Raw genomic sequence first — 115,343 nt, forward strand, 5'->3', positions numbered from 1 at the left:
ATCGAAAAAATGGACGATGCCGATAAGAAATTGGAAAACGGCCTTGAATCGATTTATGATTGAATTCGAAGACCGTTTGAAAGATGTTATTTAAACTTGGCAGTTACACAAAATGTGTTACAGGGTCTTAACAAGTGATTAACTAGATGATTAAATCGTGACAGCCTAAATTAATACCTAAAAAAGACATATTTCTTAATATGTCTTTTTTTTGTCTTCTAATTAGCGACTTTTAGTTCGGCTTATTTTTCTTTAAGTAAAGTTCCATTTTCGGTTTGTTGCTCAACATAATTTAGTGCTGCTAATAAAGCTTGTTCTCTTGAAACATAGTTATTATCGGTGGCAATTAAATCTAACACGTTGAACTTTTCTAATTGTTTATGGGTTTGTTGATTTGGGCACAATAAAAATACTTCACACTGGGCATCAAGCGCATCTTTTACGGCATTTTCTAAAGCAAGACCAACAGTCACATCGATCATAGGCACATCACTTAGATCTAATATCATCACTTGATAATCAGAAATACTGGCGTGTTGGCGAGAAATAGCTTTTGAAACACTAAAGATCATTGGTCCAGATAAGTAAAAAAACAGCACCTTGCCATTGGTTTGCTCCAAAATACTGCGTTCATTGATGGTCAGAGGTACTGAATTTTCGTCTCCGTCACTGATCGCTTTAACTTTGCGGGCTTGTTCACGGCTGAGTTTTTCAATGATAATGATATTTGAGATAAAAACACCTAAGCCAACAGCAGCAATTAAATCAACAAATACTGTGAGTAACATCACACCATACATAACCGCCATACCTTGTAAGCTGACCTTATGTGCGCGTTGAATAAAACTCCAATCTAAAATATTAATACCAACATATACGGCAATACCTGCTAACACGGCCATTGGAATTGGCTCGGTTAACCCACCAGCAACTAACACCACAAGCGCAAGTACCAAAGCGCGTACCATGCCTGAAATGGGCGAGCGAGCACCTACTTGAATATTGGTCACTGTTCCCATTGTTGCACCGGCACCAGGTAAAGCGCCGAATAAACCTGAAATCATATTGGCTAAACCTTGACCACGTAATTCTTTATCTGAGTCATGTTCTTTACGGGTTAATGAATCACCGATGACCGCAGTTAATAACGTATCAATACAGCCTAATGTGCCTAAAACTAAAGCATCAATCACCATGGTTGTAAACATATCCGCATTAAAGTAAGGAAACACTAACGAGGGTAATCCTGCTGGAATTTCACCTATTCTGCGGATACTTTCGCTGTCAAAAAATATCACTGATAATAAGGTCACGGCAACTAAAGCCACGAGTTGAGCGGGCACATATTTACGGTATTGTTTCGGAAAATAAAATAACACCGCAAGTGTTAACAAGCCGAGCAGTAGTTCACTAAAGTTAATATTTGATAATGTTTCAGGTAATGCGGAAAGTGTCCCAATTACACCACCTGCAGGTGCGGAATGACCTAATAGCGGTGATAACTGTAAGATGATCAAGATAACCCCAATGCCAGACATAAAGCCTGAAATAACGCTATAAGGCATTAAAGTGACATATTTACCGAGTTTAAGAGTACCGAGAAGAATTTGAAAAGCACCCGCCATCATTACTACGGTAAATGACATTGCCAGGCCTGTTTCTGGATATTTTGCCATCATGCTGGTGAGTACGGCTGTCATTATTACCGTCATTGGGCCTGTTGGCTCTGAAATTAACGTGGTTGAACCGCCAAAAAGTGCAGCAAAAAAACCAACCATAATCGCACCCCAAAGGCCGGCTTCTGCGCCAGCACCGGAGGCAACACCAAAAGCAAGCGCTAAGGGTAAAGAGATGATAGCCGTGGTGACACCACCAAAAATATCACCTTTTAAATCTATATTTTCAAAACGATTTTTTAACACTACGAAACCTCTTAAACCTAGACTTAAAGCAGACAGACAAACGGCGCGATTCTAACAAAACTTTTATCAAATGAGTATAGGTGTTATAGCCTGACTAATTCTTATTACGTAAATGATTGTAAAAAATTGATTGCAAGTTAGGCACTATGCCACTTTCAATATCAATGCTTGTCGAATGCTGATAGTTTGAGAAAGGGAAGGCATTTTGGGTGAGGGAGTGTTGTTCCATAAATTGTTTAAGCTGACCATTGTTAGCGATTTTTTTTAAGCCTAAATGAATTTGCTCGGCTAATGCTTGATTATTTTTATTGAGATAAAAGTTCATTTCTAGGTAATAGCTCAGTAATACTTCAGTGCTAAAGGTTAAGTTAGGGAATGAGGCTTGAACGGCATTTAGCTCTGACTGTCCCTCAAAAATACTTAACGGCAATAAATCACAGCGCTTTAATGAGACCATTTCCAACATCGCATCAAAGTGACCTACTTCAACAACATTAAGTTTAGCGCGCTGTAATATTTTAGCATCGGGCCAATTTAGTCCTTGGCAAATAATTTTTTCGCGTAATTCTTCTAAGGTATTCAAGCGGGCAAAGCTGGTATCAGTTTTTCTAATGATCGCCCCTCGAATGCCTAAACCACCTAAAAAAAGTGGAAAGGGTACACGGATCAGGTTTTTAGAGCGCTCAGCAGAGTAGCCTGACCAAATAACATCATAATATAAACCTTGTTCAATCAATTTCACCGCACGTGCTTGTCCTGCATGGGGTAATGTTTTGATTTGATAGCTTTTATTATCATCATTTGCATTTAAAGCAAGCGATAACAAAGAGACAAAATAATCATGGCTAGCATCATTTTGTTTTTGTGGGCCAGTCGTGGTGATGGTGATTAGTTCTTCATTGCTTGCTCGAATAACAAAAGAAGAAAAAATAACAATGATAGCGAGAAAAAATGGCATTTTTAGCCGTGGTTTGTAAGCGTTAAGTTATTTTAATCTATGCTAATATCAATTTCATTAATATCTTCACAGTTATTTTTGCTTGCTTAAAAAGTTCCCCACCAGATAACATATGTGAAATTTCATCTATGTTTACTGCAATGCTATTTACAGCGTGATTTTTTAAAGTTTTAGCAGATGAAAAAAGGTTGTTGTTGAAGTTATCTGTTAACTGAAATTATCCCAGCGAACGGCCATCAAGGGAGCCGGTTATGCTTATTCTGGGTAACTTTAAAATATACCCTCTCGCTTAGCTCAATTAACGCTTGGAGCAGAACGAAAATAATGTTGTTAATAGGATGAGTGGGTTTAGTGATCATCGTGTTAAGTAAAATAATTTATTAATTTTTGGAAATGTTATGACAATTAAAGTAGGTATCAACGGCTTTGGCCGTATGGGACGTTTGGTTTTTCGTGCCGCTTGGCAGTGGCCTGAGATTGAATTTGTGCAAATAAACGACCCTGCTGGCAATGCTGCCACATTAGCGCATTTAGTTAATTTTGATTCAGTACATGGGAAATGGCATAGCGAAGCCAGTGCTGATGATCATAATATTTATCTTGATGGTAAAACCATTACCGTGACAGCTAATTCAACTATCGCAGAAACGGATTGGTCGGGCTGCGATATTGTGGTTGAGGCGTCAGGTAAAATGAATAAAAAAGCCTTAATTGAACAGTACTTACAGCAAGGCGTGAAAAAAGTTGTAGTGTCAGCCCCAGTAAAAGAAGACGGTGTCTTAAATATTGTCATGGGGGTTAATGATCATTTATATCAAGCAGCCGAGCATGATTTAGTTACTGCTGCTTCTTGTACTACTAACTGTTTAGCACCTGTGGTTAAAGTTTTACAAGAAAAAATCGGCATTAAACATGGCTCAATGACCACCATTCATGACATCACCAATACTCAAACTATTATTGATGCACCCCATAAAGATTTACGCCGCGCACGCGCTTGTGGTTTAAGTTTAATTCCAACAACAACCGGCTCAGCTACCGCCATTACGCATATTTTCCCCGAATTAAAAGGAAAGCTTAATGGTCATGCGGTACGAGTGCCATTAACCAATGGCTCGTTAACTGATTGTGTTTTTGAGTTTGAACGAGCGATCACGGCGCAAGAAATTAATCAGTATATGAAAGACGCGTCTGAACATGAATTAAAAGGCATTTTAGGTTATGAAGAAAGACCGTTAGTGTCGGTTGATTACCGCACAGATCCTCGTTCATGTACAGTTGATGCCTTATCGACTATGGTGGTGAATGATACTCAGCTTAAAATGTATCTTTGGTATGATAATGAGTGGGGATATGCCAATCGTTGTGCCGAGTTAGTTCGTATGGTGGCGACAAAAATGTAACTTCTTAGCATGGATCGTAAACTAACAAAGAGAGTTTACGATCCATTTTCAGAGAGTTTTTTTACTCAACAGAAAGAGATAATGATGATCGAAGAACGTAATTTACGCAGTATTTGCCATGCTTCAGTTGGTACAAATCAATTAAGAGAAGCGAAAGTTTTTTATCAAAAGTTATTAGCAACTTTAGACATTGTGCAAGTATGTGATTATGAGCATGCCGCAGCTTTTGGTAAAGGCGGTTATCCTGAATTTTGGGTACAAATTCCGTTTGATGGCCAAGCAATGTCGGTAGGTAATGGTACACATTTTGGCTTTGTTGCGACCAGTAAACGACAAGTGGATGATTTTTATCAAATGGCGATAAGCCAAGGTGCAAAGTGTAATGGCAAGCCAGGGCCTCGGCCAGAATATGGTGAACCTTATTATGGCTGTTTTGTACTCGATCTTGATGGTAATCGCATTGAAGCGAGTTACTGGCACCAAGATTAAACCACTTTTGTACCGAAAAGCGAATCAAAAGGCCAATGTTCTCAACTTTTTACAGCTTAACTATTTTTTCCAAAGCCAGAATCAGCTAAGCTAGGAGACAGTTAAACGATCCATTGATCAAAGATTAAACTTTAATCAAAAGGTTCTCGATAATAACAATAATTTACTCTGTTTTGCCCATTAGGAAATTCACCACATGTCTGATGCAGTCGACTTTAGTCTCGAAGGTATAGAACAAGTTCCATTAAGACGTTTTACCGAAGACGCTTACCTTAATTATTCAATGTACGTGATCATGGATCGCGCTTTACCGCATATTGGCGATGGTTTAAAACCAGTGCAACGTCGTATTGTTTATGCGATGTCAGAACTCGGTTTATCCGCAACGGCAAAATATAAAAAATCAGCCAGAACCGTTGGTGATGTTTTAGGTAAGTTTCATCCTCATGGCGACTCTGCTTGCTATGAAGCTATGGTGTTAATGGCACAGCCATTTTCTTATCGTTATCCGTTAGTTGATGGCCAAGGAAACTGGGGTGCTCCTGATGATCCTAAATCGTTTGCGGCAATGCGTTATACCGAGTCAAGATTATCGCGCTTTAGTGAATTATTATTATCTGAGCTTGGTCAAGGTACAGTTGAATGGACACCAAACTTTGATGGCACCATGGAAGAGCCAAAAACTTTACCGGCTCGTTTACCACATATTTTATTAAATGGTATTACTGGTATTGCCGTGGGGATGGCAACCGATATTCCTCCACATAACGTGCGTGAAATTGCCAATGCTTGTGTGCATTTAATTGAAAACCCGAAAGCTGAATTAGCTGAGGTCATGGAACATGTGCAAGGCCCTGATTACCCAACAGATGCCGAAATAATTACCCCGAAAGCGGAAATTGAAAAACTATACCAAACTGGCCGCGGTAGTATAAAAATGCGCGCGGTTTATGACGTTGAACACGGTGAAATAGTGATCACAGCGTTACCGCATCAAGCATCAGGCGGTAAAATTTTAGAACAAATTGCGGCCCAGATGCAGGCGAAAAAACTGCCAATGGTTGTTGATTTACGTGATGAGTCTGATCACGAAAATCCTATCCGTATTGTGGTTGTGCCACGTTCAAATCGTATTGATATTGAACAATTAATGCAGCATTTATTTGCCACAACCGATTTAGAGAAAAACTATCGTGTGAACTTAAACATGATAGGTTTGGATAATCGTCCGGCGGTTAAAAACCTGAAAGAAATTCTAGCTGAATGGCTAGAGTATCGCCGTGAAACGGTGCGTCGTCGTTTACAATACCGTTTAGATAAAATTCTTGCTCGCTTACATATTTTAGATGGTTTATTGGTTGCTTATTTAAATATTGATGAAGTGATCGAGATCATCCGTGGTTACGATGATCCTAAAGCTGAGTTAATGACACGCTTTAATTTATCGAAAATTCAAGCGGAAGCTATCCTTGAAATCAAGTTACGTCAGTTAGCCAAACTGGAAGAAATTAAGATCCGTGGTGAGCAAGAAGAGCTTAATAAAGAGCGTGATACCTTAGAAAAAATTCTTGGCTCAAAAGCTCGGATGAGCACTTTACTTAAAAAAGAGATCATTGAAGCGGCTGAAAAATACGGTGATGATCGCCGTTCACAATTAGTGGTTCGAGGCGAAGCAAAAGCACTATCCGAAAAAGATTTAGTACCAAGTGAGCCAGTTACTGTGGTTGTTTCTGATAAAGGCTGGGCACGTTGCGCGAAAGGACATGATATTGACGCTGAGGCATTAAGTTATAAGTCAGGTGATAAATATTTATGCTCAGCGAAAGGACGCAGTAATCGTCCTGCCGTGTTTATTGATTCCTCAGGTCGAGCTTTTGCCACCGACGCACATGGCTTGCCAACGGCAAGAAGCCAAGGTGAACCATTAACTGGCCGCTTTAATTTAGCTTCAGGGCAAACCTTTGAAAAAGTGGTGATGGCGGATGACGATGCGAAATATCTATTAAGCTCTGATGCCGGTTATGGTTTTGTTGGTAAGTTTGAAGATATGGTGAGCCGTAATAAAAACGGTAAGGCGTTATTAAGTTTACCGGCCAATGCCAAAGTTATGACACCGTTATTTATTAAAGATTATCAGCAAGCGTTAATTTTAGCCGTGACTTCTGAAGGGCGAATGTTAGTTTTCCCTGTTAAAGACTTACCAGTATTAAGCAAAGGTAAAGGTAATAAAATAATTAATATTTCCGCCGCTAGAGCAAAAGCGCGTGAAGAATACGTTACTTTATTACAAATTATTATGCCGGACGATGCGGTAACATTGCATGCCGGTAAACGTAAGCTGACCTTAAAATCGAGCGATGTTGAACATTATCGAGGAGAGCGTGGCCGCCGAGGTAATAAGTTGCCACGTGGCTTACAACGAGTGGACCGTGTTGAGGTTAGCGCGGCAGAGCCAGTAGAGCCTGACGCACCTAGCGAAGCAAGTACTGGAGAGCCTGAAAACAGTTAGTTATTTGAATACGTATGCAAGCCATTGTTTAACTTTAGGTGTTTAGCCTATGATAAACAGGTATCAACAAATGACTTGCTTGTTGTATATATCATGTAAAGCTTTAAGCACATTGGCATTGGTCGATGTGCTTTTTTTTTAGCTGACATGGCATATGCTTAAAGCGACGTTATAACCATTAAAAGAATATAAATCTGAAGGCTAGTTATAAAATTAGCAGGATTGATGATTTGGGGATAAGTATGAAAAATAAACCGCAACTAAGTTTTTGGCAGATTTGGAATGTTAGCTTTGGCTTTTTAGGGGTGCAAATAGGTTTTGCATTACAAAATGGTAACGTCAGCCGGATTTTGTCGGATTTAGGCGCTGATCTTTCTTCATTATCGCTTTTTTGGTTAGCGGCACCGATCATGGGCTTATTGGTACAACCTATCGTTGGCGCTTTATCTGATCGCACATGGAACCGAATGGGGCGTCGTTTACCCTTTATTTTTGGTGGCGCTTTAGTGGCGGCAACGGCGATGATCTTGCTACCTAATGCGTCAATGGTGGTGGCTTTTATCCCGCCGATAATTTTTGGCTTATTAATCTTTGCCATTAAAGATGCCGCATTTAACGTGACCTTTCAACCGTTCCGTTCCCTTGTTTCAGATATGGTACCCGCTGAGCAGCGTAATTTAGGCTATTCGGTACAAACCTTATTAATTAATATTGGCGCAGTAGTTGGTTCAATTCTTCCTTTTGTATTAACCAATGTGATTGGTTTAGATAATGTTTCTGTACAAGGGGAAGTCGCGCCGTCAGTGATTTGGGCCTTTTATATTGGCGCTACTGTGTTATTAGGCTCTGTCTTATGGACGGTATTTCGAACCAAAGAATATAAGCCGGAAGATTATTATGCCTATCAAAACTTAGACGCTGAACAAATTCAAAAAGAGCAAGCGGTTAAAAAAACGCTTAATGAACGCCTAGCTGGTTTTTGGGTATTGTTTAAAGATATGCCGGTGATCATGAAACAATTGGCTGTAGTGCAATTTTTCTCATGGTTTGCGTTATTTATTATGTGGACATACACTCCGGCCGCTATCACCCAACATGCCTGGGGAGTGGCGGTTGATTGGTTTGATCCTGATTATATTACTGCAATGGGTGGTTTACCTGAAGCGGTTGCGGCCGCGAAAGGTGCAGCCGGTGATTGGGTGGGAATTTTATATGCAGCCCAAGCGTTATTTGCGGTATTTTTTGCCATGTTATTAACCAAGCTAGCTAATACGTTTGGCCGTAAAACCATTTATGCCTTATCGTTAGTGGCCGGTGGTCTTGGTTATTTGAGTTTTGTTTTATTTCAAGATCCAACCATAACTCAGGTAAATTTATTAATTACTGAAGTTGCAGTACCTGAAGGGGCACTAGGGTTAGTTTGGTCTATGTTAGGAATTGGTATGGCATGGGCAGCTATTTTAGCTATGCCTTATGCGATACTTGCGGGTGCGTTACCTGCAGATAAAACTGGTGTTTATATGGGGATTTTCAACTTTACTATTGCCGCACCACAAATTATTTCTGGTTTAGTTACCGGCTGGATTTTAAATCATATTTTCGATAATAATGCGGTTTATATTATTATGCTGGCAGGAGCTTCGATGATTTTAGGGGCATTGTCAGTATATTTTGTTAATGACACTGAAGAGCTAGAAGCGGTAAGCGATAAGCGATAAGTTAGAAGCTACAAGTGAAAAGTTAGAAGCGAAAAACTAGAAGTAAGCAATTGCGTGTTTTACTTCTAGCTTATTGCTGATATCGTTGGCGCTTAACTACAACAACAACAACTAACTACCACAACTTTTTCGAACAACCAAACTGGTTGGCATGGAAATCGTTTTTGCTTCTTCACCGTTAATCAGTTTCACTAAACTATCAACTAATAATTCACCGGCAAGAATTGTATTTTGTTTTGCTGTCGTCATCGGCGGGGAAGTAAATGATGCCATTGGTATATCATCAAAACCAACCACGGCAACATCTTCTGGTACTTTGAGGTTATGCTCTAATAACGCTTTTAAGGCACCTACGGCAATAAGATCACTGGCACCAAAAATGGCATCGAATGGTTCACCTGAATTAATTAATTGGCAAGCAGCTTGATAGCCGGAATCTTCAGTACTAATAGCAGAAAATTGACGTTTTGAGTTCACACTTAATTGGTGATCTTTTAGCGCTTTACAGTGGCCATGATAGCGCTCTAAAAACTCAGGTGAATGCGAGGAAGCATCGCCTAAAAAAGCAAAGTTTTTACGGCCGTTTTGAATAACATGCTCGGTTACTTGATAGCCGCCATGAAAACTATTACAGCCAACAGAAATGATTTTTTCATCATTGACATCCGCGCCCCAACGGACAAAATGAGTTTCCTGTTCAATTAAATGTGCGAGTTTTTCTTTATAATTTTCAAAATCGCCATAACCCAATAAAATAATACCATCGGCTTTATTTGAGTCTTCAAAATCGGCATGCCAGTCATTATCCATTTGTTGAAATGAAACGAGCAGATCATAACCTTTGTTTGAACAAGCGCGAGTAATACTACCTAGCATAGATAAGAAAAACGGATTGATCATTGAATCATCACTAGTTGGATCTTCAAATAAGAGCAGGGCGATGGTAGCACTTTGCTGAGTTCTTAAATTACTGGCATTTTTATCTACTTTGTAATTAAGTTCTTTGGCAATTTTTTGTACTTTTAGCCGTGTTTCTTCATTAACTAATGGGCTATTTCTTAATGCTCTAGAAACGGTCGATTGTGATACACCCGCTAAATAAGCTATATCGAATGAAGTTGCTTTAGATTTCACGTTAACTTTCCATTAACTCATTATTATTATTAATTTATATGATAGTAACTTACCGATTAATTTAAGTATATAAATTGGCTTTTTTAAAGTGAAAATAAAAAAGCCGCTTGTTAAAAGCGGCTTAAATCATAAAGAGAGCATTGTTTTTATTGTGCTATTTCAGCGTTGTGATAAACGTTTTGAACATCATCACAATCTTCTAACATGGCCATGAATTTTTCAAAGTTGGCAATGTCTTCTTCGTCAGTAATTTCAGTATACGTTTGTGGTACAAAGGTAATTTCTTCCACTTCTAAGTCGAACTCAGGCATGGTATCAGCGAAGGCATTTTTAATTTTAAAAAACTCAGTATGTGGTGCGAATACGGTGATGATATCATCTTCTTTTTCAACATCAGTAATGTCGCAATCGGCCATCATTAAGTTTTCAAAAACGGTTTCTTCATCGTCACCTTTAAATGCAAATATTGCTTGGTGATCAAACATATGAGAAACCGTGCCAGAAGAGCCGATTTTTGAGTTGGTTTTAGTGAAACATAATCGAACATCTTTGATAGTACGGTTGTTGTTGTCTGTTAAACAATCAATGATCACCATGCAATTACCTGGACCAAAACCTTCATAACGGGCTGCTGCATAATCTTCCCCACCCGTGCCTTTTGCTTTTTCAATTGCTTTTTCAATTACGTGAGTAGGTACTTGGTCTTTTTTCGCTTTTTCAATTAAACGACGAAGTGATAAGTTGCTGTCTGGGTCGGTACTACCATTTTTGGCACAAACGTAAATTTCTTTACCGTATTTAGAATACACTTTTGTTTTTTGGCCTGCAGTTTTAGCCATTGATAATTTTCGGTTTTGGTAAGCTCTGCCCATTGGTAAATCTCTTCTCGGTATTAAAAATAAATTATCATAAATTCTAACGCTTTGAGAGGAATTTGACTAGGTTTGAATTGAATTTATGCGGTTATCACAAGGCAATTAGCCGGTTTTTTGATGATATAAACGATTTAAAATAAAGCAGAGCTAACCGTAAGTTAACCCACGGTTTGCTCTGCTGATTTATTTATACTTCACAAAAGCTGGCTTTGACCCAGTCAGCAAAAGTTTGCAGTTCTTTTGAATTTTCAATATTTTCATGTTGGATCAAATAATAGCGATCATTGGTGATTAATTCATGATCAAATAATTTAACCAATAACTGTTCGCTAAACCAAGCTTTACTAATAGGCAGTGGCACTAGCGCAATGCCCATGCCTTGTTGAGCGGCGCGGGCAACGCTAAACATACTATCAAGTTGAATAATCTGTTTTGGGTCAAAATCCGGGACATCGGTTTGATCGGCCCACTTATGCCATGACCAAGGTCTTGATTGGTGTAATATCAAGGGCACGGATTTTAAGGCATCAAAACCATGTGCGGCCCATTTTTTATAAATTTTCTTATTACACGCGGCAACATAACGAATCGGAAACAGCTCATGGACTATGCTGCCATTAGGTTTGCCATTTACTAACACTATTGATAAATCTGACGCTTTTAATTGTTGATTAGAAGATTTCACCGTTTCTAGCTGTAAATTAATATCAGGATTTGATTCTGCCCATTCGCTTAGCTTAGGAACAAACATTTCACTGGCAAAAAATTCCGGCAAACTCACGGTAATGGTACGGTTTTGCTGAGTATTGGTAAAGTCAGCTATGGTTGACTCGAGTTCAGTAATTAATGGATAAACACTTTGATAAAATTGTTTACCGGCACTGGTTAGCTCAATTGCGCGAGTATTGCGTTTAAACAATGAGGTGCCGAGTTGCTCTTCTAACTGCTTTATTTGATGACTTACAGCTGAAGGCGTTAAAAATAATTGGCTAGCCGCATGTTTAAAGCTTAAACATTTAGCTGCAATGCAAAAAGAACGTAAACCTCGTATTGGTGTTTGTATCGCCATAATCGTACTTCGTTAATGAGTTACTTAACTTAAAAAAGCAAATAATAGACCATAGTGGAAATTTTTTTAATTAATTGATTTTAAAAGTTAAATAATTTTAGATTGGTAGCCTGTTGTGACATTCTTATGCAGTTGGCATTAAATTGGTGCATTTGAAAAAACAAAAAAATGGCACCAAAATGGTGCCGATAAACCAAAGAGTTGAACTGTTTTGAAATCGGGGGAATTTCGAAAACAAAGTTAGCATACTTGGTGAATGAACTTGAGACAAACGAGAAAAATTAATCTGCTAAGTAAATTAAATTCAGTTGTGGTGCAGGTGATTTAGTTAATAAAAAAGCTAAAGAGAAATTATTGTTTGATGTTGTAAATAAGTGAATTAATAGAAAATAAATTAGTTTACAGCCACAAAGTTTTAAATTTTGCCTATACTCAAACAAAAGCTGACTACTAATTTGAATGTATGTTAAGCATATATAACAACGTCACTCTTACGAGCCTTTTATTAGGTGATTAAAGAAAGAGTTAGTACTCCTGAAACAAAGGAAGTTAACGATCTGTTTTGTTATATAAATTCTAGGTCGTGGGGATAGCTATGAATATATTATTAGTTGATGATGATGAAGTAGATAGAGCACATATTAAAAGGGCGTTAAATAAAAGTAATTTACCTGTCGCTATTACCGAAGCTGTTACTGTAGATCAAGCCATACAATTATATAAAAGCGCTGACTTTGACATTGTATTATTAGATTATCGGATGCCAAAACGTGATGGCATTGAAATGGTTATTGAAATTAGGAATGAGCCGAAGAATTCAAGTACCGCCATTGTCATGATGAGTATGTCGGAAGATGAAAACATTGCTATTAATTGTATTAAGGCCGGTGCGCAAGACTTTTTGATAAAAACCGAGATTACTGAAAATAAATTAAGACGAGCATTAGTGCAAGCAACCACTCGTCACGAATTAGAATGCAAGCTTTATAATACCTATCAGAAAGTTAAATCATTATCAGAAACAGACCCTCTAACGGGGCTGCCTAATCGTTATTTTTTTGAAACATCCTTAAAGCTTGCAATTACTAACAATTGTCGAAGTCAGTTTAAATTAGCTTTATTGTTGATTGATCTTGATAACTTTAAATTAATTAATGATAACTTTGGTCATGATACCGGCGACTTATTTCTTCAACAAACGGTAACTCGTATTAAAAAGTGTTTACGTGGCAATGAAGTTTTTGCCCGTATCGGTGGTGACGAGTTTGTGATTATTTTGAATAATATTGAAAATAATACCCAAGCTTCGTTGGTGGCTAATCGAATTATTAAGGTGCTGCAAGAAGTACAGGAAATAGCTTCAACAGTGATAAGTGCTACCGCCAGTATTGGCATTTCTTTGCATCCAGATAATGGTAATACTAGTGCTGAATTATTTAAGTATGCCGATATTGCGATGTATCGCGCTAAAAAGAAAGGTCGTAATCAAGTCTGTTTTTTTGAACATGAAATGCAGCAAATATTTCATCATCGGTTAAAGATAGAAACCGAGCTAAAAACGGCAATACAGAAAAAACAATTTGAATTGTATTATCAGCCTGTGATTAATCCAAGCAATGAGACTATTCAAGGATTTGAAGCCTTGATACGTTGGAATGTTGATGGCGTTGTTCGTATGCCGGATCAATTTATTGAAATAGCAGAAGAAACCCAACAAATTCTTAACATTGGCTTATGGGTTATTGAAGAGGCTATTTCTACGTTAGCACAATGGCATAAATTAACGTCTAAGCCTTATGTTATGGCGATAAACCTATCAGCGATACAACTTGGTGATATCACCTTAGTTAAATATTTAAGCGCGTGTTTATTAAAATATAATGTGCCAGCAAAATTAGTGGAAATTGAAATTACAGAAACGGCACTATTTAAAGATACCCCTATATCGCATCAAATTATTAATGATTTAAATGACCTTGGCTGCCGTTTATCACTAGATGATTTTGGTACTGGCTATTCTTCAATTGCACATCTGCAAAATTACCCTATCTCAGTGGTAAAAATTGATAAAAGTTTAATGCCAACCGATGAATTAAGATCGAAAAACATGACCTTAGTTGAAGGCTTAGTAGCTATGGCTACTATTTTAGGTTTAGATGTTGTGGCAGAAGGCATTGAAACACAAAAGCATGTTGATATGTGCAAAAGGCTGAATATTCAACGCTCACAAGGCTACTTTTATTCTCGGCCACAATCAAGAAAAAGTATTGAACAGATGTTTTATGAAAAACACTTAATGCTTACCAATCAATGAGTTTCTGTAAAGGTGTTTACCCATGCAGATAAAACTAACAAATACAGGGTTATACATTTATTGGTTAATTGTTGTGGCTTCCATAGTATCAACGATTGTCGCTTGGCAGGTGTCAAATAAACAAGTTCAGCAAAAAAACAGTCAAAAATTTGAATATCAAACGGAGCATTTATTAGCTTTAATTACTGAGCGAATGTTACGTTATGAAGTTGCGCTCAAAACGGGGGTGGCAGCAAACCAGTCAATACAGCGAACCATTAATGCCGATGAATGGGAGTTGTTTGCCAGTACACTCAACATAGAAAATATGTACCCAGGGATTAATGGTATTGGCGTTATTTATTATGTTGCTCCTGACAATGTTTTGACTTTTATTGAACAGCAACGCTTAAACAGGCCTGAGTTTATTATTCATCCTCAGCATGATAAGGCAGAGTACTGGCCAATAACTTATGTGGAGCCGGTCAGTAGTAATGCCAAAGCGGTTGGTTTAGATATGGCATTTGAGCATAAACGTTTAACTGCAGCCAAAAAATCAAGAGATACAGGCACTACACAAATTACCGCGCCAATAGTTTTGGTACAAGATGACCAAAAAACCCCTGGATTTTTGCAATTTGTTCCCTTTTATAAAAAGCAAAACCTTCAAACAATGGCAGAGCGACAGCAGCACTTTGTTGGTCATGTTTATGCGCCTTTTATTATGTCAAAATTAATGAGTGGTACTTTAAGTCAGCGTGATCGACAAGTTGTTTTTAGTGTTTTTGATGGTGATGAAAATCTTTATAATGAACTCGTACCTGATAATGTAAATTATGAGGTTGAGCCACTCTTCAAAAAAACGGTGACTGTTGATATCTATGGTCGAGCGTGGCGTTTTAACATTCAAACATCAAAAGCATTTAGAGAAAATAGTGACTTACAACAACCATTGATTATCTTAGTGTGTGGTATTGTTATTACGGGATTATTATTTTTCTTGTGGGTTACCTTATCCCGTCAAAGAAAAGCGGTGTTGTTAGCGGTTGATATCAGCGAAAAACTGTCAAATAAAGAAGAGTACTATCGTCATATTATTGAAGCGGCGCCTTGTAGCATTATTATTATTAACGAACAGGGCGTTATTGAAAAAGTTAATCTGCAAACAGAGCTGCTCTTTGGTTATGCGAATAATGAATTGTTGGGTCAATCGATTGATCTATTAGTGCCAGAGCGCTTTCGTACTCAACATCCTAAACATCGTCAACATTTTAGTGAGAATCCCTCGCAACGAAAAATGGGACAAGGGCGCGCTATTTTTGGTTTGACAAAAGAGGGTAGAGAATTTCCTGCTGAAATTGGGTTAGCTCGATTTTCTGGTGAAGGCGGTTTTAAAACCTTGGCAACGGTCATGAATATGACTGAATATATGAAAATTACCCAAGAGCTTAAACGCAGTAATAATGAGCTTAATGAGTTTGCTTATATTGCATCGCATGATTTAAAAGCGCCGTTAAGGGGGATTATTCAGATTTCTAGCTGGATTGAAGAAGATATTACTGAGCATGCCCAAGAAGAAACAATCAATTATTTAAAGTTGCTTAAAAAAAGAACCTTCCGTTTAGAACAAATATTAGATGATTTATTAGCTTATTCTCGTATAGGGAGCCAAAGCGAAGAAAAGCAAATGGTTAATACCAAGTTATTATTTGAGAGCACCTTTGAGCTGCTCGACCCTCCGGCAGGTTTAAGGTTGATTATTCAAGAATGTATGCCAATGATTGAAACTTTTGCAACACCACTTGAAACCATTGTTAGAAATTTATTGGCTAATGCTATAAAACATCATGATAAAGTTGACGGTATCATCAGTATTACCGTGAAAGAAATGCCGGTGTATTATGAGTTTTCTGTGATTGATGATGGCCCAGGTATTGAACCCGAATATCACCAACAAATATTTGATTTATTTAAAACCTTAAATCCTCGTGATCAAATTGAAGGTAGTGGGATGGGACTCTCAATTATCAAAAAAATACTTGATGTGCAAGGCGGTTCGATAACGATAATGTCAGATGGCAAAAGTGGTACCTGCTTTACTTTTCTTTGGCCTAAATAATAAGAACTTGGCGAAATTGAATTGTTATTTAATCAAGCTATGGCGCGTTATTATATTTTGATGGGAGACAAATTTTAGCTAAAAAAAAGGCATCCATTGGATGCCTGACAAAAATATGAGTCTGTAAAAGAAATTAAGAAATCGGGGGGATTTCGAAAACAAGGTTAGAATACTTTTTATCGCGGTTAACAACAAACGATAAAAAATCATCTTAAGCATTAGATTTTCTAATGTAACTTTTTTGTCGTGTAGAGATTGTTCGTATTAAGGAAAAGGGAATGATAATACCACTCTGTATAAAGAAGTGCTTACTTAGAACGATATGGGCGACATTAGAACAAACAAAATTTGTGAAGATATAGTCATTCTACATCCAATAAATTTTGTGCAGTTATCATGGTGCCCATACGTTCCCAAAGGGCGACGTACCTTTAATAAAAAGTAAAGGCTTATATGCAGCGCTATTGATTTTGACAAGGTTCCCACATGGATGTGGGACATTAGGGTAACGCAGGAGCAGTTACCGAGAATAACCATTCTCGGCTTTGTCTCCTGAGTCGCTCTACCTCTACCATCCATGGTTTCGTCTTCAATCAATGCCTTGCCTCTAAACCTTTAAATTCTCGCTAAGCGAGCACTTTCTTATATGGATTGGTATTACTCAAGCGCAGATCAAAGCATGGTGGTTCTATTACGACCACGTGCTTTTGACTGATACAAGGCGTTATCTGCCCGCTTTAAAAGTTCAGCAATATCTTCACGTGGTTTATATTCTGTTACACCAATGCTACAAGTAACTTTTGTGCCAGTAGGCCATGTTTGCTCCATAATTAGCATTCGCAGTTTTTCAGCTAATAAATGTGCTTGTAAACAATCTAAATCAGGGCAAATTAAAAGAAATTCTTCTCCGCCCCAACGAGCAAAAATATCATTAGAACGAATGTTTTCTGAAATTAACTGACTAAAGATAACTAATACTTTATCTCCGACGTCATGGCCATAGGTGTCATTAATTACTTTAAATTTGTCTAAATCAAGATACATTGCACTTAATTTAAAACTGTTATCCTCTGTTTTTAATACAAGTTCTAATAATAAATCTCGAATACCATGCCGGTTACGAATTCCCGTTAAATGGTCTCGTGTAACTAAGCCTTGCAGCTCTTTTGTTTCAATAGCCAGTGCCGTATTCATTTTTTCCAATTCTTGCTGTTTTTTTATCAATCGTTGGGCTTTGACTCTGCTGCTGTTAATAATAAAAAATACATGTCCTATGATCGCTAGCAACCAGGTAATGGTAAGTAATTTTAACAATGAAGCTTGGCTGATCAGTTTTCCTTCTAAGGTGATATATTCTATAAAAATAGTGTGCTCTCCTGAAACTACGTTTTCAGGTGTCATTATTTTGATAAAAACAGCTCGTTCAAAATTAGTTTGTGCATTGCCATGCTCTAAAATCATCATAGATGACCACCACTCTGGAATATAAAAGTCATCGAATGTGATGGTATATTCTTCAACGTGATTGAGAGTTTTTATATTGAGTTTAGCTTCATTAAGTCTAAAGGTGTTTAGGTCATCACTATTTGAAATGTTGGGTTCGTAGTTTCTTATTTGAAAACGCAGATTGAAACTTTTTTGTGCTTTTGGCGGTATATAAGCAAGTTTTACCTTTATTTTTGTATAGTTGCTTAAATCTAGTGGTATTTCAAATGGATTGACCAAGTTAAAACTGAGCTCACAAAAAGGGTAATCGATGAAAAATTTTATTTGGCAGGTGAGTTTTTTAGCTTGCTGCTCAATTGAGACATCGGCTTGGGAAGCTAATGGCGAGTCATTTGCTACATTACGGTCGCTGATAGCTTGAGCATTACTGTTGTGATCTAAACGTAAATAGCTGTCCATACCTAAATGTTGCCAAGTAAGTAATGCAATAGAAAAAAGAAATAATGTAATGTATAGCCTAATTAACATATTAACGACACTAATTGTAATTTAGCTTGAATGCAAATTTTTTATATTATCAACGCTAAAGTTATCCATAAGATGATATTGATAATAAAGTATAAATATAGCTTAGGCCGCTTTTATTTATTTCGCTAAAAATATATTTTAATGAGGTAATAATTCAGGTAGAAGCAGGTAGAAGATAGTAATTTTCTTTCGAATAGTTGTTTTTATGGTGATAGGTGACGCTAAATTTTGATTGTCATAGACTTGCTACAACAATCAAATTTTACTTGCGCTAAGACTGAATAATTATTTTCACTAAATTTTGGTGATTTATACGGAGTGATATTAGTAGCGAACCACCAAATCATTAATTTGTATATTGCCTAATTGCTCATCATTGCTTGATATTAAGGTGGCATTATCGCGATTGCTATTAATGACTTTAACTTTGTATGGGCTGACATTAAAACCGCTGTATACAGTGCCATTAGCTAAAGTAAAATGAGTGTTCGCTAATAGAGAAAACTCATCTCCTACGCTCACGCCATGGCGTTTCCCTAAATTGATATAAAGTTTGTTACCTTCTATAGCAACTATTTTTCCTTGAGTAGGCTGACACATTAATGTTTCGTCAATATCTAAACTAATGTCTTTTAATAGTTGGCTTATTTTTATGCCGTATTTACTTTGCCAAAAAGTTTGATTATCTGGTGATACTATTTTTCTATCATCAAACGGCCAGGTTGTGGTGGATGAATAACCTTTCTCGAATACACGTTCGCCATTCATACCATCGTAAATATAAATATTTAAATTAAAGTGTCTATTTTTTCGTTTTTCTCGCCAAAACTGCCAGTTTTTTTCGTGTGTGTTTTCGAATGAAACATCGGTAATTTCTGAATATAAAATAAACTGGCTATCGGATTTTCTTGCTAACGACATAGATAATTGTTTGATTTTATCTTCATCAAAGCTTTGATGTAATCGGGTAAATTCAGTGCTGTTTTTAATATTAATTTTAGGCGTTAAATAGCGGCTGTCAGTTTTTAATTGTGCTGCTAAGTGAGAAGTTAATTGGCGATCAATTGGATAGATTTGACCAATATTCGCTTGCTCTCGATGTAATAAATGACTACGGGTTAATAAGAGTGATTTACGGTAATCTGCGGCATAACACTGTTTCTCTTGCGGGAAAATATCGGCACGAATAGTTACTTCAACTATATCATCGGTATAATTTTCGCTGACGATCTCAAAAGAATTTACAATGCCGGTTGCACGAATATTTAACTCGTCTTTGGTAAGTAAACCATTAACAACTTGCTGAACACTTGAAACTGAAGCACCGGCAATAAGTAAGGTTTTTTTCAATGCATTTTCAATGGCTTTATTTCTTGCCGCTTTATTATCGTTATTATTGATATATGCTTGACCCTGGGTTTCAAACCACTGAGCATAAGCGGTATTACTTAGGAATAAGATAAATAAATAAATCAGCAAAAAACGCATAATAATATCCAAAAATAGATTGGTTTACTTTGTGCATCAAAGTAAGCAGGTTTTACGCCATAATTGATTTTACTTTTTAAAGTATGAGCTTTGGCGCGAAAAATGCTAGTGATTGTTATCAGTGTTATTTATCGAGGAAGGGTCAATGAAAAAGTGGCTTTTAATAGCTGTAATACCGGCATTAGTATCGTGTAGCAGTATTTTTAGTAATGATGAAGCGGACAATTTTTACCGGATTGCTCATCAAGAAAAAGGCGAAATAGACAGCTTTGCATTACCTCGTCATGCGATTAATGATGTTGTAAAAGGTCTTGCATTTCAAATGCTTGAGTCTAGTAGTTTTGTCAATCCGAAAACTCCTATTGCAGTAGCTTCGTTTGTGGATTTAAAAGATCTTGAATCAACCAATTGGTTAGGTAATCAAATAGCGGAAAATTTTGTCCATGAATTACAGCGTCATGGCATGATTGTGGTGGATTTTAAAACAACAGGTCACATTCGGGTAACCAAAGAGGGTGACTATGCCTTTAGTCGTGATTGGAAAGAATTACCTGAACGACAAATTATTGACTATGTTGTCTCGGGTACCATGATGGAACAAGAAGGTGGTATTTTAGTAAATGCCCGTATGATCGGTATGCAATCACGTGTTGTTGTCGCGACAGCACAATCTTTTATTCCTAAATGGGTATTAGGTGAGGTGGTTATGCGAACTGAGCAAGAGAATGTGAGCAAAAATATAAAAATGAAAGATGGTATGTTGATCCGTGACAGTGAAATGTTAGCAAGCGATGAACGTGCAATTGAGATCCATAATTAATGGTGACGTTATGAAAAAATATTCAACTATTTATGCTTGTACCGCGTTATTTTTGATGTTCTTCTTAAGTAGCTGTTCGACGGTTTATGATAAACAAGTACAGTGGCAGCGAGTAAAGCCGGATGCATTTCCTGTTTTACATGCGATAGGTCATGCGCCGATCAGTTTACAAAACTCAGACAATGAGACACAAAAAATGTTGATGGCGATCACGGCATCTAAAATGGCGGCTTACGCTGAGCTGGCTGAACAAGTTCATGGTCAACAAATAACACATGATTTATCTATGGCGGACTTGTTAATTAATAACCAAGCGATGAATGTTAAAGTACAAGGTATTATTCGTGGAGCTCGAGTTGTTAAAAGCTATCCTACCGGTGATACATACACTACTGAGCTGAGCTTAGATTTTAAAGATGTATATGATATTTATGCGGTGATGAATATTGAAAAAGAAATTAAAGAAGTGAATTATTATTAACTTAACCTAAACTCGGATTCAGAATTTAGCTATTACAGAATATTAAGCGCCTATCAATCGATAGGCTTTTTTATCACTAATCATTAATGGTTAATAAGGATTCTTTATACAAATAACCTCATAAATGAGGTGAAATAAGTTGGTTTTGGTATAAAGCTAGTAATGAAGGCAATAAGCTAAATATTGCGTTGTATTAATTAAGCCTTAATGCCTTTTCCCATCAAGCCAGCATTCTTTTTACCCTTATTGTCATAAGTCATTGAAGATCGGCTACGGTTTTCTAATAACTCATTTTGTAACCTTTCTATCGCTAACGATGACTGTTGGATGATCATTCCATTTACACTGTTGAGTTCTTTACAATGAGCCAGACAGTTTTCGATATTGGCAAAGGTTTCTGCAAACCCAGGATCTGCTAATAACGCTTGATAATTAGGGCTTTCTTTTGAGGAAGCATCAGTTGCATTAATAACCGTTAATAAGTCGGTTTTTTTATTGGATATAGCAACTAAGGCGTCTGGATCTTGCTGTTGTAAAATTTCTTTTTCTTGTAACAAAATTTGCTCTAATTGCTGAACTTGCAATAACTGTTTATTGATTATGGCTTCAAAAGCGACTCGTTCAGATTCCGGCACTGCAGACATAAATGCTTAACTCGTGTTTTGTTAATAAAATTAAATAAGATCAAATTCAAACTTAGCAATACTCGCTGCTAGTTTTTCTGGGTTTACTTTATATTCGCCGTTGCTAATTGCTTTTTTTAATTGCTCAACTTTTTTTTCATTAACGGCTTGGCCATTCCCTGCTTTTTTTTGTAATTCTGCCATTTGTTTTGCTTGTGGCGTAATTGAAACAGAGTCTTGATTCACTTTCGCTTGAGACGAAGGAGCACTTTGTTGAGCATTGTTCTGCTTAACTTGATTTTGATTTACTTTGCTATTAACAGCTGAACTGTTATTCAAGTTATTGATATTTATAGCCATTATTTATTCCTAACTGCAATCTAGATATACCTGCTAACTTTATATCGGCAGCACAGATATATACTTTAAAATAATTATAAATTAATAACTACTTTATTTATGGCTTTTACCCGTGCAGAGATAACTTTGCCTGAGCGATTGTTTTTAATACGAACTTGTTCGCCTACTGTACCATTAGAGAGGGCTGTGCCGTTTGTTTTTATTTGAAAAGAAGATGAATTTGCTAAAATAGTAACCATTTCACCTTTACAGACAATACAAACATTATTGCTATAAATTGCACTATCTTTTTGTAAATTACGTTTAACTTTGGCTCCTAGTACTTCTTCAATACTATTTAAAGTTGCTCCACGGATCTTATAATCCTCAATAAAAGTAATTTTAGTATTATCGTTATCTAAGATTGAGCCTTTATCAATATTACTGGCCGCGACTAATACAGGTTGTAATTTTGTTACTTTGACAGCTAAGTAGATATGCCAGTTAGTGGGGTCGTCACAACTTAATTTGACATTTATGTTTCTACTATTTTGATTTTCCAGTATATTTACTTTCAGATCCGAGTTACATTCGTTGATATGAATTCTAGGGTCGAGTTCAGGGTTTGAAATAGATATTTTTTGCTCTTTATTATTTTGCGACAGGTATTGTGCTTCCACGCTTGTTTTTGCTAACTTTTCTATTTCTTCGTGGCTGAATGTTTTGCAATAAACCTGTCCACTGAGTAGACAAAAAAGAGTCAACGTTGATAAAAGTGAAAGAAAAGTGATTTTTTTCATAAAATTTTGCTTCTATTTCTAGGGTAATAAGAATACTCGACTATGATTATTAAATAGGTCGAGAAAAGAAAACGTCAAAATTTTAGACATTTAATTTATGATGTAACACTTACAATCAAGAAACGTGCCTGATTTAATTCAGTTTCGTAGAGTATGGAGTTTATATGGCGGGTATTTTAGATTCAGTTAACCAACGGACACAGTTGGTCGGACAGAATAGATTAGAACTTTTATTATTTAAGCTTGTTGGGCCTCAACGTTTTGGCATAAATGTGTTTAAGGTACGTGAAGTTTTACAGTGCCCTCCGTTAACAAAAATGCCGCATCAAGACTCCTATATTAAAGGTGTTGCTCATATTCGAGGGCAAACCATTTCGGTGATCGATTTAAGTAAAGCCACCGGCGGTTATGAAATAACGGAAACAGAAAATAATTTTATTATTATTGCTGAATACAATCGTAGTGTTCAGGGTTTTTTAGTTGCAGGCGTTGAGCGTATAACAACATTAAGCTGGGCTGACATTATGCCGCCGCCGGAAGGGGCAGGGAAATCTAATTATTTAACAGCTGTCACTGAAATTGACGGTGAAATGGTGTCAATTCTTGATGTTGAAAAAATATTAAATGAAATTAGTCCCGTTTCTACAGAATTAAGCGATGACGTTGCTGATATTTCTGTAGGGCAAGACGTTGGTGATCGTGTTGTGATGATTGCTGATGATTCAACAGTTGCTCGTAACCAAGTAAAAAGGGCGCTAGAGCCGCTTGGTATTAATATGGTGTTAGCTAAAAATGGTCAAGATGCCTTAGATCAACTGCGAGCGATTAGTGCAGAGTGTGAACATAACATAAGTGAAAAGGTCGCTTTATTAATTTCTGATATTGAAATGCCAGAAATGGACGGTTACACCTTAACCGCTGAAGTAAAAAATGATGAACGCATGCGGACAATGCCTGTGATTTTGCACACCTCATTAAGTGGTGTATTTAACAATGCCATGGTTGAAAAAGTAGGTGCTGAAGATTTTATTCCTAAGTTCCACCCTGATGAATTAGCAACTGCTGTTAAAAAATGGCTACGTATGGATGATCAAGCTTGATATGTTTATTATTGAATATGTAGTTGAGGATTTATAGTGTCGACGAATCAGCTTGATGATCAAAGTTACTCTCAATTTAGAACATTTTTGGAACAACAATGCGGTATTGTATTGGGAGAGAACAAACAATACCTAGTAAAAAGCAGATTAGCGCCATTAATGACTAATTTTAAGGTTGAAACCTTAAGTGAATTAGTTACTCGTACGTTAAGCCCAACTGAGCGTCAACTAAGAGCCGCTGTTATTGATGCTATGACGACGAATGAAACGTTATGGTTTCGTGATGATTATCCTTTTAAATTATTACAAAGCCAAATATTGCCAGAACTCGCCAAAAAAAACACCCCGATAAAAATTTGGTCTGCTGCTAGTTCCTCTGGTCAAGAGCCTTATTCTATTGCTATGTCTGTTTTGGAATATCAGCAAAAAAATCCAGGAGCCTTGAGTCGTGGTGTGCAAATAATTGGTACTGATATTTCTACAACCATGTTAGAACATTGTAAATATGGGCAATACGATAGTTTGGCATTATCGCGAGGTTTATCTGCTGAGCGTAAGCGTCAGTTTTTTGAACCGGGTGAAAACGGTATGTCAAAAGTGAAAGATAATGTTAAAAAATTGGTCAGTTTTCGGCATTTAAATTTATTAAATAGTTATAGCTTAATGGGGCGATTTGATGTTGTTTTTTGCCGTAATGTTTTAATTTATTTTGCACCTGAAATTAAAGCCAAAATTATCTCACAATTCCACGGTGTGCTTAACGATCAAGGCTATTTGTTTTTAGGCGCATCAGAGTCTCTTTCTGGTCTTAGTCAAAAATATAAAATGCTCAGATGTAACCCCGGTATTATTTACCAAAAAGATTAATTCCTTTCTCTAAAATATTTCTTTGGCATAGTCCTTGTATGTGTCCTTCATATATTGTGGAGGTACACATCATGGCAATAAGTTTCGATAAAGTTTTTGGTTTGCATGAACAAGGTGTTTTGCTACGCGCAAAACGCGCGGAAGTTATTGCAAGTAATATTGCGAATGCAGACACCCCTGGCTACAAAGCTAAAGGTATGGATTTTCAAAAGGCCATGCAGCAAGCGGCAAAGATGCAACAAACAGGCATCGTTCGTACTCATGAAAAACATTTAAGTACCTCAACATCTTTAACCTCGGAAGTGAAATTTCGTACGCCAGATCAACCAGATACGGGTGATGGTAATACGGTTGATGTACAAGTGGAACGAAACTTGTATCTACAAAACTCGTTAGAGTATCAAGCAGGCATTCAATTCTTAAATGGAAAAATTAAAGGATTGAAAAAAGCGATAACAGGAGCGCAGTCATAATGAGTCTTTTTAACGTATTCGACATATCTGGCCAAGGTATGAGCGCACAATCTGTCCGCTTAAATACAACAGCCAGTAACATTGCTAATGCTGATAGTGTTAGCAGTAGCATTAATGAAACCTATCGTGCGCGCCATCCTGTTTTTGCCGCAGAGATGCAAAAAGCTGCCGCCGGTCAAGAAGGTAGTGTTGGTGTCAAAGTATTAGGGATTGTAGAAAGCGACAAACCTTTAAATATTGAGTATTCACCAAACCACCCAATGGCTGATCAAGACGGTTATATTTATAAACCTAATGTTAATGTTATTGAAGAGATGACGAATATGATTTCAGCTTCTCGTTCATATCAAACCAATGTGCAATTAGCGGAATCAGCTAAAAACATGGTGAATAAAACGTTAACTTTAGGTCAACGCTAATAAGGGCATAAATTATGGAATCAGTTAGCGGTAATAAGCCTCTCGAAGGCATGTATTGGCAAAAAGACCAAGTTAAAACGGCAGAAGAAGATAATGGCATGCTCACGCAAGAAGACTTTTTTGCGTTGTTAACGAAAGAGCTGGCTTATCAAGATCCGACCAAACCGGTTGAGAATAATGAAATGATTTCTCAAATGACGGCATTTTCTACTACTGATGGTGTCGCGCAATTAAATGAGCAATTCACCAGTTTTGCCAGTTCAATGTCGTCAAGCCAAGCATTACAAGCTTCTTCATTAGTGGGGCAAAGTGTTTTAGTGGATGAAAATACTTTTGGTATGGCGGAAGGCGAAGGAGCAAAAGGTAAATTGATAACGGATTTACCAGCCAGCAATGTAGTTATTTATGTTGAAGATTCGAAGGGGGCACTCATTCAAACAGTCCCTGTTGGTAATATTCAAGAAGGTGAGTTTACCTTTTCATGGGATGGCAATAAAAGTGATGGTGAAGCAGCCCCAGAAGGTGCATACCGTTATCGCATCGCCGGTTTAGTTGATGGGCAAGCGTCAGAATTACAAGCGATGACTTATCGTAAAGTGGATAGTGTGACTTTAGCGGGGGCTAATGGCATTGTCTTGAATTTAAACGGTGGCAGTTCAATGTCGTTAGCAGACGTTGTTGAAGTTTCCGAAGGTTAATAACGAACAGTTTAAAGAGGTGAAATTATGTCATTTAATATAGCACTGAGTGGCTTGAATGCCGCACAAAAAGACTTAGATGTTACATCGAACAATATCGCTAACGTCAATACCACGGGCTTTAAAGAATCAAGAACCGAATTTGTGGATGTTTATGCTGCATCGTTATTATCTTCGGGTAAAACCAAGGTCGGAGACGGTGTTTTAACTGCAGATGTGGCTCAGCAATTTTCTCAAGGCAGTATTCAGTTTACAAATAATGCCTTAGATTTAGCGATCACAGGTAATGGTTTTTACAGTACCGTACCAAGTATTGATAGCTTAGAACGTACTTATACTCGCTCTGGCCAATTTAAATTGAATAGTGAAAACTTTGTTGTTAACTCTCAAGGGGGACATTTATTAGGCTTTCCAGTTAACTCAGATGGTTCATCAGCATCGGTTAGTTTAAGTACGGCTGAACCAATTAGAATTCCAACAGCGTCAGGTGCACCACAAGCAACGGGAGAGGTTGATCTTCGTATGAATTTACCTGCCGGTGATGTTGCACCAGCTAATGCTCCGGGTAATTTTGATCCTGAAGATCCATCAACTTATAACCACTCTACTTCGGTAACTATTTTTGATTCGCTGGGGGACAGTCATATAATGACCTATTATTTTATCAAAGACCCAGTACAAGCGAATGAATGGACAATGTTTACGGCTGTTGATGGTACGCCAGTTGATATTCCTGATCCTGGCGGGCAATTTGAACCTGACGGTGTAACCCCAGCAACAAGTCCTGTTGCTGGTAATGTTTCGGGCAATTTAGCACCGACAGGTGTAGTGGGGGCACGATTATATTTTGATAGCTCAGGTGATTTTATTGGTCAAAATCCAGATCCGGCTTTAGGTGGTATAAGAACAGAGGCATTACAAGCCGGAATATTAACTAATGGTGCCGATCCGTTACAAACGGTATTAGTTAATTTTAATTTTGATCCATTAGGGCCTAATGCGAATGAACCAACACAATTTGCGTCTAACTTTGAGGTAACAGCATTAGACCAAGATGGCTTAGCGGTTGGTCGATTAACCGGTATTGATATTGGTGCTGATGGTTTGGTACGTGCGACATACAGTAATGGTACTTCAGAACCTCTAGCTCGTATTGCGTTGGTAAATTTTGCTAATGAGCAAGGTTTAACACAAATTGGTGGCACTTCTTGGAAAGAAAGTATTAGTTCGGGTAGCCCACTTGCAGGTGAAGCGACAACAGGGACTTTTGGTACCATTAACTCATCGGCGTTAGAGCAATCTAATGTAAATTTAACGTCAGAGCTAATCGACTTGATTTCAGCGCAACGTAATTTCCAAGCCAACTCAAGAGCCTTGGAAGTGGATAATCAATTAAACCAAACGATTTTACAAATTCGATAGTTAATTTTGCTTTTATCTTATCAACCCTAGCCAAAGTGCTAGGGTTTTTTATTTCTCCTTTACTTCAATATTTACACCTTCTTTCCTTGGCATCTTAATTGCATTTACTAATGTATTAGTCATTAATCGAGAACTGTTATGGATAAAATGCTTTACATTGCAATGAGCGGAGCTAAACAAAATATGCTCGCTTTATCTATAAATGCCAATAACTTAGCTAATGCTAAAACCACTGGTTTTAAAGCTGATTTAGCCAACGCCAGAGCAATGCAGGCATTTGGTGAAGGTTTGCCAACGCGGGTTTTTTCGATGACAGAACGTGCTAGCCAAAACTTTGACAGTGGCTCGCAATTAACAACAGGTAAGCCATTAGATGTCGCGATTGATGGTGATGGCTGGTTTGCTGTTCAGTCAGCCGATGGTTCTGAAGCTTATACACGTAATGGCCAGTTTAAGATTACTGAAGATGGTGCTTTGCAAACCAATGAAGGTGAATTAGTCATTGGTGAAGGTGGCCCGATATTTATTCCATTGCCGGTTAAAAATATTTCCATCGGCCGCAGCGGAACCATTATGGTTCAACCAGAAGGCGCACCAGCGCTGGTTCAAGAAGAAATCGGCCGTATTAAGATGGTTCGACCCGACGTAAATTCGTTAACAAAAGGCAGTGATGGTTTGTTTCGTTCTCGTGATGGGTTACCAGTAGCAGCAGACATTACAGTACAAGTTAATAGTGGTGTATTAGAGGGGAGTAATGTTAACCCCATTAATGAAATGACAGCAATGATTTCTTTGCAACGGCAGTTTGAAATGCAGTTGAAGTTAATGAAAACCGCAGAAGAAATAGACGCTAGTTCTGCGTCTTTATTACGGGCTTTCTAATGATTAACTATTTGGCTCACGGTACAAGTTTAATAAGAGGTGATTTATGAATCCTGCATTATGGATCAGTAAAACAGGCTTAGATGCACAAACGAAAGATATCGCAGTTATTTCTAATAACTTAGCGAATGCCAGTACGATTGGTTTTAAAAAAAGTCGTGCTGTATTTGAAGATCTGCTGTATCAAACGATTAATCAACCTGGTGGCAGAAGCGCGCAAGATACTGAAATGCCTTCGGGCTTAATGTTAGGTGCGGGTGCCAAAGTGGTATCAACGCAAAAAATTCATAGCCAAGGTGACATGATAACTACCGATAATTCCTTAGATTTAATGATCCAAGGTGAAGGTTTTTTTGAAATACAATTACCAGACGGAACCTCATCGTATAGCCGTAATGGCCAATTCACTATGGATGAAGAAGGTAATATGGTAACACCAGGGGCAGGTTATTTACTGCAGCCACAAATTACCATCCCACCAGATGCATTATCAATAACCATTTCGCAAGATGGCGAAGTCTCGGTGACTTTACAAGGGCAACCTGAGCCGGCTGTTGTGGGACAAATTAATACCGTCAATTTTGTTAACCCTACAGGTTTAGAGCCTATTGGTCAGAATTTATATGTGGAAACTGCCGTTAGTGGTGCGCCGCAAGAAGGTGTTCCTGGTTTAGAAGGTTTTGGCATGTTAGTACAAGGTGCTTTAGAAACTTCGAATGTTAATACCACAGAAGAATTAGTGAATTTGATAGAAAGTCAGCGAGTATATGAAATGAACTCAAAAGTTATTTCTGCTGTAGATCAAATGTTGAGTTATATCAATCAACAGTTATAGGGTTTATTAGGGGGATACAATGAAAAAGTCATTGCTAAGTATTTTAGGTATTTTTATGTTGGCAAGTTGTGCTACAACCAGCGAACATACTGAAATTTTACCCAACGATCCCGATTTTGCGCCAATTATGCCTGAACCGGAGGAGGAGTCTTTAGTACCTTCGGGTTCATTATTTAAACCTAATTACGTTAATAATATTTATTCTGACTCAAAAGCCCATCGAGTTGGCGATATTATTTCGGTGATTTTAAGTGAAAATACCCAAGCACAAAAAAATGCTAAAACTGAATTAAAAAAAGAAAACAGTAGTGCACTTTCACCGATCACGGGCCTAGGTGGCAATCCACTAACTTTTAAAGGCGATTCAATACAATTTGGTTACGATCAAGATAGTGACTTTAAAGGTGATTCTAAGTCGAATCAAAGTAACAGCTTAAACGGTAATATTTCAGTGCACGTATTACGTGTTTTACCTAACGGCAATTTGATGATCCGTGGTGAAAAGTGGTTAACATTAAATAATGGCGACGAATATATTCGTTTAACTGGCGTTATTCGTTCAAAAGATATCAGTTCAAACAATACCGTTGTTTCGAGCAAAGTGGCAAATGCTCGCATTCAATACTCTGGTACTGGCACTTTTGCTGATGTGCAAGAGCAAGGCTGGTTATCTAAATTCTTCAGTAGTTCTTGGTGGCCGATTTAATCGGTAAGGCAATAAGATGAACAATATTACTTACAACACAGGTATCTGTATAAGCCATTTCAACGGGTTATTGAAACTAAAACAGTTATTGCTTAAAGCAACGCTATTGATCGCATTATGTTTGTCTTTTCAATCGTCAGCTCAGCGCATTAAAGACTTAGTTGATGTTGCCGGTGTTCGTTCAAATCAAATTATTGGTTATGGCTTAGTTGTTGGTTTACCGGGTACCGGTGAGCAAAGTCCTTTTACAGAACAAAGTTTTAAAACTATGTTAAGCAATTTTGGCATCACTATGCCGGCTAATTTGAAACCTAAAATTAAAAATGTTGCCGCTGTCGCTGTTCATGCTGAATTACCACCATTTATTAAACCGGGTCAATCAATTGATGTGACCGTTTCATCGATGGGGAGTGCACAAAGCTTACGTGGCGGTACTTTATTACAAACCATTTTAATGGGCATTGACGGTAATGCTTATGCCATTGCGCAAGGCAGCTTAGTGGTGAGTGGTTTAGGCGCGGAAGGTTTAGATGGTTCAAAAGTATTGATGAATACACCAACGGTTGGCCGTATCGCTAATGGCGCGATGGTTGAAAGGGAAGTTATTTCTCCGTTTTCACAAGGTGATCATATTACCTTTAATTTGAGACGTTCTGATTTTACTACCGCTAAACTATTAGCTGAAACCATTAATGATTTTATTGCAGATTCTGCTAAAGCGATCGATGCTACCTCTGTACAGGTAACGGCACCAAGAGATGTAAATGATCGGGTCAGTTTTTTATCGGTTTTAGAAAATTTAGAATTTGAACCCGGCCGACCTGCGGCAAAAATTATTGTTAACTCTCGTACGGGCACCATAGTGATAGGTTCTGATGTGAGATTATTACCAGCGGCAATTACGCATGGCGGTATTACTGTTACTATTAATGAAACGCTTAATGTATCGCAACCAAATGCTTTTTCTGAAGGGGAAACGGCTACGACAACCCAATCAATTATTGATACCAAAGCTGATGATTCACGGATGTTTGTTTTTGATCCAGGTGTCACCCTAGACACACTTGTACGAGCAATCAATCAAGTAGGTGCTGCTCCGGGGGATGTCATGGCTATTTTAGAAGCCTTAGATCAAGCTGGCGCGTTGCGCGGCGAGTTGATTGTTATTTAGTGACAAGTAGGTAAATCTGATGTCTTCTCCAATTGATCAAGCACAAAACTTTTTTGATTTAAACGGGTTAAATAATATTACCTTGCAATCAAAGTCGACCGATCAGGCGTCAAAAGATGAAGCATTAACCGCAGCGGCAAAACAGTTTGAAGCGATTTTTATGCAAATGCTATTAAAAAGCATGCGCAGCGCTCAAGATGTACTTGAATCAGATAGCCCATTTAATTCTCAAACTACCAAGTTCTATCGTGACATGCATGATCAACAGTTGGCTGTTGAACTGTCAAGTAACGGTAGTTTAGGCTTGTCTGAGTTAATTGTTCGTCAGCTTGGTGGACATAATGAAAACTTTACCCCACATAGTGTGTTGCGAGCAGATGGTGAATTAACCTCTCGCACCATAGAAAGTAGCAATAAATTTGCTAATGATAATCGTCGGTTAGATAATGAAACGATGTCTTTAGAGACGTCAAAAAATCGACAAATAAAAACACCATTTCAAGATCTGATCAATTTAGCTAAAAAAGATCAGCGTTTTGAGCAACCTCAAGATTTTGTTTCAGCTTTGATAGAACCTGCCAAACAAGCCGAAAAAAGCTTAGGAGTACCTTATCAAGTTGTAATAGCACAAGCAGCATTAGAAACCGGTTGGGGCAAAAAAATTATCGTTGATAAAAATGGTGAAAGTTCGAATAACCTCTTTAATATCAAAGCTGATAAACGCTGGCAAGGCGATCATGTTACGAAAGATACCTTAGAGTTTGAACAAGGCACTATGGTAAAAAAATCAGCGCCATTTCGTGTTTATTCTTCAGTGTCAGAAAGTGTGAATGATTACATTAAGTTCCTGTCAAATAATCCTAGATATGAAGCCGCATTAGAGAAAGCTAACGATGTGGAACATTTCCTGCAAGGTATACAAAAAGCTGGCTATGCGACTGATCCTCAGTACGCAGAAAAAATACTCGGTACATTAAAACGAGTTGGCAGTTTATTAAACCGATAATCTTTTGATTACCTTGATGTGTTCTGTGATAGTTGGAGTTTTTTATGTCTATTAATTTATACCAAACTGGCGTTAGTGGTTTATTAGCCGCACAACAACAGTTGGCGACGACAGGACATAACATAGCCAATGTAAATACCGAAGGTTACAACCGCCAACGTGCTGAACAGAATGCATCTCCAGGTTTATTTAATGGTGGAAATTTTATTGGTTCGGGGACTTTTATTAATGATGTGGTTCGTATTTACGACCAGTTTTCTTATAAAGAACAATTACATAATACCAGTAAATTAGGCCAAGCGAATGCTAGTAACAGCAGCTTAGATCAACTTAATAATATTATGAGTTTTTCTGGCCAAGCCTTGTCAAATTCGATTGAACAATTTTATCAAACGGTTAATGGTATGGTGGATAATCCGAGTGATTTAGGCCTACGATCAATTACATTAAACCAAGCGAGTATATTAAGTGCTGATTTTCAAGCACTTAATAATAATTTTGGCCAATTAGAAAAAGCAGTAAATGGTGAAATTAGCCAGATTGCTGGACGAATTACCGACATTTCACAGCAATTAGCGACGATAAATTCACAAATTTTAACGAATAATGATCAAAGCGTGAAAGGTCAGCCAAATGATTTGTTAGATAAACGTGATCAATTAATTACCCAGCTTTCAGAATATACGAATGTAAATACCGTGACTGATCAAAATGGTGTTATGACGGTGATGATAGGTAATGGTTCAACCCTGGTAGCTGGGACAACCGCACTATCTGTCGGTGTAACTTCTGGCGATCCTGATCCTTTAGCAACCAAAATCAGTTTATATGGGCCAAGCAGTACGGCACAACTTAAACCTGAATCTTTGGGGGGAGCATTAGCTGGCAAGTTTGAATTTAGAGATGAGCATTTAAAGCAAGCTAGAAATGAGATAAACCGTTTAGCTATGGCTATTTCGGAAAAGCTGAACAGTATTCAAGCACAAGGTTTAGACTTAAATCAACAGCAAGGACAAGACCTTTTTACTGATATTAATAGTAATTTATTACAATCATCACGCGTGTTAACACCAAGCAGTAATGCGGGCACCTTAACAGCACAAGTGGAAATTGTTGATATTTCACTTATTTCGACTGATGAATACGAAATAACATATGACGGTAGTGACTATGTGATGACTAACCTCAATAACGGTGCCACGGAAACGCTAACGTTAACAGCAGCTAATACGTATAGTTCTAGCCAAGGATTTAATTTTGTTACTACTGGCGGGGCTGTTGCCACTGATGATTCTTTTATTATTCGCCCAGCAGAAAATAGTGCAGCTTTAATGGAGATGGTATTAACTGACGGTAAAGGATTAGCAGCAAGTTCAGCGGTACAAATTACGCCATCAGCGAATAATGTAAGTGCCGGTACTATGGCAATATCACAAGTATATGATCCAGTAAATGCCCGTGCTGATATGGACATGAGCATTGAAATACTAGAAAGTCCGCCGGGCACATTTACCTATACAGTTACTGATAATACAGGTACCACGTCAGCCCCACAGCCTTATACTCCGCCATCTCAATTGATTGATTTACCATTAACTGGGACAGCTACGTTTCAAGTGGAGTTAAAAGGCATGCCGTCAGGCTTAGCGCCTAATGCACCTGAAGTTTTTAGTTTTAATGATGGTTTTGGTGTTGGTAATGGAACTAACGCGTTAGCTTTAGCTGCCAGCCAAGAAGACGGGATTTTGAATGGGAACTCTGAAAGTTTTACTCAAAGTTTGAGTAAAACCACTAGTATTGTTGGCTCTAAAGCAAGTAGCGCGGAATTAGTCGCAAATACTGCTGAAGCATTACATACCCAAGCATTTAATCGAAACCAATCAACATCGGGTGTGAATTTGGATGAAGAGGCGGCAAATCTAATTAAATTTCAACAGGCTTATCAAGCGTCGTCACAAATTATTTCAATAGCTAATACCATTTTTGACACCTTGCTCGCAGCAGCTAGGTAGGGAGTTATTATGCGCGTTTCAACATCTCAGTTTTATCATCAAAACAGTTTGCAATTAACTAACAAGCAATCTGATGTTAATGAACAGGTAGAATACTTAACTAATGGTAAGCGCATTTTAACGGCTAAAGATGATGCGGTTAATTACAGCACATTAATAGGGTACAAAGATGAATTAAGAGGTATTGATAAATATAAACGTAATATTACCCAAGCGGAAAATCGTAATAGTTTACAAGATGTTGTTATTTCAAATGCTGAAGGGTTTATGAACCAACTAAAGCAATATTTAATTCAAGCCAATAACGGCACTTTATCAGTTACAGATCGTCAATCATTGGCGGATCTTGCTGAAGACAGTATTGCTCAATTATTAGATATCGCTAATACACAAGATGAAACTGGCAGTTATATATTTGCCGGTTTTCAAGTAGATAAGAAACCTTTTGAATTGCAGCCTGATAATAGTGTGTTATATAAAGGCGACAATGGTGTTAGAGAAATTCAAATAGCCAAAAATATCAATGTGGATTTGAACCAGACTGGTGATGATGTTTTTCAAAAAGTAGCCAATCACCAAGGAGACTTTAGCGCTAACTATATGACTAATACCTCTGGTATTTCTTTAGATAAAGCTTTGATTACTGATCGTGGAGCCTACAATTCGGTTGGTTCTCCGCCTGATTATACGTTTAGTTTTTCCTCTGCTACCGATTTAACGGTGACTGATAGTAACAATGTTACTGTTTTTACTACATCTTCTTATGTACCTGGGCAAACTATCGCCTTTAACGGAATTGAAGTTCAAGTGAGTGGCAACCCATTGCCGGGGGATGAATTTGAGTTAACACCAGAGGAAGAAATCAGTATTTTTGATACGTTAAAGGCAGCGCTTAGTTGGATGAATTCGCCTACTATTGATGGTGTTCAACATGCTGTTGATTATAAAGAAATTTTGTCACAGTTAGATAGCTCAATGAATCATTTAACGTCCCGAAGAGCAGACGCAGGTGTTAGATTGCAACTTATTGAGAGCCAAGACAATAGTCATGCCGATAGAGAAATTAGTATGGCAAAAGCACAATCTAATCTCGAAGACTTAGATATGGCAAAGGCAATATCAAATTTTGAACAGTCAAAAGTGGCGTTGCAAGCAGCACAACAATCATTTATTCAAATTAAAAATTTGTCTTTATTTAATTACCTTTAACATTTTGGCACATTTAATGCTTTCATTATGGCGTAGTGTCAAAAAATATTTATATGTGGTTCCGAATGAATGTTGTTATCGGCAATTGAACCACTACCTAAAACTAGGAGATGATAGCAATGGCTTTAGTAGTTAATAGTAATATAGCGTCGTTAAATTCACAGCGTCAGCTACAAAATTCAACTAATCAACTGTCAACAAACTTTGAGCGTTTATCTTCAGGTAAACGTGTAAATAGCGCCAAAGATGATGCAGCGGGATTACAAATATCTAACCGTTTAACAGCACAAATTAATGGTTTGAACCAAGCAACACGAAATGCCAATGATGGTGTATCTTTAGCACAAACAGCTGAAGGGGCGTTAGATGAGTATACCAATGCATTACAGCGTATGCGTACACTTTCAATTCAATCAGCGAATGGTTCAAATAGTGATGCAGATAGAACCGCGCTAGATGCTGAGTTTCAAGAATTACTTTCTGAATTAACACGTATTTCGGATCAATCGAGTTTTGCTGGTGAAACCTTACTTGATGGAACATATACGGGAAAAGATTTTCAAATTGGTGCTGATGGCGGACAAACTATCAGGCTTTCAATACCGATTGATTTTAATGCTACATCGATGTTATCAGCGGCAACTGTGGGTATTTCGAGTATTGTCAGAGCTACATCTGCGGTTGGTTTAATTGATGGTGCGTTAACGAAAGTTAACTCGACTCGTGCTGATTTAGGTGCTAAACAAAACCGCTTTAGCTCTATTATTCGAAGTAATGATAACACCGCGCAAAACTTGTCAGCTTCACGTTCTCGTATTCTTGACACCGATTATGCGGCAGAAAGTGCTTCATTAGCTCGAAGCTCGGTATTACAGCAAGCGGCTAGTTCGATGTTAGCGCAAGCTAATCAGCAGCCACAAATAGCATTATCATTATTACAGTAATAATCGTTACCAGTTATAATCTAATTAATTTTAAAGCCCTCATTCGAGGGCTTTTTTGTCTCTATAGCCAAGTAATTCAGCCTCTGTATATAAATTTAAATTATTTAATAAAAAATATTAAAGTTATTTTTACTTCTTCCGATAAAGGTTTTAAGAGGCATAAATTTTAATATATTAAGTCGTATATTAAAGCCTCATCAAATTAATATTATTAGGTGTAATACCTGGAGGTTCTCATGGCTTTAGTAGTAAACAGTAATATTCAATCATTGAATTCACAGCGTCAGCTACAAAATTCAACGAATTCATTGGCAACAAATTTTGAACGTTTATCTTCAGGTAAACGTATTAATAGCGCTAAAGATGACGCCGCCGGTTTACAAATTTCTAATCGTTTAACCGCGCAAATTAATGGTTTAAATCAAGCTTCACGTAATGCCAATGATGGTGTTTCGTTATCACAAACCGCTGAAGGTGCGTTAGACGAGTATACTAATACACTTCAACGTATGCGTACTTTAGCAGTACAATCGGCTAATGGTTCAAATAGTCAAGCAGATAGAACAGCTTTGAATGCAGAGTTCACTGAATTAGAAACCGAATTAACACGTATCTCTGATCAAACCTCATTTGCTGGAGAAAATTTATTGAATGGTACATATACCGGTAAAGATTTTCAAATTGGTGCTGACGGCGGGCAAAAAATAACAATTTCTATTACTCAAGATTTTGATGCTATTTCTATTTTGACAACAAGTACTGATATTTCTTCGGCAACAGCAGCTTCTACAGCGATAGGGTTAATTGATGATGCGTTAGTATCGGTAAATACCGTACGTGCTGATTTAGGTGCGAAACAAAACCGTTTTGCTTCTATTATTCGTAGTAATGATAATACTGCGCAAAACTTGTCTGCATCACGTTCACGTATTGAAGATACTGATTATGCTTCAGAAAGTGCTGCTTTAGCTAAAAGTTCAGTATTACAGCAGGCGGCAAGTTCAATGCTAGCGCAAGCTAATCAGCAGCCGCAAATAGCATTATCTCTTTTATAAAAAATTAAAGTTTTTATAAATAGATCCGATACAAGATTAAAGAGGCTCTTTTAGGGGGCCAATCTTAACAAGATTAGGGTATCTTCCCAGAGGAAAACATCATGGCTTTAGTAGTAAATAGTAATATTCAATCATTGAACTCACAGCGTCAGCTACAAAATTCAACTAATTCATTAGCAACTAATTTTGAGCGTTTATCATCAGGTAAACGCATTAATAGTGCTAAAGATGATGCGGCTGGTTTGCAAATTTCAAATCGTTTAACAGCGCAAATTAATGGTTTAAATCAAGCATCGCGTAACGCAAATGATGGTGTTTCTTTGGCGCAAACAGCTGAAGGGGCATTAGATGAATATACCAACACATTACAACGGATGCGTACATTAGCTGTGCAATCGGCGAATGGCTCAAACAGTCAAGCAGATAGAACGGCTTTGAATGCTGAGTTTTCTGAATTAGAATTAGAATTAACGCGTATTTCTGAACAAACATCATTTGCTGGTGAAAATTTATTGGATGGTTCATATACCGGTAAAGCTTTTCAAATTGGTGCTGATGGCGGGCAAGCAATTAGTATCAACATTACGCAAGATTTTGATGCCGCTCAGATCTTATCTACGGCCACAGTACATGTTTCATCAGCAGTAGCCGCAACCTCGGCAATTAGTTTGATTGATAATGGCTTAGTGAAAGTTAATACGGTACGAGCTGATTTAGGTGCCAAGCAAAACCGTTTTTCTTCAATTATTCGTAGTAATGATAATACCGCACAAAACTTATCAGCATCACGTTCACGTATCGAAGATACTGACTATGCATCTGAAAGTGCAGCATTAGCGAAAAGCTCAGTGTTACAACAAGCGGCGAGCTCAATGTTAGCTCAGGCTAACCAACAGCCGCAAATAGCATTATCTTTGTTATAAAAAACTATTTTAAAGCGGTTATAAATACCGCTTTAAAAATTTATTAAAGTTTTTAAGTAAAGTGTCGATAAATATTTAAGTAAGTTTTTGCAGTAGATAACTGCATAGATAGGGAAAAATCCCAGAGGCGAACATCATGGCTTTAGTCGTAAATAGTAATATTCAATCCTTGAATTCTCAACGTCAGCTGCAAAATTCAACTAATTCTTTGGCAAGCAATTTTGAACGTTTGTCGTCTGGTAAACGCATAAATAGTGCAAAGGACGATGCCGCAGGATTACAAATATCAAATCGTTTAACAGCGCAAATCAATGGCTTGAATCAAGCGTCACGTAATGCCAATGATGGTGTATCTTTGGCTCAGACGGCTGAAGGTGCGTTAGATGAGTATACTAATACGCTTCAGCGTATGCGTACTTTAGCGGTGCAATCTGCAAATGGTTCAAATAGTCAGGCAGATAGAACGGCTTTGAATGCTGAATTTACGGAATTAGAAACAGAATTGACACGTATTTCTACGCAAACCTCTTTCGCTGGCGAAAACTTATTAGACGGTAGCTATATCGATAAAGACTTCCAAATTGGTGCTGATGGCGGTCAAGTTATTACGATTTCTGTGGGGACAAACTTTGCGTCATATAGTGTATTAACTACTTCAACAATTAATGTATCTTCAGCAACAGCGGCTTCTACAGCTATTGGTTTAATTGATGACGGCTTAGTTACTGTGAATACGGTTCGTGCTGATTTAGGTGCGAAGCAAAACCGTTTTGCTTCAATTATTCGAAGTAATGATAATACAGCACAAAACTTATCAGCGTCACGTTCACGTATTGAAGACACTGATTATGCAGCAGAAAGTGCGGCATTAGCAAAAAGCTCAGTATTACAACAAGCGGCAAGTTCAATGTTAGCGCAGGCTAATCAGCAACCGCAGATAGCATTGTCATTATTGTAAGGTTAAGCGAATAATCGACAAAATAATGACACTCAAGGCTTGAGTGTCATTTTCGTTTAAAATATTTACTGATTGGAGGTATCACATGACAGTTAAGATTATTAAAGATAATCCAATACAGTTGGTTGACGATTTTCCCCAGCGTAATCAAAATCATCCTATTGAAAGTGAAAAACTGAAATCGGTTGATAAGTTGGCGAATGATGCTGTTGAACAAGGTACTTTAGCTGTTGATGTTAATAAAAAAGCAGAAATAGCATTTGGTCATGTTCTGCAAAATGATAAAACAAAAGAAAATAAATCAGATGCTGAGTTACAGGCTGAGTCAGAACTAATTTCTGATGCGATGAAAACCATTTCTGAATTTATTAGTATGCCGGTTCGAACGGTAAACTTTACCCAAGATGATGGTTCTGAAAAAACGGTGATCAAAATTTACGATTCAGCGAGTAACGAATTAATAAAACAATTTCCATCAGAAGAAATTTTGCTAATAGCTCAGCGCATTGTTGAACTACAGCAAGATATTAGTCAAAAAACTGGTATACTTCTTGATGAAAGTATTTAAATTATTAGAATAGATACAGTCATTAACTTATACTAAGCTGTATTATGAGGTGACAGGTTATGAATATTACGCAAGCGGGTATTGGTTCAGGTTTAGATTTAGAATCTATTATCGAAGCTTTTATTACAGCGGAATCTGTGCCTACTGAAATACGCCTCCAAGAAAAAGAAGAACGAACACGTACTGAGCTTTCAGGCTTAGGAAGTTTTAAATCAGCCTTATCTCAATTCCAATCTGTTTTAAAAAAACTGGATACAATTGACGAGTTTAACCAACAAACTGTCACGACCAGCGATGAAAATATCTCAGTAACAACTAACGGTTATGCTACAGACGGTAGCTTTGATGTTGAAGTGTTACAACTTGCTGCGGCCACCAAAATACAAACTACCAATTTTGCAGGTGGCTCAACGTCAACCGTTGGTGCGGGTACCTTAACGTTTGCTTCCGCTAACGGTGATACGTTTGATGTTACTATCGATGCGGCTGATGACTTATCTGCCATTCGAGATAAAATTAATTCTGCCGGTGATAATTTTGGTGTGCAAGTTACGTTGGTTAACCAAGATAGCGGTACTTATTTAAGTTATAGCTCGTCTGAAACTGGTACTGATAATGAGTTATCTGTTACTACCTCTGATGTAGCTTTAGATGATCTTGCGACAAATGCTAGTGTTACGGGGGCGATTGATGCAAAAATTCGTATCAATGGACCGGACCCTGACGGTTTAGATCCTGATTATAACGTTATTACTAGTTCAACCAATGAATTCAAAAATACTATTGAAGATGTCACCATTGTTGCTAAAAAAGTTTCTGCAACAGATGAAAGTACATCATTAACAATTTCACAGGACACGTCAGTAGCCTCTGAAATCATTAATGAATTTGTTAATGGTTACAACGCTTTAACTGAATCAATGATAGGCTTAGGTGCACCTATTCAAGGACGCTTAGCTTTTGACTCTGATTTACGTTCAATGAGAGGACAATTAAATAATATTATTACTAGCACTGTCAGTAGCGCAACAGGTGATATAAATGCATTAAGTAGTATCGGTATTTTAATTTCAAGAGATGGCAAATTAGAAATATCTGCTACAGGTATTGGTACAATGGACTCAGGCGCAAAACAATTAAGTGATGCAATTGCTAATAACTTAGACCAAGTTGGTTCGCTTTTTGCTGATGATGGAGGGATAGTCAGTCAATTGACAGAATTGATTGATACATACACAGATTCTGATGGTTCATTGTCGACAAGAGAAAAGACACTAAATGAAAATTTAGATGATATCGCTGATCAATGGGATGCCCACGAGACATTTTTAAGAAGCTATGAAGAAACCTTACGCAAACGGTTTTCTTTTTTAGATTCAACTGTTGCAGCTTATGATGCTACGAGCAGTTGGTTAACTAGTGCCTTAAAAGTGCCAACAAAATCAGAATAAATTTTAGAGTAGTAAATTACACGTTTACTAGGTTAAAGCCGGAGTATTGTGATGAGACAAAATTTAAAAGCATATAAAAAAGTCAATATTGACAGTGGTATATTAGAGTCTAATCCACATCAAATTATTGTTATGATGTTTGATGGCGCATTACAAAGCCTTTCAATCTCTAAAGGGGCGATTGAGCGCAAGGATTTTGAATTAAAATCACAATCGGTAACAAAATTTGTCAATATTCTCTCCGCATTACGTGCGGCATTAGACTTTGATGTGGAGCCTGAAATTTCGCAACGCTTTGACGATTTATATGCTTATTGCATTGATCGTGTGTTAGAAGCAAGCCTAGCCTTAGATATTGAGATGGTCACTGAAGTTAATGGTTTATTAAAACCTTTACGTGACGCTTGGGCTGAGATGCCAGAAGAAAGTAAAAAAGAAGGTTTAACCTTATTAAATGAAAAGAATAAAATGGCAGAAGGCGCATAGATGTGTGCTTTGACTCACTTTGTCATCAAATAATCACATTAACAGATAAAGTAGAATCTTTACTTGTTGCTGAGGATGAAGCTGAGTGTGCTAATTTACTTTTGCAACGGCAAAAACTGCTAGAGCAGTTGAAAGAACATGTTGATGCTACTCAAGATGTTAAAACGTTAAATATTCAGCAAACCAAGTTACGTGATTTTTTACTGCTCATTCAACAAAGAGATAACACCTCTATATCAGTGGTTAAAGCAAAAGCAAAAGAGTTGTTAGGTCAAGGTTCTCAGCAAGCCAAAGGTAATAAAGCAATAAAAGCATATAGATCTGCATTTTGATAAGTTATCATTAATGTAATTCATTGATCTTTTGGAGTTTGTTAACTTATGGGCAATACAAGGGTACTGGTTACTGGTGCCGATGGCTTTATCGGTTCTCATTTAGTTGAATTGCTAGTTGCATCAGGTTATCAAGTTAAGGCATTAGCACAATATAACTCTTTTAATCATTGGGGCTGGCTTGAAGATGTTAATTGTAAAGATAAAATTGAGATAATTTGTGGCGATATTCGAGACCCGCATTTTTGCCGACAGATAACGCAAGGTATTGATATTGTTTTTCATCTTGCTGCACTCATTGCAATTCCCTATTCCTATGTTGCCCCACAAAGTTATGTTGAAACCAACATTACTGGCACTTTAAATATTTGTCAGGCCAGCTTAGATAATCAGGTTAAACGGGTAATTCATACTTCTACCAGTGAGGTTTATGGTAGTGCACAATATGTTCCGATAGACGAAAAACATCCATTACAACCTCAATCACCTTACAGTGCTTCAAAAATTTCTGCTGATGCCATGGCGATGAGCTTTTTTAATGCTTTTGATTTGCCATTAACCATAGTTCGTCCTTTTAATACTTATGGCCCACGCCAGTCGGCACGTGCTGTTATTCCGACCATTATTTCGCAAATTGCTAATGGTCAAAAAGAAATTAAACTAGGGGATGTTTCACCAACTCGTGATTTTAATTTTGTGCTTGATACTTGCCGAGGCTTTTTAGCGTTAGCGAATTGTTCAGAAGCGATTGGCGAAACGGTGAATATCGGTTCGAATTTTGAAATTAGTGTCGGTGATACGCTTGAGTTAATTAAAAAGTTAATGCAAAGTGATGTTAATTTTATTGTTGACGAGCAACGATTACGTCCAGGTAAGTCGGAAGTGCAACGACTGTGGTGTGATAATAGTAAAATTCAGCAGTTAACCAGTTTTATGCCAAGTGTTACTATTGCTGATGGTTTACAGCAAACCATTGATTGGTTTATTCAACCAGAAAACTTAGCTAAATATAAACATGATATTTATAACGTGTAAAACATAGGCTTGTTATGAATAAAATTGTTGTTTTCACCGGTACCCGTGCAGAATATGGCTTATTATATTTTTTATTAAAAGAGTTAGCGTTTGCAGAAAAGTCGGGCGATATCATTTTGCAATTATGGGCTGGCGGTAGTCATTTATCTCAGCAATATGGCTATACCATTGAGCATATTTTAGCGGATGGTTTTAACGTTACTGAGCAACTCGACTTTTTACAAACAAGCCATTCAGCTACAGGCACGGCAAAATCATTAGCAAAAGCGACTGAACTAGCCGCTATTGCCTTTGAAAAACAACAGCCTGATTTATTAGTCTTGCTAGGGGATCGTTACGAAGCTTTGGCGCTGGCACAAACCGCCATGTTATTCCAAGTACCCATCGCTCATATCCATGGTGGTGAAATTACCACGGGTGCGGTTGATGATGTTATTCGTCATGCAATTAGTAAAATGTCACATATTCACTTTGTCGCGGCTGAGCCTTATCGTCAACGGCTTATCCAAATGGGGGAACAGCCTAGCCAAGTATTTAATGTTGGCGCGCCAGGTCTTGACTATTTACATGAAACCACTTTTTTAACAAGGGCAGAATTATCAAGTTTTTTTGGCTTTGATTTTACCAAGCCTTATTTTCTTATCACTTATCATCCGGAAACCTTAGACAAGCAAGATCCCGTTGAGCAGCTAACAGCTTTATTATTAGCATTGGCATACTTTCCGCAACATCAGCTCGTCATCACTTATCCAAATTCAGATACCTTTAGTGAAGCACTTATCCAGTGTTTAAAGGAGTTTCAAACGCAACATTCTCGCGTATTATTGTTAACCTCAATGGGGCAAGTTCGTTATTTATCAGCGATGAAAAATGCAGATTTAGTGATAGGTAATTCCTCAAGCGGTATTATTGAAGCGCCTTCGTTTAACGTTCCGACAATCAATATTGGAGATCGTCAAAAAGGGCGATTAGCTAGTGAATCGGTTTTGCATTGTTCTGGTAATACAGAAGAAATTATTGATACCATCAAACAAGGTTTATTGATTAAAAAAACGGCTGAGCCTAGCTTTTACCGCAACCCTTATGGTCAAGGGCAAGCGTCTAAACAAATTGCTAAACATTTACTGAGCTACACAGTTCCAGCTAAACTTCATAAAACATTTTTTGATATGGATGTGCAGTGATGACAACTTTGATCATTGCGGAAGCAGGGGTTAATCATAATGGCTCTGTTGAGATGGCATTTAAACTGGTTGATGCCGCAGTAAAATCGGGAGTTGATATTGTTAAATTTCAAACGTTTAAGTCTGATTTGTTAGCGAGTGAAGATGCCGAGCAAGCGCAATACCAAGTGACCAATAGTGGCAAAAAAGAAAGTCAGCAAGCCATGTTAAAAAAACTTGAGCTAAGTTTTGACCAACATTTAGCGGTGAAAACGTACTGTCAACAGCAGGGTATTGAGTACTTATCAACCGCTTTTGATTTTGACAGTTTAGACTTTTTAGTGAAGGTGATGAAGTTAACTAAACTGAAAATACCTTCAGGGGAAATCACCAATGCCCCGTTTATTTTAGCGCATGCATTAACAGGAACAGAGTTGATTGTTTCAACGGGCATGGCTGATTTAAGCGAAATTGAGTTTGCACTTTCGGTGATTGCTTTTGGCTTAATAGAACAGCTAAAACAAAATGAAAACAAACAATACACACCATTAAAACCATGCGCTGAAAGATTTAAACAAGCATTGACTAGCCAGCTTGGACAACAATTATTGGCCGAAAAAGTCTCTTTGTTACATTGTACAACAGAGTATCCTGCTCCTTTAGCAGAGGTAAATCTAAATGCGATGGACTTAATGGCGACAACTTTTTCATTACCTGTTGGTTATTCTGATCATACCGAAGGTTTGCTTGTCTCGATTGCCGCTGTTGCTAAAGGCGCCCATATTATTGAAAAGCACTTTACCCTTGATCGCTCTTTACCTGGTCCTGATCATCAAGCATCGATAGAACCTGATGAATTAACTGAGCTTGTTAAAAACATTCGAGCCATTGATTTAGCTTTGGGTGAAAAAATAAAAATGGCTTCCCCATCAGAGAAAAAAAATATCGCCGTTGCTAGGAAAAGTATTTTTGCAGCTAGAACAATCAAACAAGGTGAGGTGATCACGGCAGATGATATCGTGGTGATGAGACCAGGTGATGGTTTATCGGCGGCACATTATTATGATGTTATTGGCAATCGCGCTATTCGTGACTTTTCTATCGGTGAATCACTCGCAATTGATTGACCATTGGTGTAATTATTGCTTTATTTAATGAAGACCTGTTAACGCACAAGGCTAATAATGACAGTTGAAGATTGGCAAAAAATATTAATTTCCCCACAAACAACAATGGCTGACACAATTGTTGTGATTGATAAAGCGGCGATGCAGCTAGCTTTGGTTGTGGATGAAAACCGAAACTTATTAGGGGTTGTTACCGACGGTGATATTCGCCGAGCTTTAATTCGTCATATTCCGATGGAAAGTCCAATAGAGCAGGTAATGCATAAAACGCCTTCGGTGGCGAAACGCGGCACGTCAAAAAGCCAGCTCTTAAACTTAATGAACCGCAAAGGTTTATTAGCTATTCCAATTGTTGAAAATAATGTTGTTGTTGGTTTAGAAACCTTAAAAAAGATCGTTGAACGTAGCCACTATGACAATCCGGTATTTTTAATGGCTGGTGGCTTTGGCACTCGCTTAAAGCCATTAACAGATAATTGTCCTAAACCGTTATTAAAATTAGGCGGTAAACCAATATTAGAAACCATTTTAGAAAACTTTATTGCAGCAGGGTTTCATCGTTTTTATATTTCTACCCACTATATGCCAGATATGATCGAAGACTACTTTGGTAATGGCGATAACTGGGGCGTAAGTATTGAATATGTTTACGAGGATACGCCTTTAGGAACCGGTGGCGCGCTTGGTTTATTACCGAAAAATTTACCTGAATTGCCTCTTATTATGATGAATGGTGATTTATTAACTAAGGTTGATTTTGCGCATTTATTGGAATATCACTTACAACAAAGTTCCATTGCCACTATGTGTGTTACTGAATATGAATATCAAGTGCCTTATGGGGTTGTCGAGTCAAAGGGCAATAAAATTTTAAGTATGGTTGAAAAGCCGATGCAACGACACTTTGTTAATGCTGGTATTTATGTCGTTAATCCAGAGTTAGTTAATAAAGTTGAAAAGAATCAAGTGATTGACATGCCAACGTTAATTGAACAACAAATAGCTAATGATGAAGATGTGACTATTTTTCCTATTCATGAATATTGGTTAGATATTGGTAAAAGACCTGATTTTGAACAAGCTCAAATTGATGTTAAAACTCAATTTTGATCTAATGAGGTTGCTGTCTTTATGTTAGGAAATCAAAAAGTCCTCGCATTTATTGGTGCGCGTTCAGGCTCTAAAGGTTTAATTGATAAAAATATTAAATCTTTCCATGGTAAGCCTTTAATGGCATGGACAATTCTTGCAGCACTTGGCGCTAAATATATTGATCAGGTTGTTGTTTCTACCGATTCTACAGAGTATGCAACTATTGCTAAACAGTTTGGTGCGCAAGTGGTTATCAGGCCAAAAGCGTTGGCAAGTGATAAGGCCTCATTAATGGATGGGCTTAAACACACAGTTTCAGCATTAAAAGATGATAATCAATGTTTTGAACTAGTAGTAAACTTACAGCCAACTTCACCTTTACGAACAGCAAAACATATTGACGAAGCCTTAGCTTTATATCGTGAACATGAAGATAAATCACCGAATTTACGGGTTTTTTCATGTTATCAAGTGTTGCAAAAGTTTGCTTGGATCATGCGAAATAATGACCAAGGGTTTGCACAGTTTATCGATCAAGCTGAACAATCTAAAAATGCTCATGCTAGGCAAAGCAACCCTGAAATCATCTTGCCTAATGGCGCTATTTTTATTCTCCCAACACATGACTTAACGCAATTTTATAACGGCAATACTTTGCCGTATGTGATGTCAGAGCAGGAGTCTATCGATATAGATAGCCAAGCTGATTTTGACTTGGCTGAACGGCTATTTTCATAATCCTGCGTATTAAGCGATATTTATGTTAGCTGCTGTAAACAGCTTCTCGCTTCAATATGACTTGGGTCTTTTTCTAAAATCACACTAAATGCCATTTTAGCTGATTCATTCGCTTGTAACTCTAGATAAAGTTTAGCGAGCGCCAACCAAGTTTTAATATCATCAGTATTATTTTCTAAATAACGGGTATATTCATCAATAGATTCTTGATATTTACCAAGTAATTTCAATATTTTTGCATAATTGGGTTGATAGATATCGGCGATTTTCGCTAACATTTCCAACATAACTTCCGCTTTTTCTGTTTGTTGCGTTTTTATGGCTAATGTTGCCATTAATTGTAATTCATCTTCTTGGATCTGTTCTTTATCTAAAGATTCAAAATATTGTAATGATTGTTCATGTTTATTATCAGCAGCATATAAATAAGCTAATGCTAATAAATATAATTGGCGTGCTTGTTGATCTTTTTTATCGTATAAATCAAGCCGAGTCGCCATCGAGGTCAGGGCATCAATGTTACGTTGATAGTATAAAATGATTATTTTTCTTCTGACACCATCTAAAGACGCTTCTTTTTTTGTTCGTGATAAATGTGCTGTATCTTCACAGTTAATGATGTCATCAAAGGCTTTTAAGTGCGCAAGATATTGCTTGTGTTGAGATGAAGTTAGTTGATTTAAATCATAGTTGGCGAACCAGTTTTTAGTGCGACCAAATTGCTTATCTTGTTGCCATTGTTGCAATAAGGTATCAATATTTGGGGTTGGTTTATGCTCTTCAATACGTGTTTTAATGCGATTGCAACAGGCTTGTAAATGTTCAGTCAATGACACACAAGAATCAATATACGCTTGATAATATAATCGGCCTGTTTCTTCTACTTTATCATCCGACCAATCATGTTGGGTTTGTGTTGATTTAATAAATTTATCAAGACCAAAGTTTTTAATAAATTTCGCTGATTTTTTATATTTACTATCAATTTTCTTTTCTATTTTATCCATGCGCAATTTATGTTTAAAGTTTTCAGTTTCTTTACCTTTTTCTTTAAACAACTGTTGATTGCATTCAAGGGCTTCTTCGGCAAGAATTTTAATCGCTTGAATATCTTTTAATCTTTTTTCAAATTTCCTTAGGAGCATATTATTATCTTGTCGAATGCGCTCTGCAGGCCATGTTGGAATAGCTTGGTTTAATACATCTAAGGTGGTATTTTCTTCATTTTCAAACGATAAAGCGTTACTTGGAATATGATCAATATCACTGACTTTTGCTGCATTCTCTGAAAGGTTATATATGTTAATACCTAATTCTTTTGCTTCTTTAGCTTGTGCTGCTAAAGCGGCAACCGCATTATCAAAGGCTATTTGAGTTTCCGCTTTGTTACCAGCATAGGTTTCAACCCAAACACCTTGCTGACCAAGGGCTGGGCCAACTTTTGCCTCATTACTGCCGGAAGCGTGACTGATACCGTTTCGGGCATAACATAAATCAACACCACTTAATAAAATATTTGAAAAGCCCATGGTTATTGCTTCTTTCAGCGCAGTATTGGTGACTGTTGGCCCTCCCATTAAATTACAACCTTTATCGTCATCGTCTTGCCAAGGAAAACGGGCGCCTATATAGGCACTTTTTCCATGCCATTGAGACGCTAACGATGGTGTCACACAGTTAGCGTGTAAAAATAAAACATCTTCCGGTAAAGTCAGTAGCTCTTTACTGACGTCAAAACTGACGTCGTAGGGATCAACAGAAACAATAATATGTGGAATTAAATCATGTGCTATTAATGATTTAGCGATACGTGAAACGGCAATGATCACTAAATTATTTTTGTTTGCTTTTATCCAAGGAATATCCTCATCTAACGATGGTCCTCCGCCTAAAATAATACAGGTTTTATCTTTAAAAATATTATTCAACAAAGCTGAAGGGTGTTTGTTTTCAGAAACATTCATGATTTGTTTTGTCATGAAAGGAGAAACGCCGACTAAGGCCCTAGTAAAAAACACTTGAACTTCAAGTTCTTTAACTATTTTTGCATTATAGATATGATATTCAGGTGTGAATGAATCTATTGCCGCAATTGACTTAAGGTAATTCACTTTGTTTTTATAAATAAAAATATTTATTTCAAAATTTTCAGCGGCTTCTTGCCATTTTTCGGGCGGGGTTAAAATAATCGATTTATTATTGTCAAGTTCTGTGAATTGAGTGGATATTTTAGAAATAATCTCAGGTAACTCTATAAAAATATAACGGCTATTTTCCGGTAAGTTTTGCTTTAATAAATGTTGAATTAATAAACCACTATCGGTACCTAAAATGAGATACAGCGTTTCTTCATTGGTTAACGTTTCTTGATAATGACGTTGATAAACTTTACTAGAGCTTTCTGTTTCAAAAGTATGGCGATTTACTGAATATAAATACTTTTCTTGGTATGAATTAGTTTTAAATCGTTCAGTCAGAATTTGTTCAGTCATTATTGAATATCACCTTTTTTGAATGTGAAATATAACTATTTCCTTCATTGTCAGAAACTTGACGTTATATCACTACTATATAGTCTTGATTGTTTAGTTAAAAGCAATATTAATGCCTAATAATCATTTGTTCTATTAGCTATTTAGCCATTTTATTTGTATTTTCTTCGTTTATTGGCATAGTATTCGCTTTCCTAAAGGTAATATTATAGTTTAATGTAGATTTTCATTGAACAGGCTTATTTTCTAAGGATGAGCTGTATCTTAAATAATCAAAAGAGAGTAGGTGGATTAAATGGAACTAAATAAGCTAGGAATCAGTGAATTACAGGAACAGCTTGTTATCAGTGAAACCGAAAAACGTTATGCTGATCTACTTGTTTTTGTAAATATTTTATTATTAAAAGATCCTAATAATAGCGACTTACTTTTATATAAATTAAAAGCGCATGAAGGTTTAGGTACCTTAAATGACCATCTCAGTACCATTCAAAAGTACATTAATGTTAAAAGCACTGATGCCACAGGTTTTTTATTGTTACATCAAGTATATCTAGCACAAAATTATTTGGCAGGTGCTATTATTGCCTTACTTTATGCATTGAGCATTGAACCAGATAATGATGAGTGTTTACAGGTTTTAATTAATCTAATTCAGCAGGTTGATCCCAACTATACACAAGTAAAAATTAATATCATGACAACTGATCGTGTTGGACATTTAGCTTGTGAAGTTGAACCTTTACTACGTAAAACACAAGATGAAAAACATTGTTTATATTTGTTTTTAAGTGCTAAACATAATGTTGCAAATCAATATTTGTATAGCTTAATTAAATCGCATAGCCATGTTATTGAAGATTCATTCTTATATAATCTGTATGTATCACGACCAACGCTGTTAGATGATTATTTTTTTGCTGAATACCCTTATGATGTTAACAGTACTAAGCGTGGTATTCCTGCGGTTGAAATGAGCACTAAAGGCTACCCTAATTTAGTTAATATTTATCATAACTTTCCACCGGTTTTTAAAATACCTAAGGCTGATGGCGCCTTAGCTTGGCAACTTTTATCCATACATGGTATTACTCCTGATGATAAGATTGTTTGTTTGCATGTTCGTGATAGTCACTATTTAGCGCAGAAGTTTCCAAACAATGATTTTACCTATCATGATTATCGAGATGCCGATATTAATACTTATCAAGCGGCAGTTGAGCATTTAACAGAACAAGGTTACAAAGTGATCCGAATTGGTTCTAATACCAATCAGGTTTTAGCTCAAGCGCCAGAAAATTATTTTGATTTTTGTGTTGATCGAGATATAAAACATGGAGATTTTCTTGAGGTTTTTTTATTAAGTGTTTGTGATTTTTTTATAGGGACTTCATCTGGTCCTCATAGTATTGCTTCTATTTTTAATAAACCTATTTTATCTGTTAATGTTGCTCCTATTCACCCTGTATATAGTCGTTATGGTAGGTTTTTACCTAAACAATTATTGTGTAATGGAAAAAAAGTGAACCTGCTAGATGTTTGTAATGGTAAAACATTGTCATCAGAGAATGAAAAGCAATTATTATTCTCTATGTCAGGCGCAGAATTAGTGAAATATGGGTATGAGTATGTTTCTAATAGCCAAGAAGATATTTTAGGTGCAGTTAAAGAATTTTGTTCGCAAATGGAAGAAAAAATATTTAATGCAAAAATATCTCAAGCACAAATAGAATATTTAGAAAACCTTTCCGATAATTTTGCTTATAAAAAATCAGATTGTTTTGTTGTCGACAGTTTTTTGAAAAATTATCCTGATTTATTTTAATTAAGACTTATTATATGAACATAAAAAAAATTCTCGTAACAGGGGCTACAGGCTATAAAGGTAGCGTGTTAGTACCAAAATTATTAGCCCAAGGTTACCATGTTATCGCTTTTGATATGCAGTGGTTTGGGGTGTTTTTACCACAACATGAAAATTTAACTGTTGTTAAAGGTGATGTGATTGATACCAAATTAATACCGCTTGATGGTGTTGATGCCATTATTCATTTAGCGTCAATTGCTAATGATCCTTGTGGCGACTTAGATCCTAAATTGACTTGGGAAACTAGTGCTTTAGCGACAATGCAATTAGCAGATAGAGCTAAAAGAGAAGGAATTAAACACTTTATCTATGCCTCTTCAGGTAGTGTTTATGGGGTTAAAGAAGAAGAAAATGTCACAGAAGAATTATCATTAGAGCCAATTTCAGAATATAACAAAACTAAAATGGTGTCTGAGCGTGTCTTGATGAGTTACGCCGAAGATATGATTGTACAAATTGTTCGACCTGCAACTGTTTGTGGTTTATCGCCCCGACAACGATTAGATGTCGCAGTAAACATGTTAACTATGCAAGCACTTAAAAACGGTAAAATAACTGTTTTTGGTGGCGATCAAGCCCGTCCTAATATTCATATTGATGATATTACCGATTTGTATTTATTTTTATTAGAAAACCCACAAGTTACGGGGATCTACAATGCTGGGTTTGAAAATATTACCGTAGGTGAAATTGCTGAAATTATTAAAGAAAAAATTGCCGCTGAGGTGGTTACTACACCATCAAATGATCCACGCTCTTATCGAGTTAACTCTGACAAATTACTGGCAACAGGTTTTAAACCGAAAAAGAGTGTACGCATAGCGATTGAAGAAATGATTGTCGCTTATAATAATGGAACACTAACTGATAGTGATCAGTGGTATAACTTAAAGTGGATGCAACAAAACGTTTTATGAGCGATTTTACCTGTAATGAATATGCGGCTAACTTAGGCCAAATTTTAGTGAAAACTGACTGGCAACCGGTGGAATGTTTAGCACAAAAACTCGCTGAACTTATGGTAAATGGTAAATCCCTTTACATATGTGGTAATGGTGGCAGTGCTGGTAATGCCCAACATTTAGCAAATGACTTTTTATATGGTGTTAGTCCAATTGAAAAAAAAGCATTACGGGTTGAAGCCTTATCAGCCAATGCTTCGGTGATCACTTGTTTAGGTAATGATGTTGGTTATGAAAATATCTTTTCACACCAGTTAGCTGTAAAAGGCAATGCCGGTGATATGTTAATGGTATTAACCGGTAGTGGTAATTCAGCCAATATTATTAGCGCCATAGAAGCTGCTAAAGCGAAAGGTATGTATACTACTGGGGTTCTAGGGTATAGCGGTGGCCAAGCAAAACTGCTTTTAGATCACCCCATTCATTTTGATATTAATGACATGCAAATATCAGAAGATCTCCAATTAATTGTTGGTCATATGCTAATGCGCCTACTCTGTCATGACGCCAAGTAACTAAGTTGTAGCTGAAGATGACTTCAAATAAAAAACTGTTAATTTTAGGAGCAAATTCGTTTGCTGGTGGCTGCTTAGTTAAACAGGCTCTTCTAGCCGGTTATTCTGTTATTGGTGTCAATCGCTCAGCTGAAAAAATGGCAACGATGGTACCTTATCATCTAGCTAATTTGCATGAAAATTATCATTTTCATCAACTAGATATTAATAAGGACTTTGCTACGCTTTGCCAGTTAATTGAAAATAACAAACCGGAATATATTGTTGATTTAGCCGGTCAGGGCATGGTAGCTGAAAGTTGGCAATACCCAGAACAATGGTACCAAACAAATGTTTTAACCAAGGTTAAGTTAATTTCTTTTTTAGCAAAACAAACCTATTTAGCTCGTTATGTGCGAGTTTCAACGCCAGAGGTTTATGGCAGTACCGAACAATTAATTACTGAAAACAATCATTATTGTCCGAGTACACCTTACGCGGTAAGCCATGCAGCTATTGATATGCATATAATGGCTTACGCCCAACAGTATGATTTTCCTGCTATTTTAACGCGTTTTTCTAATTTTTATGGCCCCACGCAACAGTTGTATCGAATTATCCCGCGCACCATTATTTACGCAAAATTAGCTAAAAAGCTAGCTTTACATGGTGGTGGTCTGGCGACTAGGGCATTTATTTATGGTGATGATGCAGCCGCGGGTATTATTGCTGCTATGGAGCGAGGCAGAGTTGGTGAAACCTATCACTTTTCAACTTCAGAGTTTATTACCATTCGGCAATTAGTAGAAAAAATTTACCAGAAAATGTCGATTAACTTTGATGATATGGTCGAAATTACCGATGATCGACCAGGTAAAGATCTTAAGTATTTAATGAATGACGATAAAGCGCATAAAGATCTGGCTTGGGCACCTCAAGTGAGCCTTGAACAAGGCATCATTAATACAATTCAGTGGGTTGAACAATATTGGTCTGATATCCAGCAGCAACCTTTTAATTATATTCACAAAGTGTGATTTTTCATGACAACTAATTTTTATCCAGAACAATATCAAAAGACCGGTCAATACCCGATAAATCATAATTATTTAGCTGAACAGTTTTCTGATTATCCGGTAATTTTAGAGAAAGTCGCTCAGGTTGTTTTAAAGGGCGATTTTACCTTAGGTGAAGCGGTAAATAAGTTTGAAAGTGACTTTGCTAAGCTAAATCACGGTAAGTTTGGTATTGGTGTTGGTAGCGGCACCGATGCGTTATTTTTATCTTTAAAAGCCTTAGGTATTGGTGAAGGCGATGAAGTTATTACTACACCTTTTACTTTTTTTGCCACCATTGGAGCTATTGTTACGGCAGGAGCAACCCCCATTTTTGTTGATGCAGCCGTTGATCATAATATCGATGTTACGCTAATTGAACAGGCGATCACGGATAAAACCAAGGCAATTATGCCAGTGCATTGGGCAGGTGTTCCATGTGATATGGATAAGATTAATCAGTTAGCGGTTCAGTATAATCTAAAGGTGATTGCTGATGCTTGCCACGGGATCTTAAGCCAGTATAAAAACCAAGGTATTGCCGCCGTTTCTGATGTTTCCTGCTTTAGTATGCACCCGTTAAAAAATTTAAATGTTTGGGGGGATGGTGGTGTTATTGTCACAAATGATGAAGCGTTAGCTAAGCAACTTTATCTTATTAGAAATCATGGTTTATCTGATCGCGATCATTGCCAACAGTGGTCATATAATTCGCGTTTAGACACAGTACAAGCGGTGATTGCACAACATTTATTAGATCATAATATTCAAAATATTACGGATAAGCGTATTGCCAATGCCAATTATTTAGACGAAAAGTTGTCACTTATATCGCAAGTTGAGTTGCCTCCTCGAGAGCCAAACAACGTAGCTGTTTTTCATTTATATATGGGATTATTTGAACGTAGAGATGAATTACAACAATATTTGAATAAGCAAGGTATAGACGCCAAAGTACACTACCCCATTCCTATGCACCTGCAACCAGCGGCGAAAAATATGGGATATAAAAAAGGTGATTTTCCTGTTGCAGAAAATATTGCAAGTAATTGTTTATCTTTGCCTGTGCATGAGTTTATTAGCCAGCAAGAGTTAGACTATATGATTTCAACCATTCAACAATTTTATAGCGAGTAAGTTAATGACTTCGTTAATTGTTCCTTTTGTTAATGTTGCTGCGCAATTTAATGCGATGGAGTCAGATCTGGTCGAGATTTTTAAGCGCGTTGGGCAATCAGGTATGTATGTGATGGGGCAAGAAGTTACTGACTTTGACAAAGCCTTAGCTCAATACTGTGAAAGTGAATATGCTTTTAGTGTTGGCAATGGCACAGATGCGTTAATTTTAGCATTAAAAGCCTTAGATATTGGTGTTGGTGATGAAGTGATCACGGCGCCAAATTCATTTATCGCATCTGCTGGTGCTATTGCAGCGGTAGGCGCAAAGATAAAGTTTGCTGATGTTGGCGATGATTTTAATTTAGACGTTAATGCGGTCAAGTCAGCAATCACGGACAAAACTAAAGCGATAATTGCAGTGCATTTAACAGGGAACCCAGCAGATATTGATGGTTTAAAACAGGCAACTCAAGGGCATAATATTAAAATTATTGAAGATGCTGCTCAAGCAATTGGTGCAAAATATAAAAACAGAGCTGTAGGTAGCTTAGGCGATATAGCCTGTTTTAGTTTACATCCGTTAAAAAATTTTCATTTATTGGGCGATGCCGGTTTTATTACAACGAATGATGTGGCGATTGCCAAAAACATTCAGTTGTTACGTAATCATGGTTTGATTAACCGCGATGAATCAGCCCAATGGGGGTTAAATAGTCGCTGTGATACATTACAAGCCGCGATTGGTTTATATAAATTACCCAAATTAGCACAATGGACAAAACGCTTTCAGCAAATAGCTAAACGTTATACCGAGTTACTTTCGGGGCATGTGATTTGTCCTTCTATTGCGGCTAATAACCAAGCTGTTTTTCATAATTATGTTATTCAGGTTGAAGACCGTGACCATTTAATGAGCGCACTGCAAGCGCGTGGTGTTGCAACAAAAATACATTACCCAATTCCTTTGCATTTAATGAAAGCCAGCTATGAACTGGGTTATCAGCAAGGGGATTTTCCAAAAACAGAAAAACAAGCCAAACATATTTTAAGCTTACCTATTTATCCGGAACTAACGGATGAACAGGTAGATTATGTGGCTGCAAGTGTTATTGCTTGTTTACATAGCTAGAGAGAAATCCAGTGGGAAAAGAAATAGATTTAATGGTGAATTATCCAAAAAGTAAACGTGATGTGAATGCACGAGGTATGGAAAAAACACCGGAAGATAGAGCAATTGCTAGAGAGTTTGGTCAAGCATTTTTTGATGGTAGCCGAGATACCGGCTATGGTGGTTTTAGCTATAACCCGCGTTTTTGGCAGCCAGTTATTCCTACTTTTGCCCAACACTTTTCGCTTAATCATCAAAGTAAGATTTTAGATGTGGGTTGTGCGAAAGGTTTTATGTTGTATGATTTTACTCAGCTAATACCTGGAATTGAAGTGCAAGGTATTGATATTTCACAGTATGCGATTGATAACGCTATTGAAGAAGTCAAACCCTTTTTACAAGTTGGTAATGCGGTTTCTCTACCTTATGACGACAATAGTTTTGATGCGGCTTTTTCGATTACAACCTTACATAATCTAGAAATAGATGAACTTGCTATTGCTTTACAAGAGTTAGAACGAGTATCAAAAGGTAAAAGCTTTATCACCAATGATGCTTATCGAGATGCCGTAGAAAAAGAGCGGATGGAAGCATGGAATTTAACCGCGAAAACCATGATGCATGTAGATGAATGGCAAGCCTTCTTTAAAAAAGTTGGGTACACCGGTGACTTTTATTGGTTTATTCCTTAGGACTTGATATGCAGCAATTAATTGATAACCCGGTTCATCAAGAAAAAATACTAACGACCTTGTACTTAATTCGCCTGCTAGAAGAAAAAATTGCTGAAAAATATAGCGAAGGAAAAATGCGTTGTCCAACTCATTTATCTATAGGTCAAGAAGGTGTACCTTCAGCGTTATCACCTTTATTAAGTCATGCTGATTATGCCGTTTCTACTCATCGATCGCATGCTCATTATTTAGCAAAAGGTGGCTGCCCAAACGCCATGATCGCTGAAATTTATGGTAAAGCCACAGGTTGTAGTGGAGGCCGTGGTGGCTCAATGCATTTAATTGACGAACGTGTTGGCTTTAAAGGTTCAACCGCTATTGTTGGTAATACAATTCCTATTGGTGTGGGTTTAGCATTAAGCCAAAAATTGCGAAAAGAGTCGAATATTTCGGTTGTATTTGTTGGCGATGGAGCCATTGAAGAAGGTGTTTTTTATGAAGCGGCTAACTTTGCTGCGGTACAAAAATTACCTGTGCTATTTGTTTGTGAAAATAATTTATATTCGGTGTATAGCGATTTAACTAAACGACAACCGCAAGGTCGTCAAATAAATCAAATGGTTAAAGGGTTAGGTCTAACAGCTTATAGCGGTGATGGTAATGATACTGTGGCAAGTTACGCTTTATTTGAAAAAGTCATCAAAGATATTAAACAAGGGCAAGGGCCTGTTTTTGTGGAATTATCTACTTATCGCTGGCGTGAACATTGTGGTCCTAATTATGACAACCAACTAGGTTATCGCTCAGAAGAAGAGTTTTTAGCTTGGCAACAATTAGAGCCAATAGCGCGCTTTGAACACTGGCTATTAAACAATCAATTAATGAGCCAAGAAACGCTAAAAATACATCGTCAAAAAGCTGAACTAAAAGTAGAGCAAGCTTTTAATTTTGCTGAAAGATCAGCTTTTCCTGAGATAAACAAAATGGCGGAACATGTTTATGCAGGAGGAATCGTCCATGCCTAAACATGAGTGCACATTTACTGAAGCTATCAACCAAGCAATGATGATTGCCATGACAACAGACGACGATGTTTTTTGTTACGGTTTAGGGGTTGATGATCCTTTACGTATTTTTCAAACGACTAAAGGCTTAGTGGAAAAGTTTCCTGAGCGTGTTTTTGATATGCCAACGGCAGAAAACGGCATGACGGGGATTGGTATTGGTGCCGCTATTGCAGGCATGAGACCGGTGATGGTTCACCAACGATTAGATTTTTTTCTGCTAGCTTTTGATCAACTTATTAACAGTGCGGCTAAATGGCATTATATGTTTAATGGTCAGCGCAGCGTGCCTATCACCATACGTTTAATTATCGGGCGTGGTTGGGGACAAGGCCCTACTCATGCGCAAAATTTACATGCATTATTTGCTCATATTCCTGGGCTTAAAGTAGTCATGCCTACAACACCACAAGATGCAAAACAAATGTTACTTGAGAGTATCTTTGATAATAATCCAGTCGTATTTTTAGAACACCGTTGGTTACATAATCAAACGGGTTTAGTTGATGATAATGAACAGCTTAATGGGCTTGATTATATACCTATGCAGCAGGCGCGAATTATCGAAACCGGTACTGATGTGACGATAATTTCAATGTCTTATTTAACTGTTGAAGCGATAAAAGCGGTAGCGGCTTTAAAGCAAGAAGGTCTATCAGCAGAATTGATTGACCTTCGTTCAATCAAACCGATAGATTGGCCGACACTTGAAAAATCAGTTTTAAAAACCGGTCGTTTGTTGGTGCTCGATTCAGGGGCAACAACAGGTTCAGTGGCGGGTGAAATAATCGCGCACCTTAGTGAGCAACATTTCGAAAAACTTAAAGCAGCTCCGAAACGTTTGGCAATGCCAGATATTCCTGAGCCAACCAGTTATGGTTTAACAAAAGATTATTATTTTGGCGCGAAAGAAATTGCCGAACATGCCCACTTAATTGTAACTAACCATGATGCTGGCGATATTTATTATGATCTAATAAATAAGGGGCATCATGATGTTCCTGGCGATTATTTTAAGGGGCCTTTTTAATGACATTTGACTTTAAACGATTCCAAGATGAGGGATATTTTATTCATGAGTTTAAACAGTTAAGCGCTTTAGACGAAATACAAAAATTATGTACAAGTTTGTGCCGAGAGACTTTTAAAACTGAGTTTACGGAATTGGCTAAGTATCATGAATTAGTTATCTCAGCTGAGCAACATGACAAGTTTCAATTTTTGGTGTACCAAAAAATTAATGAATTAAAACTTCATCAACAATTTGTTAGTGATAATATCGATTTTTTTATCTCTATAATTGGCCCTGATATTGATTTACAGACCAATACTTATTTACGTATTTCTCGCCCAGGTCAAGAGCTTGATAATATTGGTATGCATCGAGATACTGATTATGGAAATTCTGCTTTTGAAATTTCTATTTCTTTACCTTTGATTACACAAACACAAGGCTGTGGTTTAAATATAGTACCAAAAAGTCACCTTCTTACCGAGCATATAGTGGAACAGGTAAATAGAGAAGATGTTGAAAAAGGCACTAATAAAAATGAAATGGGTTTTTTATATGCCCCGAAACATTTAAAAAACTTACAAGATGAACAATTAAAAAATATTTCTTTGCCGTTTGGTAGTGGTTTAGGTTTTTCACTAGGTCTAATTCATGGACAAAAAGTAAATACAAGTAATATGACGCGCTGGAGTATTGATTTTAGGTTTAAAAATAGTTTTCATCCGATGACTAAAAATTTAAAGAAAGGTTATTACACTAACTTTAATAGAGGTTCAGTAACAGCTTTAGCTGAAGTGTATTATAAAAATAATGAATCTGAGGAAACTTTATTAATTAAACCATGCAACAGTGTGAATAATGATTAAAGTTGGAATTATAGGCCTAGGTTTAGCCGCTACTCATTTTCATATTCCTTTATTGAAAATGGTTGACCCTTTTTTAATAACTTCTGTGTTGAGTAGCAAAACATCCAAAGAAATTGAATCATTGGTTGGTCATGTTAATGTATTTACCTCGTTAACAGATTTTTGCACAAGTCATGATTTTGAACTGGCAATAGTGCTTACTCCAAATTTTTTACATTTTGATCAATGTAAAAAATTATTAATGGCTGGTAAAAACGTGATAGTTGATAAGCCATTTACCGTAACTTTAGCAGAAGCTATTGAGCTAAAGGAACTCGCATCATCACTTGGGCTCTTGTTAACGGTGTTTCATAATCGTCGTTGGGATAGCGATTTTTTAACAATAAAAAAATTGTATGAAGCTAATGCTTTTGGAAGAATTTGCTATTTTGAATCAAGGTTCGATAAATACAGACCTAACATTGCTAAAAAATGGAAAGATCAAAATATATCTGGTTCGGGAATTCTTTATGATTTATTACCACATATAGCAGATCAAACTTTTCAATTATTTGGTTGTCCCCAATATATTTCTGCCACATTAAAATCGCAACGAGAAACCAATTCAGTTTGTGACTATTTTAATGTCAAACTTATTTATTGTGACTTCGATGTGGTTTTAAGAGCGAGCTCTTTTGCCGCTCACACTCCTTTTCGATTTTATATAGAAGGTAACAAAGGCACATTTATTAAAAGTGGTATGGATGTCCAGGAGTCAAATTTGCATCTTGATAACTTTAATAAAAAGGATTGGGTTTCCGAAGATATTAAAAATTCAGGTGTTTTTTATCAAAACGGCTCTGCACAAACGATCACTTCTGTTCAAGGCGATTATCGTTGTTTTTATAACAATATTGCTAATGCACTTTGCGCAAATGGAAGTTTACTGGTCACCGTTGATGATGCGATAGCTGTAATGAAACTCATCGAATTAGCTACTCTCAGTAGCCAAAGTAATCAAGTTATTGCTTGGTCAACTTAACGGAGAAGAATATGGATAATTTTATCTCATTTTATAATGAACAGGGCGTAGTACCAGTAAGACAAAAAATAGATAACGACGACCGAATAAAACACTTTAATCGTAGAATTAATTTATACCGTCAATTGGGTCTTGCACCAGCATTAATTGAAGGTAAAAGTATTTTAGAGTTTGGTCCAGGTTCTGGTGATAATGCTTTATTGACCAGTTTTTTAAAACCTAAATATTATAAGTTAGTTGAAGGATCTCAATCTGGTTTTGATTACATTAGTGAAAGAATGGCCAAAGGCGAATTTCATCCATCTACTATTATTGAAATTGAACATGTGTTAATTCAGGAATATCAAGACGATCGTAGATATGATGTTGTACTGTGTGAAGGTTTACTGCCTGGTCAGGATGAGCCGCAAAAGCTACTTGCTAAGGTAGCCCAATTTGTTAAACCAGGTGGTGTTTTAGTCATAACAACAGCAACTTACGTTTCTTTATTGGCTGAAATTATGCGTAGAATGTTGTTGCCATTTTTTACGGCTGATAATGAAGCTGAAAAGCTAAAAAAGTTGTGTTTATTTTTTGAACGACACCTTGCTCATTTACAGTATGTTAGTCGTCATACCGAAGATTGGGTTTTGGATAGTATTATTCATCCTTGGGGAAAAAATTATCAATTCTCTATAGCTGATGCCGCCAATGAACTTAAGGATAACTTTGAAATTATGGGAAGTAGTCCTAATTTTTATCAAGATTGGCGCTGGTACAAAGAATTAATTAGCAACAACAACCAAACCTTAACTCTTATGCAGCAACAATATCGAGCTGTTGAACTTTCTTTTCTTAATAATAATGAATTCAATCATCAAGAAGAGATCACAATTCAAACCAAAGTGATAGCCTTAATTACGAATATTTATGATCAACACCATGATTTTTGTTTAGGCAATAATCGCGAACAGTGGTCTGTTTTGGCAGGTAACTTGCTTGAGCTAAAAGATATCTTTGAACAATGTAACTTACAAACAGCCGGGGCAATAACAGATTATTTAAAGGGTATAGAGCAAGTATTATCAGGTCAAAAAATTGAACAGGTTGATTTTGCTAGTTTTGAGTCTTTTTGGGGACGTGGTCAACAGTATATGAGTGTCGTTAAAACAATAAAATTCTAAGTAGGTTAGCATGCACAAATGTGGATTATGTAAAAAAACATCATTAATAAATGTTATTGATTTAGGTGAAACGCCGATTGCTCATGAATTTTCAACAACTAAAGAACAAGCATTAGCACGACAAAAACACCCTATGTCACTTTTAGTTTGTGATGCTTGTGGGATGGGGCAATTAGCAGAAGTTATTGATCCTAAGATACTTTATTCAGAATATAATTTTTGTTTTAGCTCTTGGAAAAAACAGCCTCATATAGAAGATGAATGCCATAAGTTAACACGCTATTTATCATCGGGAACTATTGTTGAAGTTGGTTGTAATGATGGTTTGTTTTTATCAAAAATTGCCCAATATGGTGATTTTAAATGCATAGGTATTGAGCCTAATAAAGTTACGTCAGCGCTTGCTCGAGATAAAGGCTTTGAGGTTATCAATAAATTTTTTGATCAAGCGATTGTTAATGAATTATCTGGGCGAAAAGTTGATGTTTTGTTTGCACGTCAAGTAATGGAGCATATTCCCAATGTGGAAAGTTTTTTAGTTTCGGTTAATCAGTTGCTTGATATCGGCGGATATATTGGCATTGAAGTACCCAATACTGAAATTGCTTTAAAAACTGGCGATGTTAGTTGTTTGTGGGAAGAGCACGTTAACTATTTTACGCCAAGTAGTCTAAAAGTAGCATTACAAGGGACGGGTTTTAAAGTTGTTGAGCAAGCTACTTATCAATTTAGTGGTGAAGCTGTTTTTATGTTGGCGGTAAAAGAGAGTCATACTAAAAGTTTTAGTATTAACTCATCAGAAGATATTAGTTTATACCTTGGTTATGAGTCACTCGTTAATGAATATAAAACATTATTAAAAGCTAAAATATTACATTATAAAAAACAGGGTTATGAAATAGCACTTTATGGTTCAGGTTGTCGTTCATCGATGATTTATCATGGCTTGTCACTTTCGGGGGAGATTGATTTAATTATTGATGATCAAAAAGAAAAACAAGGCTTGTTTATGTCGGCAAGTGAGCTTGCAATTCAAAGTTTAGCGTCATTGCCGCAAGATAAAAAATATCTGTTTATTTTGTCGGTTAATCATGAAAATGACGCGATTGTGAGCCAACATATTTTAGCGAGATGTTTTAATGAGGTTAAAATTGTTTCAGCGCATTCACCTGTCAATATTATCAATGAAATTAAGTGCTTAACCTAATGAAAGAATTGACAAAAGAGTTAGTTAAAATTAATGATGAAGTTTTTTATTTATCTGATGAGGCTGCTAGTATTACCGATAAGCATTTTTTATTTTTAAGTAAACAAGCCGCTAACAATAACCGCAAGAGGTGCCGAATTTGTACGCATCAATCAGCAGGTGCTGTATTGCATGAAATGTTCATTATGCATAGTAAAGGTAATTATGTTCCACCCCATGCTCACTCTAATAGCGATGAATCGTTAACTTTAATAAAAGGTGAAGGAGCTATGTTTTTTTATGATGAGGGTGGTAATGTTACACGCGTTATTTATTTAAATGTTGATGAAAATGAAGGAGCCTCTTATGTTAGAACGCCAAAAGGAGTTTTTCATTCATTATATATTTTAAGTGATGAGTTTCTATTTAAGGAAGCTGTCTTAGGTCCTTTCGAACGAAGTAATATGGTTGAAAGCACCTTTGCACCCAAGGAAGGTGATGTGGAAAATGTGAAAGCATTTTTATTAAACTGCCAAGAAGAATTACAACGAGTATTAAAATATGACCGTTAATTTAAAAAAATTAGAATCTTGTCGAGCTTGTCATAGTCAGCATTTGAATAAAGTTATTGATTTTAATCACACGGGCATTGCTGATGATTATTTTAAAGAGCAGGATAATGAAGGAGTATATCCTTTAGCTTGTCTTCTTTGTCACGAATGCGGGCTATTACAACTTGAATATGTGGTTGATGCATCGGCCATTTATGATAATTATATTTATGTTTCAACTTCCTCACCTGGTTTAGATTCCCACTTTAAACAGTATGCCGAATCAAGCGCACAATATTTGTCATTAACATCACAAAGTAAAGTGTTAGACATTGGCTGTAATGATGGCATGTTACTTAAACATTTTGAGGCTTTGAATTGCCAAGTTTTTGGTATTGAACCTTCTGTTCAAATAGCACATTCCCTTAATGAGTATGGTATTCAAACTTATAATAGTTACTTAAATTCAGATATTGTAGAGCAGATCAATGGCGAAGTTGGTAAGTTTAATCTTGTAACTTCAAATAATGTTTTTGCTAATGTAGATGATATTTTAAGCTTTGCTAATAATGTTGTTTCATTGCTAGAAGAAGATGGTGTTTGGATAGTAGAGACAGGCTATCACTATAGCCTGATAGAAAATTTTGTTTTTGATAATATTTATCATGAACATCTATCATACTTTTCGGTAACGACTTTTCAACATTTTTTTGACTCGATTGGTTTGGCGTTATTTCATGTTGAAAAAATAGCGAGTAAAGGTGGTTCAATTAGAGTTTATGCGGGCTTTAAAAATCACGTTCGACACATTAATCATTCAGTAAATACTTTTATCGAAAAAGAGAAAGCATTCGGACTGTTTCGGTTAGAAACCTATCACGAGTACATGCAACGTATTCACTCCTTAAAAAAGGATGTTCAGCAAGAACTAAAACAATTAGTTGCAGAAGGTAAAAAAGTGGTTGGCTTTGGAGCATCGGCAACGGTAACAACTGTTATTTCGGTATTAGGCATTGCTGAATACCTAACCTACTTAGTCGATGATAACCCTATAAAACATAATACATTTAGTCCCGAATATAGAATTCCAGTTTATTCATCAAACAAACTAAATAATGATTCTCAAGCATGTATTGTTATTTTACCTTGGCGATTTGCGGATATGTTTATTAATAAAAATAAACGACACCTGCTTAGTGGTGGTAGTTTTGTAAAAATTATTCCTAATGTAGAAGTTGTTCAAAAATAAAATTAAATATTATTAAAAAGAGAGAACTATGGAACCAAGATTTCATTCAACAGTATCTGGTGGATTAACTTCTAGAGTTAGTTTGTTGCAGTTCATTCGAGCTTTTATGTATTCATCTAATATCCCTGATGGCTATATTATGGAATTTGGTGTTTTAAATGGAGGCTCATTAATTGAGACATATAATATTTTACGTGGGCGTTTAACTCATATGTATGGTTTTGATTCTTTTGAAGGCTTACCTGAGCTATCAGAACAAGATCAATTGTCTTTAGATTTAATGCCAATCTTTCATCAAGGTAATTTTAAGTCAGGATCGGTTGATTTTGTTGAGAAAAATATTTTAGCAAGCACAGGGGGATTAACGTCAGAATCTTTATCCTTAGTAGAAGGTTTTTATAATAAAACACTACCCGTATTTGACAAGACTCAACTTAACGATAAAGGGCCATGCTTATTGGCGCATGTGGATTGTGACCTTTATTCATCATCATGTGATGTTTTTCAATTTTTAGATAGTATTGTTGAAACAGGAACTTGGTTATTACTTGATGATTACTGGTGTTATAAAGGATCCCCTAAACATGGCCAACGTAAAGCTTTTGATGAATGGATAGCCGATTCCTCAAGGGTTGGAGCCACGGAATATTGCTCTTATAACGGCTTTAGTAAAGCATATTTATTACATCTGAAATAGAGGTTTGAGTTGAATGCAGTTAACTGAAAAGCAATTTGAATTTTTTCAAGCCCATGGCTATTTAGTACTTAAAAATGTTTTAAATGATGATTTGTTATATCAAGTAGATGAAATTGTTGATACTTGGGTTAGTGAAATGTTGTTAGACTGGCAGAAAAACGGTTTTTATATTGATGAAATGTTATTAAAGCTAGGAGCTAAAAAAAACTTTTTAGAATTATGGAAAAAAGCTGGTTTTGTTAACTTTCGACGCAGACCTAATAAATATTTAATTAATGATGCTATGTTTGAATTAATGAATAATGAGGTCTTTGTTCAACTTGCTCAAAAATTACTCTCGCAAAAAAAACTGTCAATGCATGGCATATTTAACGCTAGATGCCAATTACCTAATGATAAAAGAACTGAAACACCAATTCATCAAGATTCACAGTATTGGTTACTCGATTATGGTGAGGGAGATCAGTCTGAAATGATCCCAAACCATAAGTTAGTGACATTTTGGTTTCCACTTCATGATGTTAATGAAAATAATGGTGCTATGCAGGTAATTTCACGAACAGAGTTTGGTAATAAATTATTTGATGCTTTTGATTATGATTATAAAAATACCGGGTATTTTGGCTTATCGCCGGATGACTTATCCCATCATAATTTACAACCCATCCCTTTAAATAGAGGAGATTTGTTAGTTTTTGATCACTTAGTTCCTCATGGTGCTTGTCAAAATATATCTGATGATGTGAGGTGGTCGCTTGATTTCCGTTATGAATTAGCCGAAAGCAGACCGAATATAGGCGAAAAGTTTGGTTTTAACGTTGTTGATAGTGCACTAAAATCACAAGAAAAAGCTAAGTGGTTAGCTAAAGCTTTAAAGTAGTTTATTCTTATTATTTGAGTTTAAGATATGCAAGTTGATATAAAATTGAATAATCATTTAATGGAATTTTTAAATGGAAAGCAGGGATATTTTGTTTCGGGAATGTCTAGCGAAGAATTGAATACCATTAAAAGCTTAATTGAAAAGCAATATAGCGCTAGAATATTAAATGAATATAAAAAACATTCATTTGAACTCGATATTTTACCTATGAATAGATATCACTTGATAAGCGAATCAATCGAACATAAGAAATTATGGCCTAAATCAGCACGCATTTTAGGGCCTAACGCCTTTGAAACAGTCACTCAACTTCCTTTTTTTCAAGCGCTTAAGCAGCAATTAAATATTAAAGCTGTAGCTACCGAAGAAGGTTGCGGCTGGCAAGAAATGTATTGGCGAATAGTTCGCCCAGGGGGAAGTGATATTGGTGATTTTCATGCTGATCGCTGGTTTTGGGATTTAGGTCATGGCGAAATGCCCGAAGGCATGCGACGCTTAAAAATATGGTTGGCTATTGATGTGGTTAAAGGTAAAAGTGGTTTGTGTGTTATTCCTGGGTCGCATTTAAAACATGACTGGCAATATCATGGTGAAGTGGATCACACCGGTATTGCAAAACCAAAGTTTGATGAAGATATTTCTCAGTTAGATATCCTAAATGTACCAATGCAGTCAGGAGATTTTATTGTTTTTCATGATGATTTAATTCACCGTGGTATGGTTAATCATTCTGATCAAACTCGCGTGAGTTTAGAAGCTACGTTATTAATTCCTGAGACTTAACTATGAAAATTTCTGCCGCTATTTTAGAACAAATTAATCAACCGTTAGCTATTTACCATGATATTGAAACTCCTCAACTAAAAGCAGGGCAAGTATTGGTTAAAATACATTATGCCGGTCTTTGTCATAGTCAATTAATGGAATCACGAGGTGGTCGTGGTGAAGATAAGTATTTACCGCACATGCTAGGCCATGAAGGGGTTGGTGAAGTTGTTGAACTTGGCGCTGCGGTTAATAAAGTAGCGGTGGGGGAGCAGGTTGTTTTAGGTTGGATTAAAGGTGAAGGCCTTGATGCCGGTGGCAGCGTTTATCAGCAAGGTCAACGTTCAATAAATGCTGGTGCAGTCACGACTTTTTCAAACTATGCCGTTGTCTCCGAAAACCGTTTAGTGACCTTACCTAACAATTTTAATCAAAAAACAGCGGTGTTATTGGGCTGCGCCTTGCCCACGGGAGCAGGTATTGTGTTAAATCAATTACAACCAGAGGCTGGAAGCTCGGTGGTTGTTTTTGGTTTAGGTGGTATAGGTTTAAGTGCTTTATTGGCGTTAAATCACTTTTCGCCCAAGCAAGTGATTGCGTTTGATGTGGAAGAAAATAAATTAGCCCTAGCCAAAGAATTAGGGGCAACCCATACTTACTTAGCTAATGGTGCGGGTATTGCCCAGTTTTTTGCTGAGTTTCCCAATGGGGTTGATTATGCCGTTGAAGCCGCGGGTCAAGTAGACACCATTGAAACGGCTTTTTCGCTTATTAAACGCGGTGGCGGCCAATGTATTTTTGCTTCTCATCCAAAAAGTGGCGAAAAAATCGCATTAGATCCTTTTGAGCTCATTTGCGGTAAACATATTCAAGGGAGTTGGGGCGGCGCTTCAAAACCTGATCAAGATATCCCCATTCTTGTTGATATTATTAATAAATATCAATTACCAGTAGAAAAACTGTTATCAAATGAATATAGTTTAGAGCAAATAAATATCGCCTTAGATGATTTAGCCGAGCGAAAAATCATTCGAGCATTAATTAAACTTAGTTAATTGGGTAAATAGCCCAAGAGAAGATACGCCATGCTAATTTCATTGGAAGAATTAACACAAACCCGAGCTAAACTGGGTAAGTTAGTGCTAGTAACTGGCGACTTTAATATTCTCCATCCAGGCCATATTCGACTGTTACGTTTTGCCAAAGAATGTGGCGATACCCTGATTGTTGGTGTTAATGCTGACGCGTTATTAGCACAAACAAATTATAACGACGAAGTGCATCGCTCCGATATTGTCGCTTCGCTAGAATTTGTTGATCATTGTTTTTTAAATAGCTTATCTGCCATGGAGCTTATTCAGCAGTTGAAACCTAATATGGTTGTGAAAGGCAAGGAATATGAAGATAAGGTTAACCCAGAAAAGTCCACCATTGAGCAATGCGGTGGTAAGCTTATTTTTAGTTCTGGTTACACCCATCAAAGCTCAGCTTCAGTTTTTCATCAACGTCAACATCAATTGGTGTTAAATACCGAAATTTTAGCGGATTACATGAAGCGCCATGATATCACTCGAGCCCATATTGATAGTTTAATTGATAATTTTTCAGCATTACGAGTCTTGGTGATAGGCGATACCATTGTTGATGAATATATGCAGTGTAATGCAGTTGGTATGTCGCAAGAAGACCCAACCATTGTTGTAACGCCAGATGAAAAAAAATTATTTTTAGGTGGCGCAGGTATTACTTCAGCCCATGCAAAAGCGCTTGGTGCGAAGAGCGTTTCGTTTTATACCGTGTTAGGTGACGATGACGCAGCCATCTATAGTTATGACAAAATGCGTGAATATCAACTTGATGCGCGCACTTTTGTTGATGATACTAGGCCAACTACACAAAAACGTCGTTATCGTGTGGGTAATAAAACTTTATTACGCGTAAATGATTTTCGTGAACATGATATTGGTACTGATATTCAAGAAGCTATCATGTGCAAGTTAGCAAGCGAGATAGATCATATTGATCTGGTAATATTTTCAGACTTTAACTACGGCGTATTACCCCAGCCGTTAGTTGATGCTGTTGTTGAGCTCTGTAATGAAAAGAAAGTGATGATTGCAGCTGATAGTCAAACATCATCACAGGTGGGGGATATTTCACGTTTTAAACATGTTGATCTGATCACGCCAACCGAGCGTGAAGTGAGAGTTGCTTTAAATAACCCGCGTGATGGTTTGGTGATATTAGCAGATAAACTTCATCAAAAAATGAAATGCCCCAATATTATTGTCACCTTGGCTGATGAAGGGGCATTATTACACATGGTTGATAGTGGAAAAATTCATCATTGGCAAAATGATAAAATCCCTGCGCTTGCAATGAATGCCGTGGATCCGGCTGGCGCTGGTGATTGTATGTTAGCGGCCACTGCGATGTCGTTAGTCAGTGGTGGAAATTTGTGGCTTTCTTCATTAATAGGCTCTGTTGCAGCAGCATGTCAGGTGTCAAAAGTGGGTAATCAACCACTGAGTCATCAAGAATTAAAAGCTGCCTTGCGATTATTATCTTAAAAAGTTAATGAGTAAAACAATGCACTCAACAGTCAAAAACTCGGTAAATAAGCCAGCCAACATTACTACCGCATTACTTTTATCTGCGGGTTTTGGTACCCGCTTACGACCGATAACCGACACCATCCCTAAGTGTTTAGTACCAATTAACGGCAAACCGTTATTACAGATTTGGTTGGAGCAATTAACCCATATAGGTATTACCAAGTTTATTATTAATAGTCACTATTTAGCCGAAAAAGTCGCTGAATTTATTGAAAACTCAGCATTTCGAGAGCAAGTGACCATTTTTCATGAGCCGGAACTGTTAGGCACTTTAGGTACCCTAAAAGCGACGAAGTCTTATTGGCAAGATGAAAATTTGTTAATTGCTCATGCTGATAACTTATGTTTTGCGAGTTGGCCTACGTTTTTTGAACGTTTTCATCAGCGCCCTAAAAATTGTTTAGGTACCATGATGTTGTTTGAGTCAGATAACCCTAAAAGTTGTGGTGTCGTCACGTTAGACGAGCAGCAACGCTTGCTCGAGTTTTTTGAAAAAATAGAAAAGCCACCAACAAACTTAGCGAATGCCGCTATTTATTTGTTCGATAAAACACTGGCAACCTTTATAGAGCAATTATCTCTCCAAGGTACGGATATTAGTTATGACCTAATGCCAAAGCTATTAGGTAAAATGAATACTTGGTTAAATGATGGCTATTTACGTGATATCGGTAATCCCGAAAGTTTGGCAATTGCTGAACAGTATGTGGCTTCGCTTAATCGCAAAAGTGATTAAATAAGGCTTACTATGACACAAGCATTACAGGCCGATTTTTTAATTATTGGCGCGGGTATTATTGGGTTAACTATTGCGCGCGAGCTGAAACAACAAAAGCCCAAGGCGACTATGTTAATTATCGATAAAGAGCCTTCCAGTGTGGAGCATGGTAGTGGTCGTAATAGCGGTGTTATTCATGCGGGTTTTTATTATCCGGCCGATTCATTAAAAGCAAAACTCACCTGCCAAGGTAATCGCGAATTAACCAAGTATTGCCTTGATAATGGTATCAAGGTTAATCAATGTGGCAAGTTGGTGGTGGCGCAAAGTGAAGCGGATATCGCCGGTATTTATGAGCTTGAAAAACGAGCGCTTGCCAATGGTGTTGAGGTCAATGTGGTTGATGAACAGCAAGCCTCAGCGATAGAGCCAAATGCAAAAACTAGCCAAGTCGCGTTATATTCACCGAATACTGCCAGTGCAAACCCTAGTGATGTAACTAATCATATTGCTAATGAATTAGTTAATTTAGGCGTGAAAATTCAATATCATTGTGGTTTTCAACGTTGCTTAGCTAATAATCGAATATTGACGACTGATCAGCAAATAATTGAAGCTAATACTATTATTAATTGTGCTGGCCTGTATGCCGATAAAATTGCCAAACAGTTTGGTTTTTCTGAGCATAACGTTATTATTCCGTTTAAAGGTATTTACCTTAAATATCAAGGACAAGATAAACCGATCAGCACCAATATTTATCCGGTACCTAATTTAAATAACCCTTTTTTAGGTGTTCATTATACGGTTACTGTTGATCAGCAAATAAAAATCGGACCAACGGCCATTCCGGCATTGTGGCGAGAAAACTACCAAGGCTTAGCCAACTTTCAATGGCAAGAAATGGTGGAAATTTTAAGTTATGAAATGCGTTTGTTTTTTGGCGACCATTTTAATTTTCGCACGTTAGCTTTTGAAGAGCTGAAAAAATATAACCGTGAACACTTTACTAAGCTTGCGGGAAATATGCTGCATAATATTGATACAACCAAATTTACTCAGTGGACAAAACCAGGGATCAGAGCCCAATTACTCAACACTAAAACCATGACACTAGAGCAAGACTTTATTATTGAAAGTGATGAGCACAGCATTCATATTTTAAATGCGGTATCGCCGGCATGGACCAGTAGTTTTCCTTTTGCTAAACATGTAGTAAATAATTACCTCACATAAAAAGGGGCTAATAAAGCCCCCTTGGTGTTTTAATGTTAGCTATTGATAATGTAATAACTAAAAACTAAAAACGGAAAACTAAAAACGGAAAACGGCACTAACAGTAGTTAAATTATCACCATCACCATTCACATAAGATAAATCGACTCCTACTTGATTATTAAAAAAGTGACCGGCAGACACTTCAAAGTCTGTATGGCTACCGTTTTCATCATAGTCGTTATAAGCAACACCTAAACCCAGATAGGTTTTAGGAGAGAAATAATAATCAGCGTTGGCGCTATAACTGTTAAACTCACCATCATCATCGCTTATTTCAGCATTAAAGCTGATAAAATTATTATTGCTTAAATTAGCGATTAACTTATAACCTAATGTTAGGTTGTAAGTTGAGTCGCCATCATCAATATCATTATTTTGATAATTTAAATAGATGGCACTGTTAGGTGTTAAATAAGCACCACCACCAATGCCAAACACGTTAACGTTGTCAGTTGTGGTATACAGGCCATTAAGGTAGTAAGTCTCATTAAGCATACCTTGACCAAATACTGAATAAGCAGTGTCGCTGTCATTCGCATCTAAGTAGGTGAGGGCACCACCAATAAAAGATGACTTATTTAGAAAGGCTGCTTCAGCCCAAGGACCTTTATTCACCGATTGTTGCTCGAAGTGATGAGTAAAGCCCGCCATTAAGATATCAATATTGTCGGTGTGCATATAACCGAGCTCAGCTTCTTGCTGAAAGGTATTCGCTTGTGCCAAGGTGCTAATACTTAAACTTGTTAGGCTTAGTAAAATAGAAGAGGAGATAAGAGTCAGTTTTTTCATTTTAAATATTCCATTGTTTATTAAATGTTCCATGACATGTTTTGTAACAAAAAATTCATTAATTAATATTAATAATCAATTGCTTACAGAGTTCGTATTGTAAAATAATTTGCCCTGCTGAGATAGTGTTTTTTACAAGGTCATTTTTATGACGCCTAGTGTCAATTTATTGTTGATTATTTTGGGTGGCTAGCTAAGATGTAGTTATTATTAGAATAAATTAGAAATATGCGATGCAAGGTCATAAGAATATACTGGTTGTTGATAACGATCCCCTCAGACGTCAGCAATTAGAAACGGTACTTTCTTTTGTTGGCGAACATTATATTGCCTGCACCGAAGAACAGCTTAATGAGTTTTACGCCGAGGCTGCGCCAATATTAACCGTCATCATTACCGGCGATATCGGCGAAGAAGTCAGAGGTTTTATTAAACAGCAACCGCAAACGCCATTTATTACTCACGATTGTTTAGATCATAGTCAGTTTGCTGAAACCATTAATGTTATTGGTAATTTATCGGTGCCGTTAAATTACGCCAAACTGACCGAGTTAATTCACCATTGCCACCAATATCATAATAAATTGCCATTAAAGTCAGGTCGTGGCCCAGGTCATAATCCATTATTTCGTTCTTTAGTTGGTATTAGTGAACCTATGCAACAGGTGCGCTTTTTAATTGAGCAAGTTGCCTCAACCGCAGCCAATGTTTTAATTTTAGGTGAGTCGGGTACAGGTAAAGAAGTCGTGGCGCGTAATATTCATAATTTATCGGAGCGGGCTAAAGCGCCGTTTGTACCAGTTAACTGTGGTGCTATTCCGGGAGAATTATTAGAAAGTGAATTATTCGGCCATGAAAAGGGCGCTTTTACTGGCGCTATTTCTACCCGTAAAGGTCGTTTTGAATTAGCCGAAGGTGGTACCCTGTTTCTTGATGAAATTGGTGATATGCCCCAACCAATGCAAGTAAAATTATTACGAGTATTACAAGAGCGCACGTTTGAACGTGTAGGTGGTGCTAAAAGCATTAAAGCGAATGTGCGAATTGTAGCAGCGACACATCAGCATCTTGAAGAAATGATAAAAAATAATGATTTTCGTGAAGATCTTTATTATCGCTTGAATGTTTTTCCTATTGAAACGCCAGCGCTACGTGAACGCAAAGAAGATATCCCCTTATTGATCAAAGAACTGATGACGCGCTTTGAGCATGAGCAAAGTAAATCTGTTCGTTTTACCGATCGCGCAATCGCTTCTTTAATGGAGCATCCATGGTCTGGTAATGTGCGAGAACTATCAAATTTAATTGAGCGGATGATTATTATGTATGGTGAGCAAGTCGTTGATGTTAGCGAATTGCCAGCGAAATATCGCCATATTGATATTGAAGAATACCAGCCGGAATATCCTGAAGAATTACAAGAAAGGGAAGCGATTAACGAGCTATTTGCCGGTTTTGATTATGATGACTACGATGAAAGTGATAGTGACTATGGTAATGACGGCGCTACTGTAGCGCATGATAGCTTGCCAGATGAAGGCATTAATTTAAAAGAATACCTTGCCGATTTAGAAGTGTCGCTGATCAATCAAGCATTAAGTAAAAGTGATGGCGTTGTTGCCCGCTCAGCTGAGTTATTAGGCATGAGAAGAACAACCTTAGTTGAAAAAATGAAAAAGTACGATCTGCAAAAATAACGCTTAATTAACCGCTTACATGTGATAAATAGGCATTAAAAACGTAAATATTTTGTCTAACCTTTGAAATAATTTACGTTTTTAATGAAAGCGGCATAAACATGAACGTTTAAGCAGCAATCGGATTTTTATTAACCACACCCGATATACCTTCTGTTATCGCTAATTGATAAGCGTCTAACAATACCTCATGATTAATATCAGAAACATCTTCGAGCAACTCTTGTTGGTTAATAACAATATTATCCCAGCCTTTGTTGTTCATATATTCTTCAATAGATGTTAATTGTTCGTCTAAATTTTCATTTTGACAAAATAGATTAAATTCATATTTATTACCTTTAACAATGTCGTTTTGATCACGCATTGACTCTGCAAAACCACTTAGTACTAACATAGTGATAACTCCTCTTTAATATTTTCAGCATGTTGTTACAGTACTAGCTACAGCACATCTTACGCCAAAATTATTAACTGTATGATAAGTAACATTTTATTTTGTTGTTTGTCGATAATGTTTGCCTAAGTATTACCCTAAGTTTAGTTATTCTAGATTAAAGAGCCAAACTATTGACATTCATTATATTTATCCTCTAATTAACTGAAAAATATAAATAAAAGTTGTATGGCATACAAAATGCTTTATTCAGGAAAAATGTTTTTGAGTAAAAATTATGACATTCGCTTTTAACGCCACAGCAGAAGAACATCAACAGCAAGACTTTTGGTCAAGTCAGCAAGATAAGTTATCGTTTGAAACTTATCCTGGTGAATTAGCTGAACTACGCCAGCAATGTTATCAACAAAAACAAGTAATTGAAGCTATGCCCACGGGGTTAGTTATTCTCGATGGCAACGGTATTGTTGTTAAGGTGAATAAAGTGGCACGTAGTTTTTTAGACGAGCCTATCATGGGGCAAGCTTGGTTTGACGTTATTAAACGTTCATTCAAACCTCGTGCCGATGATTGGCATGAAGTGTCATTAAAAGATGGTAGACGTGTAAAACTTGAAATATCGCCACTTGATAATCAACCGGGCCAATTGATTGTTATCACCGATTTAACCGAAACCCGTTTGTTACAAGATAAAATAAGCCAGATGCAGCGGTTATCATCGCTTGGTCGTATGGTTTCATCTTTAGCACATCAAATTAGAACACCTTTATCTGCCGCTATGTTATATGGTGCCAATTTAGCGACTCCTAATTTAAGCATTGAATCAAAAAGAAATTTTCAAAGTAAATTAATGTCTCGCTTACAAGATCTTGAAAGCCAAGTTAATGACATGCTGTTGTTTGCTAAAAGTGGTAAAGACCAATTAGTTGAGCCAATGAGCATAAATGCTTTAATTCAAGAAGTTAGCCAAGGTATGGACGGTTTAATAAAAAAAGCGAATGCCGAGCTGATTGTTAAACCTTGTCAGCATGACTGTCAAATTATTGGAAATAAAAGCGCTTTATCGGGTGCGATACAAAATTTAGTACAAAATTCGTTACAAGCTACGCCAACGCAAGCAGTAATTACCATTGAAACGGCTTGTTACGATGAGCATGTTTTTATCAATATTAAAGATAATGGCAAAGGCATTGATAGTGAACTGGCGGATAAAATTTTTGAACCCTTTTATACCTCAAAAATTAACGGCACAGGATTAGGCTTAGCGGTTGTTAAATCTGTGGTGAAATCACATCAGGGTGAAATTCGTTTATTAGCCACTCCTGATCGAGGTGACGAAAATAGCGGCGCAGAATTTTCAATTCGTTTGCCTTTAACAACAGCCAAGCTAAAGGCTACTGAGTTAAACAGCAATACAGAAAAGGTTAATTCATCAAGTACTTTGGAGGATCAACATGAGTAACAGTAAAATATTAGTTGTTGAAGACGACGCAGGTTTACGTGAAGCACTGGTTGATACTTTGTTATTGGCCGGTTTTCAGTGTGTAGAAGCTGACTCTGGCGAATCAGCTTTGTTATTGCTAAAACATACGACGGTTGATTTAGTTGTCTCTGATGTACAAATGCCAGGCATGAGTGGTTTAGCGTTATTAAAAAGTATTAAAAGTACTTTACCTAATTTGCCAATTTTAATGATGACAGCTTACGGTACCATTAATGATGCCGTACAAGCGATCAAAGATGGCGCGTGTAATTATATGGCGAAGCCGTTTGCGCCAGAAGTATTGTTAAACATGGTCAATCAATATGTGCCTTTGCAGTCAAGTTCAACAACAGACCCTATTGTTGCTGATCCTGCCAGTAAAGAATTATTAAAGCTTGCAAAAAAAGTAGCAACAACAGATGCCTCAGTGATGGTCTTAGGACCAAGCGGTTCAGGTAAAGAGGTCTTAGCGCAATACATTCATGCCAATTCACCACGGGCAGAGCAAGCCTTTGTAGCGATAAACTGTGCCGCTATCCCTGAAAATATGCTCGAAGCAACCTTGTTTGGTTATGAAAAAGGTGCTTTTACTGGAGCCATTCAATCATGCCCAGGTAAGTTTGAACAAGCGCATGGTGGTACTATTTTATTAGATGAAATCACCGAAATGGATTTAGGTTTACAAGCGAAAATATTGCGTGTGTTACAAGAGCGAGAAGTAGAGCGCTTAGGTGGACGTAAAACGATTAGCTTAGATGTTCGGGTGATCGCCACCAGTAATCGTAATTTAAAAGAAGCGGTACAAGATGGGATTTTTCGTGAAGATTTATACTATCGCTTAAATGTTTTTCCATTAACCTGGTTGCCCTTAGCTGAGCGTCGTGCTGATATTTTACCGTTAACTAAACATTTAATTGAACGTTATTGTCAAAAATCAGGCGAACAAATTCCTGAGTTGAGTGTTAACGCTCGCAATAAATTAACCGCATATAACTGGCCGGGTAATGTCCGAGAATTAGATAATGTGGTACAGCGTGCAATGATCTTACACAGTGAACACTGTATTACTTCTGGTGATATCTTAATTGAACAGTTTGATAGCGCGATTATTGGCGATGATAAACGAGAGCACGAAAGCATAGCTCCAGAAACCAACGATTTGTTAGGCAATGAATTAAAACAACAAGAGCATCAAATTATTTTAGAAACGTTATTGTCTTGTCGTGGTAGTCGTAAAGATGTTGCTGATAAATTAGGGATCAGCCCAAGAACATTGCGTTATAAAATTGCCAAAATGCGTGAGTCAGGTATTGAAATACCGGCTTAAAAGCCAGAAGCAATAAGCCAGAAGCTGCAAGCCAGAAGCCAGAAGCCACAAGCCAAAAGTCAGAGGCTGCAAGCGACAAGTTATTAGTTATGAGGTTGAAAGCCTGAAGCCATAAGCTAGAAGCGGGAAAGCTAAAAGTTAAAGGCGGGTATAAATGTTTAAACTAGCAGTAAAATCTATAACAGCAAGTGGGTATTATTATCTGCTTGCTGTTTATTAATAATACACTGTCAAAAATATCGCTTTAATATCTACATCATTATTCCTCTGTATATCTATAAAAATCCCTTTTGAAACAAACTGTTAAAATACTTAATTCGTTTGGCATTAAGCTTGCTTTATCATAGTTAATTAATGAATTACAAGAAATTGACACAAGCGAGTTCATCATGGATATCAAAGGCAATTCTTTATACGCACAAATGCAATCAATGGCATTGCAAGCAACACAATCACAACAAATTGCGCCGTTAAATCATGACGTTTCAGGTATACAACCAGTCAATAAGTCAGGCAGTAACTTCGGCCAGTTATTACAAGATGCGGTTGGCAAAGTAAATGAATTACAAATGGATACGGGTGCTAAGCGTAAAGCGTTTGAATTAGGTGATGACAGTGTAACACTCGCCGATACCATGATTGCTTCGTCTAAATCAGGTATCGCTTTTGACGCTACCGTGCAAGTGCGTAATAAATTTGTTGAAGCATATAAAGAAATCATGAGTATGCCTGTTTAGGCTAGCGGAGAAAGATAGTGGCTGATAATACAACAGGCATGGTGGCAAGCGACAATAACGACCTTGTTGCCTCAGATTCGAATGACTCCGTAGAAGAGCGTAAATCAGGTTTTTCTTCTTTTATGGGTAATGTTGATGTGTTACGTCAAGTGACCTTGATCATGGCGTTAGCTATTTGTTTAGCCATTGCTGTCTTTGTTATTATGTGGGCTAATCAACCGGATTATCGCTTTTTAACTAAGTTGCCGACTGAACAATTAATCAAGACCATGGATTTTCTTGACGCCAATAATGTTGATTATCTTCAAGAAAATAACACGATTTCAGTACAGGTTGATCATTACTCTGAAGTTAAGCTATTAATGGCCAGAGAAGGTTTAACCAACGAACCAACCGCCGGCTCAGACATCTTAATGCAAGATATGGGCTTTGGTGTTAGTCAGCGCTTAGAAGGTGAGCGATTAAAACATGGCCGAGAGCAACAACTCGCTCGTACCATTGAAGATTTACAATCAGTGTCAAAAGCGCGTGTATTATTAGCTATACCCCGCGATAATGTGTTTGCTCGTAAGGCAAAAAGTCCTTCAGCTACCATAGTGTTAACCTTACAACGTAATCGATTATTATCAGAAGAAGAAGTTGACTCTGTTGTTGATATTGTCGCTTCTGCGGTACAAGGCTTAACCCCTAATCGTGTCACTGTTACCGATCAAAATGGTCGCTTATTGAATTCTGGCTCACAAAATTCCGTGTCATCACGTTCACGTAAAGAATTAGAAATAGAGCAAAAACGCGAAAAACAATACATGGACAAAATTGATACTATTTTGATCCCTGTGGTTGGTTTAGGTAATTATACTGCGCAAGTTGATGTTAGTATGGATTTTACCAATACCGAAGAAACTCAGCGCCGTTATAACCCTGATCTTCCTGCCTTACGTAGTGAAATGAAAGTGGAAGACAGCTCTATTGGTGGTGGTTTAGGTGGTATTCCTGGAGCCTTAACTAATCAACCGCCATTAGAATCAGATATTCCTGAAAATGCGACAGGTGGCGATCAGCAACGTGCTATGCCGTCACGCAAACACAGTGAAACAACACGTAATTACGAATTAGATGAAGCCATCAGCTATACTAAACAACAAACTGGCGTTATTAGACGGATCAGTGTTTCTGTGGCGTTAGATTATATCGAGCAAACCAATGCAGAAGGTAAAGCTGAAGCAACACCACGTTCAGTGCAAGAGCTGGCGAATATTCGTCGTTTATTACAAGGCAGTATTGGCTTTGACTTACAACGTGGTGACAGTTTAGAAGTGGTGACTTTACCTTTTTCTAAATCAGAGTTTGATACGGTTGAAGAATTACCTATCTATGAAAAGCCTTGGTTCTTAAAAACCGTTAAATTAGTGATGGGTGGTTTGATCATTATCGTTTTGATCTTTGCTGTGGTTCGTCCAATGTTGAAACGCTTATTACATCCAGAGCAAACACCATCAGATTATGGTGAAAAATCGCTGGATTCACATGTTGACCTTGGTGACGAAACCATGGACATGTTAAGAACAGAATTTGATGAAGCAGCTGTTGGTTTTGCACCAGATGGTAGCCTACAATTACCAGACTTACATCGCGATGAAGATGTATTAAAAGCCGTTCGGGCATTAGTTGCTAATGAACCTGAATTATCCTCTCAAGTAGTAAAAAGTTGGTTGACAGAAGATGAGTGATGAAAGCCAAGAGCTAGCCCCAGTTCAGTCAGGGTTTGATGTTGAAAAACTTGACGGTGTAGAAAAAGCGGCAATTTTATTATTAAGTTTGTCGGAAGAAGACGCTGCGCAAATTCTTAAACACTTAGAGCCTAAACAGGTTCAACAAGTGGGTATTGTCATGGCTGGCATGGAAGATTTTACCCAACAAAAAATTACCGCGGTTCATAAATTATTTATTAATGAAATCCAAAACTTCTCAACTATCGGTTTCCAAAGTGAAGAGTTTGTTCGTAAAGCATTAACGGCGGCACTTGGTGAAGATAAAGCCGGTAATTTGATCGACCAAATTGTTATGGGTAGTGGTGCTAAAGGTTTGGACTCATTAAAATGGATGGACTCAAAACAAGTTGCCAACATCATCCGCAACGAGCATCCTCAAATTCAAACCATTGTACTTTCGTATTTAGATCCAGAGCAATCAGCTGAAATTTTAGGTCAGTTCGCAGACAAAGTACGTCTTGATTTAATGATGCGTATTGCCAACTTAGAAGAAGTACAACCGGCAGCATTACAAGAATTGAATGAAATCATGGAGAAACAGTTTGCTGGTCAAGCTGGTGCTCAAGCTGCGAAAATGGGTGGCTTAAAAGCCGCTGCCGATATTATGAACTATTTAGATACCAATGTTGAAGGTATGTTAATGGATTCTATTCGTGAGCACGATGAAGAAATGAGTCAACAAATTCAAGACTTGATGTTTGTCTTTGAAAACTTAGCGGAAGTTGATGATCGTGGTATTCAGGCAATCTTACGTGAAGTACAACAAGATGCACTAATGAAAGCGATCAAAGGTGCTGACGATGCATTGAAAGACAAAATTCTTAGTAATATGTCAAAACGTGCTGCTGAAATGCTGGCAGATGATCTTGAAGCTATGGGGCCGGTACGTATTAGTGAAGTTGAAGCGGCACAAAAAGAAATTCTTTCTGTGGCACGCCGATTGTCTGATGCCGGTGAAATTATGCTTGGTGGCGCAGGCGGTGGTGAAGAGTTCTTATAACTACAATTAGCTAGAAGCTAGAAGCGGTAAACCTGAAGCCTGAAGCATACCGCAGCCCTAAAAGAATTTAACGAGTAGTGACATGAGTAATAATAAACCAACAGCAGAAGACGAGTTAGACCTTTGGCATATTCCTGATGTCCAAGAAGAAGAGGTTGATGACGGCAGTACCAATGCATTTGGTTTAAAAAATAACTGGCGCTTTGAACCGCCTGAACAGGAAGAAGAAGAGCCAGCGCCATTAACCGCGCAAGACATTGACAATATTCGTCAAGCAGCATTTGACGAAGGCTTTAGTGAAGGCAAAGAAGAAGGTTTTGCCAAAGGTTATGAAGAAGGCAAAAGCCAAGGCCATGAACAAGGGGTTACTGACGGTAAAGCTGAAGGACTTACTCAAGGCTTAGAGCAGGGCGAAAAGCAAATTGAAGAATTAAGTACGCATTGGCAAAGTTTAGTGGATGATTTACATAAGCCTATCGAAAAAGTTCAAGGCAATGTAGAGCAACAATTGTTAACTCTGTTAGTACAGTTGGTGGAAGCGGTGACTTTACAAGAAGCGAAAGCCAATCCGGATATTCTCTTAGCTGCCATCAGTGAAGGTATCAAAGCATTGCCTTTACAAGAGTCGAAAACCCAAATTTATTTAAATCCAATCGATATCAAAATGGTTGAAGCTCAGTTTGGTCAAAGCCATATTCAAGAACATGGCTGGCGTTTATTACCAGCGCCGCATGTTGATATGGGCAGTTGCCAGATTGAAAACAGCACTTCAAATATTGATCTGACCATAAAGTCACGATTAAAAGAAGTGTTGGACTCCTTTTTGCAAGATTCATTACACCAAGAATAACGCCAAAAAACGCTATGTTTGATACTGAACGTTTACAAGCTCGTTTATTAAATTGCCAGCAATTTATCCATCCGCACCAAGTTTCTGTTGCTGGCCGGTTAGTGCGTGTGGTGGGTTTAACCCTTGAGGCTGTTGGTGTTAAAGCCCATATTGGCAGCCAATGTTTAGTGGAAACTAGCAAAGGTGACTTGATCGCTGAAGTAATTGGTTTCTCACAAGATCGTACTTTTTTAATGCCAGAAGAAAGCTTACAAGGGGTTTCACCTGGTGCCCGTGTTTTACCGTTATCACAAAAAGTCAAATTACCGTTATCAATGGCATTATTAGGCCGTGTCATTAATGGTACGGGTAAACCCTTAGATGGCTTAGGTCCAATAAAATCTGATGATGTTCCTTTTGAGCCAAAACCATTAAATCCGCTAGCGCGAAGAGCTATTACCGAGCCGCTAGATGTTGGGGTGCGCTCAATAAATAGCTTTATTACTGTCGGTCAAGGGCAGCGCATGGGCTTATTTGCCGGCTCTGGGGTTGGTAAAAGTGTGCTGATGGGCATGATGACGCGAGGAACAAATGCTGATGTGATTGTTGTTGGCTTAGTTGGTGAGCGTGGCCGAGAAGTTAAAGAATTTATTGAAGAAATTCTAGGAGAAGAAGGACGAAAGCGTTCAGTGGTTGTAGCAGCACCTGCGGATAATTCTCCTTTGATGCGTCTTAAAGGTTGTGAAACTGCCGTAACCATCAGTGAATATTTTCGTGATCAAGGTTTGAATGTATTATTACTGCTCGACTCTATTACCCGTTATGCGCAAGCACAGCGTGAAATCGCTTTAGCTGTGGGCGAACCACCAGCAACAAAAGGCTATCCACCTTCGGTATTTTCGAAATTGCCTCAACTCGTTGAACGTGCTGGAAACGGTGGTGATGGTCAAGGTTCAATCACCGCTTTTTATACCGTCTTAACAGAAGGTGATGATTTACAAGATCCAATTGCCGATGCATCTCGGGCGATTTTAGATGGCCATATTGTATTATCACGAGAGCTGGCTGATTCGGGCCATTATCCTGCGGTTGATATTGAAGCATCTATTAGCCGTGTTATGCCAATGGTAACCTCACCAGAGCATCAAGACCTTGCTCGACAGTTGAAACAAAGTTATTCAACTTATCAGCAAAATAAAGACCTTATATCTATTGGTGCATACAGCCAAGGCAGTGATCCTCGAATTGATCATGCCATTCGCTTATTGCCGGTTATTAACTTCTTTTTACAGCAAAAAATGAAAGAAGTTATTCCTTATCAGCAAAGCTTAGAGCAGTTACAAGAAATCACCGCTGCTGCGCAAGCACACGCCAATAGTCAGGCGCAATAATGACATTGTTAAGGCATTTAGCGGAGAATAACTATGTCGGTTAGTCAACTTACGACTTTATTTCGTTATGAAAATGAAAAAGAGAAACAAGCTGCTCAAGCGTTACAGCATGCTGAACTAGAATACCAACAAAACCTTACGCGTATTCAAAGTGTTGCTGAATTTCGTTTGGAATATATGAAGCGCTTAAGTGAGCGTTCCATGGTTGGTATCGATAGTGCAACCTATAATCATTACCATAAATTTATTGCAAAGCTAGATTATGCAGATGAGCAAGTGCAAATCGCGTTAAAACAATCAAAAGCCTTAGTTGAGCAAAAAAAACAAGCTTGGTTTGCCCAACGAAGAAAAGTTCAAGCGGTTGAAATTTTGCAAAAAAAGCAACTTGAACGGCAAAAAATTAAAGAAAATAGAGCTGAGCAACAAATGTATGACGAATTTTCGTCACAGCAATACATTCGTCGTACCCGAAGTTATTAATCATTGTCTAGGGTCTGTTTATCTTTGTTTAATAATTCAGCTGAGAGATAAAAGCGCTTTAATCAAGGCTGAAATTATGTCGTTTAGTCATCTAAACCAATAATTTTTAACGCCGAGTAAAGCGATTTTAGCCTCAGCCCACAGTGCATAGTGCATAGTGCAATGGCTATTTTCTGCGCTAGCTGCATTAGAATTTCACTCGTTTGGAATTCATGCATTGGGAATAAGCAAACAACCTTCATTCTGCTTTGCTATCACTTAAAATAGCCTATTGCTGAAAATATAAACAAAGATCAACAGACCCTAGCAATGTGGAATATGTTTTGCTTCATAAATATTGAAGAATAATGCGCATTAACACATTTACGTTTTTATAATTGGAAATTGCCATGTCACAAGTTACTTTACTTTCACTTGATATTACATCATCACCAGAATCAAAAGGGGCTAGCAGCCAGCTTGAAACTGATGTTAATGGTCAAGAACATGAATTTTCTAAAATGTTCCAGCGGCAAGTAAGCGCCGAAGAAAACGGCAAACCCCCTACCGAAAAAGCAAAATCTGCTGAGGCAGATAATAGCTCGTTAAAAAATGCTCATGCTAAACATCAGCCAGATAACGTCATCAGTGACCAAGATAAAGAGCTGTCAAAAACAGATGCAGATAATAATCAACAAGCAGCTAAAGCCGAAACGAGCTCATCGGAGCAAAACATTAAGCTATCAGCTAATGAGTCAGTAACTACAGAAGATGAGGCAGCAGCAGAATTATTAGCGCAAGAGCAGCTAAATAAGCAAGCTCGCGTAGGGGCAGAAATTATAGCGCTAAATGATAGTGCTCAGACTGAAGCTGGAGTCGATAAAAACGAGGTCAAAAAGGCTGAGCTGAAATCAGAAAGTCCAATCGATTTTTTAACTATGCTGAGCGCCTCAGAAAAGTTATTAACCGAGAAAGTAGACGCTAGTGCCATCAATGAAGAAAAGACAGAGCTAAAAACTGTCAATGCTGCACACGATGCAAGTGCTCAGCAAGTGAAAAAGGGTTCAGAAAAAGCAACAGAATTGTCGGAGTTATCACAACAAATTCAACAAGCACTTAATCAATCATCAAATAAAACAATCAGCTCAAACGACGAATTAGCTAAACAAATCACGGGTGAGCCTCAAAATGTTTCTGAAAAGTCGGTGGCACTGGAGCAAACAAAAAATGATGAGAGCCAGGCTAAGGTAAAAATATCAAAGACTGGCGATGAAAGTTTTAAACTTAAGCCTGATGTTATTCAAGCAGAGCAAACAGTAAGCGAGTTAAAAAGTATAAATATTGATTTGCCATCAGGCGATAAAAAGCAAGTAGCAGAAGTTACCGCAACGGCGAATAAACAGGTTAATAAAACACAAGATCCTGAACAGGGGGCATCGCACATAGCTGCAGTAGCAAAGTCTGTCGAGCAAATGAAAAATGACAGCGAAGCAGAGCTATCAGCGCAAGAAAAACTAGCGGCTATGGTCGGTGATAAAATCAGTAGCGATAATCGTAGTAATGACAAAAACAGCAGTGATAAAAATATTCCACAGACTAAGGTGGTTAATAACACAGTCAACAGTGGTGAGTTTACTGCAGCTAAACATAACGATGTTAAAGGGAGTGCTGAGCAAATAACTGAGCAGGAACTAAACATCACCTCATCAGAAGAAAATAAAGCGGTAATTAGTCAAGTCGTGGCGACAGCAACAAATGCGACTACAACCCAATCACAAGAGACAAAAAAAGCGCTTCATGCTGCACAAGCTAAAACAGCCGCAATTGAAGGCTTGAATAACGATGATAAATCGCCAGTTAAACCAGAAGTTCGAATTGCTGAAAGTGAACTTTTATTTGATAAAACTGAGCAAAGTATGCTGGCGAATACGGTTAAATCTGCTCAGCAATTTGGTTTATATCGAGAAACTTCCACAAGCAGTTATTCGATTAATGAAACATCAAATGCTGCCCAGCTGGAAGCTATCACAAATAAACATGTTGCCGATAATGTTCAGCAAGTAAAAAATAATCAAATTCAATTAGCGGAAACTATTCATATTCACCGCAAAGATTTTGTTGATTCTGTCAAAGATAAAGTGCTTGTCATGATCAATCAAAAACTACAGCAGGTTGATATTAAACTTGATCCGCCGGAATTAGGTAATGTCCAAGTAAGAGTGAATTTACAAGGTGATGCGGCAACGGTAAATTTTGTGGTACAAAACCCACAAGCAAAAGAAGCATTAGAGCAGCACATGGGTAAATTACGAGAGATGCTAAATGAGTCTGGTGTTGATGTTGGTGAAGCAAATGTTGAACAGCAAAATCAGCAGCAAGGCGAATTTACCGAGCAAGAGCAACGAGGTGAGTCTGCTGGTGGCTTAAACCCGCAAAACATGGTTGATGATGGCGTAATTACAACCACGTTGGCTAAAGGTTCAGCAGTAGGAGTAGATTTCTACGCATAAGTTAATAAAACTTGGTTTCGTGTATTGGCTTGATAGCGTATCAAGGATATAGTTTAACTAATTGTGCTTTAAATGATAATAAGGATTTAAAATGGCTGAAGAAAATGACTTAGAATTAGATAAAGGTAAAGGCAAAAAAAAGCTTATTATCATTATTGCAGCTGTCGTTGTTTTAGCTTTAGGTGGTGCTGGTGCATTTTTCTTTTTAGGTGGCGACTCTGATGTCTCAGAAGCCGAGATGGCGGCAGCACTAGACTCTAGTGAGCCAAGCGAAGATGGAGCATCATCATCTTCAGGAGCAGCAGAAACAGGAAGTGCTTTATACGTGCCAATGCCTCGGCCATTTCGTTTTAATGTGCCAGGGGCTGCACGGGATCGGTTTGTGGAAATTCGTGTGCAATTATTAGTACGTGGTAGTGATAATGAAGAAGAAGCGAAAAAACATGTGCCATTAATTGAAAGCACGATTTTAAATGTGTTTTCTCAAGCCAATGCCGATGATTTAGCAACAAGTGCCGGTAAAACGTCATTAAAGCAATTAACCTTAGTGGAAGTACAAAAAATTATGAAAGATATTTCCGGTAAGAATATTGTTGAGCAAGTATTATTTACAGGGTTTGTAATGCAGTAATGGCATTACAATTGATTTCATAAAAAAGAGTGAACGTGTGTGAGTGACTTATTATCACAAGACGAAATTGATGCGCTATTACACGGTGTTGATGACGTTGAAGAAGAAGAGATAGTTGAAGACTATGCTAATGCCGAAGGCACGAGTGACTTTGATTTTTCTTCTCAAGACCGAATTGTTCGGGGTCGCATGCCGACTTTGGAAATGGTCAACGAACGTTTTGCTCGTCATATGCGGATCAGCCTATTTAACATGATGCGCCGTACGGCTGAAGTATCAATTAATGGTATTCAGATGATTAAGTTCGGTGAATACGTACATACTTTATTTGTCCCAACTAGTTTAAACATGGTGCGTTTTCGCCCCTTAAAAGGAACGGCGTTAATTACTATGGAAGCACGTTTAGTGTTTATTTTGGTAGATAACTTTTTTGGTGGTGACGGTCGTTATCATGCCAAAATTGAAGGCCGAGAGTTTACGCCAACCGAACGTCGTATTATTCAAATGTTATTAAAGCTAATTTTTGAAGATTACAAAGAAGCGTGGTCACCGGTAATGGACGTGTCTTTTGAATATTTAGATTCAGAAGTTAACCCATCAATGGCGAATATTGTTAGCCCAACTGAAGTGGTGGTGATCAGTTCTTTTCATATTGAACTTGATGGTGGTGGTGGCGATTTCCATGTTGCATTACCGTATTCAATGTTAGAGCCAATTCGTGAATTGCTTGATGCTGGTGTGCAAAGTGATAAAGAAGATACGGATATGCGTTGGTCAAAAGCATTACGTGATGAGATCATGGATGTCCCTGTTGAGCTATCAACCAAATTTTTGGAAGTTGATATCAGCTTACAAGAAGTGATGAATTTAAAAGCTGGCGATATTATCCCAATTGAAATGCCAAATCATATCACCGTATTAATTGAAGATTTACCCACTTACCGAGCGAAGTTAGGCCGAAGTCGTGAAAACTTAGCGCTTAAGATCCAAGAAAAAATTAAACGTCCAGAATCGGTGAAATCTGAATTAACCATTTTAACTAAAGGTGGTAAACGACTGGACAGCGATGCAGAACTGCATCTATTAGAAGACGATTTAGAGTATTAAAAGAGGCAAATGCGATGAGCGATGAGAATGAAGACGGCCTAGATATGTGGGCAGAAGCAATGGATGAGCAAGCAGCTGCCGAATCCGAAGAAGCTAATGCCGAAGCGGTTGAACTTGATGAATTAGAGCAAGATTCACCAATTAGTGGTGAAGAGAAACGTAAACTCGATACTATTTTAGATATTCCTGTCACCATTTCAATGGAAGTGGGCCGCAGTAAAATTAGTATTCGTAATTTATTACAATTAAACCAAGGTTCCGTAGTGGAATTAGATCGTGTGGCTGGTGAGGCTTTAGATGTTTTGGTTAACGGTACTTTAATTGCTCACGGTGAGGTTGTTGTTGTGAACGACAAGTTTGGTATTCGTTTAACCGATGTTATTAGCCAAGTTGAACGTATTAAAAAGCTTAAGTAAGTTAACCGCTTAACTTGTTAATTATGAAGGAAGTCAAATGAAAAAAGTCGGTAGTTTATTACTGTTGCTGATGGTAATGATGCCGGCTTGGGCTGAAACAGCCACTGGTACGCCTGAAGTTGGCAAACATGTTGCGGGCAATATGGACGCTGCCAGCATGATCTTATCCTTGTTAATGGTGTTAGCCCTGATTGTTATTGGTGCTTATATATTAAAAAAATTCAATTTAACCAATACTCAAAGTGACGGCATTAAAATTGTTACTAGCTTACACTTAAGCACTAAAGAAAAATTAGTTGTTGTACAAGTGGGTGACAAGCAATTACTACTGGGAGTAACGGCTAATCAAATCAATGTCTTAGATACGCTAGCCGAACCACTTGAAGTGAAAGCCCCGGTTAATCAGCAATTTGCTGAATCTATTCAAAAACTATTAAAAAAACAATCATGAAGAAATTTACGCTTATTGGCTTTATCTCACTATTATTTTTAGGCTTTACTAATTTCAGTTGGGCAGCCGATCCTTTGTCAATGTCTGCGTTAACTTTGTCAACTAACCCTGATGGCTCACAAGAATATTCGGTTACGTTACAAATTTTAATTTTTATGACCGCGCTGAGCTTTATTCCAGCGGCGGTTATTATGATGACATCATTTACCCGCATTGTGGTGGTGATGGCGATTTTAAGACAAGCCTTTGGTTTGCAACAAACACCGTCTAATCAAGTGATCATAGGTTTAACCTTGTTTATGACCATTTTTATTATGACGCCGGTTTATGACAAAATTAATGAAACAGCCATTCAACCGTATTTAGCAGAGCAGATGACCTCTGTTGAGGCGATAAACATTGGTAAAGAGCCGTTGAAAGCATTTATGTTAGAGCAAACACGGCTAAAAGATTTGTCTACTTTGGCACAAATGGCGGGTATCGATTCAGTTGATGAACCTGCCGATTTACCGATGACGGTGATTATTCCCTCTTTCATTATTAGTGAATTAAAAACGGCTTTTCAAATTGGATTTATTTTGTTTATCCCTTTTTTGATCATTGATTTAGTGGTGGCCAGTATTCTAATGGCAATGGGTATGATGATGTTATCGCCGATGATAGTGTCATTACCGTTTAAACTTATGTTGTTTGTTTTAGTAGATGGTTGGAATTTGGTGATCGGGACCATCGCAACAAGTTATGGCCTCGGAGGTTAGGTATGGGCCCGGAAGTCTTTGTTGATATTTTACAAGATGCGTTATTATTAGTTATTGTTTTGGTGTGTGCTGTTATTATTCCAAGTTTATTAGTTGGTTTAGTGGTGGCGGTATTCCAAGCGGCAACGTCTATTAATGAGCAAACATTAAGCTTTTTACCTCGCTTAGTGGTAACTATTTTAGCCTTAGTGTTTGGTGGTCACTGGCTAGTACAAAAATTAATGGATTACACTATTACCTTAATTGGTAGCATACCGAGTGTGGTCAGCTAATGGAGTTTACTGAGTCAGTTATTAATCAATATCTGGCTGATTTTCTGCTGCCGTTAAGTCGTATATCTGCTTTGATCATGGCCATGATTGGGCTTGGCTCAAAAACTATTCCGAATAAAATCAAAATCTTTTTATGTGTGGCATTAACGATTGCGGTTATGCCGGCGATTCCACCCGCTAACGTTACCACTTTATTTTCGTTTCAAACCTTTTTATTGGTCGCCGAGCAAACTTTTATTGGCGTGATGATAGGTTTTGTCACGGTTATGGTGCTTAATACTTTTACCCTTGCAGGACAAATTATTGCCATGCAAACCGGTCTTGGTTTTGCCTCGTTAGTGGACCCTGCTAGTGGTATGAATGTACCGGCAGTTGGTCAGTTTTTTCTGATCTTATCAACCTTATTGTTTTGGACAATGGACGGCCATTTAGCGTTTTTACAATTTGTTGTTACTAGCTTTCATACCTTGCCCATTCCTTTACAAGATTTTGAAGTGGTTAAATTTAAAGAGCTTGCTGAATGGGGGCGATGGATGTTTGCTACCGCATTATCGTTAGCGATAGCACCTTTAACGGCAATGTTATTAATTAACTTTTCATTTGGCATCATGACCCGAGCAGCACCGCAGCTGAATATTTTTGCAATAGGTTTCCCAATTACCATGTGTGCTGGTTTGTTAATTATGTGGCTAACCATGGGAAATTTCTTTCTTCACTTTGAATTACAATGGCAGCGGGCACTAGAATTTACCTGTTACCTCATTGATTGTCAGGCGGCATAATGGCAGAAAGTGAGAGCGGCGGCGAACGCACCGAAGAACCCACCGCTAAGAAATTAGCGGATGCCCGAAAAAAAGGGCAAATAGCACGTTCGAAAGAACTGGGTACCATGTTTGTTTTAGTGGGGAGTGCGTCTGGTATGTTTCTTGTTGGTAGCGCATTGGTTGATGCTTTAGCGAATATCATGAAACGTTTGTTTAGTCCGCAACGTAATGAAATTATGGATGTTAATGCGTTATTTGGTAATGTTGCTGGCGCCATCAGCGAAGTTACCGTACCACTGCTTTGGTTATTTTTTATTATTGCCTTAGCGGCTTTTATTGGCAATACCTTACTTGGCGGTATGAGCTTTTCTGCTGAAGCCATGGCACCAAAATTAAGTAAAATGTCACCGATTGCTGGCTTTAAACGGATGTTTGGTGTTCAGGCTGCTGTCGAATTTATTAAATCTATTCTTAAATTTTTTGTGGTCTTTATTGTTGCTACTATTTTATTAACCACGTTATTTGAAGATATCCTTGCACTTAGCATGATCACCATTCCTAATAATTTTGAGAATGCGGTTGAAATGTTGCTGTGGATGTTTTTAGTACTGACTTTGTCATTAATTATTATTGCGGTTGTTGATGCACCTTATCAAACTTGGAATCATACCCGGCAGTTAAAAATGACCAAACAAGAGGTCAAAGACGAAATGAAAAATACCGAGGGTAATCCTGAGGTAAAAGGGCGAATTAGACGAACACAATATGAAATGTCGCAGCGTCGCATGATGGCCGAAGTACCTAATGCTGATGTAGTGATCACCAACCCAACTCATTATTCCATTGCTCTTAAATATGATGCTGAAGTAGGGGGCGCTCCTATGCTGATTGCGAAAGGGGTGGATGAAATGGCGATTCATATTCGAACGATCGCTAAAGAGCATGGTGTGGAAATTATTGCTTCACCCGCGTTAGCTCGTTCTATTTATTACACCACCGAAGTTAATGAAGAAATACCGGAAGAGCTGTTTGCAGCTGTTGCTCAAGTTCTTGCCTTCATTTATCAATTAGACCTTCACCGTAAAGGTAAAGCCAAACGACCAACCCCTGTGGCTAAGAATTTACCAATTCCTGACGATTATCGATATTAACTGAACATTTTTAGCGGCTGTTACGTATAGCGATATAAGTCCGTTTTGAATGTTAAGTTATGAAATTACCCTTATTTCCGTTACCTATCTTTTTATTACCTGATGGTATTACCCGTTTGCGCATTTTTGAACAGCGTTATTTGAATATGGTGCGAGATATAAATAAAACTAATGGCTTTGCTATTTATTACAATGCGGCTGATAAGCATCAGCCTGCACCTAACTGGGCAAGTTGGGTTGATATTATCGATTTTACGCTCCCAGATGATGGGGTTTTAGTGATAGATGTTAAATGCCGATCTTTAGTGAATTTAGCGGCCACTCAATTGAATGCTGAGCAATTGTTAATTGCAGATATTAGTCCTAAACCACATTGGCCAGATCGGCAAAAAACAGCGCTGGAGCAAGTATCAATTGATGGAGTAATAAAGCAATTATCAGCGCAATTACAGACGTACTTTACTCGTAATCCTGCTTATGAACAGGTATATCAACAAAGCTTTTTTCAAGATCCGTTTTGGGTTTGTCGTCGTTGGTTAGAGCTATTGCCAGTTACTTTTAATGACAAACAACACTTTTTAGCGCCCGATACTTTCGAGCAAGCACTCCAATTTATCTGTGATATTTTATCGATTGAAATAAAAGATAAGTGATCTATTAATAAATCACTAGCGTATAACTAGCTAATTGGTTTAGTTTAGGAATACTGATGCCTCAACTTGAGATGAATTCATTGTCAGAAATGAAAGACAAGATAAAACCACCACCAATACCGGATAATAATTCAGATAATAATTTAGCTGAATTAACCGAGTGGCTGTTAGCGGTAGCTGAAAAAAGAGATAAAGCAGCTTTTACTCTGTTGTTTCGCTTTTTTGCTCCGAAAATACAACGTATTGCTAGCCAAAAGTTTGCTAATCCAGCGCAAGCTGCTGATGTGGTACAAGAAACGATGTCGAATGTTTGGCGAAAAGCCCATTTATATTCGGCAGATAAAGGCGCTCCTACCACTTGGGTATATACAGTAATGCGTAATGTTACTTTTGATATGTTAAGAAAAATTCAAAGTAAAAAAGAAGATAATTTGAGTGATGACATTTGGCCTTTGGTGGAAAGCCAACAGGTGGAAGAGCAGGACTTTTCCGATCACCTTGAAGATAGTCAATTAGCTCGTTATGTTGAAACATTACCTGAAAACCAACAACAGGTTGTTAAAGGTTATTATTTTTTAGAAATGTCGCAAGAACAATTAGCAGAACACTTAGATTTACCAATAGGGACTGTGAAATCCAGGTTACGTTTAGCGTTAGCTAAATTAAAGTTACAAATTGGAGAAGATCATGATTAAACATCACCCTAAAGACGATTTATTAACTGCTTTTGTTTGTGGTGAGTTACCTGCTTCAATTGCTGCAGCCGTCGCTATTCATGCGGATATGTGCATTAGTTGTAAACAAATAATCGCTGAAAAAACCAATCAACTAGCCAATCATTCCTTTGACGTTACTGATGATGTTAGTGCAATGCCGTTGGAAGAATATGATGAAGCCGAGTTAGCTGATATCGATTTTGACAGCATGTTAGCTGAAATTACTCGTGACGAAAGTATTGTTGAAATGGATGTTAGCTCTGAAAAAATCATCAAGATAAAAAATAAAGAGTATTTATTGCCCAAACCATTACACAATATGCCGTTAGGTAATTGGTTAAATTTGGGTAAATTAACCCGAGCACGGGTTAATTTGGGCGAAGGTGAAATTCATACCAGCTTATTGCAAATAGCACCACAGGGGAAAATTCCAGATCATACTCATAATGGTTATGAATTAACCTTGTTATTAGAAGGTGAATTTCACGATGAAATGGGGACTTATCAAGCTGGAGACTTTATTTTATTAGATGGTCAACACCTGCATAGCCCAGTAACAGAAACCGGTTGTTTATGTTACACCGTGGTCAGCGATTCTCTGCATTTTACCAAAGGCATTAATAAGCTGTTAAATCCGATTGGTAGTTTTATTTATTAATTTTTTGGTTTAAAAGTGATCTAACTGGTTTTTGCTAACGTAATGAATAGTACAGTTAACATTTAGCAGGGTAATCGTTATGTCTAAAGCTATAAATATTGGTATCAGCGCTTGTTTGGTTGGAGAGAAGGTACGTTTTGATGCCGGTTCTAAAACCTCGAACTTTTGTGTTAATGAATTAGGTAAGCACGTGCAATATCGTGCTTTTTGTCCCGAAGTAGCGATTGGCTTACCAGTACCTAGAGCGACTATTAGACAAATTAAAAAAGATGAACTTATTTCGGTTTCCCGTCCTGATGGTAGTGGCGATGTTACTGAGGCTTTAGCTGAATACGGCAAGCGAGTTGCTAAACTGGCGAATACATTTAGTGGTTATATTTTTTGCGCCAAAAGTCCAAGTTGTGGCATGGAGCGAGTAAAAGTTTACTCGGCCGATGGTAAAAGTGCCACTTCTGATGGCATTGGCGTGTTTGCTAATGAAATCATGAAAGCCAATCCATTATTACCTTGTGAAGAAAGTGGTCGGTTAAACGATGCTATTATTCGTGAAAATTTTGTTGCTCGAGTATTCGCCTATAAAGCATGGCAAGATATGGAAAAATCAGGCTTAACAAAGCATAAACTTATACAATTTCATAGTCGTTATAAGTATGCGGTAATGACCCATGATTTAGTGGCTTATAAGTATTTAGGCCGGTTACTGGCTAGTGCTGATATCCCTTTAGATGAAATGGCTAAAGCCTATATTTATGGTTTAATGGGGGCGTTAAAAATTAAAGCCACTCGTAAGAAACATGCCAATACTTTACAGCATTTACAGGGCTATTTTTCTAAAAAATTATCAGCAAATGAGAAACAAGAGTTAGCCCAACAAATTCATAATTATCGCCAAGGCCTAGTTCCTTTGGTGGTTCCATTAACTTTAATTAAGCATTATTTATTGGTTTACCCGTTGGCATATTTATCGCAACAAACTTATCTTGACCCATATCCAGCGCAGTTAAAATTGAGGTATGGCTATTGATCCTCTGGTTTAGAAACGACTTACGTTTACACGATAATCCCGCTTTTGTCTCAGCCCTTGAACACGGTTGTAAAAAAGCGGTTTTTTTAGCAACACCAAAACAATGGGCTGAACATCAACTTGCACCTATTAAAGTTGATTTAATGCTGCGCCATGTTGCTTATTTAAAATCGGCATTATTGGCTTATGGTATCGATTTGTTAGTTGAAGAAGTTAGCGATTTTAATGAGCAAATTACTTGGTTTGTCGATTACGCTAAGCAACAATCAAATCAGCCAAGCCAAAAAGCACTAAATTTTCAGGTGTTCGCCAATAGCGAAGTTGAGCTGAACGAACAAAAGCGTGATGCTACTCTGCTTGATAAAGGCTTAAATTTAACCTTATTTGAAGCGGATGTTATTATTCCTAAAGGTAAAGTGCTTAATAAATCAGGTGAAATGTTTAAGGTTTTTACACCGTTTAAAAATGCTTGGTTAAATTATGTCAAGCTCCATGGTTTTGACTACATTCCTAAAAATCATTTACAAACGTACCTAAAAAGCAGTGAAACGATCACCGATAATATTGACCATAGCACTTTTACAGATTATTCATTAACTGATTCAGCACCTTGGCCATTAGCTGAGCAGGTGGAACAAGCGGTTTTTCCTCAGTTTTTATCTGAAAAAATCTGTGACTATCAGCAGCATCGAGATATTCCAAGTATTAAAGGAACGTCTGGTTTGTCGGCTTATTTAAATATTGGTGCGATCAGCCCACGGTATTTATTAATTTTGTTATTACACCGATACCCGGATATTTTAGCTAAATCGCCAGAAGCGGAATTTGCTTGGTTAAATGAGTTAATTTGGCGGGAATTTTATCGTCATTTGTTGTTCCATTTTCCTAAACTTTGCCAAGGTAAAAACTTTAACGATAAATACAACCAGTTACCTTGGCCTAATTCGTTAGCGCATTTAACGGCTTGGCAGCAAGGGAAAACCGGCTATCCGATTGTTGATGCAGCCATGCGACAGCTTAATCAGACTGGCTGGATGCATAATCGTTTGAGAATGATAGTCGCCTCGTTTTTAACAAAACATTTATTAGTCGATTGGCGCTTAGGTGAGGCTTATTTTATGTCAAAATTGATTGATGGTGATTTAGCTGCTAACAATGGTGGCTGGCAATGGTCAGCGGGCACAGGTTGTGATGCTCAACCTTATTTTCGTGTTTTTAATCCGATAACACAAAGCCAACGTTTTGATCCAAATGGCGACTTCATACGTAAGTATTTACCAGAGCTCAAAGATATTCCGAATAAAGAGATCCATTTTCCGCATCAATATATGCAGAAACATCAGTTAACGGGATATTGGCCAGAAATTGTTGAACATAAAACAGCAAGGTTGCAAGCACTCGACTTTTATAAAAGTTATAGCTAATTCCGGCAATAGGGTAACTGGGTTAATTAAGCATACGTGAGGCACATAAATTATGACGCAAGTAGATCAAATTGAAAATAATGCGTTAACAAATCAGCCGCTTTGGTTAGCGAATTTTGTCTCAGTTTATCAACAATTAAACCGAGATAACCTGGCTACATTAAATGATATTTATCATCGCAAGATCACTTTTATTGATCCGATTCAACAAATTGAAGGGATCACTGATTTAACGCATTATTTTGAGCATTTATATCAAAATTTATTATTTTGTCGTTTTGATATTGATGACGTTTTACTGGATAACAATAAAGCGGCTATTTATTGGACGATGAGTTATCAACACAAAAAATTAAATGCAAATAATACCGTTTATGTACAAGGCAGCTCTTTGATCAAGATGTTGGATGGTAAGGTGATTTATCACAGAGATTATGTGGATCTAGGGGCTATGCTGTACGAACAAATACCTCTGGTTGGCAAAGTGATCAAAGCTATTAAAGCTCGGGCAAGCCAATGAAAACCGTAATGATCACTGGGGCAACCTCAGGTCTTGGTTTAGCGCTTGCTCATTATTATGCGCAAAATAGCTACAAAGTTATTGCTTGTGGCCGTAATAAAGAAAAGCTCAGCGAGTTGACTGAAAAATATGACAATATTGAAACCTTGATTTTTGACATAACTAAGGCAGAACAGGTTAATAATGCTGCGATACGTTGTCATAACACAATTGATATTTTGATCTTAAATGCCGGCGATTGTGAATATATTGATGAGGTAAAAAACTTTAACAGTGAGTTATTTGAGCGTGTCATTAAGGTTAATTTAATTGCTGCAGGTTATTTAATTTCGGCTTTTGTTAATAAGCTTAGCCGCGGCGGTCAGCTTGTTTTTATCAGTTCTATGGTAACAACAATGCCATTTCCGAAAGCTCATGCTTATGGCGCTTCTAAAGCCGGTATTAATTATTTAGCGAATACTTTAAGGTTTGATCTTAAAGCTGAAAATATTGATGTTACCTTGGTACAACCTGGTTTTATTAAAACGCCGTTAACCGATAAAAATGACTTTTCAATGCCATTTTTATTAACAAGTGCCGATGCAGCAAAACGTATCTATCAAGGTATAAAACAAAGAAGTAAAACCGTAATATTTCCTAAACGTTTTTATTGTTTATTAATGTTTATGCGTTTATTACCTGATGTTATCTGGCAAAAATTGTTTTTTAAAGGCGGTTATTAATGAAAAATATTGCAATAATTGGCTCGGGAATTTCAGGCTTAACTTCTGCTTATTTATTATCTCAAAAACACAAAGTAACGGTTTTTGAGAAAAATGATTATATTGGTGGCCACACTGCCACGGTTGACATTGATTACCATCAAACATCGTATCAATTAGATACTGGCTTTATTGTTTTTAATGATAAAACCTATCCAAATTTTTTAAAGTTATTAGCCCAGATTGGTGTTGAAAAACAGCCAACCGAAATGAGCTTTTCAGTACAGAATTGTCAAACAGGGCTTGAATATAACGGTCATAATTTAGATACTTTATTTGCACAACGTCGTAATATTTTCAGGCCCAACTTTTGGCGGCTGATCAGTGAAATAGTACGTTTTAACAAAGTGTGTAAACAAGCCTTTGCCGATAATGATTTTAGTGAAAACCTAACCTTGGGAGATTTTCTCAAACAACAGGGCTTTTCTGATTTTTTTGCTGAGCATTATATTTTGCCGATGGGAGCGGCTATATGGTCTAGTTCATTAAGTCAAATGCAAGCTTTTCAATTTCAATTTTTTGTCCGTTTTTTTCACCATCATGGATTATTAAATATAACCGATAGGCCGCAGTGGTATGTCATTCCGAATGGTTCACGTAGTTATATTCAGCCGTTAATTAAGCGTTTTGAACAAAATATTAAGCTTAATAGCGATATTGAAAAAGTCACGCGTGAAAATAACAAAGTGCAGCTCTACTTTAACGCTAGTGACGCAAATGCTCCAACCATTGAAGAATTTGATGAAGTTGTTTTTGCTTGTCATTCAGATCAAGCGTTAGCGCTATTAGCGGATGCGACAGTGCAAGAACAAGCGATTTTATCTGCCATGCCTTATAGTCTAAATGATGTTGTACTTCATACAGATATTTCACTTTTACCCAAAAGAAAAAAAGCTTGGGCAAGTTGGAATTATCAATTAAGTGATGATCGTGAGCGTTCGGCGAGTGTTACTTACAACATGAATATATTACAAGGTTTAACAGATGCGCCAACATTTTGTGTTACCTTGAATCAAAATGAACAAATCGCGAAAGATAAAATATTACGTAAGTTCCAGTATGCACATCCGGTATTTTCACTGGCTTCTTTTGCAGCCCAACAAAGGCGCGCTGAGATTTGTGGCCAGCAGCATACCCATTTTGCCGGCGCTTATTGGTATAACGGCTTTCATGAAGATGGTGTCAGAAGTGCTGTTGATGTGGGTAAACGCTTTATGTGTCAGTTGTAAAATTAATGACTTTGCCTAAATCGCCATTTATTCATAGCCAAATTTATGCCGGACAAGTGCGTCATCGCCGCTTTTTACCCAAAAAACACAGCTTTAATTATCGGCTTTATATGTTAGCGATAGATCCTGACGAATTGATAACAACACCCTCTCCGAGTAAGTTGTTTGGCTTTGCTTGGTTTAATGTTATTCGATTTGTTGCCAATGATTATATTAAAAATAAAACGCCTATCTTAGAAAAAAAATCACCAGCTGATGATCTTATTGCCCTAAAGCGTCGTATAAAAAATAAAGTCAGTCAATTGCACGGAAATTGGCAAGGTCAGCGGGTTGTGATGCTAGTGCAAGCAAGGTGTTTGGGCGTGTACTTTAGCCCAGCTAACTTTTACTTTTGTTATAACCAAGATGATCAATGTCAGTATATGTTAGCGGAAGTGAGTAATACGCCATGGAATGAACAACATTATTACTTAGTGGATTTATTAACAACAGATGCATTGATAACAGAAAAGGCTTTTCATGTTTCGCCTTTTATGGACATGAATATGTCATATCACTGGACGATTAAACCGATAGCAGCAAGCAAAAACAACTTAGTTGTGCACATTGAAAATCGTGATAACAACGCGGCTCAAACTAAGCGTTTTGATGCGACGTTACAAATGCAAAAACAAGCATTTACCGCTGGTAATTTAATGCGCGTTTGGTTGTCTTTACCGGCAATGACATTAAAAATATTTGCTGGTATTTATTGGCAGGCGTTAAAGCTTTTTTACAAGCGCATACCTTTTGTACCTTACATTAAAAAAGATAAAGCGTAGAAATTACTCTCGCTTATTTAGGAGAAATTATGGAAAACATCGCTAACTTTGAACAAGAATTTAAGCTGTCTTGGTTTGATAAGCGTTGTCGGCAGTTAGTTTTTTCTGTTTTTGAACGTTTAGAAGATACTTTAGAAGTGGTTGAAAATGGCCAAATCACCAAATTTGGCCTTTGTCAGCCAAGCCATCAACAAGAGCGCTTACATGGTCAAATAATCATTCATGACGCTAAAATTTATCGAGACTTTATTCAAGGCGGCAGTATTGGTGTTGCTGAAGGTTATATTGATAAACGTTGGAGTTCACCAGATTTAACTAAAATTATCCGTATTTTTGCAAAAGCACAAAATTTAACCGATAAAATTGAAGCGAAAAGCAGTTGGTTTAATAAGGTTAAACATTCACTATTCCATTACGTTAATCGTAATAGCCATAAAGGGGCGAAAAAGAATATTCTCGCTCACTATGATTTAGGTAATGAACTTTACAAGCGCTTTCTAGATCCTGAAATGGTTTATTCAGCGGCGATCTATCCGTCAAAATCTTCGAGTTTAGCGCAAGCGCAATTACACAAACTTGAGTTGATTTGTCAGCGCTTAAATTTAAAAGCAAGTGATCACTTATTAGAAATAGGTACTGGCTGGGGTGGCCTCGCTATTTATGCGGCGCAACATTATGGTTGTAAAGTTACCACAACCACAATATCAGAAGAACAATATCAATACGCGAAATCACGCATTGAGCAACTAGGGCTTACGCAACAAATAACCTTGTTAAAAGAAGATTACCGTAATTTAACGGGACAGTTTGATAAATTAGTTTCTATTGAAATGATCGAAGCGGTTGGCTATCAATACATGAATAGCTTTTTTAACCAATGTAATGCGCGATTAAAGCCAGGCGGTAAAATGCTATTACAAGCCATCACCATTGCTGATCAACGTTTCGAATATTACCGTAATAATGTTGATTTTATTCAGCGCTATATTTTTCCTGGTGGTTTTTTACCATCTATCAATTTAATGACCGACAAGCTTAATCAACAAACCGATATGGTGATGGAAGAGTTGCATGATATTGGCTTAGACTACGCAAGAACCTTAGCTGATTGGCGAAACCAGTTTAATCAAGCTTGGCCGGAATTAAAAACATTAGGGTTTGATGAGCAATTTAAACGTTTATGGCTCTATTATTTTGCTTATTGTGAAGGGGCATTTTTAGAACGTTCAATCAGTACCGTACATTTAATTGCTCGTAAATAAACCAAGGGCAGATATTTATTCTCAGCCCTTGGTTGTTCGCTTTATTATTAACAAATGTAAGTTAATCCGAGTTTAGGTTAACTTATTTTAATTTATCAACGGGATATGCTATTTAAGCATAAAACTTTAAAACTTAAACTTTAGGCGGAAAGTTAGTATTAACGCTAATAATGCTAACATGATTAAACTTGTACTACCGCCATGATAATGAATATCGGTATGGCTTGTTTCTACATAAACCTCATCATATTCATCACTTTCTAATGGTAATGCAATTAAGGCGGCATCATCGTCAGCACTATAACTCGCAACAATATCATCATAGCCAACTTCGTATAGAACAATTAAAACATCATACTCGCCACTGACATAGCCTTGGTTTAATCGTGTATGAATACTGTATTCATCGTCGCTACTTTCACCGTATAGGGTAAAAATATCGGTGGTTAAATAGTGTTGCCACGGCCCGCCATTAAAACTTAAATAAAGTTCAGCATAAACATCTGCTCGCTCAAAATATGTGTAGCTTATTAGATCTGCGTCAAAACTAATGCTAAAGGTTTGGTAATAGCCATCGGCATCATAGTCATCAATTAAGCGGGTTTGTGCTTGGTAAATAGAAAAACCATAATCATAATGATTAAGTTGTAATAACCCTTGTGCTAGGTTGCGTTTTTTATTACTGGTATTGCTAATGATAGTTTCTGTGTTACTGCTATTTAATTCACCGGTACTAATGGCTTGTAGCTGACTTTGCAATGTTGCCGTTTGCTTAAGCTGTTTGAGAGCCTTTTGACTGTCGATACTTGATGCTATTCCGGTAATTGAACTGGTATTGGCTTTACTTGAAATTTCTTCAGCCTGACCAGTTAATGAGAAAATCAAAGTTAACCATAAGGTGTTTTTAATAATATGACGATAATTCATAATAGATCCTTACCTGATATCTTGTTGAATTAAGGCTATTAAACACAAGTTAAAATGAATGTAAGCTGAACGTGATAAAAACTGTTATCTGTCATCAGGATCATCACCAGAGCAAGTTTTTATGCTATTCAGCTTCTATTCAGCTTACGAATTTTAAACTAGCATTACCTGTTTTTAGTTCCGGTTGTTTGTTTTGAGCATATGCTTAGGTAATAAATGTGTAGGCAATAAAGTTTGGTTTAACTAAGTGATTCTTTTACACTAAGTTTATTATTAACTTTGTTCTTTTAGGGCGATAAATATGAATGTGTTACGGCTTGTTTTATTTTCAATTTTATTTTGGCTGTTATTGCAACCAGCAAGCCATGCTATGCGTTTGGCTGATGATCTTGGATTGAATAATAAAACGTCTAACATGACCACTTGGTTGATTAATCAGCAGCTGCGTATTCAAAATAGCCACCAAGCAGGGCAATTAGTGCAAAGGCAATATGGCGGTAAAATACTCAAAGTCAGTAAAAGAGGAAAGGGGAGTCAAGTCACTTTTGTGGTTAAGGTTTTACGTGATAATGGCGATGTTATTTCTGTAACTGTTGATGCGGCATCTGGCCGTGTTGCGAGACGATAATATGCGAGCATTGATTGTTGAAGACGACAGCCATTTACAACAACAAATTAAAAATCATTTGTTGTCGGCACAATTTAGTGTTGATTTAGCCGATGATGGCGAAATAGGTCTGTATTATGGTAGTGAAAACCCTTACGACATTGCCATTATTGATCTTGGTTTACCTAAATTAGATGGTATTGAATTAGTCACTAAACTACGCGCAGGGGAAGTTACTTACCCTATTTTAATCTTAACGGCGCGCAGTGCCTGGCAAGATAAAGTTGCTGGTTTAGACGCGGGTGCCGATGATTACCTAACTAAACCTTTTCATATTGAAGAGCTGATCGCCCGTGTTAATGCTTTAATTAGGCGCTCTGTCAGTAAAACCAACCCATTAATTGAACATGGCCCGTTTAGTTTAAATACCTCCAGTATGGAAGTATGTGTAAATCAACAAGCGGTGAGTTTAAGTAGTTATGAATTTAAAGTATTTCAATATTTGATGTTACATCCAGATGAGGTGATTTCGAAAACGGTATTAACTGAGCATATTTATGATCAAGATTTTGATCTTGATTCTAATGTCATTGAAGTGTTTGTTCGCCGTTTACGGAAAAAGTTAGATCCAGATAATCAATATAAATTTATCGAAACCTTGCGTGGCCAAGGTTATAAATTAAAAGCATTTTAATGAATAACCGGATGGAGCTTAAATTTCTTATAAAGGCCAAATTTTGTTAGCGCGTATAACAACCTTTTTTAATTCATTAAAAGTACGAATTATTTTTAGTGCTTTATTAATGAGCATAATTTTATTACCCATTGTCGGTATTACTATTAGTAATGCCTACGAGCAGCATATGAATGCGAGTATCGAAAATGAATTAAAAGCCTATGTTTATTCTATTTTAGCGGTTGCTGAAGTAGAAGAGCAGCAACTGGCAATGCCGGAGTTCTTATTAGAAAACCAATTTAATGTTGACCAGTCTGGTTTATACGCTTTTTTTACTAAAACTAAGTTTAGTGATATATCGGAAGGTACGGTTTGGCGATCAGCTTCGTTAATTAGCCAAACTTTACCTGAGCAAATTCAACTGCCTTTGTTAGGCGAAAAGCGTTATTACTTTGTTAAATTAAATCAGCAAAATCACTTTATTTATAGCTTTACGGTGAACTTTGATGATGGTAAATCGGCATTACCATTAACTCTCCATATTGTTAAAGCGCGAGCTGAAATTGAACGCTTGTTAGCCGATTTTAGACAAAACTTATGGTTGGCTTTATTGATTTTAATGGCAGTGTTAGTTGCCATACAATTGATTTGGTTAATGTGGAGTTTAAAACCACTGACAACATTAAAAAAAGAGCTGTTGGCAATTGAGCAAGGACAAGCCAATGCAATTGAACAACACTATCCGAAAGAGCTAACTCAAGTGACCATTCAGCTGAATACGTTATTACAAGCTGAACAAAATCAACGGCAACGTTATCGTAATGCTTTATCGGATTTAGCCCATAGTTTAAAAACGCCCCTTGCGGTGATCAACAGCCAAAATGATTTATCACCGGTTATTCAAGAGCAGTTAGCTAATATGAATAACATGGTTGAACACCAATTAAAACGTGCGCAGTCAGCGGGTCATGGTAAATGGCATTTAGGTGTAAACTTAGTTAATTGTGTTGATAAATTAGTAGCTAGCTTAGGAAAAATTTATCACGACAAGCAGCTAAATATTAAGGTGGATATGCAAGATGATATCGTCTTTAAAGGTGATGAGACTGATTTATTTGAAATAGTTGGGAATTTGTTAGATAACGCCTGTAAAGCGGCAAAGAAAAATATCCAGATTTCAGCTTGTTTGCTTGAACAAGGTCGAAAGTTACAATTGGTTATTGAAGATGACGGCGAGGGCATAGCGGATAATATTCGGGAAGAAATATTACAACGAGGCACGCGAGCCGACACTTATCAGCAAGGTCATGGTATTGGCTTAGCAATTGTCCGTGATCTGGTCGCCAGTTATCAGGGCAATATTCAGATCTCTTCATCGCTACATTTAGCGGGCGCTAAATTTACCCTTATTTTTTAAATTCAGGCTTACTTTAAAATGATTAATGCATTCAGCTAAGGTTCAGTTTACTTGTTTTAAGATTACTGCACCCTAACATGATAACCCTTGTTATTTATTTGTTTGGCAACGTGCTATAAATAATAAGGAAGAAGGTGCATATAATGAATCAGATTCTTAAGCCAAATGTTAATTCCGCATTGTCAGCGGCTATCTTTTCTTTTCTACCCTTTACCTTGACCGGCACTTTTTTATTGCCATCAATGGCAATAGCGGCAGATAAGGTTAGTTATTCTCAAGAATTTCAAGCCGAGCAAACTGTGTTTAGCGAAGCTGAATTAGCGCAAATATTAGCGCCAATTGCTTTGTATCCAGATACTTTATTAAGCCATATTCTGATTGCTTCAACTTATCCGTTAGAAGTGATAGCGACTGAACGTTTTTTAGCAAAAAATAGTCACTTATCTGAAACGCGATTAGCACAAAAAATTGCCCAGCAAGATTGGGATGAAAGTGTTAAAGCGTTAGCAGGCTTTCCTCGAATTATTAATAAATTAAGTGATGATTTAACTTGGATGCAAAGGTTGTCAGCGGCTTTTTTATCGGATGAAGAGCAAGTTTTAGCCAGTATTCAGCAGTTGCGTCACCAAGCGGAACAAGCAGGTAGTTTAGCTGAGCTAAATAATTTAGCTGTGGTTAAAGAAGATAATATTATTATTATTTCAGCACCATCATCTAAGGTGGTTTATGTTCCTTATTATGATACGCGAGTTGTTTATGGTGCTTGGCATTGGCGTCATCATCCGCCGGTGTATTGGGATATTCCGGTAAATTTAACTTACCATCATGGTCGATTTTATTGGCATAGCGCGATTCGTCTTTCAGGCAGCTTCTTTTTTAGTGCTTTTCATTGGCATAATCGTCATGTTGTTATTCATCAACATAAACATGCCTTTTATCGTAAAAAATATTACGCTAAGCGGACATCATCTTATCAAGGAAAACGCTGGCATCATAAACGTAATCACCATCATTATCGTGCGACAGCTCATGTAAAAAAAATATCGGCTCAAAGAAAAGTAACTCAGGTGAAACTAAGCAATAAACAGCACCATAACTTAACAAAAAAATCATATGATCATAAAGTTAAAAGACATCACGAGAAAGCAGTTAAAAAGTCGCTGAGCGCTAAACATACTAAGCGAGTAAGGCATGCAAGTAGTCAATTTACCGGTAGCAAGCCATCGCAACAACAGCGCAATGTTAACAAGCTAAAAACTCAGGCTAACAGCAAAAAAATTGAAGATAATAAATTAAATCGGACGCAGAAGTATACACAGAATGGGCAGCAAAAGCGTAAAAGCCAGCAAGTGAATCGCCAGAAGAATAGACAACAAGGTAAAACAGAGCATAAACAAAGAAGTTATGCCGCTAACCGACACAAAGAGCAAAATAGACGTTAATAATGTGCCGGTTCTATATGGTGAATATCAGGCGATAAACGGATATCTTTTAAGTTAAAACCTAATGGGATATCCGTTTTTAATGTGAGTAGTTTTCGGCTTAACTCAATGGTTTCATCACAACCCATCAGCTTTTTACTGACTGATGATTTTAAGTCTTGAGCGGTTAAAATTGTTGATAACGAGCCGTAGGTATTTAAAAGCTCGGCTGCGGTTATTTGACCAATACCTGCAACACCAGGGATCTTGTTAGTGCTATCGCCAGTTAATGTCCATAAATCAAGGAGCTGAGAAGGCTTTACTTGAAACTTTTCTTGTACGTAGTTCTCGTCTAAATAACGACGGTTAAAATAATCATACACTTCAACTTGCGGACAAAGCATCGGCAAAAAACCTTTGTCCGTAGAAATAATGGTAACTTTTTGATTACGTAACGCCACTTTAATGGCAAGCGTTGCAATGACATCATCAGCTTCATCTTGCTCTGGAATTAAAGAGTCAACACCTAAGACCATAAAACTATCTTGAATATCAGCAAGTTTATTTTCTAAATGTTCGGGCATTTTCTGACGCCCTTTTTTGTAGTCCGGATATAGGTCGTAGCGCCAACAGGGCTGTTCGCTGTCAAATACGGCTAACGCGTGAGTTGGTGAGTGAATACTAATTATCTTGCTTAGCGCTTGCTGGCAAGCTTGTAGCGTATTATTAAGTACTTGTTGTTGCGTATTTTCAGCTACTTCATTATTCATTAAAAACGGGCGCGCTTGAACGGCGTAAATACGCCTGATCAAGTTTAAAGCATCAATTAATACTAAATGCGCCGACATGTTTATTCCTCAATAATTTCATAACAAGGCGTGTAAACACTACCGGGTAACTTCATGCGGTGTTGTTCAACAAACGAACGAAGTAGTTTATCTACTTTACTCATAATATCTTTTTGACCAGAAATTTTAAATGGTCCTTGCTCTCGGATAAGCTTAATACCCTCAGATTTTACATTACCGGCCACAATACCTGAAAATACTCGACGTAGATTAGCTGCTAACTGGGCAATTTCTAAATCTTGACTAATAGTAAGCTCTGCCATGTTTTTGTGGTTAGGCTCAAATGGCGCTTGAAAATCATCATCAATTTGTAAAGACCAATTAAAATGATAGCCATCGCCGGTTTTACTACGGTAATCAATAACATCAACCAAACTATCTTTTAACACTTGCGCAACCTGGGCAGCATCATCAACAATAATTTGATATAAATCTTGTGCTTGTTTACCTAACGTTGCGCCAATAAAAGCGTCAATTTCTTCAAAATAAGCTTTGCTTTTTGCTGGACCGGTTAAAATAATTGGTAGCTTTTGTGCTTGGTTTTTTTCGTTTAATAAAATACCTAAAATATATAACAGCTCTTCTGCCGTACCGGCACCACCTGGAAAAATAATAATACCGTGTGACAAACGCACAAAACCTTCTAAGCGTTTTTCAATATCAGGCATTATTACCAGCTCATTAACTATTGGGTTAGGGGGCTCTGCTGCAATAATACTCGGCTCTGTTAATCCTAGGTAACGTCCTGTTTTTATCCGTTGTTTGGCATGCCCAATTGTTGCACCTTTCATCGGACCTTTCATTGCGCCTGGGCCACAACCGGTGCAAATATTAAAACCACGTAACCCTAATTGATAACCCACACCTTTAGTGTATTTATATTCTTCTGTATCAATAGAGTGACCACCCCAGCAAGTAATTAAGTTAGGTTCAGTTTCTGGTTGAATAACATTGGCATTACGTAAAATATCAAAAACAATATGCGTATTATGATCTGACGGCGCAATATCGGTCCGTTTAACTTCAACATACCTATGATTAATAAACAGGATATCTCTTAGCACAGCCGATAATAATTCTTTGATCCCCAGAATTATTTTACCGTCAACAAAAGCTTCTTTAGGTGGGTTGGTAAGTTCAATTTTAACGCCGCGTTCACGGCGGACAACTTCAATATTAAAATTTTGAAATTTATTAAAAATTTCTTCGGCGTTGTCAGTATGACTGCCAGCATTTAAAACGGCTAAAGAGCAATTTCGGTAACTTGTAAATAAGTCGCTAGACGCTGATTGTTGTAATTGTTCTATTTCTAATTTTGATAATAAATTCATATTACCAACAGGATTTATTTGAATTTGCATATTCAACTCCTATATGCAGAAAAGACCCCAAGAGTTAAATGCGAGTATATTTTTTAATCTTTATAAATAACTCTATTCTTCCCTTGCTCTTTGGCTTGATAAAGCGCTTGATCTGCGCGTTCGAATGCTTGGTGAATATTGTCACCTGATTTTATGTGAGTACAACCAATAGATGTTGTAATACTTACCTTATTATTTTTGAAGGTAAATGGCAGTAAAGCAATTTTTTTTCTTAATATATTTAATGCGTTAACTAAATCAGCTTTGTTTTTATCTGAATAAACTAAAACAAACTCTTCTCCGCCATAACGGCCAACAAAAGTGTTTTGATCTAAATTTTTCTTTAAGGTATTCGCTATAACTTGTAACGTTTTATCACCAGCGGTATGGCCGTAGGTATCGTTTATTTGTTTAAAGTTATCAAGATCTAAAACTACAATCGATAGTTCGTACGGGTTGTGATGATATTTAACCATTGCTTTAGTGAAATATTCGTCAAAAGCCGCTCGATTATTAAGTTTCGTTAATGCGTCTTGCATACTTTTAATCAGTTGCTCTTCTAAGCGAGTTTGAAACTTTTTACTTTCTTCTTCTAGCTGTTTGACACGGTTGGTCATGTCGACTAATTTTTGGTTGATGTCATTATTCGACGATTCTTCAAATTCTTGTTTGTCATTAAGAATATTAATAATGGTATTAAGCTTGTCATTAATATCACTTTTAACAACTTCTAAAGAGTTAGCTTTTTCAATGTCTTGAGACATCGCCGAGAGCTGCTCTTGAATTTTTTCGTTTAAAACATTGTTTTGTTTTTTAATATCATTTGAAGACGATATGGTTGTTAAAACGGCTTTTTGAACATTACTCAAGGTTTGACTTAACGAAGATAAAAAGTGTTTTGCAGTATCTCGCTCTTCTTGTAGATCAATAGCAATAATAACAAAAATATTAACTAGGCTGTTGATGAGTTCTTCATGTTCTTTACTTGCCGCAATATTTCTTTTGGCTAATAACAAGGCCTTTTGGTTTTTATCTGACAGTCTTAATTCTTCTATCGCAATGCCAACACGATTTTTAATATTATCAATGACGACAGTGATATCGGCATCATCTTTATTATTTTTAACATCACTGGTTAAATCGACTCTAGCACTTATTGCCGAGTCATATAACTTTAATAAGGTATTTAATACCGGTACGTATTGAATAACCGTTTCTTTTTGTTCGGCAATACTGGCGATAAAAGCTCTTAATTCTCGGCGAGTTTGATCAGGTAGTCCTTTCGATTTTTGTAATGACTTACTTGAGTCTATGATTTGGTTGTGCATTAAGCGCACATTTTGGTCATTTTTTTTCGTTTGTTGTTGCAGTAGATCCGAGACAATATTCATTTGGTTTGACAGAGCAACAAATGACTGAGAGTTTTTGTTCATTTGGCGAAGATCGGCCAAACGGTTATCAAGTTCGAGATCCATCCCTTTACAAACTAAAGAGAGCTTATTTATAAATTTAAGAAATATTGACGATTGAGAAGCAAGATCACTTTCTAATTCAGCACGGGAAGTTATCGCACTTGCTAATTTTTTTTCTAGAGAGGAGAGCTGTTGTTTACTAACAGATTCTGTGGTCATTAATCTTTATTTCCATATATTTGAAAAACTTTTGGATAATCACTACCCGAGTACAATGATTATAATGCAATTTAGCGTAATGGTTTGATTTTGTCAGTATAAAAATAGTTTATATTGAAAATTATCTTTAAAAACATTGTATTATATAGGTTTAAAATAGCAAATTTACCATTTTTTATTGTCTTAGCGTTCTAGCTAAAGGAGCATGTTTTAAATGCGTGCTCCTAAAAGGATTGATGTCTAAACCACCACGACGAGTATAGCGGGCAAAAACGGTTAACGCTTCTAATTGAAAATATTGCATAAGATCGGTAAAAATACGTTCAACACATTGTTCATGAAATTCATTGTGTTGCCTGAACGAAATTAAATATTTAAGTAAGTTTTCGTGCGGAATTTTTTGACCTTGATAATCAATGTAAATAGTCGCCCAATCAGGTTGATTGGTGATCAAACAGTTCGACTTTAATAAATGACTAACTAACTGTTCACTGGTTTTCTCCTGAACAACGGAATTTTCTATAGTGAGTAAGTCGGCATTAAAAGCAAAGTCGTCAATCGTAATATCCAGATCATCAATACACACGGCATCTAATGATTGAATAGCAAGAGCGGGGCAACTATCTACATCAAACAGCTGCACTTTAGCGGTTTCTCCGGCAATCGCTGATAAATCTTTAATCATCAATGTGACCACATCATCTTTTGATGCAAAACGAGATTGATTAAAGCTATTCAAATATAATTTAAATGATTTTGACTCCACAAGCGCTTGGCTGGTACAGGGAAAACGAAACTCAGCAACTGCCACTACCGGTTTACCTTGTAAATTTAACCATGAAACTTCATAGCCATACCAAACGTCTTCACCAATAAAAGGCAATTGGTTATTTTTTAATTGCAAACTGTCTCTGTTCAGTGAACGAGGTACACCTTGAAGTAAATTTGGCGTATATTCACTGATATAGGATGTGGTCTTACCGAGTGTTAATTCACTTAGTTCGTTAGCGTTCTGGTATTGAGAAATAAATTTAGACATAGATATACGTATAAGCAAAATTACATTTTAAAGGATCTCGGCTGTTGATGACATCACCTAATGCACAAATTTTTAAGCAACTACAACACTTATTCGCTCAATTCATTGAGCAACACCAAGAAAAATATCAATGTTTACCTAAAGTTGAATATGACGAGCAGTGGCCATCTGAATGTCAACAAAGTGAAATTACTGATGGGCTAATTGAATGGCAACCCGTTGAAGTAGTAGAGCCGCTATCGTTTGACAATGTTGAAACGGCACTTGAAATTTCGCTAAACCCAGAGTTTGTTGCTTATTTTTCATGTTTTTATAGTGAGGCGGTGCCGGCTAATTGCGAGGAAGGCTATTTAGAATTACTGTTTGCATGGTGCAAAGCTGATTTTGAACGTTTACAACAAAATTTAATTGGTCATATTTTAATGAAACAAAAATTAAAACAAGCCATTACTTTATTTTTTGCTGTCACCGATGAAGATGACATCATCCTTTCTGTTAACAATAACACGGGCGAAGTGTGGGCCGAAAAAGTAGGTTGTGAGCCGCATAAAAAGTTAGCTAATTCGTTAAGCGAATTTTTAACTTCACTGACTATCACTTTGTAGCTTTAATGTTTTGATTATTGCTTTTAGCTCAGCTAATTCTTGCTGTAATGGTGTTATGGCTTCTTTTATTGCGTTATTAATCATTAATTCTAAAGGTGTTTCGGATAACTTTTCTGATTCGGTATTTTTGACTATATCGCTGACCTTATCAGGTTCATGACGCCATGTTTTTAATATGTTGATGATCACAGGTAAGGGGACCGGAGAGGTTAATTGAGTTTTTATTAAAGCGACAGTTGGCTTTTTCCCTTGATTAGCTAAATGATTCGCAATATTAATAATTTGTTCGTTAATGGTCATATTATCTAATTAGTTAACATAAAGTGTGTATTTAACTATATTTTAGTATTTTTCACTAAGTTTATTTTTTGATTATAGCTTTTGTATTTATTAAATTGTTATTTTTCAGTTGGTTACCTGTTTTTTATTTGTGGTTTGTTTTCTGCAAAGTAAGGCTACTAATAAAACAATATGGATATAACTATGAAAAAATCTTTACTCTTAATTACACTGACATTACCGGTATTACTCTCGTTGAATGGTTGTGTTTTTGCCGTTGGTGGCGACGGTGACAGTCGACATCATTTTGCTAAAAATCATCACGATAAAGAGTTCGAAAATCGTAAAAAAATAGCGCAGCTTAATACCCAAATGACTTTTTTAGAAATACAGAACAAGCTAGGTGTTGCTGACTTTAATGAAGTGTATGAAAAAAAGGGTCAACAAATTCAAGTGTTATTTTACCGAACACATATCGTTAACAAAGATGGTATTACCGCAAAAGATGAGTGTACGCCTTTGGTTTTTATTAACGGCGTTTTGACAAGTTGGGGAGAGCAGGCTTACAACATGTTGTAATAAATAATCTTTAATAAAGTTTTGGCTGAGGCTTGATAGCAACAGCCAAAACGATATAGTCAATTATTCAGCGCCAAATTGCTCGCAAGCAATAAAGGTATTTTCTATTAAGCTTGCTACTGTCATTGGTCCTACGCCACCAGGCACAGGAGTAATATGACTGGCTTTTTCTTTAGCAATGGTAAAGTCAACATCACCAACCAATTTACCCGAATCTAAGCGGTTAATACCAACATCAATAACAATCGCACCTTCTTTTATCCATTCACCAGGAATAAACTCAGGTTTGCCTACGGCAACAACTAATAAATCGGCTTGGCGTACTTTGCTTTCTAAATCTTTGGTAAAACGATGAGTGGTGGTTACGGTTGCGCCTTCTAATAACAACTCCAGCCCCATAGGACGGCCAACAATGTTAGAAGCGCCAACAATGACGGCATCTAATCCAACCGGCTCAATTCCTGTTGACTGTATTAACGTCATAATCCCTTTGGGTGTACACGGGCGAAGACCCGGTTGACGTAATGCTAATTTACCAACATTTGAAGGATGAAAGCCGTCAACATCTTTATGAGGGTTGATATGCTCAATGATCAGGTTTGAATTTAAACCTTCAGGTAAAGGAAGTTGTACTAATATGCCATCTATATCGTCATCATTATTTAGTGATTCAACTAAGGCAAGTAATTCAGCTTCGCTGGTGGTGTTTGGTAAATCATAAGAACGAGAAACAAAACCAACTTCTTCACAGGCTCTTTTTTTATTGCCAACATATACTTGAGAGGCAGGATCGCTACCGACAAGTATTACTGCTAAACCTGGTGCTCTTTTACCTTGAACAATGCGCTCTTCCACTTTCGCTTTAATTGAAAGTCGAATATTCTGGGCAATTGCCTTACCGTCTATTAATTGTGCTGTCATAATACTAAATGGTTAATGAAAAATCGGCGCTATTTTCGCACAAATTAATTGTTCGGTGTAGCGCATTTATTTTATTTCTTTTAAAAAAGTTAAAATTAAGGTGAGTAATGTTAGTGACAATTTGATTTCGCTGTATTTTTAATCGTATTTTGTCGTTATTTTGCTTGTTAGTGGTAAACGTGGTGTAAAAGTGAGCGAACAAACATTTTTTTATAAAAAGTGTTTGACGCGTAGCAGGCAACTCGGTAATATCCGCACCCGTTGAAAGCAACACTGTTTTTAACCAATATGTCGGTGATTAGCGCAGCTTGGTAGCGCACTTGGTTTGGGTCCAAGGGGTCGCAAGTTCGAATCTTGCATCACCGACCACTTTCTATATTATAGTAAGTGGCTTGTAGATAATGTGCGCCCTTAGCTCAGCTGGATAGAGCAACGCCCTTCTAAGGCGTGGGTCAAAGGTTCGAATCCTTTAGGGCGTGCCATGCTACAGGTGTGCCTAACAATGGTGGCTATAGCTCAGTTGGTAGAGCCCCGGATTGTGATTCCGGTTGTCGTGGGTTCAAGTCCCATTAGCCACCCCATTTTTTCTACGCCCTGTAGATTAAATGTTAAGAATATATCGGTGATTAGCGCAGCTTGGTAGCGCACTTGGTTTGGGTCCAAGGGGTCGCAAGTTCGAATCTTGCATCACCGACCACTTCTTACTTTATCCACTCTATCTATATTAATCTAAATCTTATCTTAGATAAAACTTGCGAAGCAATTCGAAAAATTTCTGTAAAAATTTTTAACGCGAAGCGAACCGTAGGGTGGAGTACAGGATGTACAATATAATCTTGTATCATCGACTACTTTCTTTAGTTAAATTTCATACTAATTTTTGTTTAAATTGATTATTACTACTTATTCTTTAATAAGTTTTTATCTTATAAGTGCTAACTTTTTCTCGTTTATTAGCATCTTATCGTTAATTTGCAACTTTTTTCCGCTATCTGCTCGACTCTTTAATAAAGCACCGCTATAATTCCGCGTCATTATTTTTAAATTTGAACATCGTTTAAGCAAATATATAGCTATAGCTCTTATTCTATAAGGTATTAATAGTTTTTTGATTAATCTGATGTGTACACGAAAGCGTGAATGCGCTAGATATTTGAGGTATTTAAATGCAAGTTTCAGTTGAGACTACCCAGGGGTTAGAACGTCGTCTTACTATTACTGTTCCAGCTGAGTCTGTGGATGTGGAAGTAAAAAACCGTTTACGTCAAATCGGTAAAACACAGCGTATTAATGGTTTCCGTCCAGGTAAAGTACCACCAACCGTATTACAAAAACGTTACGGTCAATCAGTGCGTCAAGAAGTTGCTGGTGAATTAATGCAACGTAACTTTTTTGAAGCAGTAGTTGCTGAAAAGTTAAACCCAGCTGGTCGTCCAAGCTTTGTTGCTAAAAGTAATGAAGTTGGTAAAGAATTAGAATTTGAAGCAACATTTGAAGT

General features: G+C 37.2%; 112 protein-coding genes and 4 tRNA genes (1 of these 116 running past the window's edge). 95 read left to right on the forward strand and 21 right to left on the reverse strand.

All coding sequences use genetic code 11. The features are described 5' to 3' along the window. Positions 1-242 precede the first annotated feature (242 nt). Both ACSLUO_RS13330 and ACSLUO_RS13335 read right to left on the reverse strand, forming a co-directional pair. The gene (locus ACSLUO_RS13330; protein ID WP_448249161.1) at positions 243-1,922 is read right to left on the reverse strand and encodes a SulP family inorganic anion transporter; all 1,680 of its coding nucleotides are present in this window, start codon (positions 1,920-1,922) and stop codon (positions 243-245) included. Positions 1,923-2,016: 94 nt separating this feature from the next. Next, complete coding sequence (locus tag ACSLUO_RS13335; RefSeq protein WP_448249163.1) at positions 2,017-2,880, reverse strand: substrate-binding periplasmic protein; 864 nt, start codon at positions 2,878-2,880, stop codon at positions 2,017-2,019. 398 nt (positions 2,881-3,278) lie between these two features. On the opposite strand from ACSLUO_RS13335, the gene ACSLUO_RS13340 reads away from it, so the two are divergent. From ACSLUO_RS13340 to ACSLUO_RS13355, 4 genes are all read left to right on the forward strand, one after another. Beyond that, entirely contained in the window at positions 3,279-4,283 is a 1,005-nt protein-coding gene (locus tag ACSLUO_RS13340) for an ArsJ-associated glyceraldehyde-3-phosphate dehydrogenase (protein ID WP_448249164.1), read from the forward strand. 81 nt (positions 4,284-4,364) lie between these two features. Next, a complete protein-coding gene (locus ACSLUO_RS13345) occupies positions 4,365-4,772 on the forward strand; it encodes a VOC family protein (RefSeq protein WP_448249165.1) in 408 nt (135 codons plus the stop codon). 196 nt (positions 4,773-4,968) lie between these two features. Continuing rightward, positions 4,969-7,281, forward strand: coding sequence for a DNA topoisomerase IV subunit A (gene parC, locus ACSLUO_RS13350; RefSeq protein WP_448249167.1), 2,313 nt, complete (start codon positions 4,969-4,971; stop codon positions 7,279-7,281). A gap of 242 nt (positions 7,282-7,523) precedes the next feature. Beyond that, positions 7,524-8,999 (forward strand): MFS transporter, encoded by a 1,476-nt coding sequence (locus ACSLUO_RS13355; RefSeq protein ID WP_448249169.1) that lies wholly within the window; start codon positions 7,524-7,526, stop codon positions 8,997-8,999. A 111-nt stretch (positions 9,000-9,110) separates the two neighbouring features. Here the strand turns inward: ACSLUO_RS13355 and ACSLUO_RS13360 are convergent, their stop codons facing one another. The 3 genes from ACSLUO_RS13360 to ACSLUO_RS13370 all read right to left on the reverse strand — a co-directional run bounded on the left by ACSLUO_RS13360 (position 9,111) and on the right by ACSLUO_RS13370 (position 12,071). Continuing rightward, positions 9,111-10,133: a LacI family DNA-binding transcriptional regulator gene (locus ACSLUO_RS13360; protein ID WP_448249171.1), complete on the reverse strand. Its 1,023-nt coding sequence runs from the start codon at positions 10,131-10,133 to the stop codon at positions 9,111-9,113. A 146-nt stretch (positions 10,134-10,279) separates the two neighbouring features. Continuing rightward, positions 10,280-11,005, reverse strand: a complete 726-nt coding sequence (locus tag ACSLUO_RS13365; protein ID WP_448249173.1) for a YebC/PmpR family DNA-binding transcriptional regulator — start codon at positions 11,003-11,005, stop codon at positions 10,280-10,282. A gap of 190 nt (positions 11,006-11,195) precedes the next feature. Beyond that, entirely contained in the window at positions 11,196-12,071 is an 876-nt protein-coding gene (locus tag ACSLUO_RS13370; protein WP_448249347.1) for a LysR family transcriptional regulator, read from the reverse strand. Between the two features lie 601 nt (positions 12,072-12,672). On the opposite strand from ACSLUO_RS13370, the gene ACSLUO_RS13375 reads away from it, so the two are divergent. Both ACSLUO_RS13375 and ACSLUO_RS13380 read left to right on the forward strand, forming a co-directional pair. Next, positions 12,673-14,391: a two-component system response regulator gene (locus ACSLUO_RS13375; protein WP_448249174.1), complete on the forward strand. Its 1,719-nt coding sequence runs from the start codon at positions 12,673-12,675 to the stop codon at positions 14,389-14,391. Positions 14,392-14,413: 22 nt separating this feature from the next. Then, positions 14,414-16,489, forward strand: a complete 2,076-nt coding sequence (locus tag ACSLUO_RS13380) for a CHASE domain-containing sensor histidine kinase (protein WP_448249176.1) — start codon at positions 14,414-14,416, stop codon at positions 16,487-16,489. 672 nt (positions 16,490-17,161) lie between these two features. Here the strand turns inward: ACSLUO_RS13380 and ACSLUO_RS13385 are convergent. Continuing rightward, positions 17,162-18,463: a GGDEF domain-containing protein gene (locus tag ACSLUO_RS13385; protein WP_448249177.1), complete on the reverse strand. Its 1,302-nt coding sequence runs from the start codon at positions 18,461-18,463 to the stop codon at positions 17,162-17,164. A 324-nt stretch (positions 18,464-18,787) separates the two neighbouring features. Then, positions 18,788-19,951: a flagellar assembly protein T N-terminal domain-containing protein gene (locus ACSLUO_RS13390; RefSeq protein WP_448249178.1), complete on the reverse strand. Its 1,164-nt coding sequence runs from the start codon at positions 19,949-19,951 to the stop codon at positions 18,788-18,790. 145 nt (positions 19,952-20,096) lie between these two features. On the opposite strand from ACSLUO_RS13390, the gene ACSLUO_RS13395 reads away from it, so the two are divergent. Both ACSLUO_RS13395 and ACSLUO_RS13400 read left to right on the forward strand, forming a co-directional pair. Continuing rightward, positions 20,097-20,771 carry a FlgO family outer membrane protein gene (locus tag ACSLUO_RS13395; protein ID WP_448249179.1) on the forward strand — a complete coding sequence of 225 codons (675 nt, stop codon included), beginning with the start codon at positions 20,097-20,099 and terminating at the stop codon, positions 20,769-20,771. Positions 20,772-20,781: 10 nt separating this feature from the next. Then, positions 20,782-21,252, forward strand: a complete 471-nt coding sequence (locus ACSLUO_RS13400; RefSeq protein WP_448249180.1) for an LPP20 family lipoprotein — start codon at positions 20,782-20,784, stop codon at positions 21,250-21,252. Positions 21,253-21,449: 197 nt separating this feature from the next. On the opposite strand, the gene flgN is transcribed toward ACSLUO_RS13400, so the two are convergent. The 3 genes from flgN to flgA all read right to left on the reverse strand — a co-directional run bounded on the left by flgN (position 21,450) and on the right by flgA (position 23,014). Continuing rightward, on the reverse strand, positions 21,450-21,896 hold the full coding sequence (gene flgN / locus ACSLUO_RS13405) for a flagellar export chaperone FlgN (protein ID WP_448249181.1): 447 nt from the start codon (positions 21,894-21,896) through the stop codon (positions 21,450-21,452). A 30-nt stretch (positions 21,897-21,926) separates the two neighbouring features. After that, a complete protein-coding gene (gene flgM, locus ACSLUO_RS13410; protein ID WP_448249182.1) occupies positions 21,927-22,235 on the reverse strand; it encodes a flagellar biosynthesis anti-sigma factor FlgM in 309 nt (102 codons plus the stop codon). Between the two features lie 74 nt (positions 22,236-22,309). Continuing rightward, the gene (gene flgA, locus ACSLUO_RS13415) at positions 22,310-23,014 is read right to left on the reverse strand and encodes a flagellar basal body P-ring formation chaperone FlgA (RefSeq protein WP_448249183.1); all 705 of its coding nucleotides are present in this window, start codon (positions 23,012-23,014) and stop codon (positions 22,310-22,312) included. Positions 23,015-23,178: 164 nt separating this feature from the next. Here flgA and ACSLUO_RS13420 point away from each other — a divergent pair, with 164 nt between their 5' ends. The 26 genes from ACSLUO_RS13420 (at position 23,179) to ACSLUO_RS13545 (ending at position 47,686) form a co-directional block, all read left to right on the forward strand. Then, positions 23,179-24,114 (forward strand): chemotaxis protein, encoded by a 936-nt coding sequence (locus tag ACSLUO_RS13420; protein ID WP_448249184.1) that lies wholly within the window; start codon positions 23,179-23,181, stop codon positions 24,112-24,114. Positions 24,115-24,150: 36 nt separating this feature from the next. Further along, entirely contained in the window at positions 24,151-24,981 is an 831-nt protein-coding gene (locus ACSLUO_RS13425) for a CheR family methyltransferase (RefSeq protein ID WP_448249185.1), read from the forward strand. A gap of 71 nt (positions 24,982-25,052) precedes the next feature. Beyond that, positions 25,053-25,454: a flagellar basal body rod protein FlgB gene (gene flgB, locus ACSLUO_RS13430; RefSeq protein ID WP_448249186.1), complete on the forward strand. Its 402-nt coding sequence runs from the start codon at positions 25,053-25,055 to the stop codon at positions 25,452-25,454. Further along, positions 25,454-25,873: a flagellar basal body rod protein FlgC gene (gene flgC / locus ACSLUO_RS13435; RefSeq protein WP_448249187.1), complete on the forward strand. Its 420-nt coding sequence runs from the start codon at positions 25,454-25,456 to the stop codon at positions 25,871-25,873. The genes flgB and flgC overlap by 1 nt, the downstream gene beginning before the upstream one ends. Before the next feature lie 14 nt (positions 25,874-25,887). Continuing rightward, a complete protein-coding gene (locus ACSLUO_RS13440; RefSeq protein WP_448249189.1) occupies positions 25,888-26,571 on the forward strand; it encodes an FLgD tudor-like domain-containing protein in 684 nt (227 codons plus the stop codon). A 27-nt stretch (positions 26,572-26,598) separates the two neighbouring features. Beyond that, the gene (gene flgE / locus ACSLUO_RS13445; protein WP_448249191.1) at positions 26,599-27,993 is read left to right on the forward strand and encodes a flagellar hook protein FlgE; all 1,395 of its coding nucleotides are present in this window, start codon (positions 26,599-26,601) and stop codon (positions 27,991-27,993) included. Between the two features lie 138 nt (positions 27,994-28,131). Then, positions 28,132-28,875: a flagellar basal-body rod protein FlgF gene (gene flgF / locus ACSLUO_RS13450; protein ID WP_448249193.1), complete on the forward strand. Its 744-nt coding sequence runs from the start codon at positions 28,132-28,134 to the stop codon at positions 28,873-28,875. Positions 28,876-28,921: 46 nt separating this feature from the next. Beyond that, entirely contained in the window at positions 28,922-29,710 is a 789-nt protein-coding gene (gene flgG / locus ACSLUO_RS13455) for a flagellar basal-body rod protein FlgG (RefSeq protein WP_448249195.1), read from the forward strand. 19 nt (positions 29,711-29,729) lie between these two features. Further along, complete coding sequence (flgH, locus tag ACSLUO_RS13460) at positions 29,730-30,416, forward strand: flagellar basal body L-ring protein FlgH (RefSeq protein ID WP_448249197.1); 687 nt, start codon at positions 29,730-29,732, stop codon at positions 30,414-30,416. A 16-nt stretch (positions 30,417-30,432) separates the two neighbouring features. Then, a complete protein-coding gene (locus ACSLUO_RS13465; RefSeq protein WP_448249199.1) occupies positions 30,433-31,587 on the forward strand; it encodes a flagellar basal body P-ring protein FlgI in 1,155 nt (384 codons plus the stop codon). A 19-nt stretch (positions 31,588-31,606) separates the two neighbouring features. Continuing rightward, positions 31,607-32,593 (forward strand): flagellar assembly peptidoglycan hydrolase FlgJ, encoded by a 987-nt coding sequence (flgJ, locus tag ACSLUO_RS13470; protein WP_448249201.1) that lies wholly within the window; start codon positions 31,607-31,609, stop codon positions 32,591-32,593. A gap of 44 nt (positions 32,594-32,637) precedes the next feature. Continuing rightward, positions 32,638-34,605 carry a flagellar hook-associated protein FlgK gene (gene flgK, locus ACSLUO_RS13475; protein WP_448249202.1) on the forward strand — a complete coding sequence of 656 codons (1,968 nt, stop codon included), beginning with the start codon at positions 32,638-32,640 and terminating at the stop codon, positions 34,603-34,605. A gap of 9 nt (positions 34,606-34,614) precedes the next feature. After that, positions 34,615-35,814 (forward strand): flagellar hook-associated protein FlgL, encoded by a 1,200-nt coding sequence (flgL, locus tag ACSLUO_RS13480; protein WP_448249204.1) that lies wholly within the window; start codon positions 34,615-34,617, stop codon positions 35,812-35,814. 119 nt (positions 35,815-35,933) lie between these two features. Beyond that, positions 35,934-36,758: a flagellin N-terminal helical domain-containing protein gene (locus tag ACSLUO_RS13485; protein WP_448249206.1), complete on the forward strand. Its 825-nt coding sequence runs from the start codon at positions 35,934-35,936 to the stop codon at positions 36,756-36,758. 236 nt (positions 36,759-36,994) lie between these two features. Continuing rightward, positions 36,995-37,813, forward strand: a complete 819-nt coding sequence (locus ACSLUO_RS13490) for a flagellin N-terminal helical domain-containing protein (protein WP_448249208.1) — start codon at positions 36,995-36,997, stop codon at positions 37,811-37,813. 101 nt (positions 37,814-37,914) lie between these two features. Further along, the gene (locus ACSLUO_RS13495) at positions 37,915-38,736 is read left to right on the forward strand and encodes a flagellin N-terminal helical domain-containing protein (RefSeq protein WP_448249210.1); all 822 of its coding nucleotides are present in this window, start codon (positions 37,915-37,917) and stop codon (positions 38,734-38,736) included. A gap of 136 nt (positions 38,737-38,872) precedes the next feature. Beyond that, the gene (locus ACSLUO_RS13500; protein ID WP_448249212.1) at positions 38,873-39,694 is read left to right on the forward strand and encodes a flagellin N-terminal helical domain-containing protein; all 822 of its coding nucleotides are present in this window, start codon (positions 38,873-38,875) and stop codon (positions 39,692-39,694) included. An 85-nt stretch (positions 39,695-39,779) separates the two neighbouring features. After that, positions 39,780-40,262 carry a flagellar protein FlaG gene (locus ACSLUO_RS13505; RefSeq protein WP_448249214.1) on the forward strand — a complete coding sequence of 161 codons (483 nt, stop codon included), beginning with the start codon at positions 39,780-39,782 and terminating at the stop codon, positions 40,260-40,262. Positions 40,263-40,321: 59 nt separating this feature from the next. Then, the gene (gene fliD, locus ACSLUO_RS13510) at positions 40,322-41,713 is read left to right on the forward strand and encodes a flagellar filament capping protein FliD (protein WP_448249216.1); all 1,392 of its coding nucleotides are present in this window, start codon (positions 40,322-40,324) and stop codon (positions 41,711-41,713) included. A 51-nt stretch (positions 41,714-41,764) separates the two neighbouring features. Next, on the forward strand, positions 41,765-42,199 hold the full coding sequence (gene fliS, locus ACSLUO_RS13515; protein ID WP_448249217.1) for a flagellar export chaperone FliS: 435 nt from the start codon (positions 41,765-41,767) through the stop codon (positions 42,197-42,199). Positions 42,200-42,201: 2 nt separating this feature from the next. Next, positions 42,202-42,531, forward strand: a complete 330-nt coding sequence (locus tag ACSLUO_RS13520) for a hypothetical protein (protein WP_448249219.1) — start codon at positions 42,202-42,204, stop codon at positions 42,529-42,531. 48 nt (positions 42,532-42,579) lie between these two features. After that, positions 42,580-43,566 carry an NAD-dependent 4,6-dehydratase LegB gene (locus ACSLUO_RS13525; protein ID WP_448249221.1) on the forward strand — a complete coding sequence of 329 codons (987 nt, stop codon included), beginning with the start codon at positions 42,580-42,582 and terminating at the stop codon, positions 43,564-43,566. A gap of 14 nt (positions 43,567-43,580) precedes the next feature. After that, positions 43,581-44,750, forward strand: a complete 1,170-nt coding sequence (gene neuC, locus ACSLUO_RS13530; protein ID WP_448249223.1) for a UDP-N-acetylglucosamine 2-epimerase — start codon at positions 43,581-43,583, stop codon at positions 44,748-44,750. After that, positions 44,750-45,856, forward strand: coding sequence for an N-acetylneuraminate synthase (gene neuB / locus ACSLUO_RS13535; RefSeq protein WP_448249225.1), 1,107 nt, complete (start codon positions 44,750-44,752; stop codon positions 45,854-45,856). The genes neuC and neuB overlap by 1 nt, the downstream gene beginning before the upstream one ends. A gap of 57 nt (positions 45,857-45,913) precedes the next feature. Further along, positions 45,914-46,966, forward strand: coding sequence for a nucleotidyltransferase family protein (locus ACSLUO_RS13540; RefSeq protein ID WP_448249226.1), 1,053 nt, complete (start codon positions 45,914-45,916; stop codon positions 46,964-46,966). A 21-nt stretch (positions 46,967-46,987) separates the two neighbouring features. Continuing rightward, on the forward strand, positions 46,988-47,686 hold the full coding sequence (locus tag ACSLUO_RS13545; protein ID WP_448249228.1) for an acylneuraminate cytidylyltransferase family protein: 699 nt from the start codon (positions 46,988-46,990) through the stop codon (positions 47,684-47,686). A 20-nt stretch (positions 47,687-47,706) separates the two neighbouring features. Here ACSLUO_RS13545 and ACSLUO_RS13550 read toward each other — a convergent pair whose 3' ends face one another. Further along, the gene (locus ACSLUO_RS13550) at positions 47,707-50,178 is read right to left on the reverse strand and encodes a 6-hydroxymethylpterin diphosphokinase MptE-like protein (protein ID WP_448249230.1); all 2,472 of its coding nucleotides are present in this window, start codon (positions 50,176-50,178) and stop codon (positions 47,707-47,709) included. Positions 50,179-50,473: 295 nt separating this feature from the next. Here ACSLUO_RS13550 and ACSLUO_RS13555 point away from each other — a divergent pair, with 295 nt between their 5' ends. Genes ACSLUO_RS13555 through lhgD form a run of 22 tightly spaced genes read left to right on the forward strand, consistent with a single transcriptional unit; the run spans position 50,474 to position 72,483 of the window. Continuing rightward, entirely contained in the window at positions 50,474-52,003 is a 1,530-nt protein-coding gene (locus ACSLUO_RS13555) for a TIGR04372 family glycosyltransferase (RefSeq protein ID WP_448249232.1), read from the forward strand. A gap of 14 nt (positions 52,004-52,017) precedes the next feature. Beyond that, positions 52,018-52,962, forward strand: coding sequence for an NAD-dependent epimerase/dehydratase family protein (locus ACSLUO_RS13560; RefSeq protein WP_448249234.1), 945 nt, complete (start codon positions 52,018-52,020; stop codon positions 52,960-52,962). Continuing rightward, entirely contained in the window at positions 52,938-53,522 is a 585-nt protein-coding gene (locus ACSLUO_RS13565) for an SIS domain-containing protein (protein ID WP_448249236.1), read from the forward strand. The genes ACSLUO_RS13560 and ACSLUO_RS13565 overlap by 25 nt, the downstream gene beginning before the upstream one ends. Positions 53,523-53,539: 17 nt before the next feature. Then, entirely contained in the window at positions 53,540-54,538 is a 999-nt protein-coding gene (locus ACSLUO_RS13570; RefSeq protein ID WP_448249238.1) for a GDP-mannose 4,6-dehydratase, read from the forward strand. Positions 54,539-54,544: 6 nt separating this feature from the next. Then, positions 54,545-55,693, forward strand: a complete 1,149-nt coding sequence (locus tag ACSLUO_RS13575; protein WP_448249239.1) for a DegT/DnrJ/EryC1/StrS family aminotransferase — start codon at positions 54,545-54,547, stop codon at positions 55,691-55,693. A gap of 4 nt (positions 55,694-55,697) precedes the next feature. After that, complete coding sequence (locus tag ACSLUO_RS13580; RefSeq protein WP_448249241.1) at positions 55,698-56,804, forward strand: DegT/DnrJ/EryC1/StrS family aminotransferase; 1,107 nt, start codon at positions 55,698-55,700, stop codon at positions 56,802-56,804. An 11-nt stretch (positions 56,805-56,815) separates the two neighbouring features. Beyond that, on the forward strand, positions 56,816-57,475 hold the full coding sequence (locus tag ACSLUO_RS13585; RefSeq protein ID WP_448249243.1) for a class I SAM-dependent methyltransferase: 660 nt from the start codon (positions 56,816-56,818) through the stop codon (positions 57,473-57,475). Positions 57,476-57,483: 8 nt separating this feature from the next. Continuing rightward, positions 57,484-58,482, forward strand: a complete 999-nt coding sequence (locus ACSLUO_RS13590) for a thiamine pyrophosphate-dependent dehydrogenase E1 component subunit alpha (RefSeq protein WP_448249244.1) — start codon at positions 57,484-57,486, stop codon at positions 58,480-58,482. After that, a complete protein-coding gene (locus ACSLUO_RS13595) occupies positions 58,475-59,551 on the forward strand; it encodes an alpha-ketoacid dehydrogenase subunit beta (protein ID WP_448249246.1) in 1,077 nt (358 codons plus the stop codon). The genes ACSLUO_RS13590 and ACSLUO_RS13595 overlap by 8 nt, the downstream gene beginning before the upstream one ends. Next, complete coding sequence (locus ACSLUO_RS13600) at positions 59,551-60,399, forward strand: 2OG-Fe(II) oxygenase family protein (protein WP_448249248.1); 849 nt, start codon at positions 59,551-59,553, stop codon at positions 60,397-60,399. Before ACSLUO_RS13595 ends, ACSLUO_RS13600 begins: the two co-directional genes overlap by 1 nt. Further along, the gene (locus ACSLUO_RS13605) at positions 60,392-61,420 is read left to right on the forward strand and encodes a Gfo/Idh/MocA family oxidoreductase (RefSeq protein WP_448249249.1); all 1,029 of its coding nucleotides are present in this window, start codon (positions 60,392-60,394) and stop codon (positions 61,418-61,420) included. The genes ACSLUO_RS13600 and ACSLUO_RS13605 overlap by 8 nt, the downstream gene beginning before the upstream one ends. A gap of 11 nt (positions 61,421-61,431) precedes the next feature. Continuing rightward, entirely contained in the window at positions 61,432-62,583 is a 1,152-nt protein-coding gene (locus ACSLUO_RS13610; RefSeq protein WP_448249251.1) for a class I SAM-dependent methyltransferase, read from the forward strand. 10 nt (positions 62,584-62,593) lie between these two features. Continuing rightward, positions 62,594-63,790 carry a class I SAM-dependent methyltransferase gene (locus ACSLUO_RS13615; RefSeq protein WP_448249253.1) on the forward strand — a complete coding sequence of 399 codons (1,197 nt, stop codon included), beginning with the start codon at positions 62,594-62,596 and terminating at the stop codon, positions 63,788-63,790. Further along, positions 63,790-64,341: a WbuC family cupin fold metalloprotein gene (locus ACSLUO_RS13620; RefSeq protein WP_448249255.1), complete on the forward strand. Its 552-nt coding sequence runs from the start codon at positions 63,790-63,792 to the stop codon at positions 64,339-64,341. Before ACSLUO_RS13615 ends, ACSLUO_RS13620 begins: the two co-directional genes overlap by 1 nt. Further along, positions 64,331-65,569: a class I SAM-dependent methyltransferase gene (locus ACSLUO_RS13625; protein WP_448249257.1), complete on the forward strand. Its 1,239-nt coding sequence runs from the start codon at positions 64,331-64,333 to the stop codon at positions 65,567-65,569. Before ACSLUO_RS13620 ends, ACSLUO_RS13625 begins: the two co-directional genes overlap by 11 nt. A 28-nt stretch (positions 65,570-65,597) precedes the next feature. Continuing rightward, positions 65,598-66,266, forward strand: coding sequence for a TylF/MycF/NovP-related O-methyltransferase (locus ACSLUO_RS13630; protein WP_448249259.1), 669 nt, complete (start codon positions 65,598-65,600; stop codon positions 66,264-66,266). A 13-nt stretch (positions 66,267-66,279) separates the two neighbouring features. Further along, the gene (locus ACSLUO_RS13635) at positions 66,280-67,146 is read left to right on the forward strand and encodes a phytanoyl-CoA dioxygenase family protein (protein ID WP_448249261.1); all 867 of its coding nucleotides are present in this window, start codon (positions 66,280-66,282) and stop codon (positions 67,144-67,146) included. Between the two features lie 27 nt (positions 67,147-67,173). Further along, a complete protein-coding gene (locus tag ACSLUO_RS13640; protein ID WP_448249263.1) occupies positions 67,174-67,932 on the forward strand; it encodes a phytanoyl-CoA dioxygenase family protein in 759 nt (252 codons plus the stop codon). Between the two features lie 2 nt (positions 67,933-67,934). Then, the gene (locus ACSLUO_RS13645; protein ID WP_448249265.1) at positions 67,935-68,969 is read left to right on the forward strand and encodes an alcohol dehydrogenase catalytic domain-containing protein; all 1,035 of its coding nucleotides are present in this window, start codon (positions 67,935-67,937) and stop codon (positions 68,967-68,969) included. A gap of 30 nt (positions 68,970-68,999) precedes the next feature. Further along, a complete protein-coding gene (locus ACSLUO_RS13650) occupies positions 69,000-70,484 on the forward strand; it encodes a PfkB family carbohydrate kinase (RefSeq protein WP_448249266.1) in 1,485 nt (494 codons plus the stop codon). A gap of 19 nt (positions 70,485-70,503) precedes the next feature. Continuing rightward, entirely contained in the window at positions 70,504-71,265 is a 762-nt protein-coding gene (locus ACSLUO_RS13655; RefSeq protein ID WP_448249268.1) for a nucleotidyltransferase family protein, read from the forward strand. Positions 71,266-71,277: 12 nt separating this feature from the next. Continuing rightward, positions 71,278-72,483: an L-2-hydroxyglutarate dehydrogenase gene (gene lhgD / locus ACSLUO_RS13660; protein ID WP_448249270.1), complete on the forward strand. Its 1,206-nt coding sequence runs from the start codon at positions 71,278-71,280 to the stop codon at positions 72,481-72,483. Positions 72,484-72,561: 78 nt separating this feature from the next. On the opposite strand, the gene ACSLUO_RS13665 is transcribed toward lhgD, so the two are convergent. Then, complete coding sequence (locus ACSLUO_RS13665) at positions 72,562-73,314, reverse strand: putative porin (RefSeq protein ID WP_448249271.1); 753 nt, start codon at positions 73,312-73,314, stop codon at positions 72,562-72,564. 233 nt (positions 73,315-73,547) lie between these two features. Between ACSLUO_RS13665 and ACSLUO_RS13670 the strand changes: the two genes are divergently transcribed. Continuing rightward, positions 73,548-75,011: a sigma-54 dependent transcriptional regulator gene (locus tag ACSLUO_RS13670; RefSeq protein WP_448249273.1), complete on the forward strand. Its 1,464-nt coding sequence runs from the start codon at positions 73,548-73,550 to the stop codon at positions 75,009-75,011. A gap of 109 nt (positions 75,012-75,120) precedes the next feature. Here ACSLUO_RS13670 and ACSLUO_RS13675 read toward each other — a convergent pair whose 3' ends face one another. Then, positions 75,121-75,408 (reverse strand): hypothetical protein, encoded by a 288-nt coding sequence (locus ACSLUO_RS13675; protein WP_448249275.1) that lies wholly within the window; start codon positions 75,406-75,408, stop codon positions 75,121-75,123. A gap of 277 nt (positions 75,409-75,685) precedes the next feature. Between ACSLUO_RS13675 and ACSLUO_RS13680 the strand changes: the two genes are divergently transcribed. From ACSLUO_RS13680 to fliJ, 8 genes are all read left to right on the forward strand, one after another. Further along, positions 75,686-76,870, forward strand: coding sequence for a sensor histidine kinase (locus tag ACSLUO_RS13680; RefSeq protein WP_448249277.1), 1,185 nt, complete (start codon positions 75,686-75,688; stop codon positions 76,868-76,870). After that, entirely contained in the window at positions 76,863-78,218 is a 1,356-nt protein-coding gene (locus ACSLUO_RS13685; protein ID WP_448249279.1) for a sigma-54-dependent transcriptional regulator, read from the forward strand. The genes ACSLUO_RS13680 and ACSLUO_RS13685 overlap by 8 nt, the downstream gene beginning before the upstream one ends. A 389-nt stretch (positions 78,219-78,607) precedes the next feature. Continuing rightward, positions 78,608-78,955 (forward strand): flagellar hook-basal body complex protein FliE, encoded by a 348-nt coding sequence (fliE, locus tag ACSLUO_RS13690; protein WP_448249281.1) that lies wholly within the window; start codon positions 78,608-78,610, stop codon positions 78,953-78,955. A 38-nt stretch (positions 78,956-78,993) separates the two neighbouring features. Next, entirely contained in the window at positions 78,994-80,685 is a 1,692-nt protein-coding gene (gene fliF / locus ACSLUO_RS13695; RefSeq protein ID WP_448249349.1) for a flagellar basal-body MS-ring/collar protein FliF, read from the forward strand. Then, the gene (fliG, locus tag ACSLUO_RS13700; protein WP_448249282.1) at positions 80,678-81,727 is read left to right on the forward strand and encodes a flagellar motor switch protein FliG; all 1,050 of its coding nucleotides are present in this window, start codon (positions 80,678-80,680) and stop codon (positions 81,725-81,727) included. The genes fliF and fliG overlap by 8 nt, the downstream gene beginning before the upstream one ends. Before the next feature lie 82 nt (positions 81,728-81,809). Beyond that, complete coding sequence (fliH, locus tag ACSLUO_RS13705) at positions 81,810-82,577, forward strand: flagellar assembly protein FliH (protein WP_448249284.1); 768 nt, start codon at positions 81,810-81,812, stop codon at positions 82,575-82,577. Positions 82,578-82,591: 14 nt separating this feature from the next. Continuing rightward, positions 82,592-83,947, forward strand: a complete 1,356-nt coding sequence (fliI, locus tag ACSLUO_RS13710) for a flagellar protein export ATPase FliI (protein WP_448249286.1) — start codon at positions 82,592-82,594, stop codon at positions 83,945-83,947. 33 nt (positions 83,948-83,980) lie between these two features. Beyond that, entirely contained in the window at positions 83,981-84,427 is a 447-nt protein-coding gene (fliJ, locus tag ACSLUO_RS13715) for a flagellar export protein FliJ (RefSeq protein WP_448249288.1), read from the forward strand. 83 nt (positions 84,428-84,510) lie between these two features. Here fliJ and ACSLUO_RS13720 read toward each other — a convergent pair whose 3' ends face one another. Beyond that, positions 84,511-84,669: a hypothetical protein gene (locus tag ACSLUO_RS13720; RefSeq protein ID WP_448249290.1), complete on the reverse strand. Its 159-nt coding sequence runs from the start codon at positions 84,667-84,669 to the stop codon at positions 84,511-84,513. Positions 84,670-84,816: 147 nt separating this feature from the next. On the opposite strand from ACSLUO_RS13720, the gene ACSLUO_RS13725 reads away from it, so the two are divergent. The 19 genes from ACSLUO_RS13725 to ACSLUO_RS13815 all read left to right on the forward strand — a co-directional run bounded on the left by ACSLUO_RS13725 (position 84,817) and on the right by ACSLUO_RS13815 (position 101,534). Further along, positions 84,817-86,916: a flagellar hook-length control protein FliK gene (locus ACSLUO_RS13725; protein ID WP_448249292.1), complete on the forward strand. Its 2,100-nt coding sequence runs from the start codon at positions 84,817-84,819 to the stop codon at positions 86,914-86,916. A 91-nt stretch (positions 86,917-87,007) separates the two neighbouring features. Beyond that, complete coding sequence (gene fliL / locus ACSLUO_RS13730; RefSeq protein ID WP_448249293.1) at positions 87,008-87,547, forward strand: flagellar basal body-associated protein FliL; 540 nt, start codon at positions 87,008-87,010, stop codon at positions 87,545-87,547. Positions 87,548-87,586: 39 nt separating this feature from the next. Beyond that, complete coding sequence (gene fliM, locus ACSLUO_RS13735; protein ID WP_448249295.1) at positions 87,587-88,654, forward strand: flagellar motor switch protein FliM; 1,068 nt, start codon at positions 87,587-87,589, stop codon at positions 88,652-88,654. 14 nt (positions 88,655-88,668) lie between these two features. Continuing rightward, complete coding sequence (gene fliN, locus ACSLUO_RS13740) at positions 88,669-89,070, forward strand: flagellar motor switch protein FliN (protein ID WP_448249296.1); 402 nt, start codon at positions 88,669-88,671, stop codon at positions 89,068-89,070. A 37-nt stretch (positions 89,071-89,107) separates the two neighbouring features. Then, positions 89,108-89,521, forward strand: coding sequence for a flagellar biosynthetic protein FliO (fliO, locus tag ACSLUO_RS13745; RefSeq protein WP_448249298.1), 414 nt, complete (start codon positions 89,108-89,110; stop codon positions 89,519-89,521). Between the two features lie 80 nt (positions 89,522-89,601). After that, positions 89,602-90,279 (forward strand): flagellar type III secretion system pore protein FliP, encoded by a 678-nt coding sequence (fliP, locus tag ACSLUO_RS13750; RefSeq protein ID WP_448249351.1) that lies wholly within the window; start codon positions 89,602-89,604, stop codon positions 90,277-90,279. A gap of 2 nt (positions 90,280-90,281) precedes the next feature. Further along, positions 90,282-90,551 carry a flagellar biosynthesis protein FliQ gene (gene fliQ / locus ACSLUO_RS13755; RefSeq protein ID WP_448249300.1) on the forward strand — a complete coding sequence of 90 codons (270 nt, stop codon included), beginning with the start codon at positions 90,282-90,284 and terminating at the stop codon, positions 90,549-90,551. Continuing rightward, positions 90,551-91,333 carry a flagellar biosynthetic protein FliR gene (fliR, locus tag ACSLUO_RS13760; protein ID WP_448249302.1) on the forward strand — a complete coding sequence of 261 codons (783 nt, stop codon included), beginning with the start codon at positions 90,551-90,553 and terminating at the stop codon, positions 91,331-91,333. Before fliQ ends, fliR begins: the two co-directional genes overlap by 1 nt. Further along, positions 91,333-92,466, forward strand: a complete 1,134-nt coding sequence (gene flhB, locus ACSLUO_RS13765; RefSeq protein WP_448249304.1) for a flagellar biosynthesis protein FlhB — start codon at positions 91,333-91,335, stop codon at positions 92,464-92,466. The genes fliR and flhB overlap by 1 nt, the downstream gene beginning before the upstream one ends. A gap of 59 nt (positions 92,467-92,525) precedes the next feature. Further along, entirely contained in the window at positions 92,526-93,119 is a 594-nt protein-coding gene (locus ACSLUO_RS13770; protein WP_448249305.1) for an LON peptidase substrate-binding domain-containing protein, read from the forward strand. 56 nt (positions 93,120-93,175) lie between these two features. Next, the gene (locus ACSLUO_RS13775; protein WP_448249307.1) at positions 93,176-93,814 is read left to right on the forward strand and encodes a sigma-70 family RNA polymerase sigma factor; all 639 of its coding nucleotides are present in this window, start codon (positions 93,176-93,178) and stop codon (positions 93,812-93,814) included. Further along, positions 93,807-94,493 carry a ChrR family anti-sigma-E factor gene (locus ACSLUO_RS13780; RefSeq protein WP_448249309.1) on the forward strand — a complete coding sequence of 229 codons (687 nt, stop codon included), beginning with the start codon at positions 93,807-93,809 and terminating at the stop codon, positions 94,491-94,493. The genes ACSLUO_RS13775 and ACSLUO_RS13780 overlap by 8 nt, the downstream gene beginning before the upstream one ends. A 79-nt stretch (positions 94,494-94,572) precedes the next feature. After that, a complete protein-coding gene (locus ACSLUO_RS13785; RefSeq protein ID WP_448249310.1) occupies positions 94,573-95,517 on the forward strand; it encodes a YbgA family protein in 945 nt (314 codons plus the stop codon). Next, complete coding sequence (phrB, locus tag ACSLUO_RS13790) at positions 95,514-96,941, forward strand: deoxyribodipyrimidine photo-lyase (protein ID WP_448249311.1); 1,428 nt, start codon at positions 95,514-95,516, stop codon at positions 96,939-96,941. Before ACSLUO_RS13785 ends, phrB begins: the two co-directional genes overlap by 4 nt. Positions 96,942-96,993: 52 nt before the next feature. Further along, positions 96,994-97,461 carry a nuclear transport factor 2 family protein gene (locus tag ACSLUO_RS13795; RefSeq protein WP_448249313.1) on the forward strand — a complete coding sequence of 156 codons (468 nt, stop codon included), beginning with the start codon at positions 96,994-96,996 and terminating at the stop codon, positions 97,459-97,461. After that, the gene (locus ACSLUO_RS13800) at positions 97,458-98,183 is read left to right on the forward strand and encodes an SDR family NAD(P)-dependent oxidoreductase (protein WP_448249314.1); all 726 of its coding nucleotides are present in this window, start codon (positions 97,458-97,460) and stop codon (positions 98,181-98,183) included. Before ACSLUO_RS13795 ends, ACSLUO_RS13800 begins: the two co-directional genes overlap by 4 nt. After that, positions 98,183-99,451, forward strand: a complete 1,269-nt coding sequence (locus ACSLUO_RS13805) for an NAD(P)/FAD-dependent oxidoreductase (RefSeq protein ID WP_448249316.1) — start codon at positions 98,183-98,185, stop codon at positions 99,449-99,451. The genes ACSLUO_RS13800 and ACSLUO_RS13805 overlap by 1 nt, the downstream gene beginning before the upstream one ends. After that, a complete protein-coding gene (locus ACSLUO_RS13810) occupies positions 99,439-100,272 on the forward strand; it encodes a DUF1365 domain-containing protein (RefSeq protein WP_448249317.1) in 834 nt (277 codons plus the stop codon). Before ACSLUO_RS13805 ends, ACSLUO_RS13810 begins: the two co-directional genes overlap by 13 nt. A 29-nt stretch (positions 100,273-100,301) precedes the next feature. Beyond that, on the forward strand, positions 100,302-101,534 hold the full coding sequence (locus tag ACSLUO_RS13815) for a class I SAM-dependent methyltransferase (RefSeq protein ID WP_448249319.1): 1,233 nt from the start codon (positions 100,302-100,304) through the stop codon (positions 101,532-101,534). 126 nt (positions 101,535-101,660) lie between these two features. Here ACSLUO_RS13815 and ACSLUO_RS13820 read toward each other — a convergent pair whose 3' ends face one another. Then, entirely contained in the window at positions 101,661-102,461 is an 801-nt protein-coding gene (locus tag ACSLUO_RS13820) for a choice-of-anchor H family protein (RefSeq protein ID WP_448249321.1), read from the reverse strand. Positions 102,462-102,762: 301 nt separating this feature from the next. On the opposite strand from ACSLUO_RS13820, the gene ACSLUO_RS13825 reads away from it, so the two are divergent. The 4 genes from ACSLUO_RS13825 to ACSLUO_RS13840 all read left to right on the forward strand — a co-directional run bounded on the left by ACSLUO_RS13825 (position 102,763) and on the right by ACSLUO_RS13840 (position 106,603). Then, positions 102,763-103,089: a PepSY domain-containing protein gene (locus ACSLUO_RS13825; protein WP_448249323.1), complete on the forward strand. Its 327-nt coding sequence runs from the start codon at positions 102,763-102,765 to the stop codon at positions 103,087-103,089. A 1-nt stretch (position 103,090) separates the two neighbouring features. Then, the gene (locus ACSLUO_RS13830; RefSeq protein ID WP_448249324.1) at positions 103,091-103,762 is read left to right on the forward strand and encodes a response regulator transcription factor; all 672 of its coding nucleotides are present in this window, start codon (positions 103,091-103,093) and stop codon (positions 103,760-103,762) included. Positions 103,763-103,871: 109 nt separating this feature from the next. After that, on the forward strand, positions 103,872-105,161 hold the full coding sequence (locus ACSLUO_RS13835; RefSeq protein WP_448249325.1) for an ATP-binding protein: 1,290 nt from the start codon (positions 103,872-103,874) through the stop codon (positions 105,159-105,161). 143 nt (positions 105,162-105,304) lie between these two features. Further along, entirely contained in the window at positions 105,305-106,603 is a 1,299-nt protein-coding gene (locus tag ACSLUO_RS13840) for a DUF3300 domain-containing protein (protein WP_448249326.1), read from the forward strand. On the opposite strand, the gene xni is transcribed toward ACSLUO_RS13840, so the two are convergent. The 4 genes from xni to queF form a co-directional block, all read right to left on the reverse strand. Beyond that, entirely contained in the window at positions 106,600-107,430 is an 831-nt protein-coding gene (gene xni / locus ACSLUO_RS13845; protein WP_448249328.1) for a flap endonuclease Xni, read from the reverse strand. The two genes, ACSLUO_RS13840 and xni, sit on opposite strands and share 4 nt — an antisense overlap. Positions 107,431-107,432: 2 nt before the next feature. Then, positions 107,433-108,791, reverse strand: coding sequence for a nucleotide 5'-monophosphate nucleosidase PpnN (gene ppnN, locus ACSLUO_RS13850; protein ID WP_448249330.1), 1,359 nt, complete (start codon positions 108,789-108,791; stop codon positions 107,433-107,435). A 53-nt stretch (positions 108,792-108,844) separates the two neighbouring features. Then, on the reverse strand, positions 108,845-110,422 hold the full coding sequence (locus ACSLUO_RS13855; protein WP_448249332.1) for a GGDEF domain-containing protein: 1,578 nt from the start codon (positions 110,420-110,422) through the stop codon (positions 108,845-108,847). A gap of 175 nt (positions 110,423-110,597) precedes the next feature. After that, the gene (gene queF / locus ACSLUO_RS13860; RefSeq protein WP_448249334.1) at positions 110,598-111,461 is read right to left on the reverse strand and encodes an NADPH-dependent 7-cyano-7-deazaguanine reductase QueF; all 864 of its coding nucleotides are present in this window, start codon (positions 111,459-111,461) and stop codon (positions 110,598-110,600) included. A gap of 47 nt (positions 111,462-111,508) precedes the next feature. Here queF and syd point away from each other — a divergent pair, with 47 nt between their 5' ends. After that, complete coding sequence (gene syd / locus ACSLUO_RS13865) at positions 111,509-112,066, forward strand: SecY-interacting protein (protein ID WP_448249336.1); 558 nt, start codon at positions 111,509-111,511, stop codon at positions 112,064-112,066. Here the strand turns inward: syd and ACSLUO_RS13870 are convergent. Continuing rightward, on the reverse strand, positions 112,046-112,366 hold the full coding sequence (locus ACSLUO_RS13870) for a hypothetical protein (RefSeq protein ID WP_448249338.1): 321 nt from the start codon (positions 112,364-112,366) through the stop codon (positions 112,046-112,048). The genes syd and ACSLUO_RS13870 overlap by 21 nt on opposite strands. Before the next feature lie 183 nt (positions 112,367-112,549). Between ACSLUO_RS13870 and ACSLUO_RS13875 the strand changes: the two genes are divergently transcribed. Next, the gene (locus ACSLUO_RS13875; protein WP_448249340.1) at positions 112,550-112,924 is read left to right on the forward strand and encodes a DUF3192 domain-containing protein; all 375 of its coding nucleotides are present in this window, start codon (positions 112,550-112,552) and stop codon (positions 112,922-112,924) included. A gap of 63 nt (positions 112,925-112,987) precedes the next feature. On the opposite strand, the gene folD is transcribed toward ACSLUO_RS13875, so the two are convergent. Beyond that, entirely contained in the window at positions 112,988-113,845 is an 858-nt protein-coding gene (folD, locus tag ACSLUO_RS13880) for a bifunctional methylenetetrahydrofolate dehydrogenase/methenyltetrahydrofolate cyclohydrolase FolD (protein ID WP_448249342.1), read from the reverse strand. Between the two features lie 292 nt (positions 113,846-114,137). Here folD and ACSLUO_RS13885 point away from each other — a divergent pair. From ACSLUO_RS13885 to tig, 5 genes are all read left to right on the forward strand, one after another. Continuing rightward, positions 114,138-114,214: transfer RNA gene (locus ACSLUO_RS13885), tRNA-Pro, on the forward strand. Positions 114,215-114,250: 36 nt separating this feature from the next. Next, positions 114,251-114,327: transfer RNA gene (locus ACSLUO_RS13890), tRNA-Arg, on the forward strand. 23 nt (positions 114,328-114,350) lie between these two features. Next, positions 114,351-114,426: transfer RNA gene (locus ACSLUO_RS13895), tRNA-His, on the forward strand. A gap of 39 nt (positions 114,427-114,465) precedes the next feature. Next, positions 114,466-114,542, forward strand: a tRNA-Pro gene (locus tag ACSLUO_RS13900). Positions 114,543-115,011: 469 nt separating this feature from the next. Then, positions 115,012-115,343, forward strand: partial view of a trigger factor gene (gene tig, locus ACSLUO_RS13905; protein ID WP_448249344.1) — the beginning only. It continues 976 nt past the right edge of the window; only the first 332 of its 1,308 coding nucleotides appear in the window; the start codon lies at positions 115,012-115,014; the stop codon falls past the right edge of the window.

The organism is Thalassotalea agariperforans, from assembly GCF_053470345.1.

Coding starts and splice junctions, on each gene's coding strand:
- ACSLUO_RS13335 (WP_448249163.1), bottom strand. CDS start 2,880: ATGCCATTTTTTCTCGCTATCATTGTTATTTTTTCTTCTTTTGTTATT.
- ACSLUO_RS13340 (WP_448249164.1), top strand. CDS start 3,279: ATGACAATTAAAGTAGGTATCAACGGCTTTGGCCGTATGGGACGTTTG.
- ACSLUO_RS13345 (WP_448249165.1), top strand. CDS start 4,365: ATGATGATCGAAGAACGTAATTTACGCAGTATTTGCCATGCTTCAGTT.
- parC (WP_448249167.1), top strand. CDS start 4,969: ATGTCTGATGCAGTCGACTTTAGTCTCGAAGGTATAGAACAAGTTCCA.
- ACSLUO_RS13355 (WP_448249169.1), top strand. CDS start 7,524: ATGAAAAATAAACCGCAACTAAGTTTTTGGCAGATTTGGAATGTTAGC.
- ACSLUO_RS13365 (WP_448249173.1), bottom strand. CDS start 11,005: ATGGGCAGAGCTTACCAAAACCGAAAATTATCAATGGCTAAAACTGCA.
- ACSLUO_RS13375 (WP_448249174.1), top strand. CDS start 12,673: ATGAATATATTATTAGTTGATGATGATGAAGTAGATAGAGCACATATT.
- ACSLUO_RS13380 (WP_448249176.1), top strand. CDS start 14,414: ATGCAGATAAAACTAACAAATACAGGGTTATACATTTATTGGTTAATT.
- ACSLUO_RS13385 (WP_448249177.1), bottom strand. CDS start 18,463: ATGTTAATTAGGCTATACATTACATTATTTCTTTTTTCTATTGCATTA.
- ACSLUO_RS13390 (WP_448249178.1), bottom strand. CDS start 19,951: ATGCGTTTTTTGCTGATTTATTTATTTATCTTATTCCTAAGTAATACC.
- ACSLUO_RS13395 (WP_448249179.1), top strand. CDS start 20,097: ATGAAAAAGTGGCTTTTAATAGCTGTAATACCGGCATTAGTATCGTGT.
- ACSLUO_RS13400 (WP_448249180.1), top strand. CDS start 20,782: ATGAAAAAATATTCAACTATTTATGCTTGTACCGCGTTATTTTTGATG.
- flgN (WP_448249181.1), bottom strand. CDS start 21,896: ATGTCTGCAGTGCCGGAATCTGAACGAGTCGCTTTTGAAGCCATAATC.
- flgM (WP_448249182.1), bottom strand. CDS start 22,235: ATGGCTATAAATATCAATAACTTGAATAACAGTTCAGCTGTTAATAGC.
- flgA (WP_448249183.1), bottom strand. CDS start 23,014: ATGAAAAAAATCACTTTTCTTTCACTTTTATCAACGTTGACTCTTTTT.
- ACSLUO_RS13420 (WP_448249184.1), top strand. CDS start 23,179: ATGGCGGGTATTTTAGATTCAGTTAACCAACGGACACAGTTGGTCGGA.
- flgB (WP_448249186.1), top strand. CDS start 25,053: ATGGCAATAAGTTTCGATAAAGTTTTTGGTTTGCATGAACAAGGTGTT.
- flgC (WP_448249187.1), top strand. CDS start 25,454: ATGAGTCTTTTTAACGTATTCGACATATCTGGCCAAGGTATGAGCGCA.
- ACSLUO_RS13440 (WP_448249189.1), top strand. CDS start 25,888: ATGGAATCAGTTAGCGGTAATAAGCCTCTCGAAGGCATGTATTGGCAA.
- flgE (WP_448249191.1), top strand. CDS start 26,599: ATGTCATTTAATATAGCACTGAGTGGCTTGAATGCCGCACAAAAAGAC.
- flgF (WP_448249193.1), top strand. CDS start 28,132: ATGGATAAAATGCTTTACATTGCAATGAGCGGAGCTAAACAAAATATG.
- flgG (WP_448249195.1), top strand. CDS start 28,922: ATGAATCCTGCATTATGGATCAGTAAAACAGGCTTAGATGCACAAACG.
- flgH (WP_448249197.1), top strand. CDS start 29,730: ATGAAAAAGTCATTGCTAAGTATTTTAGGTATTTTTATGTTGGCAAGT.
- ACSLUO_RS13465 (WP_448249199.1), top strand. CDS start 30,433: ATGAACAATATTACTTACAACACAGGTATCTGTATAAGCCATTTCAAC.
- flgJ (WP_448249201.1), top strand. CDS start 31,607: ATGTCTTCTCCAATTGATCAAGCACAAAACTTTTTTGATTTAAACGGG.
- flgK (WP_448249202.1), top strand. CDS start 32,638: ATGTCTATTAATTTATACCAAACTGGCGTTAGTGGTTTATTAGCCGCA.
- flgL (WP_448249204.1), top strand. CDS start 34,615: ATGCGCGTTTCAACATCTCAGTTTTATCATCAAAACAGTTTGCAATTA.
- ACSLUO_RS13485 (WP_448249206.1), top strand. CDS start 35,934: ATGGCTTTAGTAGTTAATAGTAATATAGCGTCGTTAAATTCACAGCGT.
- ACSLUO_RS13490 (WP_448249208.1), top strand. CDS start 36,995: ATGGCTTTAGTAGTAAACAGTAATATTCAATCATTGAATTCACAGCGT.
- ACSLUO_RS13495 (WP_448249210.1), top strand. CDS start 37,915: ATGGCTTTAGTAGTAAATAGTAATATTCAATCATTGAACTCACAGCGT.
- ACSLUO_RS13500 (WP_448249212.1), top strand. CDS start 38,873: ATGGCTTTAGTCGTAAATAGTAATATTCAATCCTTGAATTCTCAACGT.
- ACSLUO_RS13505 (WP_448249214.1), top strand. CDS start 39,780: ATGACAGTTAAGATTATTAAAGATAATCCAATACAGTTGGTTGACGAT.
- fliD (WP_448249216.1), top strand. CDS start 40,322: ATGAATATTACGCAAGCGGGTATTGGTTCAGGTTTAGATTTAGAATCT.
- fliS (WP_448249217.1), top strand. CDS start 41,765: ATGAGACAAAATTTAAAAGCATATAAAAAAGTCAATATTGACAGTGGT.
- ACSLUO_RS13525 (WP_448249221.1), top strand. CDS start 42,580: ATGGGCAATACAAGGGTACTGGTTACTGGTGCCGATGGCTTTATCGGT.
- neuC (WP_448249223.1), top strand. CDS start 43,581: ATGAATAAAATTGTTGTTTTCACCGGTACCCGTGCAGAATATGGCTTA.
- neuB (WP_448249225.1), top strand. CDS start 44,750: ATGACAACTTTGATCATTGCGGAAGCAGGGGTTAATCATAATGGCTCT.
- ACSLUO_RS13540 (WP_448249226.1), top strand. CDS start 45,914: ATGACAGTTGAAGATTGGCAAAAAATATTAATTTCCCCACAAACAACA.
- ACSLUO_RS13545 (WP_448249228.1), top strand. CDS start 46,988: ATGTTAGGAAATCAAAAAGTCCTCGCATTTATTGGTGCGCGTTCAGGC.
- ACSLUO_RS13550 (WP_448249230.1), bottom strand. CDS start 50,178: ATGACTGAACAAATTCTGACTGAACGATTTAAAACTAATTCATACCAA.
- ACSLUO_RS13555 (WP_448249232.1), top strand. CDS start 50,474: ATGGAACTAAATAAGCTAGGAATCAGTGAATTACAGGAACAGCTTGTT.
- ACSLUO_RS13560 (WP_448249234.1), top strand. CDS start 52,018: ATGAACATAAAAAAAATTCTCGTAACAGGGGCTACAGGCTATAAAGGT.
- ACSLUO_RS13570 (WP_448249238.1), top strand. CDS start 53,540: ATGACTTCAAATAAAAAACTGTTAATTTTAGGAGCAAATTCGTTTGCT.
- ACSLUO_RS13575 (WP_448249239.1), top strand. CDS start 54,545: ATGACAACTAATTTTTATCCAGAACAATATCAAAAGACCGGTCAATAC.
- ACSLUO_RS13580 (WP_448249241.1), top strand. CDS start 55,698: ATGACTTCGTTAATTGTTCCTTTTGTTAATGTTGCTGCGCAATTTAAT.
- ACSLUO_RS13590 (WP_448249244.1), top strand. CDS start 57,484: ATGCAGCAATTAATTGATAACCCGGTTCATCAAGAAAAAATACTAACG.
- ACSLUO_RS13595 (WP_448249246.1), top strand. CDS start 58,475: ATGCCTAAACATGAGTGCACATTTACTGAAGCTATCAACCAAGCAATG.
- ACSLUO_RS13600 (WP_448249248.1), top strand. CDS start 59,551: ATGACATTTGACTTTAAACGATTCCAAGATGAGGGATATTTTATTCAT.
- ACSLUO_RS13605 (WP_448249249.1), top strand. CDS start 60,392: ATGATTAAAGTTGGAATTATAGGCCTAGGTTTAGCCGCTACTCATTTT.
- ACSLUO_RS13610 (WP_448249251.1), top strand. CDS start 61,432: ATGGATAATTTTATCTCATTTTATAATGAACAGGGCGTAGTACCAGTA.
- ACSLUO_RS13615 (WP_448249253.1), top strand. CDS start 62,594: ATGCACAAATGTGGATTATGTAAAAAAACATCATTAATAAATGTTATT.
- ACSLUO_RS13620 (WP_448249255.1), top strand. CDS start 63,790: ATGAAAGAATTGACAAAAGAGTTAGTTAAAATTAATGATGAAGTTTTT.
- ACSLUO_RS13625 (WP_448249257.1), top strand. CDS start 64,331: ATGACCGTTAATTTAAAAAAATTAGAATCTTGTCGAGCTTGTCATAGT.
- ACSLUO_RS13630 (WP_448249259.1), top strand. CDS start 65,598: ATGGAACCAAGATTTCATTCAACAGTATCTGGTGGATTAACTTCTAGA.
- ACSLUO_RS13635 (WP_448249261.1), top strand. CDS start 66,280: ATGCAGTTAACTGAAAAGCAATTTGAATTTTTTCAAGCCCATGGCTAT.
- ACSLUO_RS13640 (WP_448249263.1), top strand. CDS start 67,174: ATGCAAGTTGATATAAAATTGAATAATCATTTAATGGAATTTTTAAAT.
- ACSLUO_RS13645 (WP_448249265.1), top strand. CDS start 67,935: ATGAAAATTTCTGCCGCTATTTTAGAACAAATTAATCAACCGTTAGCT.
- ACSLUO_RS13650 (WP_448249266.1), top strand. CDS start 69,000: ATGCTAATTTCATTGGAAGAATTAACACAAACCCGAGCTAAACTGGGT.
- ACSLUO_RS13655 (WP_448249268.1), top strand. CDS start 70,504: ATGCACTCAACAGTCAAAAACTCGGTAAATAAGCCAGCCAACATTACT.
- lhgD (WP_448249270.1), top strand. CDS start 71,278: ATGACACAAGCATTACAGGCCGATTTTTTAATTATTGGCGCGGGTATT.
- ACSLUO_RS13665 (WP_448249271.1), bottom strand. CDS start 73,314: ATGAAAAAACTGACTCTTATCTCCTCTTCTATTTTACTAAGCCTAACA.
- ACSLUO_RS13670 (WP_448249273.1), top strand. CDS start 73,548: ATGCAAGGTCATAAGAATATACTGGTTGTTGATAACGATCCCCTCAGA.
- ACSLUO_RS13675 (WP_448249275.1), bottom strand. CDS start 75,408: ATGTTAGTACTAAGTGGTTTTGCAGAGTCAATGCGTGATCAAAACGAC.
- ACSLUO_RS13680 (WP_448249277.1), top strand. CDS start 75,686: ATGACATTCGCTTTTAACGCCACAGCAGAAGAACATCAACAGCAAGAC.
- ACSLUO_RS13685 (WP_448249279.1), top strand. CDS start 76,863: ATGAGTAACAGTAAAATATTAGTTGTTGAAGACGACGCAGGTTTACGT.
- fliE (WP_448249281.1), top strand. CDS start 78,608: ATGGATATCAAAGGCAATTCTTTATACGCACAAATGCAATCAATGGCA.
- fliF (WP_448249349.1), top strand. CDS start 78,994: ATGGTGGCAAGCGACAATAACGACCTTGTTGCCTCAGATTCGAATGAC.
- fliG (WP_448249282.1), top strand. CDS start 80,678: ATGAGTGATGAAAGCCAAGAGCTAGCCCCAGTTCAGTCAGGGTTTGAT.
- fliH (WP_448249284.1), top strand. CDS start 81,810: ATGAGTAATAATAAACCAACAGCAGAAGACGAGTTAGACCTTTGGCAT.
- fliI (WP_448249286.1), top strand. CDS start 82,592: ATGTTTGATACTGAACGTTTACAAGCTCGTTTATTAAATTGCCAGCAA.
- fliJ (WP_448249288.1), top strand. CDS start 83,981: ATGTCGGTTAGTCAACTTACGACTTTATTTCGTTATGAAAATGAAAAA.
- ACSLUO_RS13720 (WP_448249290.1), bottom strand. CDS start 84,669: ATGAAGGTTGTTTGCTTATTCCCAATGCATGAATTCCAAACGAGTGAA.
- ACSLUO_RS13725 (WP_448249292.1), top strand. CDS start 84,817: ATGTCACAAGTTACTTTACTTTCACTTGATATTACATCATCACCAGAA.
- fliL (WP_448249293.1), top strand. CDS start 87,008: ATGGCTGAAGAAAATGACTTAGAATTAGATAAAGGTAAAGGCAAAAAA.
- fliN (WP_448249296.1), top strand. CDS start 88,669: ATGAGCGATGAGAATGAAGACGGCCTAGATATGTGGGCAGAAGCAATG.
- fliO (WP_448249298.1), top strand. CDS start 89,108: ATGAAAAAAGTCGGTAGTTTATTACTGTTGCTGATGGTAATGATGCCG.
- fliP (WP_448249351.1), top strand. CDS start 89,602: ATGTCTGCGTTAACTTTGTCAACTAACCCTGATGGCTCACAAGAATAT.
- fliQ (WP_448249300.1), top strand. CDS start 90,282: ATGGGCCCGGAAGTCTTTGTTGATATTTTACAAGATGCGTTATTATTA.
- fliR (WP_448249302.1), top strand. CDS start 90,551: ATGGAGTTTACTGAGTCAGTTATTAATCAATATCTGGCTGATTTTCTG.
- flhB (WP_448249304.1), top strand. CDS start 91,333: ATGGCAGAAAGTGAGAGCGGCGGCGAACGCACCGAAGAACCCACCGCT.
- ACSLUO_RS13770 (WP_448249305.1), top strand. CDS start 92,526: ATGAAATTACCCTTATTTCCGTTACCTATCTTTTTATTACCTGATGGT.
- ACSLUO_RS13775 (WP_448249307.1), top strand. CDS start 93,176: ATGCCTCAACTTGAGATGAATTCATTGTCAGAAATGAAAGACAAGATA.
- ACSLUO_RS13780 (WP_448249309.1), top strand. CDS start 93,807: ATGATTAAACATCACCCTAAAGACGATTTATTAACTGCTTTTGTTTGT.
- ACSLUO_RS13785 (WP_448249310.1), top strand. CDS start 94,573: ATGTCTAAAGCTATAAATATTGGTATCAGCGCTTGTTTGGTTGGAGAG.
- ACSLUO_RS13795 (WP_448249313.1), top strand. CDS start 96,994: ATGACGCAAGTAGATCAAATTGAAAATAATGCGTTAACAAATCAGCCG.
- ACSLUO_RS13800 (WP_448249314.1), top strand. CDS start 97,458: ATGAAAACCGTAATGATCACTGGGGCAACCTCAGGTCTTGGTTTAGCG.
- ACSLUO_RS13805 (WP_448249316.1), top strand. CDS start 98,183: ATGAAAAATATTGCAATAATTGGCTCGGGAATTTCAGGCTTAACTTCT.
- ACSLUO_RS13815 (WP_448249319.1), top strand. CDS start 100,302: ATGGAAAACATCGCTAACTTTGAACAAGAATTTAAGCTGTCTTGGTTT.
- ACSLUO_RS13820 (WP_448249321.1), bottom strand. CDS start 102,461: ATGAATTATCGTCATATTATTAAAAACACCTTATGGTTAACTTTGATT.
- ACSLUO_RS13825 (WP_448249323.1), top strand. CDS start 102,763: ATGAATGTGTTACGGCTTGTTTTATTTTCAATTTTATTTTGGCTGTTA.
- ACSLUO_RS13830 (WP_448249324.1), top strand. CDS start 103,091: ATGCGAGCATTGATTGTTGAAGACGACAGCCATTTACAACAACAAATT.
- ACSLUO_RS13835 (WP_448249325.1), top strand. CDS start 103,872: ATGAGCATAATTTTATTACCCATTGTCGGTATTACTATTAGTAATGCC.
- ACSLUO_RS13840 (WP_448249326.1), top strand. CDS start 105,305: ATGAATCAGATTCTTAAGCCAAATGTTAATTCCGCATTGTCAGCGGCT.
- xni (WP_448249328.1), bottom strand. CDS start 107,430: ATGTCGGCGCATTTAGTATTAATTGATGCTTTAAACTTGATCAGGCGT.
- ppnN (WP_448249330.1), bottom strand. CDS start 108,791: ATGCAAATTCAAATAAATCCTGTTGGTAATATGAATTTATTATCAAAA.
- ACSLUO_RS13855 (WP_448249332.1), bottom strand. CDS start 110,422: ATGACCACAGAATCTGTTAGTAAACAACAGCTCTCCTCTCTAGAAAAA.
- queF (WP_448249334.1), bottom strand. CDS start 111,461: ATGTCTAAATTTATTTCTCAATACCAGAACGCTAACGAACTAAGTGAA.
- syd (WP_448249336.1), top strand. CDS start 111,509: ATGACATCACCTAATGCACAAATTTTTAAGCAACTACAACACTTATTC.
- ACSLUO_RS13870 (WP_448249338.1), bottom strand. CDS start 112,366: ATGACCATTAACGAACAAATTATTAATATTGCGAATCATTTAGCTAAT.
- ACSLUO_RS13875 (WP_448249340.1), top strand. CDS start 112,550: ATGAAAAAATCTTTACTCTTAATTACACTGACATTACCGGTATTACTC.
- folD (WP_448249342.1), bottom strand. CDS start 113,845: ATGACAGCACAATTAATAGACGGTAAGGCAATTGCCCAGAATATTCGA.